This window comes from Altericroceibacterium xinjiangense (assembly GCF_003958635.1).
GTDB lineage: Bacteria > Pseudomonadota > Alphaproteobacteria > Sphingomonadales > Sphingomonadaceae > Altericroceibacterium_A > Altericroceibacterium_A xinjiangense.
In genome coordinates, this window is the sequence record NZ_RSEK01000002.1 from 110,585 (window position 1) to 220,275 (window position 109,691).

At 64.8% G+C, this 109,691-nt stretch carries 122 protein-coding genes, 1 tRNA gene and 1 riboswitch (2 of these 124 running past the window's edge); of the genes, 83 read left to right on the top strand and 40 right to left on the bottom strand.

Annotated elements, in window-relative coordinates; translation table 11 throughout:
- The 5 genes in view from nuoN to ELY13_RS02745 are tightly spaced (at most 6 nt apart) and all read left to right on the top strand, a layout consistent with a single transcriptional unit that may run on beyond the window.
- On the top strand, positions 1–76 hold the end of the coding sequence (nuoN, locus tag ELY13_RS02725) for an NADH-quinone oxidoreductase subunit NuoN (RefSeq protein WP_126172350.1). The gene continues 1,388 nt to the left of window position 1, outside the view; only the last 76 of its 1,464 coding nucleotides appear in the window; its start codon lies off the left edge, out of view; its stop codon occupies positions 74–76.
- 6 nt (positions 77–82) lie between these two features.
- Positions 83–802, top strand: a complete 720-nt coding sequence (locus ELY13_RS02730) for a biotin--[acetyl-CoA-carboxylase] ligase (RefSeq protein ID WP_126172351.1) — start codon at positions 83–85, stop codon at positions 800–802.
- On the top strand, positions 802–1,581 hold the full coding sequence (locus ELY13_RS02735; protein ID WP_126172352.1) for a type III pantothenate kinase: 780 nt from the start codon (positions 802–804) through the stop codon (positions 1,579–1,581). Before ELY13_RS02730 ends, ELY13_RS02735 begins: the two co-directional genes overlap by 1 nt.
- Positions 1,578–3,236, top strand: a complete 1,659-nt coding sequence (locus ELY13_RS02740) for a ribonuclease J (protein ID WP_241233512.1) — start codon at positions 1,578–1,580, stop codon at positions 3,234–3,236. The genes ELY13_RS02735 and ELY13_RS02740 overlap by 4 nt, the downstream gene beginning before the upstream one ends.
- Positions 3,233–3,526: a DUF1467 family protein gene (locus ELY13_RS02745; protein ID WP_126172353.1), complete on the top strand. Its 294-nt coding sequence runs from the start codon at positions 3,233–3,235 to the stop codon at positions 3,524–3,526. Before ELY13_RS02740 ends, ELY13_RS02745 begins: the two co-directional genes overlap by 4 nt.
- Positions 3,527–3,557: 31 nt before the next feature.
- Here the strand turns inward: ELY13_RS02745 and ELY13_RS02750 are convergent, their stop codons facing one another.
- Positions 3,558–6,218, bottom strand: coding sequence for a coiled-coil domain-containing protein (locus ELY13_RS02750; RefSeq protein ID WP_126172354.1), 2,661 nt, complete (start codon positions 6,216–6,218; stop codon positions 3,558–3,560).
- A 106-nt stretch (positions 6,219–6,324) separates the two neighbouring features.
- On the opposite strand from ELY13_RS02750, the gene ELY13_RS02755 reads away from it, so the two are divergent.
- Positions 6,325–7,503 carry a hypothetical protein gene (locus tag ELY13_RS02755; RefSeq protein ID WP_126172355.1) on the top strand — a complete coding sequence of 393 codons (1,179 nt, stop codon included), beginning with the start codon at positions 6,325–6,327 and terminating at the stop codon, positions 7,501–7,503.
- 3 nt (positions 7,504–7,506) lie between these two features.
- Here the strand turns inward: ELY13_RS02755 and ELY13_RS02760 are convergent, their stop codons facing one another.
- Entirely contained in the window at positions 7,507–8,145 is a 639-nt protein-coding gene (locus ELY13_RS02760) for a cation efflux transmembrane domain-containing protein (protein ID WP_126172356.1), read from the bottom strand.
- Between the two features lie 98 nt (positions 8,146–8,243).
- Here ELY13_RS02760 and ELY13_RS02765 point away from each other — a divergent pair.
- Positions 8,244–8,319 (top strand) — tRNA-Val (locus tag ELY13_RS02765).
- A gap of 15 nt (positions 8,320–8,334) precedes the next feature.
- Here the strand turns inward: ELY13_RS02765 and ELY13_RS02770 are convergent.
- On the bottom strand, positions 8,335–8,676 hold the full coding sequence (locus tag ELY13_RS02770) for a hypothetical protein (RefSeq protein WP_126172357.1): 342 nt from the start codon (positions 8,674–8,676) through the stop codon (positions 8,335–8,337).
- Between the two features lie 99 nt (positions 8,677–8,775).
- Complete coding sequence (locus ELY13_RS02775; RefSeq protein ID WP_126172358.1) at positions 8,776–9,375, bottom strand: TlpA family protein disulfide reductase; 600 nt, start codon at positions 9,373–9,375, stop codon at positions 8,776–8,778.
- Between the two features lie 16 nt (positions 9,376–9,391).
- Between ELY13_RS02775 and argH the strand changes: the two genes are divergently transcribed.
- From argH to ELY13_RS02795, 4 genes are read left to right on the top strand one after another with little or no spacing between them, the layout of a single operon-like run.
- Entirely contained in the window at positions 9,392–10,762 is a 1,371-nt protein-coding gene (gene argH, locus ELY13_RS02780) for an argininosuccinate lyase (protein WP_126172583.1), read from the top strand.
- Positions 10,759–10,998, top strand: coding sequence for a hypothetical protein (locus ELY13_RS02785; protein WP_126172359.1), 240 nt, complete (start codon positions 10,759–10,761; stop codon positions 10,996–10,998). The genes argH and ELY13_RS02785 overlap by 4 nt, the downstream gene beginning before the upstream one ends.
- A gap of 3 nt (positions 10,999–11,001) precedes the next feature.
- A complete protein-coding gene (lysA, locus tag ELY13_RS02790) occupies positions 11,002–12,261 on the top strand; it encodes a diaminopimelate decarboxylase (RefSeq protein ID WP_126172360.1) in 1,260 nt (419 codons plus the stop codon).
- Positions 12,258–13,034: a precorrin-2 dehydrogenase/sirohydrochlorin ferrochelatase family protein gene (locus tag ELY13_RS02795; RefSeq protein WP_126172361.1), complete on the top strand. Its 777-nt coding sequence runs from the start codon at positions 12,258–12,260 to the stop codon at positions 13,032–13,034. Before lysA ends, ELY13_RS02795 begins: the two co-directional genes overlap by 4 nt.
- A gap of 264 nt (positions 13,035–13,298) precedes the next feature.
- Here ELY13_RS02795 and ruvX read toward each other — a convergent pair whose 3' ends face one another.
- Genes ruvX through pyrE form a run of 7 tightly spaced genes read right to left on the bottom strand, consistent with a single transcriptional unit; the run spans position 13,299 to position 18,644 of the window.
- Positions 13,299–13,781 (bottom strand): Holliday junction resolvase RuvX, encoded by a 483-nt coding sequence (ruvX, locus tag ELY13_RS02800; RefSeq protein WP_126172362.1) that lies wholly within the window; start codon positions 13,779–13,781, stop codon positions 13,299–13,301.
- Positions 13,760–14,923: a DUF3089 domain-containing protein gene (locus ELY13_RS02805; protein WP_126172363.1), complete on the bottom strand. Its 1,164-nt coding sequence runs from the start codon at positions 14,921–14,923 to the stop codon at positions 13,760–13,762. Before ELY13_RS02805 ends, ruvX begins: the two co-directional genes overlap by 22 nt.
- 3 nt (positions 14,924–14,926) lie before the next feature.
- Positions 14,927–16,000 carry an AI-2E family transporter gene (locus ELY13_RS02810; RefSeq protein ID WP_126172364.1) on the bottom strand — a complete coding sequence of 358 codons (1,074 nt, stop codon included), beginning with the start codon at positions 15,998–16,000 and terminating at the stop codon, positions 14,927–14,929.
- Positions 15,987–16,901 (bottom strand): signal peptidase I, encoded by a 915-nt coding sequence (gene lepB, locus ELY13_RS02815; protein WP_420897413.1) that lies wholly within the window; start codon positions 16,899–16,901, stop codon positions 15,987–15,989. The genes ELY13_RS02810 and lepB overlap by 14 nt, the downstream gene beginning before the upstream one ends.
- The gene (gene acpS, locus ELY13_RS02820; RefSeq protein WP_126172366.1) at positions 16,898–17,299 is read right to left on the bottom strand and encodes a holo-ACP synthase; all 402 of its coding nucleotides are present in this window, start codon (positions 17,297–17,299) and stop codon (positions 16,898–16,900) included. The genes lepB and acpS overlap by 4 nt, the downstream gene beginning before the upstream one ends.
- A 28-nt stretch (positions 17,300–17,327) precedes the next feature.
- Positions 17,328–18,059 (bottom strand): pyridoxine 5'-phosphate synthase, encoded by a 732-nt coding sequence (locus tag ELY13_RS02825; RefSeq protein ID WP_126172367.1) that lies wholly within the window; start codon positions 18,057–18,059, stop codon positions 17,328–17,330.
- A gap of 3 nt (positions 18,060–18,062) precedes the next feature.
- A complete protein-coding gene (pyrE, locus tag ELY13_RS02830; RefSeq protein ID WP_126172368.1) occupies positions 18,063–18,644 on the bottom strand; it encodes an orotate phosphoribosyltransferase in 582 nt (193 codons plus the stop codon).
- 186 nt (positions 18,645–18,830) lie between these two features.
- Here pyrE and coxB point away from each other — a divergent pair, with 186 nt between their 5' ends.
- The 15 genes from coxB (at position 18,831) to ELY13_RS02900 (ending at position 30,346) form a co-directional block, all read left to right on the top strand.
- A complete protein-coding gene (gene coxB / locus ELY13_RS02835) occupies positions 18,831–19,961 on the top strand; it encodes a cytochrome c oxidase subunit II (RefSeq protein ID WP_126172369.1) in 1,131 nt (376 codons plus the stop codon).
- Between the two features lie 35 nt (positions 19,962–19,996).
- Positions 19,997–21,700, top strand: coding sequence for a cytochrome c oxidase subunit I (gene ctaD / locus ELY13_RS02840; protein WP_126172370.1), 1,704 nt, complete (start codon positions 19,997–19,999; stop codon positions 21,698–21,700).
- Between the two features lie 83 nt (positions 21,701–21,783).
- The gene (locus ELY13_RS02845; protein ID WP_126172371.1) at positions 21,784–22,704 is read left to right on the top strand and encodes a heme o synthase; all 921 of its coding nucleotides are present in this window, start codon (positions 21,784–21,786) and stop codon (positions 22,702–22,704) included.
- On the top strand, positions 22,701–22,832 hold the full coding sequence (locus ELY13_RS15520; RefSeq protein WP_277600621.1) for a hypothetical protein: 132 nt from the start codon (positions 22,701–22,703) through the stop codon (positions 22,830–22,832). The genes ELY13_RS02845 and ELY13_RS15520 overlap by 4 nt, the downstream gene beginning before the upstream one ends.
- Positions 22,829–23,392 (top strand): cytochrome c oxidase assembly protein, encoded by a 564-nt coding sequence (locus tag ELY13_RS02850; protein WP_126172372.1) that lies wholly within the window; start codon positions 22,829–22,831, stop codon positions 23,390–23,392. Before ELY13_RS15520 ends, ELY13_RS02850 begins: the two co-directional genes overlap by 4 nt.
- A 74-nt stretch (positions 23,393–23,466) precedes the next feature.
- Positions 23,467–24,288, top strand: coding sequence for a cytochrome c oxidase subunit 3 (locus tag ELY13_RS02855; protein WP_126172373.1), 822 nt, complete (start codon positions 23,467–23,469; stop codon positions 24,286–24,288).
- A gap of 93 nt (positions 24,289–24,381) precedes the next feature.
- On the top strand, positions 24,382–25,020 hold the full coding sequence (locus tag ELY13_RS02860; protein WP_241233513.1) for an SURF1 family protein: 639 nt from the start codon (positions 24,382–24,384) through the stop codon (positions 25,018–25,020).
- 44 nt (positions 25,021–25,064) lie between these two features.
- The gene (gene thrC / locus ELY13_RS02865; protein WP_126172374.1) at positions 25,065–26,468 is read left to right on the top strand and encodes a threonine synthase; all 1,404 of its coding nucleotides are present in this window, start codon (positions 25,065–25,067) and stop codon (positions 26,466–26,468) included.
- A gap of 6 nt (positions 26,469–26,474) precedes the next feature.
- Complete coding sequence (locus tag ELY13_RS02870; RefSeq protein WP_126172375.1) at positions 26,475–27,374, top strand: class I SAM-dependent rRNA methyltransferase; 900 nt, start codon at positions 26,475–26,477, stop codon at positions 27,372–27,374.
- A gap of 56 nt (positions 27,375–27,430) precedes the next feature.
- Positions 27,431–27,802: a dihydroneopterin aldolase gene (locus ELY13_RS02875; RefSeq protein ID WP_126172376.1), complete on the top strand. Its 372-nt coding sequence runs from the start codon at positions 27,431–27,433 to the stop codon at positions 27,800–27,802.
- Entirely contained in the window at positions 27,762–28,139 is a 378-nt protein-coding gene (locus ELY13_RS02880) for a Rossmann fold domain-containing protein (protein ID WP_241233514.1), read from the top strand. Before ELY13_RS02875 ends, ELY13_RS02880 begins: the two co-directional genes overlap by 41 nt.
- A gap of 4 nt (positions 28,140–28,143) precedes the next feature.
- Positions 28,144–29,151, top strand: coding sequence for a GTP 3',8-cyclase MoaA (gene moaA, locus ELY13_RS02885; RefSeq protein ID WP_126172377.1), 1,008 nt, complete (start codon positions 28,144–28,146; stop codon positions 29,149–29,151).
- Between the two features lie 3 nt (positions 29,152–29,154).
- Positions 29,155–29,397, top strand: a complete 243-nt coding sequence (locus ELY13_RS02890) for a MoaD/ThiS family protein (RefSeq protein ID WP_126172378.1) — start codon at positions 29,155–29,157, stop codon at positions 29,395–29,397.
- A 1-nt stretch (position 29,398) separates the two neighbouring features.
- Positions 29,399–29,842 carry a molybdenum cofactor biosynthesis protein MoaE gene (locus ELY13_RS02895; protein WP_241233515.1) on the top strand — a complete coding sequence of 148 codons (444 nt, stop codon included), beginning with the start codon at positions 29,399–29,401 and terminating at the stop codon, positions 29,840–29,842.
- Positions 29,843–29,920: 78 nt separating this feature from the next.
- On the top strand, positions 29,921–30,346 hold the full coding sequence (locus ELY13_RS02900) for a hypothetical protein (RefSeq protein WP_126172380.1): 426 nt from the start codon (positions 29,921–29,923) through the stop codon (positions 30,344–30,346).
- Between the two features lie 89 nt (positions 30,347–30,435).
- On the opposite strand, the gene ELY13_RS02905 is transcribed toward ELY13_RS02900, so the two are convergent.
- Positions 30,436–30,930, bottom strand: coding sequence for a hypothetical protein (locus ELY13_RS02905; protein WP_126172381.1), 495 nt, complete (start codon positions 30,928–30,930; stop codon positions 30,436–30,438).
- Positions 30,931–31,135: 205 nt separating this feature from the next.
- Here ELY13_RS02905 and rplU point away from each other — a divergent pair, with 205 nt between their 5' ends.
- The 3 genes from rplU (at position 31,136) to ELY13_RS02920 (ending at position 32,515) form a co-directional block, all read left to right on the top strand.
- Positions 31,136–31,501 carry a 50S ribosomal protein L21 gene (rplU, locus tag ELY13_RS02910; protein ID WP_241233516.1) on the top strand — a complete coding sequence of 122 codons (366 nt, stop codon included), beginning with the start codon at positions 31,136–31,138 and terminating at the stop codon, positions 31,499–31,501.
- A gap of 25 nt (positions 31,502–31,526) precedes the next feature.
- On the top strand, positions 31,527–31,796 hold the full coding sequence (gene rpmA, locus ELY13_RS02915; RefSeq protein WP_126172383.1) for a 50S ribosomal protein L27: 270 nt from the start codon (positions 31,527–31,529) through the stop codon (positions 31,794–31,796).
- A gap of 164 nt (positions 31,797–31,960) precedes the next feature.
- Positions 31,961–32,515 carry a GNAT family N-acetyltransferase gene (locus tag ELY13_RS02920; protein WP_126172384.1) on the top strand — a complete coding sequence of 185 codons (555 nt, stop codon included), beginning with the start codon at positions 31,961–31,963 and terminating at the stop codon, positions 32,513–32,515.
- 25 nt (positions 32,516–32,540) lie between these two features.
- On the opposite strand, the gene ELY13_RS02925 is transcribed toward ELY13_RS02920, so the two are convergent.
- Positions 32,541–33,413: a metal-dependent hydrolase gene (locus ELY13_RS02925; RefSeq protein WP_126172385.1), complete on the bottom strand. Its 873-nt coding sequence runs from the start codon at positions 33,411–33,413 to the stop codon at positions 32,541–32,543.
- A gap of 27 nt (positions 33,414–33,440) precedes the next feature.
- On the opposite strand from ELY13_RS02925, the gene ELY13_RS02930 reads away from it, so the two are divergent.
- Positions 33,441–34,031 carry a TetR/AcrR family transcriptional regulator gene (locus ELY13_RS02930; RefSeq protein WP_126172386.1) on the top strand — a complete coding sequence of 197 codons (591 nt, stop codon included), beginning with the start codon at positions 33,441–33,443 and terminating at the stop codon, positions 34,029–34,031.
- On the opposite strand, the gene ygfZ is transcribed toward ELY13_RS02930, so the two are convergent.
- Complete coding sequence (gene ygfZ, locus ELY13_RS02935; protein ID WP_126172387.1) at positions 34,015–34,749, bottom strand: CAF17-like 4Fe-4S cluster assembly/insertion protein YgfZ; 735 nt, start codon at positions 34,747–34,749, stop codon at positions 34,015–34,017. The genes ELY13_RS02930 and ygfZ overlap by 17 nt on opposite strands.
- An 85-nt stretch (positions 34,750–34,834) precedes the next feature.
- On the opposite strand from ygfZ, the gene pyrC reads away from it, so the two are divergent.
- Positions 34,835–35,872, top strand: a complete 1,038-nt coding sequence (gene pyrC, locus ELY13_RS02940) for a dihydroorotase (protein ID WP_126172388.1) — start codon at positions 34,835–34,837, stop codon at positions 35,870–35,872.
- Here the strand turns inward: pyrC and rarD are convergent.
- Genes rarD through ELY13_RS02955 form a run of 3 tightly spaced genes read right to left on the bottom strand, consistent with a single transcriptional unit; the run spans position 35,823 to position 38,638 of the window.
- The gene (gene rarD / locus ELY13_RS02945) at positions 35,823–36,761 is read right to left on the bottom strand and encodes an EamA family transporter RarD (RefSeq protein ID WP_126172389.1); all 939 of its coding nucleotides are present in this window, start codon (positions 36,759–36,761) and stop codon (positions 35,823–35,825) included. The two genes, pyrC and rarD, sit on opposite strands and share 50 nt — an antisense overlap.
- A gap of 57 nt (positions 36,762–36,818) precedes the next feature.
- Complete coding sequence (gene xth / locus ELY13_RS02950) at positions 36,819–37,592, bottom strand: exodeoxyribonuclease III (RefSeq protein WP_126172390.1); 774 nt, start codon at positions 37,590–37,592, stop codon at positions 36,819–36,821.
- Positions 37,589–38,638, bottom strand: coding sequence for an ATP-dependent DNA ligase (locus ELY13_RS02955; protein WP_126172391.1), 1,050 nt, complete (start codon positions 38,636–38,638; stop codon positions 37,589–37,591). The genes xth and ELY13_RS02955 overlap by 4 nt, the downstream gene beginning before the upstream one ends.
- A 116-nt stretch (positions 38,639–38,754) precedes the next feature.
- Between ELY13_RS02955 and ELY13_RS02960 the strand changes: the two genes are divergently transcribed.
- Both ELY13_RS02960 and ELY13_RS02965 read left to right on the top strand, forming a co-directional pair.
- Complete coding sequence (locus tag ELY13_RS02960; protein ID WP_126172392.1) at positions 38,755–40,395, top strand: GMC family oxidoreductase; 1,641 nt, start codon at positions 38,755–38,757, stop codon at positions 40,393–40,395.
- Between the two features lie 120 nt (positions 40,396–40,515).
- Positions 40,516–40,752, top strand: coding sequence for a hypothetical protein (locus ELY13_RS02965; protein ID WP_241233517.1), 237 nt, complete (start codon positions 40,516–40,518; stop codon positions 40,750–40,752).
- A gap of 85 nt (positions 40,753–40,837) precedes the next feature.
- On the opposite strand, the gene ELY13_RS02970 is transcribed toward ELY13_RS02965, so the two are convergent.
- Positions 40,838–41,944 (bottom strand): branched-chain amino acid aminotransferase, encoded by a 1,107-nt coding sequence (locus tag ELY13_RS02970; RefSeq protein ID WP_126172394.1) that lies wholly within the window; start codon positions 41,942–41,944, stop codon positions 40,838–40,840.
- A 590-nt stretch (positions 41,945–42,534) separates the two neighbouring features.
- Positions 42,535–43,098: a hypothetical protein gene (locus ELY13_RS02975; RefSeq protein ID WP_126172395.1), complete on the bottom strand. Its 564-nt coding sequence runs from the start codon at positions 43,096–43,098 to the stop codon at positions 42,535–42,537.
- Between the two features lie 50 nt (positions 43,099–43,148).
- On the opposite strand from ELY13_RS02975, the gene ELY13_RS02980 reads away from it, so the two are divergent.
- The 6 genes from ELY13_RS02980 (at position 43,149) to ELY13_RS03005 (ending at position 47,635) form a co-directional block, all read left to right on the top strand.
- Positions 43,149–43,883 carry a TlyA family RNA methyltransferase gene (locus ELY13_RS02980; protein ID WP_126172396.1) on the top strand — a complete coding sequence of 245 codons (735 nt, stop codon included), beginning with the start codon at positions 43,149–43,151 and terminating at the stop codon, positions 43,881–43,883.
- A 70-nt stretch (positions 43,884–43,953) separates the two neighbouring features.
- The gene (locus ELY13_RS02985) at positions 43,954–44,484 is read left to right on the top strand and encodes a TspO/MBR family protein (RefSeq protein WP_338142319.1); all 531 of its coding nucleotides are present in this window, start codon (positions 43,954–43,956) and stop codon (positions 44,482–44,484) included.
- Positions 44,485–44,525: 41 nt separating this feature from the next.
- Complete coding sequence (locus ELY13_RS02990) at positions 44,526–44,780, top strand: accessory factor UbiK family protein (RefSeq protein ID WP_126172397.1); 255 nt, start codon at positions 44,526–44,528, stop codon at positions 44,778–44,780.
- A gap of 30 nt (positions 44,781–44,810) precedes the next feature.
- On the top strand, positions 44,811–45,416 hold the full coding sequence (gene recO / locus ELY13_RS02995) for a DNA repair protein RecO (protein ID WP_126172398.1): 606 nt from the start codon (positions 44,811–44,813) through the stop codon (positions 45,414–45,416).
- Complete coding sequence (gene leuB, locus ELY13_RS03000) at positions 45,413–46,471, top strand: 3-isopropylmalate dehydrogenase (RefSeq protein ID WP_126172399.1); 1,059 nt, start codon at positions 45,413–45,415, stop codon at positions 46,469–46,471. Before recO ends, leuB begins: the two co-directional genes overlap by 4 nt.
- A gap of 21 nt (positions 46,472–46,492) precedes the next feature.
- Entirely contained in the window at positions 46,493–47,635 is a 1,143-nt protein-coding gene (locus tag ELY13_RS03005) for a glycosyltransferase (RefSeq protein WP_126172400.1), read from the top strand.
- Position 47,636: 1 nt separating this feature from the next.
- Here the strand turns inward: ELY13_RS03005 and ELY13_RS03010 are convergent, their stop codons facing one another.
- Both ELY13_RS03010 and ELY13_RS03015 read right to left on the bottom strand, forming a co-directional pair.
- Positions 47,637–48,911 (bottom strand): phospholipid carrier-dependent glycosyltransferase, encoded by a 1,275-nt coding sequence (locus ELY13_RS03010; RefSeq protein ID WP_126172401.1) that lies wholly within the window; start codon positions 48,909–48,911, stop codon positions 47,637–47,639.
- 11 nt (positions 48,912–48,922) lie between these two features.
- Positions 48,923–49,717, bottom strand: a complete 795-nt coding sequence (locus ELY13_RS03015; RefSeq protein WP_126172402.1) for a LysR substrate-binding domain-containing protein — start codon at positions 49,715–49,717, stop codon at positions 48,923–48,925.
- A gap of 120 nt (positions 49,718–49,837) precedes the next feature.
- Between ELY13_RS03015 and ELY13_RS03020 the strand changes: the two genes are divergently transcribed.
- The 3 genes from ELY13_RS03020 (at position 49,838) to ELY13_RS03030 (ending at position 52,043) form a co-directional block, all read left to right on the top strand.
- Positions 49,838–50,353 carry a hemerythrin domain-containing protein gene (locus ELY13_RS03020; RefSeq protein WP_126172403.1) on the top strand — a complete coding sequence of 172 codons (516 nt, stop codon included), beginning with the start codon at positions 49,838–49,840 and terminating at the stop codon, positions 50,351–50,353.
- Between the two features lie 93 nt (positions 50,354–50,446).
- Positions 50,447–51,226 (top strand): HAD-IIA family hydrolase, encoded by a 780-nt coding sequence (locus ELY13_RS03025; protein WP_126172404.1) that lies wholly within the window; start codon positions 50,447–50,449, stop codon positions 51,224–51,226.
- Between the two features lie 79 nt (positions 51,227–51,305).
- Positions 51,306–52,043 carry a hypothetical protein gene (locus tag ELY13_RS03030; protein WP_126172405.1) on the top strand — a complete coding sequence of 246 codons (738 nt, stop codon included), beginning with the start codon at positions 51,306–51,308 and terminating at the stop codon, positions 52,041–52,043.
- A gap of 87 nt (positions 52,044–52,130) precedes the next feature.
- On the opposite strand, the gene ELY13_RS03035 is transcribed toward ELY13_RS03030, so the two are convergent.
- The 4 genes from ELY13_RS03035 to ELY13_RS03050 form a co-directional block, all read right to left on the bottom strand.
- Entirely contained in the window at positions 52,131–52,667 is a 537-nt protein-coding gene (locus ELY13_RS03035) for a DUF421 domain-containing protein (RefSeq protein ID WP_126172406.1), read from the bottom strand.
- Complete coding sequence (locus tag ELY13_RS03040) at positions 52,660–53,664, bottom strand: ion channel (protein ID WP_126172407.1); 1,005 nt, start codon at positions 53,662–53,664, stop codon at positions 52,660–52,662. The genes ELY13_RS03035 and ELY13_RS03040 overlap by 8 nt, the downstream gene beginning before the upstream one ends.
- Before the next feature lie 48 nt (positions 53,665–53,712).
- Positions 53,713–54,123, bottom strand: coding sequence for a Co2+/Mg2+ efflux protein ApaG (gene apaG, locus ELY13_RS03045; protein ID WP_126172408.1), 411 nt, complete (start codon positions 54,121–54,123; stop codon positions 53,713–53,715).
- Between the two features lie 89 nt (positions 54,124–54,212).
- Positions 54,213–55,418, bottom strand: a complete 1,206-nt coding sequence (locus tag ELY13_RS03050; RefSeq protein WP_126172409.1) for a trans-sulfuration enzyme family protein — start codon at positions 55,416–55,418, stop codon at positions 54,213–54,215.
- Positions 55,419–55,575: 157 nt separating this feature from the next.
- Here ELY13_RS03050 and ELY13_RS03055 point away from each other — a divergent pair, with 157 nt between their 5' ends.
- From ELY13_RS03055 to ELY13_RS03065, 3 genes are all read left to right on the top strand, one after another.
- A complete protein-coding gene (locus ELY13_RS03055; protein ID WP_241233518.1) occupies positions 55,576–56,205 on the top strand; it encodes a murein L,D-transpeptidase catalytic domain family protein in 630 nt (209 codons plus the stop codon).
- Positions 56,206–56,318: 113 nt separating this feature from the next.
- Positions 56,319–57,497, top strand: coding sequence for a zinc-dependent alcohol dehydrogenase (locus ELY13_RS03060; RefSeq protein WP_126172411.1), 1,179 nt, complete (start codon positions 56,319–56,321; stop codon positions 57,495–57,497).
- A 10-nt stretch (positions 57,498–57,507) separates the two neighbouring features.
- Positions 57,508–58,101, top strand: coding sequence for a hypothetical protein (locus tag ELY13_RS03065; RefSeq protein ID WP_206435965.1), 594 nt, complete (start codon positions 57,508–57,510; stop codon positions 58,099–58,101).
- Positions 58,102–58,118: 17 nt separating this feature from the next.
- On the opposite strand, the gene ELY13_RS15135 is transcribed toward ELY13_RS03065, so the two are convergent.
- Positions 58,119–59,312, bottom strand: coding sequence for a hypothetical protein (locus ELY13_RS15135; protein ID WP_206435966.1), 1,194 nt, complete (start codon positions 59,310–59,312; stop codon positions 58,119–58,121).
- A 110-nt stretch (positions 59,313–59,422) separates the two neighbouring features.
- A complete protein-coding gene (locus ELY13_RS03075) occupies positions 59,423–61,240 on the bottom strand; it encodes an EAL domain-containing protein (protein WP_126172412.1) in 1,818 nt (605 codons plus the stop codon).
- Positions 61,241–61,772: 532 nt separating this feature from the next.
- Between ELY13_RS03075 and rpsL the strand changes: the two genes are divergently transcribed.
- The 24 genes from rpsL (at position 61,773) to rpmD (ending at position 75,831) form a co-directional block, all read left to right on the top strand.
- Positions 61,773–62,144 carry a 30S ribosomal protein S12 gene (gene rpsL, locus ELY13_RS03080; RefSeq protein ID WP_066775147.1) on the top strand — a complete coding sequence of 124 codons (372 nt, stop codon included), beginning with the start codon at positions 61,773–61,775 and terminating at the stop codon, positions 62,142–62,144.
- 161 nt (positions 62,145–62,305) lie between these two features.
- The gene (rpsG, locus tag ELY13_RS03085) at positions 62,306–62,776 is read left to right on the top strand and encodes a 30S ribosomal protein S7 (RefSeq protein WP_126172413.1); all 471 of its coding nucleotides are present in this window, start codon (positions 62,306–62,308) and stop codon (positions 62,774–62,776) included.
- Positions 62,777–62,860: 84 nt separating this feature from the next.
- A complete protein-coding gene (gene fusA / locus ELY13_RS03090; RefSeq protein WP_126172414.1) occupies positions 62,861–64,954 on the top strand; it encodes an elongation factor G in 2,094 nt (697 codons plus the stop codon).
- A gap of 89 nt (positions 64,955–65,043) precedes the next feature.
- A complete protein-coding gene (gene tuf, locus ELY13_RS03095) occupies positions 65,044–66,219 on the top strand; it encodes an elongation factor Tu (RefSeq protein ID WP_126172415.1) in 1,176 nt (391 codons plus the stop codon).
- Positions 66,220–66,393: 174 nt separating this feature from the next.
- The gene (gene rpsJ / locus ELY13_RS03100) at positions 66,394–66,705 is read left to right on the top strand and encodes a 30S ribosomal protein S10 (protein WP_034905023.1); all 312 of its coding nucleotides are present in this window, start codon (positions 66,394–66,396) and stop codon (positions 66,703–66,705) included.
- 245 nt (positions 66,706–66,950) lie between these two features.
- On the top strand, positions 66,951–67,841 hold the full coding sequence (gene rplC, locus ELY13_RS03105; protein WP_126172416.1) for a 50S ribosomal protein L3: 891 nt from the start codon (positions 66,951–66,953) through the stop codon (positions 67,839–67,841).
- A 3-nt stretch (positions 67,842–67,844) separates the two neighbouring features.
- Entirely contained in the window at positions 67,845–68,468 is a 624-nt protein-coding gene (rplD, locus tag ELY13_RS03110) for a 50S ribosomal protein L4 (protein ID WP_126172417.1), read from the top strand.
- A complete protein-coding gene (locus tag ELY13_RS03115; RefSeq protein ID WP_126172418.1) occupies positions 68,461–68,769 on the top strand; it encodes a 50S ribosomal protein L23 in 309 nt (102 codons plus the stop codon). The genes rplD and ELY13_RS03115 overlap by 8 nt, the downstream gene beginning before the upstream one ends.
- A 24-nt stretch (positions 68,770–68,793) precedes the next feature.
- Positions 68,794–69,630, top strand: a complete 837-nt coding sequence (gene rplB, locus ELY13_RS03120; protein ID WP_126172419.1) for a 50S ribosomal protein L2 — start codon at positions 68,794–68,796, stop codon at positions 69,628–69,630.
- 6 nt (positions 69,631–69,636) lie between these two features.
- Positions 69,637–69,912, top strand: a complete 276-nt coding sequence (gene rpsS, locus ELY13_RS03125) for a 30S ribosomal protein S19 (protein WP_126172420.1) — start codon at positions 69,637–69,639, stop codon at positions 69,910–69,912.
- Positions 69,912–70,289, top strand: a complete 378-nt coding sequence (gene rplV / locus ELY13_RS03130) for a 50S ribosomal protein L22 (protein WP_126172421.1) — start codon at positions 69,912–69,914, stop codon at positions 70,287–70,289. Before rpsS ends, rplV begins: the two co-directional genes overlap by 1 nt.
- A 3-nt stretch (positions 70,290–70,292) precedes the next feature.
- The gene (gene rpsC, locus ELY13_RS03135; protein WP_126172422.1) at positions 70,293–70,988 is read left to right on the top strand and encodes a 30S ribosomal protein S3; all 696 of its coding nucleotides are present in this window, start codon (positions 70,293–70,295) and stop codon (positions 70,986–70,988) included.
- A 21-nt stretch (positions 70,989–71,009) separates the two neighbouring features.
- A complete protein-coding gene (gene rplP, locus ELY13_RS03140) occupies positions 71,010–71,444 on the top strand; it encodes a 50S ribosomal protein L16 (RefSeq protein ID WP_126172423.1) in 435 nt (144 codons plus the stop codon).
- A complete protein-coding gene (gene rpmC / locus ELY13_RS03145) occupies positions 71,444–71,659 on the top strand; it encodes a 50S ribosomal protein L29 (RefSeq protein WP_126172424.1) in 216 nt (71 codons plus the stop codon). The genes rplP and rpmC overlap by 1 nt, the downstream gene beginning before the upstream one ends.
- Before the next feature lie 10 nt (positions 71,660–71,669).
- A complete protein-coding gene (gene rpsQ / locus ELY13_RS03150; RefSeq protein WP_126172425.1) occupies positions 71,670–71,939 on the top strand; it encodes a 30S ribosomal protein S17 in 270 nt (89 codons plus the stop codon).
- 63 nt (positions 71,940–72,002) lie between these two features.
- Positions 72,003–72,371, top strand: coding sequence for a 50S ribosomal protein L14 (rplN, locus tag ELY13_RS03155; RefSeq protein WP_055918032.1), 369 nt, complete (start codon positions 72,003–72,005; stop codon positions 72,369–72,371).
- Positions 72,371–72,691: a 50S ribosomal protein L24 gene (rplX, locus tag ELY13_RS03160; RefSeq protein WP_126172426.1), complete on the top strand. Its 321-nt coding sequence runs from the start codon at positions 72,371–72,373 to the stop codon at positions 72,689–72,691. Before rplN ends, rplX begins: the two co-directional genes overlap by 1 nt.
- A complete protein-coding gene (gene rplE / locus ELY13_RS03165; protein ID WP_126172427.1) occupies positions 72,684–73,265 on the top strand; it encodes a 50S ribosomal protein L5 in 582 nt (193 codons plus the stop codon). Before rplX ends, rplE begins: the two co-directional genes overlap by 8 nt.
- A 24-nt stretch (positions 73,266–73,289) precedes the next feature.
- The gene (gene rpsN / locus ELY13_RS03170; protein WP_126172428.1) at positions 73,290–73,595 is read left to right on the top strand and encodes a 30S ribosomal protein S14; all 306 of its coding nucleotides are present in this window, start codon (positions 73,290–73,292) and stop codon (positions 73,593–73,595) included.
- Between the two features lie 11 nt (positions 73,596–73,606).
- Entirely contained in the window at positions 73,607–74,002 is a 396-nt protein-coding gene (gene rpsH, locus ELY13_RS03175; protein WP_126172429.1) for a 30S ribosomal protein S8, read from the top strand.
- A complete protein-coding gene (gene rplF / locus ELY13_RS03180) occupies positions 74,002–74,535 on the top strand; it encodes a 50S ribosomal protein L6 (RefSeq protein WP_126172430.1) in 534 nt (177 codons plus the stop codon). The genes rpsH and rplF overlap by 1 nt, the downstream gene beginning before the upstream one ends.
- The gene (rplR, locus tag ELY13_RS03185) at positions 74,535–74,879 is read left to right on the top strand and encodes a 50S ribosomal protein L18 (RefSeq protein ID WP_126172431.1); all 345 of its coding nucleotides are present in this window, start codon (positions 74,535–74,537) and stop codon (positions 74,877–74,879) included. Before rplF ends, rplR begins: the two co-directional genes overlap by 1 nt.
- A 2-nt stretch (positions 74,880–74,881) precedes the next feature.
- Positions 74,882–75,649 carry a 30S ribosomal protein S5 gene (gene rpsE, locus ELY13_RS03190; protein WP_420897414.1) on the top strand — a complete coding sequence of 256 codons (768 nt, stop codon included), beginning with the start codon at positions 74,882–74,884 and terminating at the stop codon, positions 75,647–75,649.
- A 5-nt stretch (positions 75,650–75,654) separates the two neighbouring features.
- The gene (rpmD, locus tag ELY13_RS03195) at positions 75,655–75,831 is read left to right on the top strand and encodes a 50S ribosomal protein L30 (RefSeq protein ID WP_126172432.1); all 177 of its coding nucleotides are present in this window, start codon (positions 75,655–75,657) and stop codon (positions 75,829–75,831) included.
- A 112-nt stretch (positions 75,832–75,943) separates the two neighbouring features.
- On the opposite strand, the gene ELY13_RS03200 is transcribed toward rpmD, so the two are convergent.
- Positions 75,944–77,056, bottom strand: coding sequence for an SGNH/GDSL hydrolase family protein (locus ELY13_RS03200; protein WP_164549685.1), 1,113 nt, complete (start codon positions 77,054–77,056; stop codon positions 75,944–75,946).
- A 399-nt stretch (positions 77,057–77,455) separates the two neighbouring features.
- On the opposite strand from ELY13_RS03200, the gene rplO reads away from it, so the two are divergent.
- The 9 genes from rplO (at position 77,456) to ELY13_RS03245 (ending at position 84,660) form a co-directional block, all read left to right on the top strand.
- Positions 77,456–77,935: a 50S ribosomal protein L15 gene (gene rplO, locus ELY13_RS03205; RefSeq protein ID WP_126172434.1), complete on the top strand. Its 480-nt coding sequence runs from the start codon at positions 77,456–77,458 to the stop codon at positions 77,933–77,935.
- Positions 77,936–78,032: 97 nt separating this feature from the next.
- On the top strand, positions 78,033–79,397 hold the full coding sequence (secY, locus tag ELY13_RS03210) for a preprotein translocase subunit SecY (RefSeq protein ID WP_126172435.1): 1,365 nt from the start codon (positions 78,033–78,035) through the stop codon (positions 79,395–79,397).
- A 48-nt stretch (positions 79,398–79,445) separates the two neighbouring features.
- Positions 79,446–80,099 (top strand): adenylate kinase, encoded by a 654-nt coding sequence (locus ELY13_RS03215; protein WP_126172436.1) that lies wholly within the window; start codon positions 79,446–79,448, stop codon positions 80,097–80,099.
- A 334-nt stretch (positions 80,100–80,433) separates the two neighbouring features.
- Positions 80,434–80,802, top strand: coding sequence for a 30S ribosomal protein S13 (gene rpsM / locus ELY13_RS03220; protein WP_126172437.1), 369 nt, complete (start codon positions 80,434–80,436; stop codon positions 80,800–80,802).
- Between the two features lie 61 nt (positions 80,803–80,863).
- Positions 80,864–81,253 carry a 30S ribosomal protein S11 gene (rpsK, locus tag ELY13_RS03225; RefSeq protein ID WP_046902269.1) on the top strand — a complete coding sequence of 130 codons (390 nt, stop codon included), beginning with the start codon at positions 80,864–80,866 and terminating at the stop codon, positions 81,251–81,253.
- A gap of 118 nt (positions 81,254–81,371) precedes the next feature.
- On the top strand, positions 81,372–82,427 hold the full coding sequence (locus tag ELY13_RS03230) for a DNA-directed RNA polymerase subunit alpha (protein WP_126172438.1): 1,056 nt from the start codon (positions 81,372–81,374) through the stop codon (positions 82,425–82,427).
- 109 nt (positions 82,428–82,536) lie between these two features.
- Positions 82,537–82,956 (top strand): 50S ribosomal protein L17, encoded by a 420-nt coding sequence (rplQ, locus tag ELY13_RS03235; protein ID WP_126172439.1) that lies wholly within the window; start codon positions 82,537–82,539, stop codon positions 82,954–82,956.
- Between the two features lie 183 nt (positions 82,957–83,139).
- Entirely contained in the window at positions 83,140–83,727 is a 588-nt protein-coding gene (locus tag ELY13_RS03240; RefSeq protein ID WP_126172440.1) for a hypothetical protein, read from the top strand.
- 117 nt (positions 83,728–83,844) lie between these two features.
- Entirely contained in the window at positions 83,845–84,660 is an 816-nt protein-coding gene (locus ELY13_RS03245) for a hypothetical protein (RefSeq protein WP_126172441.1), read from the top strand.
- Between the two features lie 15 nt (positions 84,661–84,675).
- Here ELY13_RS03245 and ELY13_RS03250 read toward each other — a convergent pair whose 3' ends face one another.
- From ELY13_RS03250 to mdh, 7 genes are all read right to left on the bottom strand, one after another.
- Entirely contained in the window at positions 84,676–85,296 is a 621-nt protein-coding gene (locus ELY13_RS03250) for a trimeric intracellular cation channel family protein (RefSeq protein WP_126172442.1), read from the bottom strand.
- Positions 85,297–85,399: 103 nt separating this feature from the next.
- Positions 85,400–85,822 (bottom strand): VOC family protein, encoded by a 423-nt coding sequence (locus ELY13_RS03255; protein WP_126172443.1) that lies wholly within the window; start codon positions 85,820–85,822, stop codon positions 85,400–85,402.
- A gap of 92 nt (positions 85,823–85,914) precedes the next feature.
- Positions 85,915–87,324, bottom strand: a complete 1,410-nt coding sequence (gene lpdA, locus ELY13_RS03260; RefSeq protein WP_126172444.1) for a dihydrolipoyl dehydrogenase — start codon at positions 87,322–87,324, stop codon at positions 85,915–85,917.
- 33 nt (positions 87,325–87,357) lie between these two features.
- Positions 87,358–88,569 (bottom strand): 2-oxoglutarate dehydrogenase complex dihydrolipoyllysine-residue succinyltransferase, encoded by a 1,212-nt coding sequence (gene odhB / locus ELY13_RS03265; protein ID WP_126172445.1) that lies wholly within the window; start codon positions 88,567–88,569, stop codon positions 87,358–87,360.
- Positions 88,570–88,572: 3 nt separating this feature from the next.
- Positions 88,573–91,410, bottom strand: a complete 2,838-nt coding sequence (locus ELY13_RS03270; RefSeq protein ID WP_126172589.1) for a 2-oxoglutarate dehydrogenase E1 component — start codon at positions 91,408–91,410, stop codon at positions 88,573–88,575.
- A gap of 216 nt (positions 91,411–91,626) precedes the next feature.
- Entirely contained in the window at positions 91,627–92,517 is an 891-nt protein-coding gene (gene sucD / locus ELY13_RS03275; protein ID WP_126172446.1) for a succinate--CoA ligase subunit alpha, read from the bottom strand.
- Between the two features lie 79 nt (positions 92,518–92,596).
- On the bottom strand, positions 92,597–93,559 hold the full coding sequence (gene mdh / locus ELY13_RS03280) for a malate dehydrogenase (protein ID WP_126172447.1): 963 nt from the start codon (positions 93,557–93,559) through the stop codon (positions 92,597–92,599).
- Between the two features lie 471 nt (positions 93,560–94,030).
- A riboswitch (cobalamin riboswitch) is annotated at positions 94,031–94,214 on the top strand.
- Between the two features lie 93 nt (positions 94,215–94,307).
- On the opposite strand from mdh, the gene ELY13_RS03285 reads away from it, so the two are divergent.
- From ELY13_RS03285 to ELY13_RS03300, 4 genes are all read left to right on the top strand, one after another.
- A complete protein-coding gene (locus tag ELY13_RS03285) occupies positions 94,308–96,191 on the top strand; it encodes a TonB-dependent receptor plug domain-containing protein (RefSeq protein WP_126172448.1) in 1,884 nt (627 codons plus the stop codon).
- Between the two features lie 77 nt (positions 96,192–96,268).
- On the top strand, positions 96,269–97,054 hold the full coding sequence (locus ELY13_RS03290; protein ID WP_126172590.1) for an ABC transporter substrate-binding protein: 786 nt from the start codon (positions 96,269–96,271) through the stop codon (positions 97,052–97,054).
- On the top strand, positions 97,051–98,004 hold the full coding sequence (locus ELY13_RS03295) for a FecCD family ABC transporter permease (RefSeq protein WP_126172449.1): 954 nt from the start codon (positions 97,051–97,053) through the stop codon (positions 98,002–98,004). The genes ELY13_RS03290 and ELY13_RS03295 overlap by 4 nt, the downstream gene beginning before the upstream one ends.
- Entirely contained in the window at positions 98,001–98,747 is a 747-nt protein-coding gene (locus tag ELY13_RS03300) for an ABC transporter ATP-binding protein (RefSeq protein WP_126172450.1), read from the top strand. The genes ELY13_RS03295 and ELY13_RS03300 overlap by 4 nt, the downstream gene beginning before the upstream one ends.
- Here the strand turns inward: ELY13_RS03300 and ELY13_RS03305 are convergent.
- From ELY13_RS03305 to ELY13_RS03325, 5 genes are all read right to left on the bottom strand, one after another.
- The gene (locus tag ELY13_RS03305; RefSeq protein ID WP_126172451.1) at positions 98,744–100,948 is read right to left on the bottom strand and encodes a M3 family metallopeptidase; all 2,205 of its coding nucleotides are present in this window, start codon (positions 100,946–100,948) and stop codon (positions 98,744–98,746) included. The genes ELY13_RS03300 and ELY13_RS03305 overlap by 4 nt on opposite strands.
- 147 nt (positions 100,949–101,095) lie before the next feature.
- On the bottom strand, positions 101,096–102,211 hold the full coding sequence (zapE, locus tag ELY13_RS03310) for a cell division protein ZapE (protein WP_126172452.1): 1,116 nt from the start codon (positions 102,209–102,211) through the stop codon (positions 101,096–101,098).
- Complete coding sequence (locus ELY13_RS03315) at positions 102,208–102,990, bottom strand: succinate dehydrogenase iron-sulfur subunit (protein ID WP_126172453.1); 783 nt, start codon at positions 102,988–102,990, stop codon at positions 102,208–102,210. Before ELY13_RS03315 ends, zapE begins: the two co-directional genes overlap by 4 nt.
- A gap of 147 nt (positions 102,991–103,137) precedes the next feature.
- Positions 103,138–103,653, bottom strand: coding sequence for a hypothetical protein (locus ELY13_RS03320; protein ID WP_241233519.1), 516 nt, complete (start codon positions 103,651–103,653; stop codon positions 103,138–103,140).
- 124 nt (positions 103,654–103,777) lie between these two features.
- Complete coding sequence (locus tag ELY13_RS03325) at positions 103,778–106,642, bottom strand: ribonuclease E/G (RefSeq protein ID WP_126172454.1); 2,865 nt, start codon at positions 106,640–106,642, stop codon at positions 103,778–103,780.
- Between the two features lie 567 nt (positions 106,643–107,209).
- Here ELY13_RS03325 and ELY13_RS03330 point away from each other — a divergent pair.
- On the top strand, positions 107,210–109,691 hold the 5' portion of the coding sequence (locus ELY13_RS03330) for a penicillin-binding protein 1A (RefSeq protein WP_126172455.1). The gene runs 56 nt beyond the window's last position; only the first 2,482 of its 2,538 coding nucleotides appear in the window; it begins with the start codon at positions 107,210–107,212; the stop codon falls past the right edge of the window.

A 109,691-nucleotide genomic window follows, 5' to 3' on the forward strand; every position in this document is an offset into this window, starting at 1 on the left:
GCTTGGCTATCTGCTGACCGGGCCGCTCAGCGTGCTGGCGGACAGGGCGGCGGCTTCGCTGTTCTTCCTCGTCTGACGCGTCTTGATCGAGACTGTACCCGAGACGACATCCACCAACAGTGATCTGGTTGCCCGGCTCGCCGGTGGGGAGCGCGTGCCGGAAGGGAGCTGGCTGGTCGCCGACCGCCAGAGCGCCGGCAAGGGGCGGCAAGGGCGCCGCTGGCTGGATGCGCCGGGCAACTTCATGGGCTCGACCGTGGTGCGGGTTTCCGCGCACGATCCGGCGCCCGCCAGCTTGTCGTTCGTCGCGGCGCTCGCAACGTTCGAAACGGTGCTGCCCGGCCTTGGATCGCCGTACGGCCTGCAGCTGAAGTGGCCGAACGACCTGCTGCTGAACGGCGCGAAACTGGCTGGAATTCTGCTGGAACGGTCCGGGGATAGCGCGGTGGTGGGAATCGGCGTGAACCTTGCCGGGGCTCCCGTTCTGGAGAACAGGCTGGCGCGTCATCTGGCGGAAACGGGGCCAGCGCCGGACCGCGATGCCTTCGCCCGCGCACTTGCCACGAATTTTGCGCACGAGGTCGCCCGGTGGCGCAGCGCAGGACTGGAAGCGCTGCTCGCTCGCTGGCAGGCGGCGGCGCATCCGGTAGGAACGCCGCTGTCGGTGCATGAAGCGGACGGAAGCCGCATATCCGGGCGGTTCGATGGGCTCGGCCCGGACGGCGCCTTGCGGCTCATGCTGACGGGCGGCGCCGTGCGCACGGTCCACGCCGGAGATGTCTCGCTGGAGGAGGCGAAGTGATGTTGCTCGCGGTCGATGTCGGAAACACCAACGTGGTCTTCGCGCTGTTCAGCGGGAAACAGATCAAGGCGCGCTGGCGCATCGCCACCGATCCGCGGCGGACGGGCGATGAATACGCCGTGTGGCTGCTGCAGCTGATGGCGGTGGAAGGGATTGCACGAGACGCGATCACCCAGATGATCGTGTCCACGGTGGTCCCTCGCGCGCGCCACAACTTCGAAGTGCTGGGTGAGAAGTACTTCCGCATGACGCCGCTGTTCGCCGGGGAAGGGGCGGCGGCATGGGATTTTCCGATCGATGTGGATGAGCCGCGCTCCCTCGGGGCGGACCGGGCGCTCAATGCGCTAGCAGCTCATGCGCGCCATGCGGGTGACCTGATCGTGGTCGATTTCGGCACCGCCACAACGTTCGACGTGGTCGATTTCAACGGCGCCTACAAAGGCGGAATCATCGCTCCCGGGATCAATTTGTCGCTCGATGCGCTGGTGGATCGTACGGCGAAATTGCCGCGTATTGCGATCGAGAGTCCGCGCTCGGCTTCCGTGATCGGGCGCAACACCGAAGACCAGATGCTGGTCGGCGTGTTCTGGGGCTATGTGGCGATGATGGAGGGGCTGATCGAGCGCCTGCGGGCGGAGATCGGCCGCCCGGCTCGCGTGATCGCAACCGGAGGACTCGCCATTCTGTTCGACAAGCACACGGAGATATTCGACATCGTGGACCCAGACCTGACCCTCGATGGCCTTGCTCTCCTTGCCGAAAGGGCCGTGACCCAGTGAAGAAAGATTACACTCCCCAGGACGAACTGCTGTTCCTCGCGCTCGGCGGGTCGGGCGAGATCGGGATGAACGTCAATCTCTACGGCTGCAACGGCAAGTGGCTGATGGTCGATCTGGGCATGACGTTCAGCGGAAACGAGTATCCGGGGGTGGACCTGGTGTTCGCCGACGCGGAATTCATCGAGGACCGCCTAGACGATCTGCTGGGCATCGTGCTGACCCACGCTCACGAAGATCATATCGGCGCCGTGCCGTACTTCGCGGCCGACTTCGGTGTGCCGCTCTACGCTACGCCGTTCACCGCCGAACTGGTGCGGCGCAAGCTGCAGGAGGCGGGCATCACCAACGACGTGGAGCTCCACGTGATCGAGCGGGAGCACGGAAGCCTCAAGCTCGGCCCGTTCGACATCACCTATGTCCCGCTCGCCCACTCGATCGCCGAAGGCAACGCGCTGCTGATCGAAACGCCGTATGGCCGCGTGTTTCACACCGGCGACTGGAAGCTGGATGAGGAACCGCAGATCGGCGAACCCGCCACCGCGGAAGAACTGACCGAAATCGGCGACGAAGGCGTCCTCGCGCTGGTCTGCGATTCCACCAACGTGTTCAATCCTTCGCCGTCGGGATCGGAAGGGGAAGTCTATCGCGGCCTGCTGGATGAAGTGCGCAAGCACGAAGGCAAGCGCATTCTGGTGACGACGTTCGCCTCCAATGTCGCCCGGCTGCAGACGCTGGGCCGGATTGCCGAGACGACCGGGCGCCGCTTGTGCGTCGCGGGCCGCTCGCTCGACCGGATCATCGAGGTTTCGCAAGGAACCGGGTACTTGCGCGATTTCCCCGAAACGGTTGATTTCGACACGGCGATGAAATTGCCGCGCGGGCAAGTCCTGATCATCGCCACCGGCGGGCAGGGAGAGCCGCGCGCAGCGCTTTCGCGGATCGCCGAGGACAATCACCCGCTGAGCTTGTCCGAAGGCGACGTGGTGCTGTTCTCCAGCCGGCAAATCCCCGGAAACGAACTGGCGATCGGCCGGATACAGAACCTGCTGGCCCAGCGGGGGATCCAGATGGTCACCGACCGCCAAAGCGAGATCCACGTATCCGGTCACCCCGGGCGTCCGGAACTCGTCTCGCTGTACGGCTGGCTGCGTCCCGAAGTGCTGGTGCCGGTCCACGGGGAGATCCGGCACATGCAGGAACAGGCGCGGCTGGGGAAATCCTGCCGCATCCCGCACAACATCGCGCAGAAGAACGGAGACATCGTTCGCCTGGCCCCCGGCACTCCCGGAAAGATTGCCGAAGTGCGCACCGGGCGCCTGCTGCTCGATGGCGACATCATCGTCCCCGCCGACGGAGAGACGATCGCGATGCGCCGCCGCTTGTCCCGCGACGGGCTCGTGATCGTGGTGCTGGACGACCGCCTGCGCCCGCAAGTGCAGGGCGTTGGCCTGCCACTGGACGAGGATTACGACGAGTTCGTCAGCGAGGCTGAGGCCGACGTCGCTGCTGCAATCGGCAAGCTGAAAGGCGCCTCGCGGCGCGATTCGGACGCGGTAAGCGAGGCTGCGCGCCTCGCCGCCCGCCGCGCAGCGCAGCGCTGGTCCGGCAAGAAGCCGCAGACGCGCGTGATCCTGCTTGGAGAGCGCGACGGGTGAAGTGGACCTCGATCCTCGCGATCTACGTCCTGTTCTGGGTGATGAGCGCAATCCTGATCCTGCCGTTCGGCGTGCGCACGCACGAAGAGGAAGGCATCCCGCAAATCCCCGGGCAGGCGGACAGCGCCCCGGCGAACTTCCGCCCGTGGCGCGTGGTCTTGCGCGCTACGCTGCTGGCGGCGCTGCTGTGCGCGTTGTTCGTCGCCAACTACGTCTACGGCTGGATCGATGCGTCCGACCTCGACTTCTTCCCGCCGCCGGAGGAAGTGAGAAACAAGCCGATCGGCTGACCGGCTCGTTCCTCCCGTCCCGACTGCGGCGTCAGTCGCGCAGCCGGTTCACCCCCTGGGCCAGCGCGACGTAAAGCTTGCCCATATCCGACGAAAGCAGCGTCACCGCCAGCGCGTTGCCATCGCGAGTCGACAGGATCGAGCGCAGCATCGCCTCGAAATCGCGGATGTAGCGGTTGACCGTTTCCCGGAATTCGGTGTCCTGCTCGTACACTTCGGTCAACTGGCGCGCTTGCCGGTTGTCGAGCAGCTTGACCGCGCGCCGGGTGAAGATCCCCCGGTCCCCCCGCAGATAGCTGGCCCAGGCCGTGTCGCTCACCTCGTTGGACAACGCCTTGCCGATATCGACCGCGCTGGAATTGAGCCGGTCGGTGATCAGCGCCATCCGCCGGGCGAAGTCGTTGTCGACTTGCTCTTCCGCCCGCTGGCGCGCCTGCGCCACCCGGCGTTCAAGGTTAGCGGCCAGTTCGTTGACTTGCTCCAGCTGGGTGGCGAAGTGCCGGGCCGCGTCGGCACTTGCCTGACGGGACCGCTCGGCCGCCTGATCCAGTTCCGCCAGCGCGCCGCCGGCCTGGTCCTGTACGGCGCTGCCGACTGCCTGCGCCGCTTCGGAGCCGATCCTGCGGGCGAGGGCGGAGATCGCCCGGGCCTGCTGCCCGTCGATGTTCTCGATGACGTGGCGGGATGCTTCCTCCAGCGTGCCGAGCGCCGCCTGCAGTTCGTCCCGCGCATGGACGGCGAGCGCTTCGGTTTCGGCACCCAGCAGCGCGATCGCATCGCGCAGGCTGGCGAGCCGCTCCCCGTGGGCGTCGCCCTTTTGCGCCAGCTGATCGTGCAGCGCGTCCAGCTGCTCCAGCGCCGCGCTGGCTTCTTCGCGCGCCGTGGCGACCCGCTGGACCAGCGCCTCGCCCTTTGCGCCGGTCTGGTCGATCCGTTCCTCCACCAGCGCCGTCTGGCGGTCGAACCCGGCCAGCCGTTCTTCGGCGCGAGCAACGGCTTCGGGCAGCGGCCCACCGGCCTGATGCGCGCTTGACCGGATTACTTCCAGCAGACGGACGCTGTCGTCGGTCAGCTGGGAAACCAGTTCCCCGGTGCCGTTCAGCGCATCGCGGCTTTCGCCGAGCTTGGCCGACAGTGCGCCGACGGCTTGGGCCAGCTGCTGCCCCGCCAGATCGCCCTGGCCGACCGCCCGCTCCATTTCGGCGGAAAACTCCCCGAGCATGCCCGCAAGCGCCTCGCCGCGGTCCGACAAGTCGGTGACGCGGGCAAGGTAGTCCTGCTCCCGCTGCGCGATCGTTGCATCGAGCGTTTCGAACCGCTCCTGCAGGCGGGCAAGGGCGTCGCCTTCCTGCCGCTCCGCTTCCTCGCGGCGCCGGGCGATGTCCTGCTCGAACGCAGCGGTCCGCTCGGCCATGGCCTCGTCCACCCGGCGGGCTTCCTCGCTCAAGGCGGCCAGGCGGCGGCGCGCGTTTTCCAGCGCCGCGCTGTCCACTTCCGAAATCTGCTGGATCGCCGAATTCAGGCGCTCCTCCAGCCGCGCGACGGCCGCGCGCCAGCGTTCCGACGCTTCGCCTTGGGCGCTTTGCAGCGCAGCGGCGATCCGCTCCCCGTCCGCGCCCACTTCCGCGATGCGGCCCCGCACGGCTTCGAGTGCGACGTTCTCCTGCTCGCCAAGTTCCGCGGAGCGGGCCGCAAGCTCGGCCGACAGCGAGTCGGCGCGGCGGCGGATCGAGGCGAGAACTTCGGCCTCCTGCTCGTCCATTTCGGCCCGGAAGGCTTCGCCCCGTTCGGCCAGCGCGGCGAACCGGGTGTCCGAAATCTCGCCCAGCTTGCGCGCGTGGTCCTCGAACGCCTGCAACGCTTCCTCGGTCCGGGCGCGCAAGTGCTGCATCTGCTGTTCGGTCGCAGTGCCGGATTGATCGAGGCGGTGGAAACCGCCGATCAGTTCTTCCAGCTGTTCCTGCGCGACGCGGCCGGCGCTGCCGATCTGGTTGGCAAGGTCGCGCGCGGAGTTGGACACCACCGGCAAATCGCCGCGCAGGCGGTTCATGTTGTCCAGCGCGGTCGAGCTGACCCGGCCGATCGCCTCGACTTGTTCCCCGTTGTCCCGAATCAGGGTCTGCAGCCGGTCCGCGTGCTGGGACAAGCGTTCCCCGGCGCCGCGGCCGAGCGATTCGAGATCGCGAGACTGGGCGGCGATGAACTCACGCGCCGCGGCCAGTTCGCGGTTCACGTTGACCAGCCGTTCTTCCAGCCGCGCCGATTCCGTCGACAGCGCGTGGGCGGCGCTGGCAAAGCGCCCCGCTTCACGGCGGCTGTTGCGCATCGCCAGCAGCCACAGCGCGATGATGAGCGCGACCGGCATCGACCAACTGGCGATCCAGCCGCTCCACTGCTCCGGCGTTGCGGGAGCGAACATTTCCTGATCGTGGGCAAAGACGAAAAAGGCGGTCCAGCCTGCGATCGCCAGCGCGGCAAGCGGCGGAGCAACGCGTTCGGGTGAGCCGCCCCGGGCCGATTCGTCCTCGTACACCGGCTGCTCGATCCATTCCGGCTGCGGAGGCAGGTCCGCAGTGCCGGGATCGGTCGTTTCGACGCTCGCTTCAGGAGCCGCCTCGGGGAGCGATTGAGGGTTGGTTTCCGCCTCGGGCGTGCCCGGTTCGACCGCTGCCAGATTCTTGATGTTCGCCATCTGCTCCCGATAGCACAGCGCGCGTGGGCTTGAACCCACCTTGGCAGACGGGGACGAAGCTTTTAGCTGGGCGGCCAGAAGCAGGAAGCCAGACATAGGAGAGACGGTGCGGGTCGCCCTGGTTTCGATCTTGGAACGCTGCGCGGATGAGCCGCAGCGTGCACGCGGATCGCTCGCGCTCGGCACCGCCAGCGTGGCCAGCCAGCAAGTCGGGCTGGCGCTCGCGCTCGGGTGTGAGCGAGTGCTGTGCCTTGCCGCGCCGTTCGACAGCGGACTCGCGGGCTTGCAGCAGCAGGCCGAATCGGGCGGCGCCCAGTTCCTGCCGCTGCGCGATGCGGCGCAGCTGGTGGGATCGGTCGGCCCGGAGGATGAGCTGCTGCTGCTGGCCGATGGCCTCTATCCCGATGTAGCCGAAGCGGTGGCGCTGCTCGAAACCGGTCCTGCCGTGCTGACCTTGCCCGCCGAACAGGGCATCCCGGCGGGCTTTGAGCGGATCGACGCCGCACGGGCCTGGGCCGGGGCCATGATCGTCCCCGGCGCGCTCGTCCGCCGGCTGGTCGAGTTGCCGCCCGATGCCGATCCGTTTTCCGGCCTGCTGCGGATTGCCCTGCAGGCGCGCGTCGCGGAGCGGCCGCTGCCGCCGATCTGGCTGGAGAACGGATCCTGGCGGCTGGTGACCTGCGTCAGCGATGCCGCGACGCTTGAGACCGGATGGCGGCAGCGCCGGCTGCCCGGCGCCCCGCCGTTCCGGCCCAGTGCGTGGCTGGCCCGCGCGGCGATTTCCCGTTCCGGCGCGGAATTGCTGGCGCGGAAGGACAAGCAGCCGGCCTTGTCATGGACCGCCGGTGTGCTGCTGGTCGCAGCGATCGCCCTGGCCTGGTTCGGCCTCGTCGTCCCGGCTTATCTGCTGATCGCGTTGGCGGTGGTCAGCCTCGCGCTCGCCCACGCGGTGATCGCGCTGGACCGCCCGGTGTACCGGCCCGCCGCGCCGAACCCGCAGATCGGCTGGTTCCGCGACGTGCCGGACGTGGCGTTGCTGATCGTGTCGGCGCTGGCGCTGGACGGCGCATGGTATGAACGATTGTTTCCGCCGCTGGTCCTGATCGGCTTGCTGCGGGTGAGCGGCGAGTACGCCGGATGGCCCAATCTGCTGCGCGACGGGGGATTTCTTGCCCTTGCGCTCGCGTTTGCCGCCCTGTTCGGCGCGGCCGAGCCGGCGCTCATGCTCGCGGCCCTGCTGCTGCTTGCGCTTCAGCTGGGCTTCCTGCGGGGACGGGCGGGATAAACGCTATTCGGCGGGCGCGGAGTCGCGGCGCATTTGCGGGAGCGCTTCCAGTGCAACGCGAATGGCGGAGCGGGTGAACACCACTGCCATTCCCGCGCCGATCAGGATGTCCGGCCACGGCGAATGGAACAGCGCCACGGCCCCTGCGGCCAGAAGCACCCCGGTGTTGGAAATCACGTCATTGCGTGAACATTCCACGGTGCTGGACATGTTCACGTCCTGCTTGCGGAAGCGCCACAGCAGACGCAGGCACAGCAGGTTCGCCGCCAGCGCAAGAGTGCCGAAGGTCAGCATCAGCGTCGAGGACGGCGGCACCCCGCTGCGGATCTTGAACCAGACGTTCAGCGCCACGCCGATCGCCAGCATCAGGATTACCGCGCTTTTCAGCAAGGCGACGCCCGCTTTCCACTGCTGGCTGCGGCCGATGGCGTAAAGGCTCACGCCATAGACCAGCGCATCGCCCAGCATGTCGGCGGCATCGGCCATCAGCGCTGCCGAACCCGCCAGCACGCCCGCGCCGAATTCGACGAAGAACATCACGGCGTTGATCGCCAGCACGATCTGCAACACGCGCCGCTGATCGGCGTGCTGCGCCAGCAGCTCCAGCTCCGATCCCTTGGATGAACAGCAATGATCGGCCATTGGACCAATCTGGAGCACCCGCCAGCAGCGCGCAAGGGTGCGGGTTGTTCATCGCGGTGATTGACCGCGCCGAAAAACCCGCTAAATGCCCGCGCTTCGGGCGGTTAGCTCAGTTGGTAGAGCATCTCGTTTACACCGAGAGGGTCGGCGGTTCGAGCCCGTCACCGCCCACCATATCCCATCGCTTCTTCAGCGAAACGCGCAGCGGGCGGCCGAAGTCGTCACCACCGCCAGTGCTTCGGGATCGTTCCATTCGCGCACCTGATCGATCAAGCGGGGCACGGTCAGCGTCTGCCGCTGTTCCTTGATTTCGGACGCGAAGCGGGAGATCGAGCGAATCTGGCTGATCGACAAGTCCTCCTCCCAGATCGGCGCCATGCAGGAAGCGATCCCCGCAGGAACGCCAGCGTCGACCAGCCCGCTTTCCACCCGGTTCTGGACTACCGTTGAGCAGCCCGAAACCATCAGGGCCATTGCGGCAATCGCCGAGAGGCGCCGGACGCCCGATTTGCTGGTTTTGCGCTGATCCATCGTGGTTGCTCTCCTTGGTTCCTGTTGCTGAACGGCAGGGGAAGGCAATCGTTTCGGCATGGACGCACCGCACTCGCCTCCACTGCCCGAATCGCCCGCTCAGGCGCCCTGCGCTTCGGCGACCAGTTCGCGCGCTTCTTCGGAAGACCAGTCATAGCCGCCGATCACCCGCCAGACTTCCTCCCCGGCCGCGTTGTAGAGCACCGTCGTCGGCAGCACCGCCCCGCCGCCGCCGTAATGCATCGACAAGTCGTTCTCCGGGTCGAGCCACGGCTGGAGATTGCCGAACCGGTGCTCGGCCCAGAACGGGTTCACCACTTCGGCGCCTTGCAAATCCTCGCTCACCGCCAGCACGCGCGGCGCGCCTTCCTCTCCCGCCAGTTGGTCGAGCATCGGCATCTCGACCACGCACGGCGCGCACCACGTCGCCCACAAGTTGACCAGGATCGGCCCGCCCTTCAGCTCCGCGAGATTGAGCTTCAGGTCGTTGGGGCCGGTGATGGTCACGTCCGGCAGCGGCTCGCCCGCATGGCTGCGATCGACCGTGCCGGTCAGGGAAGCCGCGGGTTCGGCGCCCGCGTTTTCAGCAGCCGCGCTTTCCTGCGGTTGCGCCGGTTCTGCGGTTTGCCTATCGCAGCCCCCGATAGCGAGCGGGGCGGCAAAGGCGAGCATGAGCGAAAAGGGAACGGAACGGACCATGTCAGGCTCCAACCAGATGTGGGGAGGGCGCTTCGCCGAAGGGCCTAGCGCGATCATGCGTGAAATCAACGCCTCTATCCCGTTCGACAAGGCCCTGTGGCGGCAGGACATCGCCGCCAGCAAGGCTCACGTCGCCATGCTTGGCCAGCAGGGGATCGTGTCCGCCGCCGATGCGCAGACCATTTCGGAAGGCCTTGACCGCGTCGCCGCCGAATACGAAGCGAACGGCGTGCCCGAGGACTGGGACCTCGAAGACATCCACATGACCACCGAAAGCCGGCTCGCCGAATTGATCGGCCCGGTTGCCGGACGCCTGCACACCGCCCGCAGCCGCAACGATCAGGTGGCAACCGACTTCCGGCTCTGGGTCCGCGACGCAATCGACCAGACGGACGCGGGCCTCGCGCAGTTGCAGCGCGCGCTGGTGGACCGGGCGGGGGAGCATGCCGGCAGCATCATGCCCGGCTTCACCCACCTGCAGACGGCGCAGCCCGTCACGCTGGGCCACCACCTGATGGCCTATTACGAGATGATCCGGCGCGACCGATCCCGCTTCCGGGATGCCCGCGCGCGGCTGAACGAAAGCCCGCTCGGCAGTGCGGCGCTGGCCGGCACGGGGTTCCCGATCGACCGGGACCAGACGGCTCGCGCCCTCGAGTTCGATCGGCCGACGGCGAACAGCCTCGATGCCGTATCGGACCGGGATTTCGCGCTCGATTACCTCCAGGCCGCCGCGCAGTGCTCACTGCACTTGTCGCGGTTGGCGGAAGAATTCGTGATCTGGGCCAGCCAGCCGTTCGGCTTCGTCCGGCTGCCCGACGCGCTCAGCACCGGCAGCTCGATCATGCCGCAAAAGAAGAACCCGGACGCGGCCGAGCTGGTGCGCGGCCATTCCGGACGGATCGTCGGTGCCGCCGTGTCGCTGATGGTGACGATGAAGGGCCTGCCGCTTGCCTATTCCAAGGACATGCAGGACGACAAGCCGCCGGTGTTCGAAGCTGCCGGCCTGCTCGGACTGTCGATCGCGGCGATGACCGGAATGGTGGCGGACGCCGCGTTCCGTACCGATCGGATGCGCGCCGCTGCGGAACTCGGCTATGCCACCGCGACCGATCTCGCCGATTGGCTGGTGCGTCAGGCGGACATTCCCTTCCGGGAAGCGCACCACATCACCGGCGCGGCTGTCAGGCTGGCGGAAAGCAAGGGCGTTGCGCTCGACGCGCTCTCGCCGGAGGAATTGCAGAACATCGATTCCCGGATCGATGAACGGGTCTACACCGCGCTGTCGGTCGAAGCCTCGGTCGCGGCGCGCAGCAGCCACGGCGGGACCGCGCCCGATCAGGTTCGCCAGCGCGTGGCCGAAGCGAACAAGGCACTGGGCGCATGAACCGCCTCCTCCTTCTTGCGCCGCTGATGCTGCTCGGCGCCTGCGCATCCAAGACGGAACTGGAGCCGCCGCCCGGCGAGTCGCTGCCGCCTGCGCCCTGGGGGCGCGAAGTGCCGCCGACGGCCGATGCCTTGCTGGAACCGCCGCCGCAGGCCGTGCCCGAACGCAGCACCGAATTGCGCCGCCGCTCGGAAGAGCGGGAAGACGATCCCTTCGACTTGCCGCCGGAAGGCTGACCGATGGACCATTTCCAACTCAGAAACGGCGAGCTTTACGCCGAAGACGTTCCCGTTGAACGGATCGCCCGCGCCGTCGGCACGCCGGTCTACGTCTATTCGCGCGCTACGCTGGAACGTCACGCCCGCGTGTTCCGCGAAGGTTTGTCCGATGTTGCGCACAAGCATCTGGCTTTCGCGGTAAAATCCAACCCGAACCTGGCGGTGCTGGGCGTGCTGAAGCGGCAGGGCTACGGCGCTGACGTCGTGTCCGAAGGGGAAATGAAGCGCGCGCTTACAGCCGGGATGCCAGCCGAAGACATCGTCTTTTCCGGGGTCGGCAAGTCGCGGCGGGAACTGGCGGCGGCGCTGGAAGCCGGGATCGGCCAGTTCAACCTCGAAAGCGAGGAAGAAGGCGTCGAGCTGGCCGAAATCGCGGCCGCGCAAGGCAGGACGGCCAGCGCGGCGCTGCGGGTCAATCCCGATGTCGATGCGGGCACTCACGCCAAGATTTCCACCGGCAAGGCGGATAACAAGTTCGGTGTCGCCTATCATCAGGCCGGCGCGATCTACCGGCGGCTGAGCGGGCTGGAGGGCTTGGCGATGCGCGGCCTTGCCGTCCACATCGGTAGCCAGATCACCAATCTTGATCCCTCGCGCGCCGCCTTCACCAAGATGGGTGAACTGATGCGGGCCCTGCGCGCCGAAGGCTGCACCGTGACGCACATGGACCTCGGCGGCGGGCTCGGCGTGCCGTACCGCGCGGGCGAGAGGCTGCCCGGGCCGCAGGAATACGGCGCAATGATCGCGGACGTGACATCCGGCTGGGACGCGGTGCTGATGTTCGAGCCGGGCAGGGTGATTACCGGCAATTCGGGCGTGCTGGTGACCGAGGTGATCCGGGTGAAACCGGGCGTGACCGCGCCGTTCGTGGTGATCGATGCGGCGATGAACGATCTTGCCCGCCCGGCGCTGTACGATGCGTGGCACGATTTCATGGCGGTGCAGCCCACGGGTGAGCGGATGAGCGCGCACATCGTCGGCCCCATCTGCGAAAGTTCGGACACCTTCGCCACCAACCGGGACATCGACACGGTCAAGGCTGGCGATCTTGCGGTATTCCGCACGGCCGGGGCGTACGGTGCGACGATGGCCAACACCTACAACAGCCGCGCGCTCGTGCCCGAAGTGATGGTCGATGGCGACAAGTGGGCCGTGGTGGCCGAACGGATCGAGCCGGAAACCATCTTCGCCGCCGAACGCGTGCCGGACTGGCTCCAATGAACAGCCTGCCCTTGTTCCACCGCATCGCCGGAAAGCCGGTGATCGTGCTGGGGGAAGGGGCGATGGCCGATCCGAAACGGCGGCTGGTGGAACAAGCCGGCGGCGTGCCGGTGGGGCTGGCAGGGATTGAGCAAGGCGCGCGGCTGGCGTTCATCGCGCACGCGGACCGCGCGGCGTGCGAAGCGGACGCCCTGCGGCTGCGCAGCGCCGGGCTGCTCGTAAACGTGGTCGACCGGCCGGACCTGTGCGATTTCACCACGCCGAGCATTCTCGATCGTAACCCGGTGCTGATCGCCATCGGCACCGGCGGGGCCTCGGCGGGTCTCGCCAAGCAGTTGCGGCTGAGGCTGGAAGTCCTGCTGCCGCAAACCCTCGGGAAACTGGCGGAAGCCTTGCAGGATGCGCGCGCGCGCCTGCGGCAGCGCTGGCCGGATGCGGGGGACCGGCGGCGGGCGCTGGATGCGGCGTTGGGGCTGGGCGGGGCGCTCGATCCGCTGGATGAAGCCAGCGCGCACCGAGTCGATAGCTGGCTGGCCGGCGCGGCGAAAACCGGGGAAAGCGGCGAAATCGTGCTGACCATCGCGAGCGACGACCCGGAAGAGCTTACGCTGCGTCAGGCGCGGCTGCTCGGCAGCGCCGACACGATCCTGTTCGATCCGGCGATTCCTCCGGCCATTCTCGCCCGCGCACGCGCCGACGCCGAACGGCTCCCGCTGTCGTCGGGAATACCGGAACCCGGAACGGGCCTGACGCTGATCCTGCGCAAGGCCTGACCGGCTTTCCTACAGCCGGGGATGGCGCGCAAACCCGTGGGATGGAGCGCCTGCACACGCCCTGCCCGTCCTCGCAAACGGCACAGCCGCATGCGGCAGGCTGCGCACGATTGTTGCGTGATCGCGGAAGAAGATTTTATTTGTCCCGCGCCGCGAAAAGTGTCGTCTTCGCCGTACAACCAGCGGAAATTGCACAGGAACTCAGGCTGACACTGGTGTGTAGGACTTGTCAGGTGTGTCAACTTCGCGCCGCCGCCCGCCCGCTCAGAACAGGCTCCCGGCCAGCGCGTCGATCGCGCCTTGCAGGAACACCGCGGCGGCATGGCTGTCGATCCGTTCCGCCCGGCGCGCACGGCTCATGTCCTGGGCGATCATCGCGCTCTCCGCGCTCTGGGTGGACCAGCGCTCATCCCACAACAGGATCGGCAGGCTCAGCGGGGCAAGGTTGCGGGCGTAGGCCCGGCTCGCCTGCGCGCGCGGCCCTTCGCTGCCGTCCATGTTCAGCGGCAGGCCAATGACGAAGCCCCTGACCCCTCGGCTTGCCGCCAGTTCCTCGATCACCGCCTTGTCCCGCGCAAACTTGCCGCGCACCAGCGTCTTGGCGGGGCTGGCAAAGCGCCACCCGGCGTCGCAGAACGCGGTGCCGATCGTCTTCGTGCCGATGTCGAGCGCCAGCAGCACGCCCCCATCCGGCAAGGCGGCGCGGAACTCGGCCGCGCTGGCGGTTATGGTCGGCTTTTCGTCCATTCGCTCACTCGATGAACCACATCCTGCCGCAGGTTCTCCCAGAACAGGGGAATGTCGTAGACGTGGTAATTGTTGCCCGGCAGCACGTAAGGGCCCAGCTCCGGCGGATCGCCGATCAGCAGCAACCCGCTTTCAGCGCACCGCGCCGGAACCATGCCGGGGACCAGTTCGGCCGAATCCAGCGCTTCGTTGGGCACCAGCGTCCCGGTGTTGGCGCTGGCCGGAGCCTCACCGCCCGCTGTACCGGTCAGCGGATTCACGCAGACCACCGGTCCATCGCCGCGCTTCTGCCCATCGAATCCGGGCGATTCCCGAAACCGTTCGACCAGCATCGCAGGATCGGCCGGCTCGGCAAAAGTGGACCACGTGGCAATGCACTGTGCATCGTCGGACGTGGCGCAGACAGGCAGGGGCAGGGCCGGCAGGTCATGCTCGATCGAGATTGGCCAGCCGACCGGATAGACCATCGCGACGCGGTCCTGCAGCCGCGTCCCGGCGATTCGCTCCTGCAGCAGGCGCAGGATGTGCAGCGCGCCCTGGCTGTGCCCTGCCAGCACGATCGGGGTGTCGCGGTCGACGCTGTCCACAAACACGTCGAACGCTTGTTCGATGTCGCGATAGGCGGCATCGATCGCCGCGGACGCCGCCGGCTTGTCGGTCAGGAAAGCCCCGAAGGTCGCCTGCCGGTACCGAGGGGCCCAAACTTCCGCCGCGTCCCGGAAGGGGCTCGCCATTCCCTGCACGAACAGCCGGGCCCGCTCCTGCGATCGCTGATCCTCGAGAGGGGCGTTCCAGTTCGATCGCTCAAGGTAGCTGGTGGGATGCACGAAGAACACCGCGAAACGCGGCGCAGTCTCGACGGATTCGGCGGCCGCAACATCGTCTTCGGCTGGCGGAGCATTCGCGTCTTCCGCGAAAGCAGGTTGCCAGCGCGCGGGGTTGCCCGCGCCCGTTCCCGGCCGGGAGAGCCACAGGGCCGGGTTCTCGTAAGCGTTGATTTCAAGAGCAGGCTGGGCAGTGAACTCGGTGGTCGGAACCAGCGCAATCTCGGTCAGCTCGTTCGACCAAAGGCGCAATGCGAACAACCCGGCAATCCCCAGGAACACCATTGCTGCGATGAAGAAAAGGAACTTGCGAGCCACCGTTCACGCGCCGTCATGATCAATGCGCGACTGGCGCTGCTCGGAACGACGCTCCAGCGCGACCTTGATCATCGCAATCAGCGGATCAGCCAGCGCCAGTCCCAGGATTCCGAACAGCACGCCCATGATCAGCTGCATCGCCAGCACCAGCGCGGGGGCAAGGTCGACAGTCTTCTTGGCGATGAAGGGCACCAGAATATACCCGTCGATCGTCTGCACGCCGAAATAGACCAGAATTGCGTAGAGGCCCATGTCGGTTCCGCCGGAAAAACCAACGGCTATCATGATGACGCCGGAGATCAGCGCACCGATGTTGGGAATAAAAGCCAGAAGCCCCGTCAGCAGACCCAGCAGCGCTGCCATGGGCACGCCGTAGACCGCCAGCAGGGCCCAGGTGAACAGCCCTTCCAGCACCATCCCGATCAGCCGCCCCATCAGCAGATGACGCAAGGCTCTTCCCATGCGCGAAAGGGTGACCAGCAGGTTCTCCCGCTCCGCTGCCGGCACCATCCACGACACGCCCCGTTCGTACAGGCGCGGCTCCGCGGCGATGTAGATGCCGAGAATGGCAATCAGGATCAGGCTGGCGAACCCCCCGATCATGCCGGTTACCAGCCGGGTGAGCGTGCCGACGCCGCTCGTGAACTGTCCGGCAAGAGCCTGCAGGTCGCTTGCTTCGGTCGCGAACCCCAGGGAACTGGCCCAGGCAGTGAAGTTGGCGACTTGCTCCTCAAAGATTGTCGGGATCATCGCGGCTTGCTGCAGCATCTGCGATCCTGCGTACCAGCCCACCCAGGCGAGGAAGATGAAGGCAGCAAAGACCACTATGCCGATGCGCCAGCCCCGCCCGATCGGCAACACGCGTCCCAGCAGCCGCGCTCCTCCGTCGATCAGGGCAGCAATCACCAGGCCGCCGAAAACCACCAGCAGCGACTGGGCCATGTACACTGCCAGCGCAATGAGGCCGATCACGCTCGCCCAGACGAACGCGCGCTGGGCTTCGTGCCGCAGTCTCGGATTGTCGATCCGGGTCGGGCTTACCCCGACCTTTTCGCCATCGAGGTCAGCCTTCTCCATTCTCGGTTCCCGCTGGCTCCCTTTCTGGGCGCAGGCTTGTCGAAGCACGGTTACTTCTCAGAGAGGTAAACCAGGAAAGCGGATTCCAGCTTTCACTTCCGTCCAGCGAAAACGTCAGGAATTCTGCTCGCCCACCGATGCTGCTCAGCGGCACCGGTCCGCCAAGTCCGTTGCCGTAAGGCTCCGAGTTGGCCCGGCTGTCCGCGGAGTGATCGCGGTTGTCGCCCATGAGGAACACATGATCCTCCGGTACTGTGATCTCGTCCATGTTATCGAGATCCTGGTTCATGTGATCGATGATCACATAGCTTGCCCCGTTCGGCAGTGTCTCACGGAAGGTCGGCGGTTCATAGACGGCCTTTCCGTTCGGCAGGCGGGTTCGATAGGGTTCGAAGGAGGCCAGGCAGGGGTAGCCGTCGCAGTACTGCTGGTCTGCCACCGGGATCTGCACCGGCGGGACGACTTCCTGGGGTACCGGCTCTCCGTTGAGATAGATCCGGCCGTCGACCAGCGCGATTCGATCGCCCGGCAAGCCAACCACGCGCTTGATGTAATCCTCGTTCCGATCCGGCGGGACCGCAATTACGATGTCCCCGTACGCAGGTGTCCGGGGAGCGATCCGCCAGACGGAGCGTGGGACCACGTGGAAGGAGGCTGAGACCCAACTCCAGCCGTAAGGATACTTGCTGACCACCAGCCGGTCCCCGACGAGCAGGTTCGGAACCATCGAGATGGACGGGATATAAAAAGGCTTCGCAATGAAGGTGTGGAACGCAAGCACCGCCAGCAGCATCAACGCTAACCCGCGCAGTTCTGCAAACCAGTTGACCTTGTCCTTCTTCCGTGCAGCCTTCTTCGGCGCCTTGGTCACAGGCTTGTCCTTCTTCGCGATGAAACTCACAGCGGGCGCGCCTCCAGGACCACGAAAGCCTGCGCCCATGGGTGGTCATCCGTGAGCGTCAGGTGAACAATTACCTCATGCCCGGACGGGGTCAGGGCATCGAGTGCCGCTTTCGCGCCGCCGGTCAGCATAAGGGTCGGGGCACCACTGGGTGCGTTTACCACTCCGATGTCCCGCATGAACACGCCGCGGCTAAACCCCGTGCCGACGGCCTTGGAGAAAGCTTCCTTGGCGGCGAATCGCTTGGCGAAGGTCCCGGCACGCGTCAACGGTCGCCGCGCAGCCTTCGCCTGTTCGACTTCGGTAAAGCAGCGCCGCTCGAACCGCTCTCCGTGCCGGGCGAGCACGTCGGCAACCCGCTCGATGTTGCACAGGTCGGAGCCGAGACCGACGATCATGCCGATCCCCGAAACTGCTGCGCCGTGCTCACCGGACGGCGTCCATCAGCTCGCGCATGTGGCGCACGGCATCTTCCAGTCCAATGAACACAGCCTCGCCGACCAGATAGTGGCCAATGTTGAGTTCGGCGATCTGCGGAATCGCGGCGATCGGCTGAACATTCCCATAGGTCAGTCCGTGTCCGGCATGAGGCTCGATCCCGTTCTTCGCCGCGAGCGCGGCCATGTCGGACAAGCGCTTCAGCTCGGCAGACACCTGCTCACCGCTCGCGTGCGCGTATTCGCCGGTGTGAAACTCTACTACCGGCGCGCCCAGCCGTAGCGCCGCCTCCAGCTGGCGTTCCTCGGGAGCGATGAAGAGGCTGACGCGAATATCCGCATCCAGCAAACGGCACACGAACGGATAGAGCTGATCGTGCAGTCCCGCCGCATCGAGCCCGCCCTCGGTGGTGCGCTCCTCACGTTTTTCGGGTACGATGCAGGCGGCATGCGGCCGATGGCGCAGTGCAATCTGCAGCATTTCCTCGGTCGCAGCCATCTCGAGGTTCAAGGGCAAGCCGGTTGCGCGCAGGATGCGCGCAATATCATCATCCCGAATGTGGCGCCGATCCTCGCGCAAGTGGGCGGTGATCCCGTCCGCACCAGCTTGAGCCACGATCGCGGCCGCGCGCACGGGATCGGGGTGGTCGCCCCCTCGTGCGTTCCGGATCGTCGCAACGTGGTCGATATTGACGCCGAGGCGCAACGTATCAGGACCCAATGCTCAAGCCTTCCGGCTGCCCGGCTTTTCGACCGGTCTCGCAGCCAGTTCCGGCGGAAGCTCTTCGTCCGCATATGTCGGGAAATTCACCGCGACGAGTGAATAGAACGGAACCCCGAGATCGAGCTGTCCCGCCGTGCGGTCAACCAACGCGCAAGCGGCAAGGACTTCCGCGCCGGAACCGTGGACGGCCGCGATCGCCTCTCTTGAAGAAAGGCCGGTGGTAATCACATCCTCGACCAGCAGGACTCGCTCGCCCGGCCGGAGAGCGAATCCGCGGCGCAACTCGAATGTCCCGGTCGGCCTTTCGAGGAAGATCGCTTCCTTGCCGAGCGCGCGGCCGACTTCATGGCCAATAATGACGCCGCCCATTGCCGGCGACACGACCTTGTCGATCTTCTGCCGCGTCTCGCGCGGGATCATGTGAATCAGAGCTGCGGCCATGCGCGATGCACGCTCCGGGTCCATCAGAACCCGGGCGCATTGCAGATAATGGGCACTGTGCCGGCCGGAGGAAAGCAGGAAGTGTCCTTCCAGCAAAGCATGGCAGGAACGGAACTCCGACAGCACTTCCTCTTCGGTCATGGCGGTGTAGTGACCTCTTGATAGCTTGCTCCCCTTTGTAGCTCCGCAGGGGATACGTGAACAAAAATCTCCCTAGAAGCGCTTGAGGCATCGGGCAAGCGGGCGTATAGGCCCGCAGAAGCGGCCCCGCCCAGGGGTGAACCGGGCCTTTTTTCGCGCCTGCATAAAACGGAAAGCGTCAGACAGATGAACCTCGGCGAATTTGCTCGCAAGCGGTTGGGTTTCGCTAGCGCAGCGCTGATGGCGGTTGCCCTGCTTGCAACGCCGCAGAGCGGTTACGCCCAAGCCACCCCGCGCCTCGATGCGCAGGCGGAGAACGTGGCTCGCGAAGATATCCCCGAGAGTCAGGCGGCAGAACCCTCGACTCTCGATGTTGCTCCCGGCGCGGGTGAAGTAGCTCGCCTCGGGCCGGAATGGATCAAGGGTCAGCCGGCGCTTGGTGGGGTGAACTTCCAGGACCAGTACTCGCCAAACGGCGAATACGCGCTGTGGATGCACAACGCGATCCTGCTGCCGCTGATCACGTTCATCTGCCTGCTGGTTTTGGGGCTGCTGCTGTACGTGGTGGTTCGTTTCAATCGCCGGAGGAACACGGTTCCTTCGCGCACGGCGCACAACACCGTGATCGAAGTGGTCTGGACGCTGGTGCCGGTGCTGGTCCTGGTGTTCATCGCCATCCCGTCGATCACCTTGCTGGCGCGGCAGTACCAGGCCGCGCCGGAAGATGCCCTGACTGTCAAGGTTACCGGGTACCAGTGGTACTGGGGGTACACCTATCCGGACAACGGCGGGTTCGAAGTGATCTCGAACATGCTTCCGCCCGAACAGGCGATTGAGCGAGGGGAGCCGGCTATTCTCGCCGTCGACAACCGCTTGGTCGTGCCGGCAGGAGAGCCGATCCGTATCCAGACCACAGGCGCGGACGTGATCCACTCGTTCGCCATTCCCTCCATGTGGTTCAAGATCGACGCGGTTCCCGGCCGTTTGAACGAGCGGGTTCTCTACATCGAAGAGCCGGGCATCTATTATGGCCAGTGTTCTGAGCTGTGCGGCGCCCGTCACGCCTACATGCCGATCGCCGTCGAGGCTTTGCCGCGCCCTCAGTTCGATGCCTGGGTCCTTGCCCAGGGCGGCACGCTTGGCGGACCTGATCTCCCGACTGCTCCTGCTCCACGGCAGGAACCGGAATCGTCGGTGTCGGGTGCGCCGGGTGCCGGGGTTCCCGAACCCTTGGAAGATCCCGCTGCCGGACCCAATTCTCCGACTGCGCCTGCGCCTCTTTCGCCTCCCGGTGTAACGGCCGGACCGACCGCCTGAGCTGCCGCCCGACTTATTGACTAGGATTTCCTTCGATGGCTACCACCGCCGACCATTTCCAGGCTCATGCCGATGAGCACCATCACGATGCGGACCACAAGCCGGGATTCTTCGCCCGCTGGTTCATGTCGACCAACCATAAAGACATCGGCACGCTCTACCTGATCTTCGCTATCTTCGCTGGCGTGATCGGCGGCGCGATATCGGGCGTCATGCGGGCTGAACTTGCGGACCCGGGGATTCAGGTTCTCACTCCGCTGGTCGGCTGGCTTTATAACGAAACCGATCTCGATCAGGCGCTGCACATGTGGAACGTCCTGATCACCGCCCACGGCTTGATCATGGTGTTCTTCATGGTGATGCCGGCGATGATCGGCGGCTTCGGCAACTGGTTCATCCCGTTGATGATCGGCGCGCCGGACATGGCGTTCCCGCGGATGAACAACGTTTCGTTCTGGCTCACTTTCGTGGCGTTCATCTCGCTTCTGCTGTCCAGCTTCGTTCCGGGGGGCACGGGTCTTGGGGCGGGGACGGGCTGGACTGTCTACGCGCCACTCTCGACCTCGGGCTCCGTCGGGCCGGCCGTCGATTTCGCCATCTTCTCGCTGCACCTTGCTGGTGCGGGCTCCATCCTCGGTGCGATCAACTTCATCACCACCATTCTCAACATGCGCGCGCCGGGCATGACCCTGCACAAGATGCCGCTGTTCGTGTGGTCGGTGCTGGTCACCGCGTTCCTGCTGCTGCTCGCGCTGCCCGTGCTGGCTGCGGCAATCACCATGCTGCTGACCGACCGTAACTTCGGCACGACCTTCTTCGATCCCGCCGGCGGCGGCGATCCGGTCCTGTACCAGCACTTGTTCTGGTTCTTCGGTCACCCGGAAGTGTACATCATGATTTTGCCGGGCTTCGGCATGATCAGCCAGATCATTGCGACGTTCAGCCGCAAGCCCGTGTTCGGTTATCTCGGGATGGCCTACGCGATGGTCGCGATCGGCGTCGTCGGCTTTGTCGTCTGGGCGCACCACATGTACGTGGTCGGGCTGAACGTGAACACGAAGATGTACTTCACCGCGGCGACGATGGTGATCGCGGTCCCGACCGGCATCAAGATCTTCAGCTGGATCGCGACGATGTGGGGCGGGAGCCTTGAATTCAAGAGTCCGATGGTCTGGGCCCTTGGCTTCATCTTCCTGTTCACCGTGGGCGGCGTGACGGGCGTCGTGCTCGCCAACGGCGGCATCGACGACTACATGCACGACACGTACTACGTGGTGGCGCACTTCCACTACGTGCTGTCGCTGGGTGCGGTCTTCGCGCTGTTCGCCGGTTTCTACTACTGGTTCCCGAAGATGAGCGGGCGGATGCATTCCGAAATGCTGGCGCACATCCACTTCTGGATCTTCTTCGTCGGCGTGAACATGATCTTCTTCCCGATGCACTTCCTGGGAATGGATGGCATGCCGCGGCGTATTCCGGACTATCCGGCCGCGTACGCCTACTGGAACCAGTTTGCCACGGTCGGCTACTGGATCATGGCCGGGTCGATGCTGGTGTTCTTTGCCAACATGCTCTACGCATTCACGGCGGGGAAGAAGGCGGCGCCGAACTACTGGGGCGAAGGCGCGACGACGCTCGAATGGACGTTGACGAGCCCGCCGCCGTACCATCAGTTCGAAACGCTGCCGGTGATTGACGATGTCGATCACGATCATGGCGGTACCGTCGCCCCGGCGTAATCACACTTCCCCTCGCGGGAAGACCAGACAGGGCGGGGGCGTGCCGGAGACGGCGCGCCCCCACTTGCAATGGGACACCTGACGTGACGAGCCCGACCAATGCCGTAAAGTTGCCTGCCGACTGGCGCGATTTCCTCGCCCTCACCAAGCCGCGGGTGATGAGCCTGGTGGTCTTTACCGGATTGTGCGGGTTGCTTGCTGCTCCCGGGCATATCAATCCGGTGCTGGGCTTCACCGCCGTGCTGTGCATCGCTCTGGGTGCAGGCGGGGCTGGGGCCCTCAACCAGTGGTGGGAAGCCGAAATCGATTCCGGGATGAAACGGACGTCCAAGCGGCCGCTTCCGCAGGGGCGGCTTGAACGCACCGACGCTCGCGACTTCGGTATCGCGCTCTCCGTCGCCTCGGTTCTGATCCTGGGATTGGCGATCCACTGGCTCGCCGCGACCATCCTCGCGATCTCGATCATCTATTATGCGGTGGTCTACACGATCTGGCTGAAGCCGCGCACCCCGCAGAACATCGTCATTGGCGGTGGGGCGGGGGCCTTCCCGCCGCTTATCGGCTGGGTTGCAGTGACCGGTGACATCACGGCTATGCCGCTGCTGCTGTTCGCGGTTATTTTCTTCTGGACGCCGCCGCATTTCTGGGCGCTCGCGCTGTTCGTGCAGACCGATTATGCGAAAGTCGGCATTCCCATGCTGCCGGTCGTCGCAGGCGAAGTGGCGACTCGCCGCCAGATTCTGGCCTACAGCATCATTCTGCTGCCGCTTTCGGCCGTGCCGTGGTGGATCGGCGGCACCGGCCCCCTATATGGGATCGCGGCGCTGGTTCTTTCGGGTGTTTTTCTCCTGCTCACCTTCCCGGTTGCGTTCCGGCGCACGGGCGAAGACGACCGGATGAAGCCTGAGAAGCGCTTGTTCACTTACTCGATCGCCTACCTGTTCGCGCTGTTCGGGGTTCTGGTGGCGGATCGGGCGATTTACGGAAGCAGTGTGCTGACATGACTCCTGAGGAAGAAGCGGAATACAAACGGCGGCGGAAGGCGCGCAACGTCGTGCTTGCGTTGCTGCTGGTGGGACTAGTGGTGCTGTTCTACGCGATCACGGTAGTCCGGATCGGAGCGCAGGGATGAACCGCACCGCGCAGTTTCCCGAAAAGAACGGACGCGTCGCCCTGATTCTGCTGGCGGTGGCTGCCGGCATGCTTGCTCTGGGGTTTGCGTCGGTCCCGCTCTACCGGCTTTTCTGCCAGGTGACGGGTTTTGGCGGTACGACTCAGAGGGCCACGCTTGCGGAGTCGGTTACGGCAGAAAAGCTTGCTCAAAGCGCCGGCGGGCGCACCATCTCAGTTCGCTTCGATGGCAATGTTTCGGCAGGGATGCCTTGGACGTTCGGCCCAGAGCAAGTGACGCAGACCGTCGCGATCGGCCGGCGGAACATGGCGCTGTTCTCGGCTAAGAACAATTCCAGCGTCCCGGTGACCGGGACGGCAAGCTTCAACGTGGAACCTGAACAGGCCGGCCCGTACTTCAACAAGATCCAGTGCTTCTGCTTTACCGAACAGACGTTGCAGCCGGGACAAGCCGTGGACATGCCGGTAATCTACTACGTCGATCCCAAGGCGCTGGATGATCCCGACATGAAGGGTGTCGAACAGATCACCCTGAGCTACACCTTCCACCGCAAGGGATAGAGAGGCACAAGCCTCTGGACCCGGCGGCGAGGCGGCATTAAGGGCCACGCAGACCAAGGATCAGGAACTTCGACATGGCGGGCGCCAAGAACCACGACTATCATATCCTTCCCCCCGACATCTGGCCTTTCGTTGCCGCGTTTTCGGGCTTTACCTTCACGTCCGGCATGGTCCTGTTCATGCACGACATGTCAGGCTGGCCCATCGTGCTCGGCCTCGGTATCGCTGGCCTGATCGCCACGTTCTTCGGCTGGTTTTCCAAGATCGTGAACGAGGCGGAGGCCGGGGATCATACGCCCGTCGTTCAGTTGCACCTGCGCTACGGCATGATCCTGTTCATCGCCTCGGAAGTGATGTTCTTCCTCGGGTGGTTCTGGAGCTACTTCGATTTCGCCCTGTTCCCGGACCCCTTGTCCGAAGTGAGCGGCGGGATCTGGCCGTCGGCCGTTATCGAAGCGGTACCCGATCCGTTCGATCTGCCGCTGCTGAACACGCTCATCCTGCTCTGTTCGGGTACCACCGTCACCTGGGCGCACCATTCGCTGATCCACGGCGATCGGGATGGACTCAAGAAGGGCCTCTGGGCGACGATCCTCCTCGGCCTGCTGTTCTCCGCCATCCAGGCTTACGAATACGCGAATGCGCCGTTCGAGTTCGGCGGGAACACCTACAGCTCGATCTTCTACATGGCGACCGGGTTCCACGGTTTCCACGTGATCGTCGGGACGATCATGCTGATCGTGATGCTGGGCCGCGCCTACAAGGGGCACTTCACCCCGCGCCAGCACTTCGGGTTCGAAGCCGCGGCATGGTACTGGCACTTCGTTGACGTGGTGTGGCTGTTCCTGTTCATCGTCATCTACATCTGGGGCGGTTGGGGCGCAGAGATCCACTGATCCCGTGACGCACAAGTACCAGTCAAAAGGGCAGTCTCACCGAGGTGAGGCTGCCCTTTTCCGTCTCCGCCCAGCAGGCAGCGCCTCGGCGGTATGGCCCTGCACGATGGGCATTGCCTCGCAAGCCAGATATTCCCTGCCGGAGAAGCCGCTGTGATTCGCCGCGTCCCTATTCTGCCCAGTGTGATCGTCGCGGTCGCCGTGGGAGTCATGATCACGCTCGGCATCTGGCAGCTTGAGCGCAGGGAATGGAAAGAGGCGCTGATCGCGCGGTACGGCCAGGCGCAAGCCCTGCCTGAAGTACCCTGGCCCGAAACGCCAGAGGAGCGCGAGGCTGCGCTGTACCGTCCCGCAAGCGTGACGTGTGACCGGGTGCTGCGGATCGATGCCGTTTCCGGACGTGCGGCCACCGGCCGGCCCGGCTGGGCGCACCTCGCCCGCTGCGTGCTGGACGGCGGCGGCGAGGCGAACATCGCGCTTGGCTGGTCAAATGAGCCGCAAGGCCCGGAATGGGCTGGGGGAGAAGTCACCGGAATTATCGGCCCGGCCGGTACCGACGTCCAGTTGGTTGCGTCGCCACCGCAGGCGGGTCTGGCTCAACTCGCCGCGCCAGACCCGAACGATTTGCCGAACAATCACCTGATGTACGCCATGCAGTGGTTCTTCTTCGCGGCGACGGCGGTGGGGGTCTATTTCCTGGCCTTGCAGAAACGAATACGCGAGCCGCGTTAAACCGCGGTTGTCTATTCGACGGGGCGCGGCTACCCGCGCGCCTCATGGACTATATTTCCACTCGCGGAAGCGCACCGGCGCTCGATTTCCAAGGCGTCACGCTGGCTGGGCTAGCACCCGACGGCGGGTTGTTCGTACCCCGGCAATGGCCACGCTTCTCGCCCGAAGAAATCGCCTCGTTCACAGGCTTGCCCTACGCGGAACTGGCGACGCAGGTCATGCTGCCGTTCGTTAGCGGCAGCCTGGATGAAGCGACGCTGCGCGACCTCTGTCACCGCGGCTATGGCCGTTTCGCGCATGAAGCGGTGACGCCGCTCCGGCAGTTCGACCAGCAGCACTGGCTGCTCGAATTGTTCCACGGGCCGACGCTCGCGTTCAAGGATGTCGCGCTGCAGTTGCTGGGGCTGCTGTTCGAGACTTTCCTCGCGCGCAGCAACGATCACTTGACGATCGTCGGCGCGACCAGCGGCGACACCGGGTCTGCGGCTATCGATGCCGTCGCCGGGCGCGAGCGAGTCGATGTTTTCATGCTCCATCCCAAGGGGCGCGTCAGCGAAGTCCAGCGCCGGCAGATGACCACGGTGCTGGCGCCCAACGTTTACAACATCGCGATCGACGGCAGCTTCGACGATGCGCAGGCGATGGTGAAGCGCATGTTCGGCGATACTGCGATGACCGGCACGTACCGCATCAGCGCCGTCAATTCGATCAACTGGGCCCGCCTGATGGCGCAGGTGGTCTATTACTTCGCTGCTGCGCTGCAACTCGGCGCACCGGCGCGCAAGGTCGCCTTCAGCGTGCCGACGGGCAACTTCGGCGATGTCTTCGCCGGCTATGTCGCATCGAAGATGGGCTTGCCGATCGAGCGGCTGATCGTCGCGACCAACGTCAACGACATCCTCCACCGCGCGCTGGCGCAGGGCGACTATTCGACGGGGACAGTAACGCCCACCGACGCGCCATCGATGGATATCCAGGTCAGCTCCAACTTCGAACGGCTGCTATTCGATCTCGGCGGGTGCGACGGCTCCGCCATGGCGGAGCAAATGCGCGCGTTCGAAGCGAGCAAGGCGATGCGTCTCAGCCACGCGCAGCGGGAAGGGGGCGCTGCGCTGTTTACCAGCGCGCGGGTGGACGCCGCGGAAACCGCGGAGGCGATGCGCTGGGCGGCAGACCGGTGCGGAGAACTGATCGATCCGCACACCGCCATCGGCTTGCACGCCGCGCGGCGTGCCGCAATCGACTCGCATGTGCCGGTCGTCACGCTTGCCACCGCTCACCCGGCCAAGTTCCCCGATGCCGTCGAGCGCGCGACCGGAATGCGTCCGGCCTTGCCGACACGAGTGGGCGATTTGTTCGAGCGTGAGGAGCGGTACGTCGAGCTTCCCGGCGAATACGAGGCCGTGGCCGCTTACGTCGCGGAGCACGCAACGCCTTCGTCGGCCTGAATTGCCATGGCGGAGCTTCACCAGCAGCCGCGCCTGATCGTCGGGGAAGGCTGGGCCGACTACGGCCTGATCGACAGCGGTCACGGGCGCAAGTTCGAACGGTACGGGCCGTACCGTTTCATCCGGCCGGAACCGCAGGCCATGTGGAGCCCCCGCTCGCCCGAATGGGACGCTGACGGCGAATTCGTCCCGGGATCGGATGAAGACGGCGGCGGGCGGTGGCAGTTCTCCCGCGCTATCCCTCCCGAAGGGTGGCCGCTGGAATGGCGGGACGTGCGCTTTATCGCGCAGTGCACGCCGTTCCGGCACCTCGGGTTCTTTCCCGATATGGCCCCTGTGTGGGACTGGATGCGCGAACGATTGGACGCAGCAGTTGACCCGGCAACGAACAGGGGGACCCTTAACCTGTTCGGCTATACCGGAGTAGGTACGTTGGCCTTGTCCGAGTGCGGGCCCGTCACTCACGTCGATGCGTCGAAAAAGTCCGTTGCACAGGCGCGGGATAATGCGGCGCTTTCCGCGATGGAGGATCGACCGGTCCGCTGGCTGGTGGAGGATGCGGCAAAGTTCGCCGCGCGCGAAGTCCGGCGGGAGAAAGCGTACGACGGGATCATCCTTGACCCGCCGAAGTTCGGCCGAGGTCCGAAGAACGAAACCTGGCGGCTTGAGGAAGGCTTGCCGGGGCTCGTCGCGGATTGCCGCAAGCTGCTCGATGCCGAAAGCCGGTTCCTGTTCCTGACAGTCTACGCCGTGCGCATGAGCAGCCTCGCTCTCGGCGGGTTGCTGAGGGAGCTGTTCGCCGATCTGCCGGGTACGATCGAGCACGGCGATCTTGCGGTGCGGGAGGAAGGAGCGGACGGACGATTGCTGCCCACGGCGATCTTTGCCCGGTGGAAGAACGGCTGACTCGACAGCCCGGCCTGCCAGTGCCATCCGCGCGCCAGTTTCATCCGGAGCCGACCATGGCCGACAGCCTGATCCTTGAGATCGCCGATTTCGAACACGATGTCCTCACCGGGATCTACTCGGAGGAGACGGGCCGCGCGCAGCCGCTGCGCTTTACCATCCAGGCGCGGATGAAGCCGGCCGATCGCTACACGCCTGACACGCCGTTGTCGGCCAGCAAGAATTACATGGACCTGAAGTTCGCCGCATCCGATGCCTTTCCCGAAGGGCAGCACTACAGCTTGATCGAAGCCGTAGCCGAGCACGTGTGCGAAACCCTGTTCGTGCAGGACGAGCGGATCGAGGCCGTGACGGTCAAGATCGTCAAATTGGCGCTGAGCCAGCGCAATGAACAGATCGGCATCACCCTTCACCGGGAACGGCGCTGACGTGCAGCGGATACTGCGGATCGACGGCCTGCCCGAAGCCGCGCTGGATGCCGCAGCCTGTTTTCATGCTCATCACCTGCTGCAAGCCCGGGCCGCACTGGACGGGACGGATCTGCTGATTCTCGTGTTCCCGGCCGCTTCCTTTGACCACCGCGGCTGGCGTTTGGCCGCCGTGCAGGATCTCGCCCGTGCGGCGGCGCCGAAGCGGGTCAACGGGATCAGCGGAGATGACGAGCCAGCCGTCGCCGCCACGGTCGCTTACCTCGGCAAAGCGCCCGGCGTGACCGGACAGCTTTTCGCAGTGAGTGGTAACGGCGAGGGAAAGGGGCCATATTGACTTCATGAGCTGCGGCACCGGACCTCTCGTCGACGCCTTCAATCGGCGGATCACCTACTTGCGTTTGTCGGTGACGGACCGCTGTGATCTGCGGTGCGCCTACTGCATGCCGGAAAAGATGCAGTTCCTGCCGCGCAAGGAGGTGCTGAGCCTGGAAGAGCTGCACAAGCTCGGCCTTGCGATGATCGCGCGCGGAATTACGAAAATCCGCCTGACCGGGGGTGAACCGCTGGTCAGGCGCGACGTGATCGAACTTGTCCGGGCGCTGGGGCGCAAGCTGGGCGACGGGCTGGAAGAGCTTACCCTCACCACCAACGGGACGCAGCTGGCCCAGCATGCCGAGGATCTTGCCGAGGCGGGCGTGAAGCGCGTGAATGTCTCGCTCGATACTCTTGATGCGCAGCTGTTCCAGCGGCTTTCCCGCCGGGATCGTCTGGCAGAAGTGCTGGAAGGGATCGCAGCGGCGAAAGAGGCGGGCCTGAAGGTCAAGCTCAACACCGTGGCCCTGAAGGGCCTGAACGAGGGAGAGATTCCCGATCTGATCGCCTGGGCCCACCGCCACGGCCACGAGATCACCCTCATCGAGGTCATGCCTCTCGGAGAAGTGGAGGAGGATCGGGTCGATCATTACCTGCCCCTGATTGCGGTTCGGGAGGACCTGGAGCAGCGCTGGACGCTTCGGCCATCCGATGCGCGCAGCGGCGGCCCGGCGCGGTACGTGGACGTGGCCGAAACCGGCGGACGACTCGGCTTCATCACTCCGCTGACGAACAACTTCTGCGCCGGGTGCAATCGCATCCGCGTGACCGCGACCGGACAGCTGTTCGCCTGCCTCGGGGGTGCCGAGCAAGTCGACTTGCGCGCAGCCCTGCGTTCGACCGATCCCGACACGCGGTTGGCTGAGGCACTGGACGAGGCCATGCGCATCAAGCCTGAAAAACACCATTTCCAGATCGACCGACGCGGCGCCGAACCCGCGCAGCCACGCCACATGTCGATGACCGGGGGCTGATCGGTGGCCGTGACGCTCATTTTCCTGGGGCGGCTTGCCGACCTCGCTGGCATGCCGGAACGGGAAATCGATTCCCCGCTCGACTGGGGCACTCTGGTCGAGGAGCTCGAAGGCGAGTTGGGGGAGGCGCTGGAAGGCGAAAAGGTGAAGGTCGCGGTCAACGGCAAGCTTCTGGCCGACAAGCGGATACTCGCTGCGTCCGATGGAGACGAAGTCGCGCTGCTGCCTCCCGTCAGCGGAGGCTGAGGTGCTCGACATCCAGCTGCTTGAGAAGGGATTCTCCCCGGGCAAGGCGCTGGGCCTGTTCGCCAAGGCGCATCCGGAAGCAGGCGGGATTGCCAGCTTCGTCGGCAAAGTGCGAATGGATGAAGGGGTGAAAGCGCTTGAACTGACCCACTACGAGCCGCTGACCTTGCCCGGCATGCATGCCCTGGCCGAAGAGGCGCAGGCGCGCTGGAACCTTGACGGGCTGCTAATCTGGCACAGGGTCGGCGTCATGCGCCCGCAGGCCCCCATCGTGCTGGTTTCCGCCGCCGCACGCCACCGCCGCGATGCTTTTCAGGCGGCCGATTTCACGATGGATCATCTGAAAAGCGACGCCTGGTTCTGGAAGCGGGAACGGCGGGCCGACGGCTGGCACTGGATCGAGCCGCGAGAGCAGGATCACGACGATCTCGCCCGCTGGCGCTGATTTTAAGCATTTTTGACGGATATCAACGATTTGACCGGTGATTCGGGCCATTCGTCCTCCTGACAAAGGAGACGTCACATGGTCCAGGCCTTCACTCGTGAAATGATTGCCCAAAGGGCGCTGATCCATAGCCATCCCGTGCTGCGCAACGCGCCGGTCGACCGCAGCTTCGAATTGCCGCCCGTGCTCTATGCAGCGATGGTCGGCCTTTTTCTCGGCTTCCTCGGTGTGATGTGGCTGGGCTTTGCCAATCCGCAATTGATCCTGCCGATGGCGATCTTCGTCGCGTTCATCGTCTGCGGCTTCGGCGTTCCGGCCTTGTGGGTCCGTATGCCCCCGGAAAACCCGGTGCAGGCGAAGACTTGGGACCGTTTTCGTGCGGAAGGGATCCAGACCTACACCGGCCGCACCAGCGCTCGCGATGCGACGGTGCAGATGCTGATGCTGCCGGCGCTGATCTTCGCCTGGGGCGTCGCCACGGCCACCATCGCTGCGCTCGTCTGATTTTCGTCACCGCTCGAGGGGGGCAAAAGGAACTTGCAGGGCGCGACTTGCAACGGGGGGAGAAGGGCCGCTTTTGCGGCCCTTCTTTTTTAGCTCAACCTTTCGAGCAGGGAGGAGATCGTCCGGTTCTCTTCCTCCACCAGTTCCGATACCTCTGCACGGGCAGCGGCAATCCTGTCGAGCGCCAGCCCTTCCACGGCCGCTTCGGCATAGATCCGGTCGAGATCGGTCAGCGGCACCATCGTTCGCGCACGCGCCGATTCGAGGACACCGAGCGCGATCTGCGCAACGGCCCAGTCCTCGCTGCCCATCGCATCCCCGCGAGCCGCGGTCACGGCCCGCCGCGTTTCAGGCACGGCGGACAGAAAGGCCCGGTGCGCTTCGGACGCGGTAGCCACGAGCGTGTCTAGCCGATCAAGCACCTCGGCTGGCGGAGCGGGGGGCACGTACGGTTCGGGCGGCGGCAGGTTGCCGGACACCCGCTCCGCATCGCGAATGGCGAGGCTGGGATACTTGTCCGGGGGCGTGGCGCAGGCGCCAAGCGCCAGGATCAGCGTCAGGGCGGCGGGACGGGACCAGTTCATTCCAGGACGCATAGCCCGCTGCCCACGCGCTTTCCAGCCGAACCGCCAAGAATCCCGCCCAAGCGCGTTGACAGCTTCCTGCTGTTGGCGTAACCGCACCCATCTTTCCGGCGTCCTTCGGGGCGCGCGGCATGCCATCCGTTGCTGCTTTGGAGCGGCGGACGGCAACACAGCAAGAGAATGGATAATCACCATGTTCGCAGTAGTGCGCACGGGCGGCAAGCAGTATCGGGTCGCCCCCGGAGACAAGATCGCGGTTGAAAAGCTTGCCGGAGAAGCCGGTGAGACGATCACGCTGGGCGATGTACTGCTGGCCGGCGAAGGCGGCGAGCTGAAGCAGCCCGGCGAAGTCACGGTCTCGGCCGAGATCATCGCCCAGGCGAAGAGCGAGAAGGTCATCGTCTTCAAGAAGCGCCGCCGGCACAACTATCGGCGCAAGGCGGGTCACCGCCAGCAGATGACCCTGCTGCGGATCGTCGCGGTCGGTGATGAGAAGTATCAGCCGGCGCAGAAATCCGCGGTTGCTGCCGAGCCGGCGCTCGAAGCATCCTCGGACGCCATCGCGCAGTAACTGGCCGAGTACGGAGTAAGACGAAATGGCACATAAGAAAGCAGGCGGTTCGTCGCGCAACGGTCGCGATTCAGCTGGCCGTCGCCTCGGCGTGAAGAAGTTCGGCGGGCAGGACGTGCTCGGCGGCAACATCATCGTGCGTCAGCGCGGGACCAAGTTCTATCCGGGTTCCAACGTCGGGATGGGCAAGGATCACACGCTGTTTGCGCTGATCGAGGGCCAGGTGCGATTCCACCAGGGTAAGCTCGGCCGCAAATACGTGTCGGTCGACGCCATGGCCCAGGCGGCCGAATAATCGGACGACTCGTGAACGGGGCCGTCCACCGGGATGGCCCCGCCGGAGCTTTATCCGGCATTTTGAGGGAGATGGGGCCAGCCCGTCTCCCTTTTTGATTCTCCCTCGCAATCCATCCGTCACGAAACCCCGGTAGGGGCGGTGCCGGAAGAAAGGAGAGAATCATGTTCACCCGGACGACGAGGCTGTTTTTGCGGCCAGCGTTTCCCGACGACTGGCAGCAGATCCATCGGGGGCTGGGCGACAAGCGCGTCGCACGGATGCTTGCGAACGTGCCCTGGCCTTACAGGCAAGACGATGCACGCGCTTGCGCCAGCCGCACTTCCAGGCCGCACGAGCCGCGATTCCTCATCACGCTGCCGGATGAAACGGGGGCGCCGGTAATTGGCGAGATTACCCTGCAGAAGCAGGCCGAAGGGATCGAACTCGGCTTCTGGATCGCGCAAGACCGCTGGGGGCAAGGCTATGCCACCGAAGCCGGCCGCGCGGTGATCGACCTGGCCCGCGTCATCGGGCACAAGCGGATCGTGTCCGGCCACTTCCTCGACAACCCCGCTTCCGGACGCGTGCTGGCAAAGCTCGGCTTTTGTCCGGCCGGCGAAGTGCGCGCGCATTTCTGCGCCAGCCGAGGCGGCGAGATGGTCCTGACGAAGCACTACAAGCTGGACCTCGGCTGCGGAGAGGCCGGGCCCAGCGAATGCCGCATGCAGGCCGCCTGAACCCGCGCAGGTGCTCGCCAGGGCCTTAGGCCGGGGCGGGCACCGCGTCCGGGAATTCGCTGTCGTAGCGGGAGATCAGGGCTCGGTCGTCGATCTCCCACGGGTGAAACCCGGGAAGGAAGTAGGCCAGCCAAGCCGGGGCGACACGCCGCATGATGCCGGGCTTCCCGACCAGATACCAGATGAGCCGGGCTTTCGCCTTCCAGCCGGCGATCCCGTCCTGCCGCAACAGGTCCAGCGCATCCTCGAACCGGTGCCGGACGAAGTTGCTGGTCACCAGCAGCATGGTCATGCTCTTGACCTTCCAGCGCTTCCACCGGCTCCAGCCGCGGGTCGCGTGGAGCCAGACGTCATAGGCGACGCCCTTGTGCTCGATCTCCTCGGCCGCGTGCCAGCGCCATAATTCCGCTTGCTCGACGTCCGCTCCAACGAAGTGCTGCGGGTGCTTAAGGAACTCGTGCGCGAACATCGCCGTGAAATGCTCGAGCGCCATGGTCACGGCCAGCCAGCCGATCGGCGGGCGATCCTTCACCTGCGCGATCAGGGCGGCAACCCGTTCATCGATGCGCGACATGTCGTAGCCCGCCTGCACGGCTGCCTTGTTGAACGCGACATGCTCCCGCGTGTGGTTGATCTCCTGCCGGATGAAGGCGCGGATTTCGGCTTCCAGCTTGGGCGGTGCACCGTCGCGAAAAGCCTTCACCGATTCGATGAACAGGGCCTCGCCGCGGGGGAAGGTTGCGGAAAGGGCATTGAACCAGGCCGTCGCGATCGGATCGCCGTCCAGCCACCAACGGGCCGCTTCCTGCCCGCGGCCAAAGCGCCGGTCGCGCACTGTGATCGGCGGGGTGGCCTTGCCGGTCAAGGCATCGGAGTGAATAGGTGTGTGAGCGTTCATGCCGGAAAGATAGGATAGCTTACACCCATGTCAATAAGGAGGCGCCTGCCGCCGGAGGAAAGCCGCCTCGCGGCCCTGGAAGCCGCGCGGCTGCTGCTGATTGAGGCTGGCCCGCAAGCCGTGACTCTCAAGGCCGTGGCTGCGCGGATCGGGCGCACGCACGCCAACCTGCTGCACCATTTCGGGTCGGCGGCAGGGCTGCAGAAAGCGCTCGCGCAGTATTTGGGGGAAACGGTCTGCGCGACGATCGGGGAAGCCGTGCGGGCGACCCGCGCCGGTCTGGGCAGCGTACGGGAAGTGGTGGATCTGATCTTCGACGCCTTCGACCGCGAAGGCGCGGCCGCACTGGTCAGCTGGATGCTGCTGTCCGGTAACGAGGACGCGCTCGACCCGATCGTCGAGATGATTCACGATCTGGTCCAGGAATTGAACGCGACGGGAGTCGGGGATTTGCGCGAAGACACGCTCACGCTAGTGCTGCTCGCGCTGGGCGATGCGCTGATCGGGGAACGGCTTGCCGGCTCCCTTGGCCTGACCCGGAGTTCGGCGCGGAACCGCGCGGAGCAACTTCTGATCGAAACGCTAGCCCGGCGGCTGGCGGCTAGTCTGCCGGGCTGAGATCGACCCAGCCGGGCGCCATGTCCGGCGCGATATCGCTGACCCGCAAGTGATCCACCGCGAAGCCGGCTTCAGGATACGCCGTCTTCCGCCGCGCCTCTTCAGACCGGCCAAGCGGGACCACGATCAACCGGCGATTGATCTTCTGCCGCCAGTTCATCCGTGCCGTGTTTTCCTGCCCGACATAGCAACCCTTGGAAAAGCTGACGCCGTTCAGTTCCACAGCATTCGTTTCCAGCCAGAGGATGCCTTCCAGCTCTGCGTGCGTTTCCGGCACCCCAAGGGTCAGCCGATGAAGCAGCCAGGCGTCGTCGACCGGATGATCCTCATCCGTGACATGGGCGATCCAGCGCTGCCCCAGATCGGCCAGCCGGGGATCGGGCGCCCCGCCATCGCCGAGCTGCGCCTGCCAATAGACGCCGAGCTGGTCTTCCCGCGTGATCGCGATCTTCCGGCGCAGGCGATACGTCGTCAGGCGCTTGATCAATTCGTCCGCCTGATCCGCCTCGCAGTCGATCAGCAGGTCGCCGCCGCCTGCGGGCCAGACCAGAAAGGCGAACAGCGTCTTACCTTGCGGGCTGAGCAAGCCTGCGTAGCAGGGGAGCTCCCCCTTTACGTCATTGGTGACGAGGCCCTGGAGGAAATCGGCGGCGTCTTCGCCGTCGGCCTCAACAGATACGCGGATTACCGCGCGCGAATACAGTCGTTCAGATCCCATAGCAGCAACGTAACGAAGCGCCCGGCCGAATCGATCCCAATTCGACACGTTGTCCTGCGCCGCCCGATTGTGCCATGGGATCGGGATGACCGAAGCGATCACCATCCGCCGCCCCGACGACTGGCACCTGCACCTGCGTGACGAGGACATGCTGCGCGGCGTGCTGCCTCACACGGCGCGCCAGTTCGCCCGCGCGATCGTGATGCCGAACTTGTCCCCGCCGGTCACGACCGCGCAGGCCGCCGCCGCCTACCGGCAGCGGATCCTCAAGGTGCTGCCGCAGGATCTCGACTTCGCCCCGTTGATGACCTGCTACCTGACCGACGACACGGATCCGGACGATCTTGCGCGCGGGTATGCGGAAGGCGTGTTCACCGCAGCCAAGCTTTATCCGGCGGGCGCGACCACCAATTCGGCGAACGGCGTCACCGCAATCGCCAACATCCGCCGCGTGCTCGAACGGATGCAGGAAATCGGCATGGTGCTGTGCGTTCACGGCGAAGTGACCGATCCGGAGATCGACATCTTCGACCGAGAGGCCGTGTTCATCGAGCGCATCCTCGCGCCCCTGCTGCGTGAGATGCCGGGCTTGCGCGTGGTGCTGGAACACGCGACGACCGAACAGGCGGTCGATTACGTCTTGGCATCGGGGGAAAACGTCGCGGCCACGATCACGCCGCAGCATCTTCACATCAACCGCAACGCGATGCTGGTCGGCGGGATGCGGCCGCACGCATATTGCCTGCCGGTCCCCAAGCGGGAAAAGCACCGGCTGGCCTTGCGCCGGGCGGCGACCTCCGGCTCCGAAAAGTTCTTCCTCGGGACCGACAGCGCACCCCATTCGCAGTCCGCCAAGGAATCCGGTTGCGGCTGCGCGGGCATCTTCAACGCGCCGCACGCGCTGGAAAGCTATCTCACCGTGTTCGATGAGGAAGGTGCGCTTGACCGGTTTGAGGCATTCGCCAGTGAGAACGGGCCGCGCTTCTACCGGCTGCCGCTGAACGAAGGAACCGTGACGCTGGAACGTGCACCGACCGACGTGCCCGAAACGATCGACGCGGCCGGAACCGCTGTCATTCCATTTCATGCAGGGCAGCGGCTCGGCTGGCGTCTGCGCGCCTGACCGCCCGCTCGCGCAGCTGGTCGATCACGAACAGCGCCACGGCGGCCCAGATCAGTCCGAAAGCGGCCAGCTGTGCGGGATGAAGCTCCTCGTTGAAGATCGTCAGCCCGAGCACGAAGACGATCGTGGGTGAAATGAACTGGAGGAACCCCATCAGGCTGTAGGGCAAGCGGCGAGCGGCCACGGCGAACAGCAGCAAGGGTATCGCCGTCATCGGCCCGCCCCAGGCAATCGCCAGCGCCGTATCCCAACCCTGCGCCATGGACGGACCGGCGGGGGACGCGGCGTACCAGGCGACAATCCCCAGCGCGATCGGAAGCAGGATCAGGGATTCCAGCATCAGCCCCACCAGGGCACTGGCAGCCACGGTCTTGCGCAGCAGGCCGTAGATGGCGAACGTCACCGCCAGCGCCAGGCTTACCCACAAGGTGGTCAGCGCCCCGGCGGCAAGGGCGGCCACCCCGCAGCCGGCCAGCGCCGTCGCCGCCCATTGCCGCCGCGTCAGCCGCTCCCCCAAAATCGCAAGGCCCAGAAGCAGCATGATCAGCGGCAGGATGTAGTACCCGATACTCGCGGCGTAGACGTGGCCGGTCTGGATCGCCCAGACGTAGAGCAGCCAGTTCACCCCGACGAGGACCGCTGTCGTGAGCAGGGTCAGCATCGCCCGTCCATCCTTCAGGACCGCGCGGACTTCGGGAAGACTGCCGCGCCAGATCACCGCCGCCAGGCACAAGGGCAAGGTGAACAGGATGCGCAGGGCGACGAATTCCACCGGAGGAACGTGGCGCACCAGCAACAAGTACAGCGGCATCGATCCCCAGAACGCATGCGCGCCCAGGGCGCTGAGCAAGGCCGCGCGGTCAGGGGCAGGGGCGGTATCCGAATTCATGGCGCGGCTTTAGGGGTTGCCTGCAACATTGCGAGCCTGAACGGGCGAAGCCCCGCCTCAGTCGGCCAGTTCGATCCAGACAGGGGCGTGGTCGCTGGTCTTCTCCCACCCGCGCACCTGGGAATCGACTTGCGCGTCTTTCAGGCGCTTCACCAGATCGGGACTCAGTAGGAAATGGTCGATCCGCAGCCCCGCGTCGCGGGTGAACGCGTTGCGGAAATAGTCCCAGAACGTGTAGATCGTCGCGTCGGGATGAAGCTTCCGGACCGCGTCGGTCCAGCCTTGCTCCACCAGCCGAAACCACGCGGCGCGGGTTTCCGGTGCGAACAAGGCATCGTCCAGCCAGCGTTCCGGCTTGTAGACATCCTGTTCGGTCGGCATCACGTTGAAATCGCCGGTCAGCACCACCGGGGCCTTGCTGGCGAGCAGGCCGGCGGCATGATCGATGAGCCGTTCCATCCACCGCAGCTTGTAATCGTACTTCGGGCCGGGCCTCGGGTTGCCGTTCGGCAAGTACAGCGCGCCGATGAGAACGCCGTTCACCGCAGCTTCGAGATAGCGGCTCTGCTCGTCCTCCGGCTCTCCCGGAAGGCCGCGCCGGGTTTCCTGCGGGCATCCCACGCGGCTGAGGATCGCCACTCCGTTCCAGCTTTTCTGCCCATGCCAGATCGCTTCGTACCCGGCATCGCGAATTTCGTCGGCTGGGAACCGCTCATCCGGGGCTTTCAGTTCCTGCAGGCACGCGACATCGGGGCGGGTCTCCTCCAGCCAGCGGAGCAGCACCGGAAGCCGGGCCTTGATCCCGTTGACGTTGTAGGTGGCGATTCTCATTGTTTGCCCTCCAGCAGATCCTTCAGCGCGGCAGGACGCAGTTCATGCTTGAGCTGGTCCATCGTGCACTGGTCGGGGCGCTTGTCGTCCCGCCAGCGCAGAAAGCTGGTTCCGTGGCGGAAACGCTCTCCGGTTACTTGATCGTAGATCACCTCGATCACGAGTTCGGGCCGCAGCGGAATCCATTCCGTGTTGCGTCCCCGGCTCCAGCGGCTCGGCCCGCCGGGGGACTTGCCGGTAAACGGCGATTCGCCCCGCGCCGGGTCAAGCCTTGCGGGAAGCGCCGCCCGGTCCTCGTCGGTAAATGAGGAAACGTAGCCGACGTAGTTCAGCCGCCCATCCTGATCATAAAGGCCGAGCAAAAGCGACCCGACCCGCTCCCCCTTCGCGTCCATGCGAAAGCCGCCGACCACGCAATCCGCGGTGCGCTGCTTCTTGGCCTTGACCATCGCCCGCTCCCCCGGGCGGTACGGTTCGTCGATCCGCTTGGCGACGATCCCGTCCAGCGCCGTGCCGCTGCGGTCGAACCAGTCCTGCGCCGTTGCGCGGTCCTGCGTAACGGGTGACAAGGCCAGTCGCGGGGTGGAGGCCGTTTCGAAAAAGCGCTTCAGCGAACGGCGCCGTTCCGTCAGTGCCTGCGACGCCAGCACGTCGCTGCCAAGCTGCAGGCAGTCGAACAGCATCAGGCAGGCCGGAGTCTCCCGGGCCAGCCGCCCAATGCGAGAGGCGGCGGGATGCAGCCGCAGTTGCAGGTCGGCAAAGGAAAGGCCGGTCCCATGCGGCAGTACCAGTTCGCCATCCAGCACGAAGCGCGTTTCCGCCAGTCCCAGCAGCGCCTCGGCTATTTCGGGGAAGTAGCGCGCCAGCGGCTTGCCGGCCTTGGAAAACAGCTCCAGCGTGTCGCCGCCCCGGAAGGCAAGGCAGCGGAACCCGTCCCACTTGGGCTCGAACTGCCAGTGCTCGCCAGCGGGAATTTCGCTCGCCAGCCGCGCTTCCATAGGTTCGCTGTCGGCGGGAATGGACAAGCCCGGGAAGGAAGTGGTCATACAGGAGCAACGGGATCCGGCGGGGGGCAGTTCCTCGCTGAAACGGGCCAACCTTCGCTTTCCCTGACCGAAAGAATGGTGATAGCAGGGCGCCGACTACGGGAAGGGAACGAATTATGCAGGCAGGACCGGATCTTATCGTGATCGGCGGCGGCTCGGCCGGGATCGCCTGCGCCGCTCGGCTGGCGGAAGCCGGCAAGCGCGTGCTGCTGGTCGAAGCGGGCAAGTCGGACAAGGACATCCGCTCAAAAGTCCCCGCGTTGATGAGCGGGATCGTCCATACCCCCGATTTCGACTGGTGCTATCGCGCCGAACCCGATCCGTCGGTTGGCGGCCGGCCGGACGTCTGGCCGGCCGGGAAACGGCTCGGCGGCGGCAGCGCGATCAACGGCATGATGTTCATCCGCGGCCACTCCTACGACTATGACCACTGGGCGGAACTCGGCGCCACCGGATGGGGCTATCAAGGCGTGCTACCGTACTTCCGGCGAATGGAGCACAATGAGCGCGGACAGGATGCCTGGCGCGGCCAGGGCGGTCCGATCGCTGTGTCGGAAGTCCGTTCCCGCTACCCCATCACCGATGAATGGATCGACGCGGCGCAGCAGGCAGGCTTTCCCCGTTCGCCCGACCTGAACGGAGAGAAGGCCGAAGGGGTCGACTACATCCAGCTGTCCCAGCGCGGCGGCCTGCGCTGCTCGACTGCTGCCGGATATCTGAAGGACAAGCCGGCCAATCTCGAAATCCTGCTGGAGGCGCAAGTCGTCCGGCTGGAAATCGACAACGGCCGCGCAATCGGGGTCACGCTGCGCCAGGGCGGGCAGATGCGCACCGTGCACGCGGCCGAAGGTGTCGTGCTGTCCGCCGGCGCGCTCAACACCCCGCGGCTGCTGATGCTGTCGGGCATCGGCCCGGCAGAAGACCTGACCGCTCACGGCATCGAGGTGCTGCACGATCTGCCGGGCGTCGGGCGGAACCTGCAGGAACACCCGGCCTGCCACTTGGTCAATTCCGTCAGCGCACACACGCTCAACCTCGATGCGAAGGGGCTCAACGGCCTCAAGCAAGTGCTGGCGCTCGCCGTTCGCCGTTCAGGCGCGCTGACGACCGGAATCGGTCACGCGCAGGCGTTTGTCGCCAGCCGCGAAGGACTGCCCGCACCGAACATCCAGCTCGCCTTTTCCGCCTTCGCATTCGACGTGACCGAAAAGGGCAACCTTGCTCTGCGGCCGGAAAGCTCGGTCTCGACTCTCATCGGGCTGATGCGGCCCGGTTCGCGCGGGCGCATCACCCTAAGGGGCAACGATCCCGATGCGCCTCCGGTGATCGAGCACCAGCTGCTGGGCGACGAGGACGACGTCCAGCAACTGATCGAAGGCTTGCAGATCGCGCGGAAGATCATGGCCCAGCCAGCCATCGCGCCGCACGTGAAAGGCGAAGTGCGTCCCGGGGAGGCGCTCGACAGCCCCGCAGCGCTGGAACCCTATGTCCGGGCCGCAACCATCCCGATGTACCACCCGGTCGGCACCGCGAAAATGGGCGCGGCGGACGATCCCATGGCCGTGGTCGGCCCGGATCTGCGCCTGCGCGGGATCAAGGGGCTGTGGGTCGCCGATGCCTCCGTCATGCCCACGATTCCGGCGGGAAACACCAACGCCACCGCGATCATGATCGGGGAAAAAGCCAGCGATCTGGTGCTGGAGGGCCTGCGCGAGCAGGGGCGGACTTCGGAACAATTGCTCGCCGCGGCTCGTTGACAGGGAAAGACATCGCGGGCTTCCCGCGTACACTTGCCAAGGTTCGCCGCAGCACTGGATGCGCAGGCGAGCCGTAACAGGAGGAAGACTATGAAGTATCTTGCTTTCGTCACCTTGCCCATGGCCGCGCTTGTCGGCGCCTGCGGAGCGGATTCGCCTGCGGAAGAGACGGGCGACGCACTCGAACAGCGTGCCGACGCGGTCGATCAGATGACCGAGCAGCAGGCTGACATGCTGGAAGAACGCGGCGACGCCATCGAAAAAGTTTATGATGAGCGTGCCGAGGCCGTCGAGGAAGCCGGCGATGAACGCACTGATGCGATCAACAACGTCGCTGATCAACCTGCGCTGAGGTAAGCCGGCGCAGATCGAGTCCGGAATGCACTTCCGGCTGCAAGCCCCCGCTCGCCCGAGCGGGGGCTTTTCGTTTGTGGAGCGCCGCTCAGGCCAGCCGCTTGACCCAGCCGTGCGGGTCCGCGGCCGCGCCGCGCTGGATCGCGACCAGCCGTTCCCGCATGCGCTGGGTCAGTTGACCCGGACCGCCGGAGCCGATGGTGAACTCCCCATCGTGTCCGGCCACCCGCCCGACCGGGGTGACGACGGCAGCGGTGCCGCAGGCGAACGTTTCCGTCAGCTTGCCGCTGGCCGCATCCTGCCGCCACTGGTCGATTGAATAGCGCTCCTCCCGCACCGTCAGGCCTTCCTCACGGGCAAGGGTGATCAGGCTGTCACGAGTGATCCCGGGCAGGATCGTGCCGCTTAGCGGCGGGGTGATCAGCGATCCGTCGTCGAACACGAAGAACAGGTTCATGCCGCCCAGTTCCTCGATCCACTGGTGCTCCTCGGCATCGAGGAACACGACCTGATCGTGTCCGCGCTGGATCGCCTCGGCCTGGGGGACCAAGCTCGCCGCGTAGTTGCCGCCGCACTTCGCCGCACCGGTCCCTCCGGGTGCGGCGCGGGTGTAATCGCGCGAAACCCAGATAGACACGGCGGGGGAGCCGGACTTGAAGTAGTTTCCGGCCGGGCTGGCGATCACCAGGAACTTGTACTGCTTCGCTGGCCGAACGCCGAGGAACGGCTCCGTCGCGATCATGAATGGCCGCAGGTACAGCGATCCGCCCGCCACGTCCGGAAACCAGTCGCTGTCCATCAGCACCAGCTGGCGCACCGCCTCGACGAAGGTGTCCTCCGGCAGGGCCGGCATGGCGAGTCGCGCGGCCGATTCGTTGAACCGGCGTGCGTTCGCATCCGGCCGGAACAGCGCCATCGTCCCGTCGTCGAGCTTGTAGGCTTTCAGACCTTCGAAGATTTCCTGCGCGTAGTGGAGCACGGCCGTTGCCGGATCGAGGCTGAGCGGCACACGCGGGCCAAGCGTGGCGCTGTGCCAGCCGCTTGCCTCATCCCAGTCGATCGAGATCATGTGATCGGTGAAGATCCGGCCGAACCCGGGATCCGCAATCGCCTGCTGGCGGCTGGCGCCCGGCACCGGGGCCGGGTGCGGCACGCGGGAAAATTCCATCGGGGCAGTTCCGGCGAGACTCGCCATGTCTTACGATCCTTGCTCTATTCGCCCGCCGAATGAACGATTATTGCGCAATCAGCAAGTGACTTGAAATAATCTGAAAACCGAGAGCCGGTTTGGCCCTGCCTAGCCAGCCGAGGCAAGGCTTGGCAAGCCGTGAGCCAACCGAAAGGAGCAGAACGAAGAACCGGCCCAAAGGAAAAGGACGGCCCCGTCTTCGCGCAACCGCCCCGGACAAGTTCTCCAGCCCAGACAACGCGGCTGCCCCACCACCAAAAATGAGAAAGGCCGCTCCGGGTGTACCGAAGCGACCTTTCGCATGGTCAGCGGCCGGAAGTGCCGCCCACAAAGCCTTTATCGTCTAGCTTTCAGAAACGATAATGCTCCGTGCGGAAACGTACCGACCTCCCTGCTGAACCATGAGACATCGGATCACCTCCTTTCGCGCTGTTGAGCCGAGACCCCTCGTTTCACCGGGGGCCAAGGCCGCGGTAACCGCTGGCCTTGGGGAGATATTTGAGTCTTTGCGGGCCAAACACAAGACCTGAAAAAAAGTTTTTCACAGGTCCCGCAGCCGGTTGCTTCTGCGGCCGCATCGCCAGCCTATTCGATCGTTACCGACAGTCCTCGATCACCCGGGTGATCTCCGGCCAGCTGGGGGGATAGAGCGTCGGCAGGCCTTCCACCGCGACGGCGAAACGGCCCTTGGAGAACGCAATCGCATCCAGCAGCGAATCATTGGCGGGGATCGTCGCGACGACGCCGGGGGTGGGCCCGGGGGCAGGAAGCGCGGTCAGCGTCCGATCCTGGCCTTCGCTGCGGATCAGCATCGGCACCGAGGCCGTGGCGCTTCCGCGGCGAATCAGCTGAACCGTGCGGCTTTGCCGGGTGCAGCGAAACACGAGGAGCGGCTCGCCGTTTCCGTCGCCGAACAGTGCCTCCGTCCACCCGGCCGCCTGACGGTAGCTCCAGTCTCCGGGGGTCTGCGGCGCGTCCATCCAGTTGTCGAACGTCGGGGTGACGACGCTGGGCGGCGCTGCGGCCGGCTGCGGCTGGGACACAGGCGCGGGCGTCGGGGTGGGGGTGCTTTCCGGGACTTCCGGCGCACGCGGCACGCACGCTGCTGCGAACAGCATCAGGGCGAGCGGACAGGCGATGTGAAATTGGCGGACGGTCATGACCCTCATCGTGTTGCGGCTCCGGTACGGTGGTCCTAGGCGAGTGCGGTATGGCGAAGCAACGCATCGATCAGCTGCTTGTGTCCCGGGGCTTGGCGGAAAGTCGCGCCCGGGCACAAGCGATCATCATGGCCGGACTGGTCTTTTCCAACCAGAAGCGAATCGACAAGCCGGGGCAGCAACTGGCCGACGACGCGCAAATCGACGTGCGCGGACGCGATCATCCGTGGGTCAGCCGGGGCGGGGTCAAGCTGGCCCATGCAATCGATCACTTCGCGCTCGATCCCGCGGGCGCGGTGGCGATGGACATCGGCAGTTCGACCGGCGGGTTCACCGATGTCCTGCTTCAGCGGGGCGCCGAACGCGTGTTCGCGGTCGATTCGGGTACCAACCAGCTAGCCTGGAAATTGCGGCAGGATCCGCGCGTCATCGTGCTGGAACAGACCAGCGCCCGCTTGCTCACGCCCGGGTTGATCGATGCCGCATGCGACTGGGTGGTGTGCGACGCGTCGTTCATTTCCCTGCACAAGGTGCTGGAAGTCCCTCTCAAGCTCGCGGCCGAACGCTGCCGCCTCGTGGCGCTGATCAAGCCGCAGTTCGAAGTCGGCAAGGGGGAAGTCGGCAAGGGCGGGGTCGTGCGTGATCCGGCGTTGCAACAGCGCGTCTGCGACGACGTGCGCGGCTGGCTGGAAGGCGAGGGCTGGCAGATCGACGGCATTGTCGAAAGCCCGATCACCGGCCCCGAGGGCAACGTCGAGTTCCTGGTTTCCGCCCGGCGAGGGTAGGCCCGGCACTTCGCCGCACTTGCATCGCCCCCGGACCGGCTTCATCGTTAGCGGGTAGCAGGAGCATTTTTTGATCAGCCCGACAGCCTCATCCTCGTCCCGGTCCGGCCGGTTCCTGCGCTGGGCGCTCATCCTCGTGCCCGCCGTGGTGCTGCTGGGCCTCGGGTCCGGGGCGCTGTCCGGCAGCGCGGCGGAAAACCCGTGGTTTTCGGCGCTTCAAAAGCCTGCGCTTTACCCGCCGCCTGCCACGTTCGGGATCGTCTGGTCGATCCTCTACGTGATGATGGGTATTGCGCTGGCCCTGGTCTGCGCTGCCGACGACGGACGCTGGCGCAAGCCGGCCATCGGAGTGTTCCTGGTCCAGCTCGTGCTTAACCTCGCGTGGTCGCCCGTGTTCTTCGCGCTGCACCGGATCGCCGATGCGATGATCCTGCTGCTGGTGATCGACGTGGCGGTAATCGCGACGGTGGTCCTGTTCTGGCGCGTGCGGCCGCTGGCCGGGGCGCTGCTGCTGCCCTATCTCGCGTGGGTCCTGTTCGCGACCGTGCTGAACTGGCAGTTCCTCCAGCTCAATCCTGCCCAGCTCGCTTCCGGGGCGTAATCGCTCTTGCCGAACGCGCCGATCCGTCCCATTTTCGCGTCATGCAAAGCCAGAACCCCTTCATCACCGATTTCGTCAAGCTCGCCAACAGTGCGGCGGGCACATTTGCCGGCATGACTCGCGAGGCGCGGGAAAGCGCGCGCGAGCGAGTGAAGGAGGCTCTCGGCGGGATCGATTTCGTCAGCCGCGAGGAATTTGACGCCGTCAAGGACATGGCCGCCAGGGCGCGCGAGGAAAATGAGCGGCTGGAAGCGCGCATCGCGGTTCTCGAGGCGAAACTGCTGAACCAGGCGTAACACGCGGCCGGCGCGGATCGCGAGTCGATCTTGCACGTCCGCGCGCCAGCCATCCTCGTCGCCGCCCGCCCGCACGGCGAAACGGCGGTCATCGCCCGCCTGCTGACCGAGGAATACGGGCTCATCGCCGCCTATGTCGCCGGCGGGCGGGGGCGGCGGATACGGCCGGTGGTCATCCCCGGCAACCGGGTGGACCTGCAACTGTCTGTCCGCTCCGAAAGCCAGCTGCCGTTCGCAAAACTGGAACTGGTCGAAAGCCGCGGGCCGTGGCTGGGGGAGCCGCTGCCCGCTTCCGCCATCGCCTGGGCCTGCGCGCTGACGGCCACCGCCTTGCCCGAACGCCAGCCCTATCCGCGGCTCTACCCAGCGTTGGCCGGGCTGCTGTCCGCGATTTGCCATGCGCCCTCCGCCCGGGGCTGGGCCGGCGCGCTGGTCGACTACGAGATCCTTGTCCTGCGGGAATTGGGTTACGGGGGTGGCAAGCGGCCGGAAAGCGAAGCCGACTTTACCACCGTCCTTGCCGCAATGGACCGGCTGTCCGCCCCGCTTGAACACTACCTGCTTGCCGACCGGCGCGGCGATGTTATGGCCGCCCGCGCGTTGTTGCGGGAACGATTGGGGCGAATGGACGGATGAAGATTGCGGTTCTGGCGGGCGACGGGATCGGCCCGGAAATCATGGTCGAGGCGCTGAAGGTGCTCGATGCGCTGCGCTTGCCCGAAGTGACCCTGTGGCAAGGCGACGTCGGCGGGATCGGGTATCACCGTCACGGCCATCCGCTGCCGCCCGAAACCCTGGAAATGACGAAAGCCGCCGATGCGGTCCTGTTCGGCGCCGTGGGCGATCCGACCTGCGACACTCTTGAACGGCATTTGCGGCCGGAACAGGCCATCCTCGGCTTGCGGCAGGCGCTCGGCCTGTTCGCCAACTTGCGGCCCGCGCAGATGTTCGCCGGGCTGGAGGACTTGTCCGCCTTGCGGCCCGAGATCTCGCGCACGATCGACCTGCTGATCGTGCGGGAACTGAACGGGGACGTCTATTTCGGCGAAAAGGCGATCCGCACGCTGGACGACGGACGCCGCCAGGGCTTCGACTTCATGTCCTATGCCGAAGACGAAGTCCGCCGCATCGCGCATGTCGCCTTCCGCGCGGCGCAAGGCCGGCAGAAGAAGCTGACCAGCGTGGACAAGGCCAACGTGCTGGAAACCAGCCAGCTCTGGCGCGACGTGGTGATCGAGGTGGCGAAGGACTACCCCGACGTCCAGCTCAGCCACATGTACGTCGACAACGCGGCCATGCAGCTGGTGCGCGATCCGGGCCAGTTCGACGTGGTCGTCACCGGCAACCTGTTCGGCGATATTCTCTCCGATCAGGCGAGCATGTGCGTCGGCTCCATCGGCCTCCTGGCCAGCGCCTCGCTGGGAGAGACGCAGACGCAGTTCGGCACCAAGGGGCTTTACGAACCGATCCACGGCAGCGCGCCGGACATTGCCGGGCAGGGCAAGGCCAACCCGATGGCGATGATCCTGTCCGCCGCGATGATGCTGCGCCACTCGTTCGGCCGGGAAGCCGAGGCGGTCCGGATAGAAACCGCCGTGGCCAAGGCGCTGGCCGACGGGATCAAGGGTGCCGATCTTGGCGGGACTGCCGGCACGTCGCAAGTCGGCGACGCGGTGGTCGCGCGGCTCTGACCCGGCTATCGCCGGCGTGCAATGAACCTGCTTCGCGCCGACTTTGCCCGCCGCGCCGATGAGGCCGCGCATCCGCTCGTGCTGGCGGTAATCCTGCCGACACTGAATGAGCGGGACAACATCGCCCCGATGATCGACCGGCTGGCCGAGGCGCTTGGCCCGTCCGGCTGGGAAGCGGTGATCGTCGACGATGACAGCGCGGACGGCACTGCCGAGGAAGCACGGCGCATTGCCCTTGCTGACCCCCGGATACGAGTGATCCAGCGAATTGGCCGTCGCGGGCTGGCCAGCGCCGCGATTGAGGGGATCTGCGCCACGGCCGCGCCCTTCGTGGCGGTGATGGACGCCGATCACCAGCACGATCCGCGCCTGCTTCCCCGAATGCTGGAAGCGGTATCCTCAGGAGACTACGATCTTGCCTGCGCGTCGCGGTTTGCCGCAGGCGGCGATGCTCAAGGGCTGGCAAGCGAGCGCAGGACAAAAGGCTCCCGCCTCGCCAACGCGCTGGCCCGCAAGCTGACCGGCAGCGACCTCACCGACGCAATGAGCGGGTACTTCCTGCTGCGCGCCGAAACCGTCCGCAGCCAGGCGCCCCGCCTTTCCGGCATCGGATTCAAGATCCTGCTCGATATCCTGCTTACCGCGCACCAGCCGCTGCGGGTGAAGGAGTTCCCGCTACGCTTCGGGCGACGAGCCGCCGGGGCAAGCAAGCTGGATCGGGCCGTCGCGTTCGAATTCCTGGTGGCCTTGTACGAACGGTACCTTGGCCGGATCGTCCCGACGCGCTTCGCCTTGTTCGGCACGGTCGGCGGACTGGGTATCGGGGTGCACATGATCGTGCTGGCGCTGCTTTATCGCGGGCTGGGCTGGACATACGGGTTCGGGCAAGCGGCGGCGACGCTGTCGGCGATGACGTTCAACTTCTGGCTCAACAACTTCCTGACCTACCGTGACCGGCAACTGACCGGCGCCCGCGTGATCCTGACCGGATGGCTGGGCTTTTGCGCCACCTGTCTGGTCGGCGCGCTGGCTAACGTCGCGGTGGCAACGATGCTCCACGCGCGCGGGCTCCACTGGGTGCTGGCTTCGCTCACCGGGATCGTGCTCGGCTCGATGTGGAACTATGCCCTGTCCAGCCGCTTCGTCTGGGGCCGATTCCGCTGACTTACTGCCAGCTGGGGATCGGCGTGTAGTTGAGGAAGGACTGCTCGGTTTCCAGCGGGGCGGCGGTCAGGATCGGATAGAAGTACACGAACAGCGCCGCCGATGCGCCAAGCGTCAGCAGCGGGATCCACCGATGCCCGCGCTGCCGCAACTCCTCCAGCGCCAGCGCAAGGCCCGCCATCAGGAAACAGCTCGGCAGCACGTAGTGGTAATAGAACTGCACCGGCTTCGACGCGAGCGCCCAGAACAGCACTCCGACAAGGTAAAGAACCGCCACCCCCAGCGCGTCCCACCGCTGCCGGGCGATCCCGGCCCACAGGCACCACGCGATGGCGGGCAGCCCCGCCAGCATCGGCAGCGGATTGCCAATCATCAGCACTCCGCGCTGCGCGCCGTCGGCCACTTCGTACAAGTACCAGATGCCGCGCCAGTCGCTCACCCACTCGTACCAGCGGCTCATGTACGTGTGCGGCTCGACCACCTGGCCTTGCAGCTCCAGCATTTGTGCGTGCAGCCCGATCAGCCCGAAAGGCGGCACCGGATCAGTCGCATAGAAAAACGCCGGCGCGTAGGTGAGGGAATAGACGGCGAGCGGCACCACGCCGAGCCACAGGGCCGCTTCCGCAAGGCTCACGCCCCGGATCGGGGGGCAGCGCCGGGTGAACAGCGCCCGGTGCCCGGCGCACTTCAGCCGGGCGGCCAGGAACGCCAGCCCGGGCAGCACGATGAACGGCGCGGCGTTCCACTTCGATCCAAGGGCAAGACCCAGCATCACCCCAGCGACCGCCAGCCGCCGGCGCGCCGTCTCGTTCTCCCGCAGCGCGGCGGCAATCGCCCAGTACGCCAGCAGGATGAAGGCGACCGCGAAGATATCCAGCATCGCGATCCGCGACTGGACCAGCAGCGGAAACGCGGTGATCAGCAGCACGCCGCAAACCACGCTGGCATAGCGCGAGCATGAGGCGAACCACAGCGCCCGCATGGCCGCAAACAGGCCCAGCGTGCCGAACATCACCGGCAGCAGCCGCCAGCCCAGCGCCCGGTCGCCCAGCAGGCTCATCCCCAACGCCAGGATTTCCTTGCCCAGCAGCGGATGCTCGATGTTCGCAGGGCGATCCAGCGCCATCAGCACCCGGGCGGCCGGAATGTAGTGAACCTCGTCGAAATAGAGGAACGACGGAATCGTCAGGCGGATAAGGCACAAGCCAAGGAACGCCGCGGCGACAAGCGCATGCCAGGCGATCGGATCGCGCGGTTGCTGCCGTGCCTCGGTCATGATTGAGGCCGTCAGGCGCCTTGCGTCAGGTGGTCGATCAGCGCGCGGACTTTGGCTTGGCGCCATTGCGGGCGCGGAGCGATCAGCCAGTAGGCGCGGCGTCCTTCCTCCGGTCCTTCCAGCGCGACCAGCCGCCCGTCGGCCAGCGCATCCTCGACCAGCAGCATCGGCAGGATCGTCTTGCCCATGCCGGCGAGGGCGGACGCGAGCGCCTGCCCCGCATTGCCCGCCTGCAGCGCCGGCTCGGCATCATCCGGCAGTTGTGCGCCGGACCACGCGATCCAGTCGTCGGGAGCATCGGGGGCGGCGACGACCACGCGCTGCGCCGGGGCAAGCTGCACGCCTTCCAGATCGCCCGGGCCTTCGGTCAGCCGCACCGCGACATCCAGATTGGCTTCGGTAAAATCGACATCCTCCCCGCCGATCAGCTGAATGCGGACTTCAGGGTGGTCCCTGCGGAAGGAGGCGAGACGCGTCGCCAGCCACTGGGCATAGAATTCGCGCGGGGCCGCGATGGTGTAGCTGTGGCTCGCCTGTCCGGCTTGCATCGCCTGGACGCTTTCCTCGAAGCGGAGGAATCCTTCGCGCAGCGGGTCCAGTCCGGACACGGCTTCGTCGGTCAGTTCCAGCCCCTTGCTGGTGCGGCGGAACAGGACCACGCCCAGCACGTCTTCCAGCGCCCGGATCTGCTGCCCGACGGCGGCGGGCGTCACGGCCAGTTCGTCCGCCGCGCGGGTGAACGACAAGTGCCGCGCGGCGGCATCGAACACGCGCAAGGCGTTCAACGGCAGATGGGTGCGCTTCATGGGGTTCGTTTAGGCGCGCAAACCGCCTGCGGCAACACGGCCCATTCATCCCGGAACCGATCCGCGCAGGCTGCCGTTTTTCGCACAACATCCGAAAATCGTAACAAAGGACGCAATCCCATGGATATCACGATGGTCATTCTCGAAGAGCACAACCAACTGCGCACCCGCTTCGCCGCGCTGGAGCAGATGCGCGGGGCCGATCCGGAAGTGCTGGAGGGATTCTGGCGCCAGCTGCACAACCTGCTCGATGTCCATGCCGAAGCCGAAGAAAAGTTCTTCTACCCCGATCTCCTGCAAGTCGGCACCGGCGCGAACGACGCTGACAGCGCGGAGGAAGAGACGACCGACGCGATCGAGGACCACAACGACATCCGCGACGCCGCCGCCGCCGTGGGACAGCACAAGGTCGGCTCGGATGAATGGTTTGCCGCCGTGCAGAAGGCCAACGTCGAAAACAGCAAGCACATGGCGGAAGAAGAACGCCAGGCCCTGACCGACTTCCGCCGCAACGCTTCCCTGCAGGACCGGCATGAGCTTGCCGTCCGGTTCCTCGGCTATCGGTACGGCAACGCGGGCGGGATCGACGCGCAGGATAAGGACGCAGAGCAGTACATCGCGAAGCACACCGCCTGAACGCGATGATTGACCGCGATTGCGGCACCGGCAGAACCCCGATACCTGCATCACGGCCCGCATGATGCGGGCCGCAGGAAAGCGGGAAGAACGATGACGGATCGCAAGGGCCCCGAATGCTGGCTGACGGACATGGACGGCGTCCTGGTCCATGAAGGGGCGGCGCTTCCCGGCGCGGCCGAGTTCATCGACCGCCTGATCGAGCGGGAACGGCGCTTCCTTGTGCTGACCAACAACTCGATCTTCACCCCGCGCGATCTCGCGGCCCGGCTGACCCGGGCCGGGCTGCAGGTGCCGGAATCCGCGATCTGGACTTCCGCGCTGGCAACGGCGGAATTCCTGCGCCGGCAGTGCCCCGGCGGCTCCGCTTACGTGATCGGAGAGGCGGGTCTGACGACGGCGCTCCACGAAGCGGGCTACACCATGACCGACACCGCGCCCGACTACGTCGTGATCGGAGAGCTGCGGACCTATTCGTTCGAAGCGATCACCCGCGCAATCCGGCTGGTCGAAGCCGGAGCGCGGCTGATCGCCACCAACCCGGACGTGACCTCTCCTTCGCCGGAAGGCCCGTTGCCGGCCACCGGCTCCATCGCCGCGCTGATCACCAAGGCAACCGGGGCAAGGCCCTATTTTGTCGGCAAGCCCAACCCGATGATGTTCCGCAGCGCGATGAACCGGATCGACGGCCATTCCGAGACAACGGCCATGATCGGAGACCGGATGGATACCGACGTCGTCGCCGGTATCGAGGCGGGGCTGGAAACTATTCTGGTTCTCACCGGATCGACCAAAGCTGCTGATATAGCACGGTTTCCTTATCGTCCGGATCGCGTGCTCAATTCGATTGCCGATGTAATTGAACTGGTTTGATCAAATTTGGCCATGACTGGCACGGAACGCCTTCCTGTCGGGACCGTTCATGTTCCCGTAATAAGGGGAGATACGATCAATGGCCGAAATTCGAACCACTCATACTGACGGGACTTTAGTCAGTGCGACCGAAGCACCCGCTCTGCTGAAAAGAGTTTCCTGGGGCGCAATCTTTGCCGGTGCCTTCATTGCACTGGGCGTGACCTTCCTTCTGGGACTCCTGGGCCTCGCAATCGGCTTCGGGTCCATCGAACCGACCACGAGCAGCCCTCTTGACGGCATCGGGATCGGTGCCGGGATCTGGTGGGTCGTGACCAGCATCATCGCCATGGGTATCGGCGGCTGGGTCGCCGGACGGCTTTCCGGCATTCCGAACAAGCCTTCGGCAACCGCGCATGGCGCCACCGTCTGGGCTCTGGTGACGATCTTCACGCTCTGGATGGCAACCAGTGCCGTCGGCAGCGTGCTGAATACCGCAACCGGTGCCGTGTCGGGCGCAGCGCGCGGCGTTCTCAACGTCGGGCAGGTTGCGGCCAACGCCAGCGGGCCGGTCGATGTCAACCAGCAGCAGATCAGCAACCAGATCGATCAGGTAAGGTCGCAGGTTGAGGCGCAGGTCGAGAACGTCGATACCGCACAGCTGCGGTCCGACGCGACCCAGGCTGCCGACACTGCTGTCGAAGCCTTGTCCACTGCCGCCTGGTACGCGTTCTTCTCGTCGCTCCTCGCCTTCGCCGCTGCGGTGATTGGCGCTGGAATGGGCGCACCGCACCACACGTACGTTGCCGGGCGGGAAGACCGGGATGACCGGACGTAATTTCCTGACCTGAAGAACTGCCTCAACTGAGGAACGGAAGCGCCGGCTGCGACAGCAGTCCGGCGCTTTCGCTTGTTCCGAAGCGCGTCAGTCTTCCGGTTCCTGCGCCGACACTTCCTTCAGCGCAGAGCCGCCGCCGACCTTGTTCTTCGGGATGACGGAAAACTTGCCGTTCGATTCGAACACGACGGCTTCGACATCCTCCAGGCTTCCGATCCCGTGCCCGCGAACTGCAGTCCGCAGCTCCGCCTCCTTGACGCGCTGGCGGTGCATGGCGTGCTGCAGGATTTCTCCCTTGTACAGCAGCAGCGTGGGCGGCGTGTTGACGGCCTTCGCCAGCGAGGGCCAGCGCAGCTGCGCCCGCGCCATTACGAACTGGAGGGTGAGGAGCAGGGCGAACGCCGTCACCGCTTCCGCGAGCGCGACTTGCCGCGCTGTCAGGATACGGCCGAACGACGCGCCAAGCGCCACCGTCACCACAAAATCGAACGCGTTCATCTGCGCCAGCGTCCGCTTGCCGGATACGCGCAGCAGCAGCACCAGCGCCGCGTAGGCGAGGGTGCCGACCACCACGATCCGCAGCAACGGCGGCCAACCTCCGAAGAAGAACGTCACGTCACTCACCGGTCACGTCCTTCCATTCCCAGCCGTCGTCGCGCACGCCGCCGAGCAACATTCGGCGCCGGTCGCTTGCCTCCTCCAGCGCGGAGGCGAAGTGCTGCTCACTGACGGTGGGAACGCCGGCGTCCCGCAGCTTCGAAAGATCGGGCGCGGACGGCGCGTGAGGCGCCTTGTCGATGAACGCGCCCGGCATCGTTTCGAGAAAGCTCTCGACCGAAGACCGCGCAGCGTGGAGCAGGGCAGGGTTGGGCCGGATATCCTCCGGCACGCCGTGGTGCAGGATCGACAGCGCCTCATCCAGCTTGGCAACGGCCACGATGGGCGACTTTGCCGCCCGTGCAGCGTGGTAGTACTGCAAGATCGGGTAGGATTCGTACTGCTGCGACAACGCCGACAGACTCGACCCGAGCGCACTGAGCGAGAAGTCGAGCGAGCGAAAGTCCTTGCCGTTCCACCCGGTCAGCAGCAGATCCTGCGAACTGCTGCCGAGCCCGGCGATGTCGCTTGCCAGCGCGCGCTTGGCGACGACCGCTGAAAGCACCGAGATAAGGTAGGTGAGCGCCAGCGTGACCAGGATCATGCCGCTGGCGTTGGTCGCCGCTGAAACCAGCTGCCACACATCTCCTTGCGGCTTGTAGTCGCCATTCCCCGCCGTAAACATCATGTACCCGACGAAGTAGATCCGTCCCGCCCAGTCAGCGGAGCTCTTGTCGCTCGAATGCTGGAGAGAACTTGGCTCGCCGGCGAAGACGAACACCCAGCCGGCCCACAGCAGACCGATCCAGGTCAGCAAGCCGAAGACCAGGAAGAACGGGCCGAACAGGCTCAGGCCCCGGTGGTGGCGGGAGCCGACCAGGCCGAGCAGGCTATGCCACAGCCAGGTGGACATGCGGGAGGACAGCGGTCCCGCACCGCCATCCACCCACAACGCGGTCCACAGCGCATCGACCGCAACCAGCACCAGCAGCGCGATCCCCAGGATCAGGTAGAAGGTATCCATGTCAGCCCCTGTTTCGGCCGGTATCCCGGGCCCGCGTTTCGGCTGGCATCACCCGGCTGTGGCGGGAGCGGACAGCGGGAAGAAAGGTACTGCCGCCTCGAACAGCCCGCCGCTTTCCCGGTGGAAGGTGTAGTGCCCCTCCATCGAACCGTGCGGCGTCGTCAGCGTGCAGCCGGAAACGTAATCGTGAGTCCGCCCGGGCTCCAGCACGGGCATTTCCCCAACCACGCCTTCGCCGTCCACGATGTTGACTACTCCGCGCGCGTCGGTGATCCGCCAGTGGCGTGTCAGCAGCTGGATCGTGTCCTCCCGGCCGTTCTCGATCCGGATGTGGTAGACCCAGAACCACTTGCCCACGTCGATCCGGGACTGTTCGGGCATGAAGTTGACCGCGACGCGCACGGTTACCCCGGCGGTGATCGCGGCGTGCTGGAAAAGGCTGCGGGAGACATCGGGCATGGCTGCAGCCTAACGGGTACGGCGGCCTGAGCAAGGGGCCTGAGCAAGAGGCCCGACACGCACGCCGCCGCAAATCCCTTGCGAAGGGGCTACAAGCCAGCCTTTGTGAGTGCCTGGTCCAGATCCTCGATCAGGTCGTCCGGATCCTCCAGCCCCACATTGATCCGCAGCATCCCTTCGTCCACGCCCATCTCGGCCCGCGCCTCCGGCGCCATGTTTGCATGGGTGGTGCTGGCGGGGTGGCACATCAGCGACTTGGAATCGCCGATGTTGTTGGACAAGTCGATCAGCTGCAGCCCGTCGAGCAGCGCGTGGGCCTGTTCCCGCCCGTTCACGATGAAGGAGAAGATCGGACCGGTCGCCTTCATCTGCCGCTGGGCAAGATCGTGCTGCGGGTGACTGGGCAGTCCGGGGTGGAGCATTACCGGCACGCGGCTTTCGATCGCGCGGGCAAGCTTCAGGGCGTTTTCGCTCTGGCGCTGGGCGCGCAGGTCCAGCGTCTCCAGCCCCTTCAGTACCACCCAGGCGTTGAACGGGGAGAGGTTGGGGCCGGTGTTGCGCTGGAACGGCAGCAGCACGTCGTTGATGAATTCCGCCGATCCGCACACCGCGCCGGCCAGCACGCGGCCCTGGCCTTCCATCAGCTTGGTGGCCGAATAGGCGACGACGTCCGCGCCGAAGTCCATCGGCCGCTGCAGCATCGGCGTGGCGAAGGCGTTGTCCACCACGGTCCGAATGCCCTTCGAGCGGGCAAGGGCGCACACAGCCTCAAGATCGACAATGTCCATCGTCGGATTGGCCGGGGTTTCGAAGAAGAATACCTTGGTGTTCGGCCGTACCGCCGCTTCCCACGCGGCATTGTCGCGCGCATCGATCACGGTCGTTTCGATCCCGAAGCGCGGCAGCAGGTTGTCCACCAGCCAGCGGCAGGACCCGAACGCCGCGCGCCCTGCGACGACGTGATCGCCCTGCGACAACTGGCACAGCAGGGCAGTCGTCATCGCCGCCATGCCGGTCGTCTGGACGCGGCAGGCTTCTGCGCCTTCCAGTGCCGCGATCCGTTCTTCCAGCATCGCCACGGTCGGGTTCTGCAGGCGGGAGTAGGTCATCCCTTCCGCTTCCCCGGCAAAGCGCGCCGCGACGGTCGCCGCGTCGTCGTACGTATAGCCGGACGTGAGGAACAGGGCCTCGCTCGTCTCGCCGTGATCGCTGCGCCAGGTGCCCGCGCGGACGGCACGGGTTTGAGGGCGCCAGTTGGCGGTGATGGAACGGTCCATGCCGGTGGTCTTTTTCATGGGGCAGGCATTTAGGCCTCCGTCCATCGCCGGGCAAGCACAGAGCGTCGCGATAAGGAAGCGTTCATAACCGATTGTTTATAAAGGAATGCATGACGGGCCATAGGGCTGGCCGCCACAAACAGGGTACGGAATGAATTTCAATCGACGCCATTTTATGGGTGCGGCTGTCGCGGCAGGCGCAGGACTTACGACGGGGCATCTGCTTGCCCAGCCGAAGAACATCCTGCCCCCGCAGTACGCGCCGAAGCCGGTTCCGGCCGCAGCGAAGGCCGCTGACATGCCGCCCCTGCTGAAGGAAGCGCTGGGCGCGCTCGATACGCACAGTTCGCGCGTTGCGAACCGTGATGTGATCGGGCTGGTCGATTTCTCGCAGCACTCGCGTGAGCAGCGCTTCCAGCTGATCGACGTTCCCAACGGGCGGGTGATGGAGACCTGGTACGTCTCTCACGGGCGCGGCTCGGATCCTGCCAACACGGGCATGGTGCAAAAGTTCTCGAACAGGATGAACTCGCACTGCACTTCGCGCGGGAGCTATCTCACCGCGCACGACTACTACGGCAAGCACGGCCACTCGCGCCGCCTGATGGGGCTCGATCCGGACAATAACCTGGCGATGGAACGCGCGATCGTGGTCCACGGTGCGGATTACGTCGACGAATCGATGGCGCTGAACACCGGCCGCGTCGGACGCAGTCTCGGGTGCTTCGCGGTAGAGCGGACGGTGATCGAGGACGTCCTGCAGCGGCTCGGCCCCGGGCACCTGCTTTACGCCTCCAAGGCCTGATCCCGCCCGCGCAAAAGCGTTGACCGCATAGCGGGACCGTCTTGCCGGAATCGGCGGAACGGTCCCGCGTCCGGTGGCTTGCTTCTGGGAACGCAACCCAGGGAGCACTGCTGATGAAAGCCCTTGTCTGGCACGGCAAAGAGGACATCCGGTACGACACCGTATCGGACCCGGAGATCGAGGATCCGCGCGACGCGATCATCAAGGTGACGAGCTGCGCGATCTGCGGCTCCGACCTTCACTTGTTCCACAACTTCATCCCCGCCATGCTGCCCGGCGACATCATCGGGCACGAAGCCATGGGCGAGGTGGTGGAAACCGGTTCCGGCCTCAACGGCTCGCTCAAGAAGGGCGACCGGATCGTCGTCCCGTTCACCATCTGGTGCGGCGAGTGCGACCAGTGCCAGCGGCAGAACTATTCCCTGTGCCAGCGGAGCAACCGCAAGGCGGACATGCAGGCCAAGGCGTTCGGCTATCCGACCGGCGGCTTGTTCGGCTACACGCACCTGACCGGCGGCTATCCCGGCGGGCAGGCGGAATACCTGCGCATCCCCTTCGCCGACCGCACCCAGATCAAGGTGCCCGAAACCGACCTGACGGACGAACAGCTCCTGTTCCTGTCCGACATCCTGCCGACCGGCTGGCAAGCGGCCGTCCAGTGCGACATCCAGCCGGATGACGTCGTCGCCATCTGGGGCTGCGGCCCCGTGGCGCAAATGGCGATCCGCTCGGCGATCCTGCTCGGCGCCAAGAAAGTCGTCGCGATCGACTGCCTCCCCGAACGGCTCAGCATGGCCCGCGCCGGCGGCGCGATCACGATCAACTTCATGGAAGAAAGCGTGGTCGAACGGCTGGACGAGGAATCGGACGGCAAGGGTCCGGACAAGTGCATCGACTGCGTGGGCATGGAAAGCCACGTCACCCCCTCGCTTCCCGACACGGTCATGGACCGCGCGAAGCAGATGATGATGATGGAGAACGACCGTCCCCACATCCTGCGGGAGATGATCTACGTCTGCCGTCCGGGCGGCGTGCTGTCGATCCCCGGCGTCTATGGCGGCCTGGTCGACAAGATCCCCTTCGGCGTCCTGATGAACAAGGGGCTGACGGTCCGCACCGGCCAGACTCACGTCAACCGCTGGACCCCGACGCTGCTGCGCCTGATCGAGGACGGCACGATCGACCCCTCCTTCGTCATCACGCACAACGTGCCGCTGAGCGAAGGCCCCGAAATGTACAAGACCTTCGAGAAAAAGCAGGACTCCTGCATCAAGGTTGTCCTGAAGCCGTAAGGAGCGCCCCATGACCCTCGTGACCGATATGACGCAGTCCATCGCCCGCGAGCCCGGCGATCCCGAAGTGGTGGAAACCGGCCACAGCTCGCTGACCGGCCTCGACAAGGCAGCCCGCGCGCTCGGCTGGTTCTCCCTCGGCCTCGGCCTTGCCGAAGTGTTCGCCGCGGGCAAGATCGCCGACACGCTGGGCGTCGAAGGCAAGGAAGGGCTGATCCGCACGTATGGCGTGCGCGAACTCGGCGCCGGCATGATGTCCCTGTCGCTCAACAAGGAGACCGGGATCGGCAGCCGCGTGGCCGGCGACGCGCTCGACATGGCGACGCTGCTGCCCGTGCTGATGAGCAGCCGGAAGAAGGGCAACGTGCTGATCGCCCTCGCGGTCGTCGCCGGAATAGCCGCGCTCGACACCTACGTCTTCACCGCGCTCAAGAAGGAAAACGCCCGGAGCGAACCCCCGCGCGACTTCAGCGACCGCTCCGGCTTCCCCGGCGGTGTCCAGGCCGCACGCGGGGCAGCGCTCAAGAACTTCGAAACCCCTCGGGATTTCCAGGTGACCACTCGCGAAGACCAGCCGCCGGTCCCCCGGCTACCCGCGATCTGAGAGCCAGGACGGGGAGGTCAGCCCTCCTCGTCCCACTCCTCCAGCAAGCCGAAGCTGTCGATCTTCGGCGGAACGTACCGCGCGCCCGAAGCGATCAGCGCCTGCCGCTCCTCTTCCCACGCCGCTTCCAATTCCATCCGCCAGCCAGTCGCCTTGCGCATGATCGAGGCGCGGATTTCCGCAAGCTGCGCCGGACTGCGAGCGGTCTGCCGCGCCTCCCACTCCTGCTCCAGCCGATCATAGACCGGATGCCCGGGCCGCAAGTCCTCGAACCGGCCGGTCGAGCCGTACCGCTCCGGCCGCCGCTGCCGCAGGAAGAACTGCACGAGGGAGTTGTCGTGCTTCCTGTACCAGCCGAGTAATTCGCCGGATGAGACGATCGGCCGCTCCTCGCCCTCGATGGCCCGGGCCAGCGCGCAATCCTCCAGCCGGGAGACCCCGCGGTCCAGCGCCATGTCCCACGCTTCCCGAAAGCCTTCCGCCCCCGGCCGCTGCCGCAACTTGTAAAGCGCCTCCAGGCTCTTGCCGATGGCCTTGGCCGCTTGCGTCACGATCCCGGTGGCCGCGAGCGCGGCAATGAATTCCCGCTGCTTGTCCGCGGTGATCGAATTGCGGCGCGGATGAACGTGCGGCACCGGCGCGAAGGAAAGCAGCGGATCGTCCGCATCCGGCAGATCCCCCCGAAACGCCGCCGCCGAAGTCCGGCGGGCAGGGCGGCTGGAAGCGCACACCACCTCTCCCCTCCCGTTCGCGGGAGAGGCCGGGGGAGGGCAGCCCTGCGTCCCCCCGGCACGCCCGCCCGGAGAAGAGCCCCCACCGGACGCCGCGCCAGCACCCGAGACCCGCTCGCCCCGCGCCCCTTCATCCTCCACCCAGACCGCACCCGGCCCGGCCGCCGCTTCCCATGCAGCCCGAGCCTCCCGCACCCGAGCCTCCGCCCGCTCCCGCCGCGCCCCCACCCCGGCGCCGAGGGAATCGGAACCCCCGTCCGCCTCCGAACAAGCTCCGGCCCCCGCGTCGGCAGATTCCCCTCCCGCGTGCGGGGATTCGCAGACCGCCCCCACCGCCAGCGGCCGGGGATCGGCCGCCGCAGGCGATCCCACTCCCGGCCCTCCCGACGCCGGACGAACCACCCCACCGGCGCCCCGCAGGCAAGCCTGCGAGACACCCTGCTCCTCGCCCTTGGGCGAAACTCGAATGCGCGTGACCATGCCCAAGGGGTGGCAGAGGGCAAAACCTGTAGGGAAGGGGAATGTTGGCCGAGGGCGGGCTAGTGGGCTCCGGGTCGAGCGACGCGGTAGCAGCCCCTCGTTCATGGGGATCAGTTCGGCTGGAAGGGGCCCCATCCGGCGATCAGCTGCGGAGCGCTCGATTCAGATTGGCTGGAGGCGTGCCTTGCCGAAAGCCACTCCAGCATCCGCCCGGGCTTCATCGGGCGCGCCAAACCATACCCTTGGGCTTCGTGGCAGCCCATCTCCCGAAGCGTGTCGGCCACGGCAGTGGTTTCGACGCCTTCGGCCACGACGCGGTAGCCTTGCTCGGAGAAGAGCCCGATCATGGAGCGCACCAGCCGGTTCCGGCGCGGGTTGCCTTCAAGATCGGAGATGAAGGAGCGGTCCAGCTTGATGGTATCGGCCGGTATCGTCTGCAGATAGGAGAGGCTGCTGTAACCCGTCCCGAAATCGTCGATCGCGATGTGAAATCCAGCAGCGGCAAGCGCCGCCAGTTGCTCGGCTCCCGATCCATTCTCCGAAATAGCGGCGCTTTCCGTCACCTCCAGTTCGAGATCATCCGGAGAGAGCTGGTGTTTCGACAAGCAGTAGCTGACCCGCGCGGCGAGATCGTGTTCCGAAAGATTGCTGCCTGATATGTTGACCGAAAAGCGTCCGTTGAAGCCGGCGCTGCGGAAGGCGGACAGAAGCCCCAGGGAATGATCGAGCACCCAGTCCGTCATCGCGCGGGCCAGCGGCGATTGCTCGACAATCGGGATGAATTCAGCTGGGGAAATTCCACCCAGCTCTGGATGGTCCCAGCGCAGGAGTGCCTCGGCGCTCAGGCACTCGCCTGTCCTCAGGTCAATGCGGGGCTGCAGTGCCATCGTCAGCTGATCGGGGGCGGTAAGCGCATCGGCAAAGTCTGCGAGCAGGCGATAGCTGCGGCGATGTATATCGTCGCTCATCGCGGAATGCACGCTCACCAGCGCCTTCGATGCACGCGCATCAAGTGCCGCGCCATACGCGACGCGCAGAACGTCGGCGGATGCCGTTTCGCCGAGCACGAGTGGAAACATGCCGACGGCAAGCGATGCGATCGGACGGAGCGCGGCGTCAGCGAAACGGCCCTGCAGGCTTTCCTCCAGCTTTGCACGGTAGTGCTCCTCATCCGACAGGTTCTGGATGATTGCCGCGAATTGCGTTGACGCCACATGATAGACCCGGTTCGGCTTCAACGCCGAGCGAATGAGAGGAGTGGCCTGCCGCACCATGGCATCGATGAAGCCGGGCCCGAGCACGCGCAGGCCTCGGCTCAATTGCTCCGGCGGTGCAAGGTCGACCAGAACTGCGAGCCGGCGCTCACCCGGACGCTCTTGGGCATCGTCGTCGAGATCCTCGAGAAACTGCGTGCGGTTCGGCAATCCGCTAAGCGGATCGATCCGCCCGAACGCATGCTGCAGCTCGATCTGCTGCATGACCATGGCGGCCAGGTCCTTGAGGGCCGCCACCTCCTCTGCGCTGGTTTCGCGCGGCTCGGTGCCGAGCACGCAGAGCGCGCCCAGGCCCTGACCTTCCCGGGTGACCAGCGATGCGCCGCAGTAGAAGCGTATACCCTGGCCCGCGAGAACGCTGTCCGCGTAGTAGGGATCGGCGAGAAGATCCGGAATCGCCAGGAAGTCGGTGGTCTCGGCCACTTGTGTGCACGGGGCCCGCTCGCGCGGAATCGAGCAGTGATCCCCGCCGACACGCGACTTGAACCACTGCCGATCACGGTCGGTGAGTGAAACGGCCGCAATCGGCAGGCCGAAAATCTGCGCTGCCATGCGCGTGATCCGGTTGAATGCCTCACTCGAAGGCGTATCCAGCAGTTCCAGCCGGTGCAGCGCATCGAGCCGCATCACTTCGTTTTCAGCCGAAAGTCTCATGGCAAGGTAGCTCGCTTCATCCGCATGCCGATGAAGGCACGTGCGTGCGATAGCTGTAATCGATGCGGGACGGCCGGACGAGATAGGGAAAACGCGAGGTACCAGGCGCCTGGAAAATCGGGCATAAAGCCGCACGGGCGAACTCCTTGACCCCGCCTCCAAACCCCTCTAAACGCGCGCCTATCCGAAGGGCAGGGTGCATGCACTCTCCCTTGGGCAGATAGAGCTGAACATTGCCGGTTTTGTCCCGGGGCCTTGGCGGCAGATTCGCCCAGGCCCTTCTATCGTTGGCTTCTGACGCAAGAGGCCCCAGCATGTCCTGGGGCTGCGCTTCCCGAAAGGGAGGCCTTTCGGGAAGCTTGGGGCGGCCGTCAAAGTAACCCGGTGCCAGTGGCGCGGGTGGAGTGTTTTCGGCTCGCGCGCTTTGGCCGCCTCGTGCGGCAGTCTCCGTTTCTGGCGGAGGTGCGGAAGTTGCGCGATCCCTCGTTCGCTTCATCCCGGCCGGTGCACCTTCATTCGGTGAAGGTAATTCATGCCGACGATCAACCAGCTGGTCCGCAAGGGCCGCGAACCGCAGAAGGCCAAGAGCAAGGTCCCTGCGATGGAGCAGAACCCGCAGAAGCGCGGCGTTTGCACACGCGTCTACACGACGACCCCGAAGAAGCCGAACTCGGCGCTTCGCAAGGTGGCCAAGGTTCGCCTGACCAACGGGCGCGAAGTCATCTCCTACATCCCCGGCGAAGGCCACAACCTTCAGGAACACTCCGTTGTCCTGATCCGCGGCGGCCGTGTGCGCGACCTTCCGGGCGTGCGCTACCACGTGCTGCGCGGCGTGCTCGATACGCAGGGCGTGAAGGACCGCAAGCAGAGCCGTTCCAAGTACGGCGCCAAGCGGCCCAAGTGACGGTTCTCCAGGCCGTCATCCCGGCGCAGGCTGGGATCGCGTTCGGCTTGGGTATGTCTTTGGTGGATTGAAAGAGGTCCGGCTCAGCCGTCCGAAGTGCCAGCGTCTGCTGGGATGACGGGTTTTTCCGGCGAGCTGGTCCGAATAAAGGAATTCTTACGATGTCACGTCGTCGTCGTCCCGAAAAGCGGGAAATCCTGCCTGATCCGAAGTTCGGAGATCAGGTGCTGTCCAAGTTCATGAACAACCTGATGCTGGACGGGAAGAAGTCCACCGCCGAACGTATCGTCTACGGTGCGCTCGAAACGGTTGAGACGCGGGCCAAGGCCGATCCGATCCAGATGTTCCACGATGCGCTGAACAACGTGAAGCCGTCCGTGGAAGTGCGCAGCCGCCGCGTCGGCGGTGCGACGTATCAGGTTCCGGTTGAAGTCCGTCCGGAACGCGCCCAGGCGCTCGCCATCCGCTGGCTGATCACGGCCGCTCGCGGCCGGGCCGAAACCACCATGTCGGCGCGCCTCTCGGGTGAGCTGATGGATGCGGCCAACAATCGCGGCAACGCGGTCAAGAAGCGGGAAGACACGCACCGCATGGCTGACGCCAACCGGGCCTTCTCGCACTACCGCTGGTAATCGCGGGCCGTCTTTAAACGGTCACACGAACAACCATATGGGGGACGCCTTCACCGGCTCCCCCAGACACTTGAGGAAATTTCCATGGCCCGCAGCCATCCCATCGATCGGTACCGCAATATCGGTATCATGGCGCACATCGACGCCGGCAAGACCACCACGACCGAGCGGATCCTTTACTACACCGGCAAGTCCTACAAGATCGGCGAAGTGCACGATGGTGCCGCCACGATGGACTGGATGGAGCAGGAACAGGAACGCGGCATCACCATCACCTCCGCCGCCACCACGACCTTCTGGAAGGCCGAGGACGGTGAAGGTCCGGAACACCGCGTCAACATCATCGACACCCCGGGCCACGTGGACTTCACCATCGAAGTCGAACGCTCCCTGCGCGTCCTCGACGGCGCAGTCGCCGTGTTCGATGGCGTCGCGGGCGTAGAACCCCAGTCCGAAACCGTATGGCGCCAGGCCGACAAGTACGGCGTTCCGCGCATGTGCTTCATCAATAAGCTCGACCGCACCGGCGCTGACTTCTACTACTGCGTCCAGTCCATCATCGACCGCCTCGGCGCCAAGCCGCTGGTCCTCTACCTGCCGATCGGCGCCGAAAGCAACTTGAAGGGCGTGGTCGACCTCGTGAACAACCGCGGCATCGTCTGGGAAGACGAAAGCCTCGGCGCAAAGTTCAACTATGTCGACATCCCCGAAGATCTGCAGGACAAGGCTGCCGACTATCGCGAAAAGCTGATCGAACTCGCCGTCGAACAGGACGACGAGGCGATGGAAGCTTATCTCGAAGGCAATGAGCCGGACGCAGCGACCCTGAAGCGCCTGATCCGTAAGGGCACGCTTGAGCGTGCGTTCGTTCCGGTGCTGTGCGGTTCCGCGTTCAAGAACAAGGGCGTCCAGCCCCTGCTCGACGCGGTGGTCGACTACATGCCGAGCCCAATCGACGTTCCGGCCATCAAGGGCGTTCTGCCAGACAGCGACGAGGAAGCAACCCGTCCGTCGAGCGATGAAGCGCCGTTCTCCGCGCTGGCGTTCAAAATCATGAACGATCCGTTCGTGGGATCGCTGACGTTCACGCGCATCTATTCGGGACACCTCAGCAAGGGCCAGGTGCTCAACTCGGTGAAGGACAAGAAGGAAAAGATCGGCCGCATGCTGCTGATGCATTCCAACAACCGGGAAGACATCGATGAAGCCTTCGCGGGTGACATCGTCGCCATCGCGGGGATGAAGGACACCACGACAGGTGACACGCTGTGCGACCCGTCCAAGCCGATCATCCTCGAGCGGATGGAATTCCCTGAGCCGGTGATTGAACTGTCGGTTGAGCCGAAGACCAAGGCCGACCAGGAGAAGATGGGCGTCGCGCTCAATCGTCTGGCTGCTGAGGATCCGTCTTTCCGTGTTTCGACCGACCATGAATCGGGTCAGACGATCATCAAGGGCATGGGCGAGCTTCACCTCGACATTCTCGTTGATCGCATGAAGCGCGAGTTCAAGGTCGAGGCGAACGTTGGTGCTCCGCAGGTCGCCTACCGTGAGGCACTCGCCAAGCAGGTCGAGCTTGATTACACCCATAAGAAGCAGTCGGGTGGTTCGGGACAGTTCGGCCGGGTCAAGGTCATGCTGAAGCCGGGTGAACGCGGGCAGGGCATCAACTTCCACGACGAGATCAAGGGCGGCAACATCCCGCGCGAATACATCCCGTCGGTTGAGAAGGGCATGCGCGAAACCGCCGAAGGCGGCAGCCTTGTCGGGTTCCCGATCATCGACTTCGACATCCATCTTGTCGATGGCGCGTACCATGACGTCGACTCCTCCGCCTTGGCGTTCGAGATTGCCGGACGCGGTGCAATGCGCGAAGCGGCCCAGAAAGCCGGGATCAAGCTGCTCGAACCGATCATGAAGGTTGAAGTGGTTACTCCGGAAGACTTCATGGGTGACGTGATCGGCGATCTGAACTCCCGTCGCGGCCAGATCCAGGGCACCGATACCCGGGGTAACGCCCAGGTGATCGAAGCGTTCGTGCCGCTTGCGAACATGTTCGGCTACGTGAACGAACTGCGGTCCTTCACCCAGGGGCGTGCGCAGTACAGCATGCAGTTCTCGCATTACGACGAAGTGCCGGCGAACGTGGCTCAAGAAGTCAAGGAGAAGCTTGCCTAAGCGCAAGCGACAGTCTAGGGGCGGCGCCTGTTCGGCGGGCGCCGTCTCAACCCCGACATCCGAATTCCTGAAAACAGAGGTTACAGCACATGGCTAAGGAAAAATTCCAGCGGAACAAGCCGCACTGCAACATCGGCACGATCGGTCACGTCGACCACGGCAAGACTACGCTGACGGCGGCGATCACGAAGGTTCTGGGCGCTCCGGTTGATTTCGCAAACATCGACAAGGCTCCGGAAGAGCGTGAGCGCGGCATCACCATCTCGACGGCTCACGTCGAGTACGAGACCGACGCTCGCCACTACGCGCACGTCGATTGCCCGGGCCACGCCGACTACGTAAAGAACATGATCACCGGTGCGGCCCAGATGGACGGTGCCATCCTGGTGGTGAATGCTGCCGACGGACCGATGCCCCAGACCCGTGAGCACATCCTGCTCGCCCGTCAGGTCGGCGTGCCGGCGCTGGTTGTCTACATGAACAAGGTGGATCAGGTCGACGACGAGGAAATCCTCGAGCTGGTGGAACTGGAAGTGCGCGAGCTGCTGTCCAGCTACGACTTCCCGGGCGACGATATCCCCATCGTCAAGGGTTCGGCTCTGGCCGCGCTCGAGGGTCGTGATCCGGAGATCGGCGAGAACTCGATCATGGAGCTGATGAAGGCTGTCGACGAGCACATCCCGCAGCCCGACCGTCCCATCGACCGTCCGTTCCTGATGCCCGTGGAGGACGTGTTCTCAATCTCCGGTCGTGGCACCGTGGTCACCGGCCGCGTCGAGTCCGGGATCGTCAAGGTCGGCGAGGAAGTTGAAATCGTCGGTATCAAGGAAACGCGCAAGACCACGGTCACGGGCGTCGAAATGTTCCGCAAGCTGCTCGATCAGGGTCAGGCCGGCGACAACATCGGTGCGCTGGTTCGCGGCGTGGCTCGCGAGGATGTTGAGCGCGGCCAAGTGCTGTGCAAGCCCGGTTCGGTTACGCCGCACACCGAGTTCAGCGCCGAAGTCTACGTGCTGTCGAAGGATGAGGGTGGCCGTCACACGCCGTTCTTCGCCAACTACCGCCCGCAGTTCTACTTCCGCACCACCGACGTGACCGGCGAAGTTGTCTTGCCTGAAGGCACTGAGATGGTGATGCCCGGTGACAACGTGACGATCGGCGTCAAGTTGATCGCGCCGATCGCGATGGATGAAGGCCTGCGCTTCGCAATTCGCGAAGGTGGCCGGACCGTCGGTTCTGGGGTTGTCAGCAAGATCAGTAAGTAATATAGGCGCCCTATCGGCCGGGTCCTTCGGGATTCGGCCGGTCAGGATTTGCTTTGAAAATCATTGGGGGCCGCCCCTTCCCAGTCACTTCGGTGTGAAGGTCTGGTGAGGCGGGGCGGCTTCTTGTTTTTGGGTCAGATGACCTTTTCGGCTCTTTCGCATCGGCAGTAGGACATGGAAGCTCAAAATATCCGCATTCGCCTGAAGGCGTTCGATCACCGCGTGCTTGACCAGGCAACTGGCGAGATTGCGGACACCGCCCGCCGTACCGGTGCGCTCATCCGGGGCCCCATTCCTCTCCCGACACGCATCGAGAAGTTCACCGTGAACCGCGGTCCGCATATCGACAAGAAGTCGCGGGAGCAGTTTGAAGTGCGCACCTATAAGCGGCTGCTCGACATTGTGCAGCCCAACGCCCAGACGGTCGACGCGCTGATGAAGCTGGACCTCGCCGCTGGCGTGAACGTCGAAATCAAGCTGGCGTAAGCCGGCAGCTGCAGGCGCCCTGCACGGCGGGGTGCCCTAGGGCAAGGCCGCTCCTTTTCGGCCATAGGCTTCCGCCCAGTCGGAGGCTTAAGCAAAGGGATACCGCCGGACATCCGTCCGGGCTGCGTCCCCCGTCTCGCTTCCACGTTGGAGGCACTCAGCCCAGGCGGGGCGATGCATGACAATCAGGGCTGAACACGCCTTCCGGGAATGGCCCGGCAGGCCTCTGTTGAGGAGATTGGATCATGCGCACTGGCGTGATCGTGAAAAAAGTCGGGATGACCCGCCTGTTTCAGGAAGACGGCCGCCACGTTCCGGTGACCGTTCTGGCTTTGGAAGATTGCCAGGTCGTGTCCCACCGCACCAGTGACCGTGACGGTTACGTCGCGCTCCAGGTGGGTTCGGGCGAGGCCAAGCAGAAGAACGTCAACAAGCCGCAGCGCGAACATTTCGCCAAGGCACAGGTTCCGCTCAAGATGAAGCTCGCCGAGTTTCGTCTCGAGAGCGAAGATGGCCTCCTGCCCGTCGGCGCGACGATCAGTGCCGAGCACTTCGTTGCCGGACAGAAGGTGGACATCACCGGTCACACGCAGGGCAAGGGCTTCGCCGGCGTGATGAAGCGCTGGAACTTTGGCGGCCTTCGTGCCAGCCACGGCGTCTCGCTCAGCCACCGCTCGCATGGTTCTACCGGTCAGCGGCAAGATCCCGGCAAGGTTTTCAAGAACAAGAAGATGGCCGGTCACATGGGTGACCGTCAGCGCACGCAGCAGAACCTCGAAGTTGTTCGGACGGACGCTGAGCGTGGCCTCATCTTCGTGAAGGGCTCGGTGCCGGGCGCTACCAATGGCTGGCTGCTGGTTCGTGATGCGGTCAAGTTGGCTGCGCCGGAAGGTCTGCCGTTCCCGGGTGCAGTGCTTGAGCGCAAGACTGCGCAGGCCGATCATGACGAAGCTCCGGCCGGCTTGGTCGAAGCTGCGGCCGTTGAGCCGATCGACGGCGGGCCGACCGCCGCGGAAGCGACCGCAATGGTCAAGGAACAGCAGGCGGGAGCGGGCACGGACACGACGCCTGCGGCCGACGAAGTCAACCCCGGCGAGAGCAACGTGCCCGACGCCGATGAGAACAAGGAGGGCTGATCCGTGAAGGTGAAGGTCCAAAATCTCGACGGGCAGGAAGCTGGCGAACTCGAGCTCAATGAGGCCGTTTTCGGCATCGAGCCGCGCGCCGACATCCTCCATCGCGTCGTTACCTGGCAGCTTGAGAATCGTCGCGCTACCGCACGTGCTGCTCGTGAGCGCTCGGACGTAGCGCGCACCGGCAAGAAGTGGGGTCGCCAGAAGGGCGGCGGCACGGCTCGTCACGGCGATCGCAAGGCTCCGATCTTTATTGGCGGCGGCAAGGCTCACGGACCCCGCAGGCGGGATTTCGACATCTCGCTGAACAAGAAGATCCGTGCTCTCGGTCTGAAGATGGCATTGTCCAGCAAGGCCCAGAATGGCCTAGTGATTGTCGACAGCCTCGAGCTGAAGGATGGCAAGACCAAGGCGGTTGCCGAAGCTTTCGGCAAGGCTGGCTTCAACGGCAAGGTGCTGGTGATCGACGGCGAGCAGGTCGACGGTGCGTTTCAGCGCGCTGCACACAACCTGCCGGGCGTGGATGTGCTGCCGGCGATCGGCGCAAACGTCTACGATATCCTGAAGCACGACACGCTGGTCCTGACCCGCGCCGCGGTCGAAAAGCTGGAGGCGCGGTTCAATGGCTAAGCAGCAGAACGTGGACACGCGCCATTACGACGTGGTTCTTTCGCCCCATATCACTGAGAAGTCGACGCTGCTCTCCGAGCATAACGCGGTCGTCTTCAAGGTGGCCAACGACGCGACCAAGCCGCAGATCAAGGAAGCGGTTGAGGCTCTGTTCGGCGTCAAGGTCAAGGGTGTGAACACGATCGTCCAGAAGGGCAAGTCGAAGCGCTGGAAGGGCAAGCCCTACAGCCGGTCCGACGTCAAGAAGGCGGTCGTGACGCTGGCCGAAGGCCAGTCGATCGACGTCACCAGCGGTATCTGAGGCCAAGGGATCTAGGAACGAACGATGGCACTCAAGAACTATAACCCGACAAGCCCGGCTCGCCGTGGCCTGATCCTGGTCGACAAGTCCGGTCTGTACAAGGGGAAGCCCGTCAAGGCGCTGACCGAGGGCAAGACCAAGACCGGCGGCCGCAACAACAAGGGTCATGTCACTTCGCGCGGCATGGGCGGCGGTCACAAGCAGAAGTACCGTTACGTCGACTTCAAGCGTCGCAAGTGGAACGTTGAAGGAACCGTTGAGCGGATCGAGTACGATCCGAACCGCACGGCCTTCATTGCCCTGGTGAAGTACGCCGACGATGAGTTGGCCTACATCCTGGCGCCGCAGCGCATCGCGCCGGGCGACAAGGTAATCGCTGGTGAGCGCGTTGACGTGAAGCCGGGCAACGCGATGCTTTTGTCGCAGATGCCCGTTGGCACCATTTGCCACAACGTGGAAATGAAGCCGGGCAAGGGCGGGCAGATCGCTCGTTCCGCAGGATCCTATGTCCAGCTCGTCGGTCGTGACCGCGGTCTGGTGATCGTCCGCTTGAACTCGGGCGAGCAGCGCTACCTGCGCGGCGATTGCATGGGAACGGTTGGTGCGGTGTCGAACCCCGACAACGCCAACCAGAACCTGGCCAAGGCTGGCCGGAAGCGGTGGATGGGGCGCAAGCCGCTGACCCGCGGCGTCGCCAAGAACCCGGTCGATCACCCGCATGGCGGTGGTGAAGGCCGGACTTCGGGCGGCCGTCACCCGGTCACTCCGTGGGGCAAGCCGACCAAGGGCGCGCGCACTCGTCACAACAAGCAGACGGACAAGATGATCATCCGTTCGCGTCACGCGAAGAAGAAGAGGTAACCGACCATGGCTCGTTCCGTCTGGAAAGGTCCCTTCGTCGAGCTTAGCCTGCTGAAGAAGGCAGAAGAAGCTCAGGACAAGGGAGCCCGCGCGCCGATCAAGACCTGGTCGCGCCGCAGCACCATCCTGCCGCAATTCGTTGGCTTGACGTTCAACGTCTACAACGGTCAGAAATTCATTCCCGTTGCGGTGAATGAGGAAATGGTCGGTCACAAGCTTGGTGAGTTCGCGCCGACGCGCAGCTTCCCTGGGCATGCCGCCGACAAGAAGGGTAAACGCTGATGGGCAAGCAGAAAGCTCCCCGCCGCGTCGCCGAGAATGAGGCGCTGGCCGTTGGCACCACCATCCGTGGGTCGGCCCAGAAGCTGAACCTCGTCGCCGGCCTGATCCGCGGCAAGAAGGCCGAGGAAGCGATGAACATCCTGACCTTCTCCAAGAAGGGAATGGCTGTGGATGCACGCAAGGTGCTCGCTAGCGCGATCGCCAACGCGGAAAACAACCACAACCTGGATGTCGACGCGCTCGTCGTGGCTGAAGCCAGTGTCGGCAAGTCGATCACCATGAAGCGCTTCCACACGCGCGGACGCGGCAAGAGCACGCGTATCCTCAAGCCGTTCAGTCGGCTGCGCATCGTGGTTCGCGAAGTCGAGGAGGCCTGAGCCATGGGTCACAAGAGCAACCCCATCGGTCTGCGCCTGCAGATCAACCGCACTTGGGACAGCCGCTGGTACGCCGAAGGGCGCAACTACGCGCAGCTGCTCAAGGAAGACATCGAGCTTCGCCGCTACATCGTGGACAGCTTGCCGCAAGCGGCCATCTCCAAGGTGGTCATTGAGCGGCCGGCCAAGCTGTGCCGGATTTCGATCTATGCGGCCCGTCCCGGTGTCATCATCGGCAAGAAGGGTGCAGACATCGAAAAGCTGCGCGCGAAGCTGTCGAAGATGACGGCCAGCGAGGTCAAGCTGAACATCGTCGAGATCCGGAAGCCGGAAATCGACGCAAAGCTCGTGGCTCAAGGCGTAGCCGATCAGCTGGTTCGCCGCGTGGCTTTCCGTCGGGCGATGAAGCGGGCCGTTCAGTCGGCGCTCAGGCTCGGTGCTGAAGGGATCAAGATCACGTGCGGCGGCCGACTTGGCGGGGCGGAAATCGCTCGCGTGGAGTGGTACCGCGAAGGTCGCGTTCCGCTGCACACGCTGCGCGCCAACGTGGATTATGCCGAAGCCGAGGCCCTGACCGCGTATGGCGTGATCGGGATCAAGGTGTGGATCTTCAAGGGTGAGATCCTCGGCCACGACCCGATGGCGCAGGACCGCCTTATGATGGAGGCTCAGACCTCCGGCGTGCGTCCGGCGCGCTGAGGCTAGGGAAGAGCAAGATCAATGCTGCAACCGAGAAAAACCAAGTTCCGCAAGGCCTTCAAAGGCCGCATCCATGGTGATGCCAAGGGCGGTACGTCGCTGAACTTCGGATCCTACGGCCTGAAGGCCATGGAACCGGAGCGCATCACCGCTCGTCAGATCGAAGCGGCACGTCGCGCGATCACGCGTCACATCAAGCGCCAGGGGCGTTTGTGGATTCGCGTGTTCCCGGACGTCCCGGTGTCGAAGAAGCCTGCCGAAGTCCGTCAGGGCAAGGGCAAGGGTGCTGTCGAGTACTGGGCTGCTCGCGTTAAGCCGGGCCGGATCCTGTTCGAGCTCGACGGCGTCAATGGCCCGCTCGCGGCGGAAGCCTTCGAGCGCGCGGCGATGAAGCTGCCGATCAAGACCAAGGTCGTTGCCCGTCTCGGCGACACCTCGCATCTGGGAGCCGAATAATGGCCAACGCCGAAGACCTTCGCTCCCGGTCCGACGATCAGCTGACCGAGGATCTCGCCCAGCTGAAGCGGGAACAGTTTAACTTGCGCTTCCAGGCGGCCACCAGCCAGCTTGAGCGTCCCGCGCGGATCAAGGAAGTCCGCCGCGCTATCGCGCGCATCAAGACCGTCCAGGCTCAGCGGGCGCAAGCCGCTCAGCCGGCGGCGGCGAAGTAAGGAGCAGACGATGCCCAAGCGTATCCTGATCGGGACCGTCGTCTCCGACAAGACCGACAAGACCGTGACTGTGCTGGTCGAACGGAAGGTGAAGCACCCGCTTTACGGGAAGATCATCCGCCGTTCGAAAAAGTACCACGCGCACGACGAAAACAACGCCTACCACACGGGTGAGCAGGTCCGGATCGAAGAGACCCGGCCGATCTCGAAAACCAAGACGTGGCAGGTGATCGACCGTGTCCAGGCCAGCAAGGGCCAGGCAGTCGAAGCGGACGTCTAAGGTCACAGCGAATTTGGAACTGCCGGACTGGTTTCGGCAAGCCGATAAGAAGGAACCGGATCTATGATCCAGATGCAATCCAATCTCGACGTGGCGGACAACAGCGGCGCGAAACGCGTCCAGTGCATCAAGGTGCTGGGCGGATCGAAGCGTCGCACCGCCGGCGTGGGCGACGTGATCGTCGTCTCCGTGAAGGAAGCGCAGCCCCGCGCCCGCGTGAAGAAGGGCGACGTGCACCGTGCGGTAATCGTGCGGACCCGCAAGGACGTTCGCCGTCCCGACGGCAGCGTGATCCGCTTCGACTCCAACGCGGCCGTGCTGGTCAACAAGAACGAGGAGCCGATCGGCACTCGTATCTTTGGCCCGGTGGTGCGCGAACTGCGCTCGAAGGGCTTCATGAAGATCATCAGCCTTGCTCCGGAGGTGCTGTGATGGCTTCCTCGAAGATCAAGAAGGGTGACCAGGTTGTCGTTCTGTCCGGCAAGGACAAGGGCCGCACCGGCACTGTCACCCAGGTGATGCCGAAGGACGGCAAACTGGTGGTCGATGGCGTCAACGTCGCCGCTCGCCACCGCAAGCCGACCCAGGTCAACCCGCAGGGCGGCATTGAGCGCGCCCCTGCACCGATGGCGATGAGCAAGGTTGCTGTCGCCGATCCCAAGGACGGCACGCCGACTCGCGTCCGCTTCGAAGAGCGTGACGGCAAGAAGGTCCGCGTGGCCGTGAAATCCGGGGAAACGATCGATGGCTGACAATTATACCCCGCGCCTCAAGCAGCGCTTCGAGGACGAGATCGTCAAGGCGATGACCGAGAAGTTCGGTTACAAGAACCGGCTTGAAGTCCCGCGGCTCGAAAAGATCACGCTCAACATGGGCGTCGGCGAAGCAAGTCAGGACAAGAAAAAGGTCCAGACAGCTGCCGAGGAAATGGAACTGATTGCCGGCCAGCGGCCGGTTATCACCAAGGCGAAGAAGTCGATCGCGCAGTTCAAGCTGCGTGAAGGCATGCCGATCGGGTGCAAGGTGACCTTGCGCCGGGACCGCATGTTCGAGTTCCTCGACCGCCTTGTGACCATCGCCATGCCGCGCATTCGCGACTTCCGCGGGCTTAATCCGAAGAGCTTCGACGGGCGTGGCAACTATGCGATGGGTCTGAAAGAGCAGATCATCTTCCCTGAGATCAGCTACGACAAGATCGAGAAGGTGCGTGGAATGGACATTATTGTCACCACCACCGCGAAAACCGATGAGGAAGCGCGCGAACTGCTGCGTCTGTTCGGCTTCCCGTTCCCGGCCGACCAGGCCGAAGAGAAGCAGGCCGCTTGAGCGGCCTCAGGAGAGCTTAAGTCCATGGCGAAACTGAGTTCCATCAACAAGAACGAGCGGCGCAAGAAGCTCGTGAAGAAGTACGCGGGGCGCTACGCTCGTCTGAAGGCAATTGCCGATGACGAGTCGCTCGACGAGACCGAACGGCTCGTGGCGCGTCTGAAGATGGCGGAGATTCCCCGCAACGCGAATCCGACCCGTGTGCGCAACCGCTGCACCACGACCGGTCGCCCGCGCGGTGTTTACCGCAAGTTCGGCTTGAACCGTATCGAGCTCCGGAACCTGGCCAACAAGGGCCTGATTCCGGGCGTCACGAAGTCGAGCTGGTGAGGATCTGAACAATGGCTATGACTGATCCGCTGGGTGACATGCTCACCCGCATCCGCAACGGGCAGCAGGCGAAGAAGGACTCCGTCCTTTCGCCTGCGTCGAAGCTGCGCGCCAACGTGCTCGAGGTCCTCCAGCGTGAGGGCTACATCCGCGGCTATTCCGAGGATAGCACCGGAAAGCACAAGGCGCTCAGGATCGAGCTGAAGTATTTCGAAGGCGAGCCGGCAATCAAGCACGTCGCGCGCGTCTCCAAGCCGGGCCGGCGCATCTACTCGGGCAGCCGGGAGCTGCCGAATGTGCGCAACGGGCTGGGCATCACCATCGTCTCGACGCCCAAGGGCGTGCTCTCGGACGCGGAAGCGCGCGAGAACAACGTCGGCGGCGAAGTCCTGGCGGAGGTGTTCTGATGAGCCGCATCGGCAAAAAGCCGGTGGCGATCCCCAAGGGCGTCACCGCAAACATCGACAACGGCCAGCTGATCGTGAAGGGCCCCAAGGGCACTTTGTCCCTCGGGCTGGCTGACCAGATCGATTATGCAGTCGAAGACGAGGGTATCCGCGTCACTCCCGCCAACGACAGCCAGGCGGCACGCGCCTTCTGGGGCATGCAGCGTACGCTGGTGTCGAACCTGATCGAAGGCGTGACGGAAGGTTACACCAAGGTTCTGCAGATCACCGGTGTCGGCTACCGTGCGCAAGCGCAGGGCAAGAAGCTCAAGCTGCAGCTCGGCTACAGCCATGACGTCGACCTGGACGTGCCGGAAGGGATCGACGTGAAGACCCCCGACGCGACCACCATCGAGGTCAGCGGGATCGATAAGCAGGCCGTTGGCCAGTTCGCCGCCGAAGTCCGCCGCTGGCGCAAGCCGGAGCCTTACAAGGGCAAGGGCATCCGCTATCGCGGCGAGTATGTCTTCCGCAAGGAAGGGAAGAAGAAGTAATGGCCAAGCTTTCCCTGTTCGAACGCCGGCGTCGCCGCGTCCGCACCGCGCTGCGCGCGCGCGGCGGTCAGCGGCCGCGCCTGTCGGTCCACCGCACCGGCAAGAACATTTACGCCCAGATCATCGATGATGCGCAGGGGCGCACGCTCGCTTCCGCCTCGACGCTGACCCTGGACGGTTCGGGCGCCAACGTCGCCTCCGCTTCCGAAGTCGGAAAGCGGATCGCCGAGGCTGCCAAGCAGGCCGGCGTGACTACGGTCGTGTTCGACCGTGGCGGTTACCTGTTCCATGGCCGCGTCAAGGCGCTGGCCGATGCCGCCCGCGAAGGTGGGCTGGAGTTCTGATGATGGCAGACGAAAACACCAACCACCGCGTCGTCGACCTCGACGGCAGCACCCCGACTCCCAGCATGGCGGAAAGCGTGGCTGGCCAGACGCAGTCGACCGACAGCGCCGATCCCACCCCGCAGCGCGAAGCCCGTGGCGGCCGCGGCGGTCGTGGCGGTGAGCGCAACGATCGCGGAGGCCGTGGACGCGGCCGGCGTGATGACCGGCGCGGTCGCGGGGACGATGACGGCGGTGAAGAGCTGATCGAAAAGCTCGTTCACATCAACCGCGTCTCCAAGACGGTGAAGGGCGGCAAGCGCTTCGGCTTCGCGGCGCTGGTCGTCGTGGGTGACGGCAAGGGCCGTGTCGGGTTCGGTCACGGCAAGGCTCGTGAAGTTCCGGAGGCGATCACCAAGGCGACCGCTTCGGCCAAGAAGAAGATGATCCGCGTTCCGCTCAAGGAAGGGCGCACGCTGCACCATGACGGCAAGGGCCACTTCGGCGCCGGCAAGGTCAACGTTCGCAGCGCACCGGCCGGAACAGGTATCATCGCGGGCGGTCCGATGCGTGCGGTGTTTGAAAGCCTCGGTGTGCACGACGTGGTGACCAAGTCGGTCGGCACGTCCAATCCCTACAACATGATTCGCGCCACTTTCGACGCACTGACGAACCAGACTTCGCCGAAGTCGGTCGCTCAGCGTCGTGGTAAGAAGGTCGCTGACCTGCTTGGTCGCGGCGGCGCGAGCGAGGCCCAGGCGGAAGCTGAAGCCGCCGCGGTCGTGGAGTAAACGAAATGGCGAAGATCAAGATCAAGCAGATCGGGTCGCCTATTCGGCGTCCGGAAGCGCAGAAGAAGATCCTCATCGGTCTGGGGCTGGGCAAGATGCACAAAGTGGTGGAACGGGAAGACACTCCCGAAGTGCGCGGCGCGATTGCGAAGCTGCCCCACATGGTGGCGATCGTCGACTGACGAGTTTGCCAACCGCAAGACAAGGAAACCCCGGCCATTTGCGCCGGGGTTTTTTTGGTCGGAAACCCGCGCGTACGGCACCTTCAGGGGCGGGCTCGGTGCCCAGATCCAGCTACAATTTCATCGCCTGGATATGGCTTGAAATGGCCTCGGCCGCCCTCCTTCCGTACTCCGCATGGCCAGCGTCGACCGGGTGCGGTCCGTTACGTGCGCCGTCGAAAAGCTCATCACGGTTGACGGCTGTCACCCAGTCCGCCGTGTTGATGGTGTAGGTCAGGGGTACCGACTGCGCCGCATCGAAGATGGCGTCGCGGCAAGAGGCCGATTGAGCTGGGTAGGGGACGCCGGTGTAGGATGAGAAGGGGGCGATCACAAAGATCGGCATCTCCGGGGCAGCGCTGCGTAGCGCTGCGAAATACTCTCTGGCGGCGTCGCCGATGTCCGCCGGCGGGTAAGAAGCGCAATCGTTAGCGCCGCCAGCGATAACGAGGGCATCGGGCGGACCATCGTCCACGGCTTTCAACACGTCATCCAGCCGTTCGTCAAAAGTGTTCGGCCTATCTGCGCGGCGCGCCATGTAGCCGGTCCCGCCGATCGCTGAGACGATCGGATTTCGAACCCCCAGCCGCGCGGCAGCATGTGCAGGCCAGGCAAGCCCTTTGCTGGATGCCGCTGAACCCTCGGTGATCGAATCGCCGACGAACACCACCGATACAAGGTTTTCCGAGTTCGCCGGGGCCGGCCCGATCGTGTCCCCCGCGGGCAACAAGAGACCGCCGTAGATCAGGTTTGCGGTCCACAGCGTCAGACGGCGAGCTCTATTGGCGGGTGGAAGTTCGAAGCGGAGGTACTTTGTCACCCCGTTTCTTGTGCGCATGTCGAAGTCGAACGGCGTGGCCGATGTCCGTTTGCCGTCGATTTCAAGAAAAGCGCCTCCGACTGACCCGGTGTCGAAACTCACCAGTTCAAATGCGGTCTGGCCAGCGGGAAGAGTGAATTCGATCCCGCTCAGATTGCCGTAGCGTTGTGGCGCCCACCCATTCGCGTCGAACTCGGGGGAGCCGTCGGTGATTGCCTGGGGAAACAGCATGGCCGAAGCGGGGTAATGGGCCGGCTGCTTCCACCGCCCACCAAGCAGTCGGACGCGCCGATCTTCCTTGGCGATCGCGGTGAAGGCTGTGAACGAGGATATGGTCCCGGCGTCGAGGCGGACCGGCACCGGCACGACTCCGATTGCGCGTCCATCGGCAAGTCCCCGAAGCAGCTTCTCCACGGGCGTGCGGGAAGTAGGCGCTGGCACCAGTATCGGGTCAGCACTGGGCCCCGGTGTGGGTGTGGGTGTGGGTGTGGGTGTGGGTGTGGGTGTGGGAGCGGACACGGGAATGGGTGGTGCTGGCACTGCGCCGCCCTGCGGTTCCGGACCTTCCCCGCCACAGCTCAACAGCATGAGGGCTGCGCAACCCGGATGTACCACTCGTCTCATCACCGCTCCTAGTTTTCTGAAGACGCCGCTAGCCTCCGGAGATGACGCTTAGAGGAAAGAAGGGTGACATACCGAGGCGACATCGTTACGAGGCCCACTTTCCACCTCCAGCGCGACTCAAAGCGAAAGCGAGTGCAGACTATGAAACTCAATGATATCCGCGATAACCAGGGTGCCCGTCACCGCCGCATGCGCGTCGGCCGGGGCATCGGCTCGGGCAAGGGCAAGACCGCCGCACGCGGCCAGAAGGGCCAGAAGGCTCGCTCGGGCGTATCGATCAAGGGCTTCGAAGGCGGCCAGATGCCGCTTCACATGCGTTTGCCGAAGCGCGGGTTCAACAACCCGTTCGCCAAGGACTACGCTGAAGTGAACCTGGGCATGGTCCAGAAGTTCATCGACGCGGGCAAGCTCGACGCCGGCGCTGTGATCGACCAGGCTGCACTGCAGGCAGCCGGCCTCGCACGTGGCGGCAAGGACGGCGTCCGTCTGCTCGGCAAGGGCGAGCTGACGTCTTCGGCGCAGTTCCGGGTGGCTGGCGCGTCGAAGGGCGCGACCGAGGCTGTCCAGAAGGTGGGCGGCTCGGTTGAGCTGATCCAGCCCAAGGCGGCTGAAGCCGAATAAGATCGTGGGCGAGGGGTTCGACATCGAGCCCCTCGCACCTTATGTGACCAGCGAACGCCGGGAAGGCCCGGCGCCAGGTTAAGGCTCACACCCAAAAATGGCATCACGCGCCGATAATATCGCGAGCAATCTCAGCCTCGCCAATTTTTCCAAGGCGAGCGAGCTCAAGCAGCGGATATGGTTCACCATTGGCGCGCTGGTGGTGTTCCGCTTCCTTAGCTTCGTGCCGCTTCCCGGGGTCAACCCGCTGATTCTGGAGTCGCTGTACGACCAGACTCGCGGCGGCATCCTCGACCTGTTCAACGCGTTTTCCGGCGGCAGCCTTGAACGTATGAGCCTGATCGCGCTCGGCGTGATGCCTTACATCACCGCCTCGATCGTGGTGCAACTGGCTGCCTCGCTTCACCCGGCGCTGATGGCGCTGAAGAAGGAAGGCGAGAGCGGGCGCAAGAAGCTCAACCAGTACACCCGCTACGGCACAGTTTTCCTGTGCGCGGTGCAGGGCTGGTTCCTCGCAACCGGGCTGGAAGCCTATGGCGCGCAAAGCGGCCTGCAGGCGGTGGTTGACCCCGGCCTGCTGTTCAAGGTGGTCGCTGTGATCAGCCTTGTCGGCGGTACGATGTTCCTCCTGTGGCTCGGTGAACAGATTACCTCACGCGGGATCGGGAACGGCGTTTCGCTGATCATCATGGCGGGCATTGTTGCCCAGTTTCCTACCTTCATCGCCAACCTGTTCGAGGGCGGGCGCACCGGCTCCGTCAGTCCGTTCGTGATTTTCGGCCTGATCGCGATGGTCGTTTTCCTCATACTGTTCATCTCGTTCATGGAGCGGGCGCAGCGCCGGTTGCTGATCCAGTACCCGAAACGGGCAAGCCAGCGCGGGATGATGCAGGCGGATCGCAGCCACTTGCCGCTGAAGATCAACACGGCTGGCGTGATCCCGCCGATCTTCGCCAGCTCGCTGCTGCTGCTGCCTTTGACGATCAGCCAGTTCGCTGGGCAGACGGTGGATACCACCAGCTTTGGCGGCAGCATGATCGTGACGTTGAACCAGTATCTTCAGCACGGGCAGCCGATCTATCTCGCGCTTTATGCCGCCGGGATCATGTTCTTCTCCTTCTTCTACACCGCGGTTGTGTTCAACCCGGAGGAAACGGCGGAGAACCTGAAGAAGAACGGCGGGTTCATTCCTGGCATCCGTCCGGGCAAGAACACGGCCAATTATCTCGATTATGTTCTGACGCGGATCACCGTGATCGGCGCGGTCTATCTGACGCTGGTCTGCGTAATTCCCGAATGGGTCATTGCTCAGACCGGGGTTCAGCTGTTCCTTGGCGGCACGAGCCTGCTGATCGTCGTGAACGTGACTGTGGATACAATTAGCCAGATCCAGTCCCACTTGCTTGCGCATCAGTATGGTGACCTGATCAAGAAGGCGAAACTGAAGGGACGTCTGCGTTAAGCGGCCGTAAGGCGGCACGCGCAAGACGCAGCATACGGAAGAGGGCGCGTGAACATTATCCTTCTCGGTCCCCCCGGCGCGGGGAAGGGCACGCAGGCCGCTCGCCTGGTGGAACACCATGGGATGCGGCAGCTCTCCACCGGAGAGATGCTGCGGGCTGCGGTTGCGGCGCGCACCCCCGTGGGGATCAAGGCGGCCGAAGTCATGGCACGGGGGGAGCTCGTCTCCGACGAGATCGTCTCAGCCCTGATCGATGCGGAACTCGTCGCGATGGGGCCAGCCACTGGCGCCATCTTCGATGGGTACCCGCGCACAGTGGCCCAGGCCGAACAGCTTGACGCGATCCTCGCGGGTCACGACCGCAAGCTCGATCACGTGATCGAGCTGCTGGTGGACGAAGACGCGCTGGTTGAACGGATCACCGGGCGCTTCTCCTGCTCCAGTTGCGGGGAAGGGTATCACGACACGCACAAGCTCCCGCAGACGCCAGGCGTGTGCGATAAGTGCGGGAGCACCGAGTTCGCTCGGCGCAAGGACGACAACGAAGAAACCGTCCGCACGCGGATGGCCGAATACCGCAAGAAGACGGCCCCGATCCTCCCGTTCTATGATGCGCGCGGGATTGTCACGCGGGTGGACGGAATGGCGGACATCGGGGCTGTCACGGACGAGGTGGAAGGCGTTCTCGCGCAAGGCGCGTAGAATTGCGGTCTTGTGCCAGTTCCGTCACCTGTGCTTTTTTGACCTTGGGCTTGGTTTACGCTACAGAAAGCGCCTATCGGCGTGGCGGACGCGGTGCGAGGTTTTCCTCGCGCCCTTTTTTGCCATTGTGTGTTGACGTCTTTGGCGAATCATCTTAACTGCCGGTTACTCGACAGTTGCGGACAAGTCCGGCGGGCGTCAGCCTTGGTGCGCGCCACCCGGGCTTTTTTGTCGTGGCACGGCGGCCGCGGCTCTCGAGGAAACGAAGCGATGAGATAGGGGTGCGTCCGCCACGAGGGCACGGCGCGGAACCCCTGTGGAGCAGGAGAATCCAGTGGCTCGTATTGCCGGGGTGAATATCCCCACCAACAAGCGCGTGATCATCGCGCTCACCTACATTCACGGTATTGGCCCCCGGGCGGCGAAGGATATCGCCACCAAGCTGAATATCGATCATGCCCGCCGCGTGCAGGACCTGACCGATCAGGAAGTTGCCCAGATCCGCGAAGCGATCGATTCCGATTACACCGTCGAAGGCGATCTTCGTCGCGAAACCGCGATGAACATCAAGCGCCTGATGGACCTCGCCTGCTACCGTGGGCTGCGTCACCGCAAGGGCCTGCCGGTCCGCGGACAGCGCACGCACACCAACGCGCGCACCCGCAAGGGCAAGGCCAAGCCGATCGCCGGCAAGAAGAAGTAATCCTTCGTCTTCGACAGCTCAGCCGCTTTCTTGAGCGGCTCTGGATTTAGGGATAGACCACATGGCACGCGAACCCCAGCGCATCCGTAGGCGGGAACGTAAGAATATCAGCAGCGGCGTCGCGCACGTGAACGCCAGCTTCAACAACACCATGATCACCATCACCGACGCGCAGGGCAATGCGATCAGCTGGTCCAGCGCCGGCATGATGGGGTTCAAGGGCAGCCGCAAGTCGACGCCGTACGCGGCGCAGGTCGCGGCCGACGACGCAGGCAAGAAAGCCGCCGAACACGGCGTGCGCACGCTCGAAGTCGAGATCAAGGGGCCGGGCTCGGGCCGTGAAAGCGCGCTGCGCGCTTTGCAGGCGGTGGGTTTCACCATCACCTCGATCCGCGACGTTACCCCGATCCCGCACAATGGCGTGAGGCCGTCCAAGCGCCGTCGCGTCTGATCGAACCTGCCATGTGACCCGGGTTTCGATCACAGGGGTCGCACTTTGCAAATTCGCATCGGCCGCGGCGCTCCAGCGTTAGCGGCCGGTGCTGTCAGTAACACCCAAGGGGAAGTCCATGTCCGTCAATACGAAGAATTGGCAGGAACTGAAGAAACCCAATAGCCTGGACGTCAAGTCCGGCGGCGACGCCCGGCGCAAGGCCACGTTTGTCGCCGAACCGCTCGAGCGCGGCTTTGGCCTCACGCTTGGCAACGCCCTGCGCCGCGTGCTGCTCTCCTCGCTGCAGGGCGCCGCGATCACCTCGATCCGGATCGAGAACGTGCTGCACGAATTCTCCTCCCTCGCCGGCGTGCGCGAAGACGTGACGGACATCGTCCTGAACGTGAAGCAGATCGCGCTGAGGATGGAAGGCGAAGGGCCCAAGCGCCTGCAGTTGTCCGTCACCGGGCCGGCTGAAGTGACGGCCGGTAACATCGCCGTCAGCGGCGACATCGAGGTGATGAACAAGGACCACGTCATTTGTCACCTCGACGAAGGCGCGACGCTGAACATGGAACTGACGGCAGACGTCGGGAAGGGCTATGTTCCCGCCGTGTCCAATCGTCCGGCCGACGCGCCCATCGGGTTGATCCCGGTGGACTCGCTCTATTCGCCCGTGCGTCAGGTCAGCTACAAGGTTGAGAACGCTCGCGTCGGGCAGGAACTGGACTACGACAAGCTGTCGCTGACGATCGAGACCGACGGCACCGTGACGCCTGAGGACGCCGTTGCCTACGCCGCGCGCATCCTGCAGGACCAGCTTTCGCTGTTCGTTCACTTCGAGGAAGGCATTCCGCAGCCCTCGACTCCCGTCGCCGGCATCGCCGCGCAGCCGGAAGAAAGCGACGCCAACCAGCTCAATCGCTACCTTCTCAAGAAGGTGGACGAACTGGAGCTGTCGGTCCGCTCGGCCAACTGCCTCAAGAACGACAACATCATCTACATCGGCGACCTGGTCCAGAAGACCGAAGCCGAGATGCTGCGGACGCCGAACTTCGGCCGCAAGTCGCTCAACGAGATCAAGGAAGTGCTGTCCGGAATGGGGCTGCGCCTCGGAATGGACATCCCCGGCTGGCCGCCTGAGAACATCGAGGAGATGGCCAAGAAGCTTGAGCAAGAGCTTCTGGGCTGACCTTCGGGTCCCCGTCCGTGACGGGGACTTGCCACGGGTGAAGGCGGCGACCCCGACAGCCGCCAGGTCTGGGCTACCTCATACGGGCCCCTAACGAACGGAGTACACAATGCGTCACGGAATTTCTGGTCGTAAGCTGCAGCGCAAGAGCGGCCACCGCGCTGCCCTGCTGCGCAACATGGCAGCGGCGCTGATCAAGCATGAGCAGATCACCACCACTCTGCCTAAGGCGAAGGAACTGCGCCCCTACGTCGAAAAGCTGATCACGCTTGCCAAGCACGGGGGGCTGTCCAACCGCCGCCTCGCGCATAGCCGCATGATGGATGAGACGCAGGAAAAGAAGCTGTTCGAGGTCCTGGCGGAACGGTACGCCAACCGGGAAGGCGGCTACACTCGCGTCATCAAGGCAGGCCTGCGCGCCAGCGACGCCGCGTCGATGGCGATCATCGAACTGGTCGATCGTGACTTCGCTGCCAAGGGGCAGGACAGCGGTCCGGTTGCCACCGAGGAAGATTACGCCGACGCGTAAGCTTACCCGCATCGACACCAGAAAGGCGGCCCGGTCCTCGACTGCGGCCGCTTTTTTGTTCATTTTATGTGCCGGTTTGGTGAACCGCATCTTTCCGCGCAGTTCAGCCTTGTCTCACGGTTGATCCTCTAGACCCGACTGATGCCGGGCATTTCCTGCCCAAGGAGTCGAGAGGATAACCCCATGAAGACCATTTCCAAAACCTTGGTCGGAACCGTCGCGGCGGGCGCGATGGCGATAGCTTCGGCTGCTCCGGCGCAGGCCCGCGACCGCTATGACCGGGGCGGGATCGACACAGGCGATGTGATCGCAGGGGCCTTGATCCTCGGCGGGATCGCCGCCGTGGCGTCCGCCGCCGGCAACAACCGCGATCGTTACCGCTATGACGACTACCGCTATGACCGGCGCGGCTACGACGACCGCTACGATCGGCGCGGCTACGCGCGCGATCATCCTCGCGCCGCGGTAGAGCAATGCGTCTACGCCGCCGAGCGTACCGCCAACCGCTATTCCTACGGCGGCCGTTCCCAGGTGACGGACATTCGCAAGGTCAGGGATCGGCGCGACGGTTACCGGGTGGAAGGCCGGATCGCGGTAAACCAGATGGGTCACGACTGGCGCCGGGGTGACAGCCGTTACGGCCGCGGCTGGGATAACGACTACCGCGGGTGGAATGACGAGTACCGCGGTTACGACAGCGGCAGGTTCACCTGCGACGTCCGCTACGGCCGGGTAGAGGATATTCGCTTCAAGGGCATTCGTGGCCTCTAGCAAGGCATGAGGGAAGGCCAGGCGGTTCAGGCGGATGCAAGCCTGTGCCGCCTAGCTTGCCCTGTATCGCGCGGCCTGTTCGACAGCAGGAATCCGCCATCTCAAGGAACGCCTCCCATGGCACTCAAGCTTGATCGTTTCGCCGCCGGCCTCGCAGTCGCGGCTTCCGTCTCAATGGCGGCGCCCGCTTCCGCTGCCAGCTTGCCGTATGCACCGTCCGCGGTTTTGGGCGCCAGCGTGAATACCGGGATTGAGAGCGCCGGGTACGGACCTTACCGCTATCCCTATCGGCACTACCGCCGGGGCCCCAGCACCGGCGATGTGCTTGCGGGCGTGCTGATCCTTGGAGGCATCGCCGCAGTGGCGACCGCGGCGAGCCGGTCCAGCCGCAATCGATCCGCTCCGCTCCCGCCGCCTTACCCTGACCGGTCGGACTACCGGCAGAGCAGCGGGATCGATCGCGCCGTCGACATGTGCGTTGATGAAGTGGAACGCGGGCGCGTGCGAGTTGACTCGGTCGAACGTGCGAACCGCGACGCCTACGGCTGGCAAGTTTCCGGCCGCTTGGACAATGGCGCCGGGTGGACCTGTGAAATCGGCAACGACGGACGTATCCGCGGCGTCAATGCCGATACGTACGGTGGCTCCTACAACGCCGGCTACCGGGACACGGACCGCGGTTACGGAGACGATCCGTACGGCGCCGATTACCGCGATACGGGCTCATATGGAGGCGATTACCGCGATGCAGGCTCCTACGGAGGCGACTACCGCGATGATCCTTACCGGTCCGACGACTACGATGACCGGCCGGTGTGGACCGGCAGCGACGGCGGTTCCGGCCCGCCGGTGACCGATCGCCAGTACGATGATGAAACCTACGCCCGGGTGCGTGCCGCCACCGGCGGCGGGTATGCCACCCCCGGTTACTGATCGCCCGCTCCGCGCTTACTCGCGGGAATAGGTGGGCAGTTCGATCCGCCAGACCATCGCCGCGCCGCGCAGGGAGAACCCGGCCAGCGCGGCGGTGCCCCACACGGCCCAGTGCGGGCTGACCAGCGTAGATCCAAGGGCGCACAACGTCGCCGCAAGCGCTGCCGCCGTGACATAAAGCTCGGGCCGCATCAGGATCGACGGGATGCCGGCCAGCACGTCGCGGATGATGCCGCCCGCGCAGCCGCTGACCACGCCCAGTACGACCGCCGGGACGGGTGCGACCCCCAGCGCCAGCGCCTTGGCCGTTCCCAGTACGGAAAACACCGCCAGCCCCGCGGCATCGGCCCACTCCAGCAGTTCGTGCTCCCACCAGCGGCGGGGGGTGAACCACGCAAGCAAGGCAATTACCAGGATTACCGGGGCGACCCAGGGATCGCGCATCCAGAACGCCGGCACCCCGATCAACACGTCGCGCACCGATCCGCCGCCAACCCCTGTGACCAGCGCGAAAAACGCCACCGTGACGAACGTCTGCCGCAGCCGCGCGGCGGCGAGTGCTCCGGTGAGCGCGAACACGGCGGTTCCCGCAAGGTCCAGTATCGGAGGCAGGGCGGGAGCAGCGAGTGGGATCACAGCGAACGTTTCCGAGGATCAGGGGAGTGGCCGATCGGCAGTGGCAACAGGCGCTGGAGCTATGCAGTTCCGCATCGCTGTCTCACTCGCACTCGGCAGGCGATTACTCGGTAGCGAACAGCTGCTTCAGGTCGGCAAATGCTTTCATCTCGATCGCATTGCCGGAAGGATCGCGGAAGAACATCGTCGCCTGCTCCCCCGGCTGGCCGGGGAAGCGAACGTGCGGTTCGATGATAAAGGACACGCCGGCGGCCTTCAGCCGGCCAGCCAGCGCCTGCCAGTCCTCCATTGTCAGCACGATTCCGAAATGCGGCACCGGGACATCGTGTCCATCAACCGGGTTGGCCCCCTCATCCGCTCCGCCGTGGCCTGGAACGCAGTGGGCGACGATCTGATGGCCGTAGAAGTCGAAATCCACCCAGTCGGGGGCGCTGCGCCCTTCCGGGCAGCCGATGACGCCGCCCCAGAACGCGCGGGCTTCCGCAATGTCGCGGACAGGAAAGGCGAGGTGGAAGGGACGAAGCATCGCTAATTCCTCACGCGTTCCACCCGGCGGGGCAAATCCTTCGGGAGACAGGGCAGACATGGCGGGTTCCCGCCTGCGCGGGAACCCGATGTTCAGATGTGGATGGGCTTGCCCTGAACCGCCATGGCCGCTTCCTTCAGGGCTTCGGAATGGGTCGGGTGGGCGTGGCAGGTGTAGGCGATATCCTCGCTCGTCGCGCCGAATTCCATCGCCAGCGCGGCTTCGGCGATCATCGTGCCGGCCAGGCTGGAAACGATCCACACGCCCAGCACGCGGTCCGTCTCGGCGTCGGCGATGACCTTGGCGAAGCCATCGGTGTCACGGTTGGTCTTGGCGCGGCTGTTGGCCATCATCGGGAACTTGCCGACCTTGACCGCCTTGCCGGTTTCCCGGGCCGCTTCCTCGGTCACGCCGACCCCGGCGAATTCCGGCATCGTATAGACGACGCTCGGGATGACGGCGTGGTTCACGATGCCCGTCTGCCCGGCGATGTTCTCGGCCACGGCAATGCCTTCATCCTCGGCCTTGTGGGCCAGCATCGGGCCGGGGATCACGTCACCGATTGCCCAGACGCCATCGGTCTTCGTGCGGAAATCGTGGTCGGTCTCGATCTGGCCGCGCTGGCTGGTTTCCAGCCCGATCGCATCCAGCCCTAGACCTTCGGTGTTGGGCTTGCGGCCGATGGCGACCAGCACGCAATCCGCCTCCAGCGTCTCGCCGTCACCGCCCGCAGCGGGTTCGACCGACACCGTCGCCTTGCTGCCGTTCACGCTGACGCCGGTGACCTTGGTCGACAGGCGAAGCTCCATGCCTTGTTTCTTGAACAGCTTGCCCGCTTCCTTGCGGACTTCGTCGTCCATGCCGGGCAGCAGCTGGTCGAGGAATTCGACCACGGTCACTTTCGCGCCCAGGCGCCGCCAGACGGAGCCGAGTTCCAGCCCGATCACGCCGCCGCCGATCACCACGAGATGGTCAGGCACTTTCGCCAGGGCGAGGGCGCCAGTGGAATCGACCACGACGCCTTGCTCGTTATCGATCTCCACACCCGGCAGCGGGGTGACGGAAGATCCGGTCGCGATGACGATGTCCTTCGCGGTGACCGTTTCGCCGTTCACCTCAACGGTGTGGGCATCGGTGAACCGGGCGTGGCCTTTCAGCCAGGTGACCTTGTTCTTCTTGAAAAGGTACTCGATCCCGCCGGTCAGTTCCGTGACGGCCTTGGCCTTTTCGCCGTGCAGGGCATCAAGATCCAGGCTGACCTTTTCCGCCTTGATGCCCCACTTGGCCAGCACGCCGTCCTCGGCTTCCTCGAACAATTCGGACCCGTGGAGCAGTGCCTTTGAGGGAATGCACCCGACATTGAGGCAGGTGCCCCCCAGCGTCTCGCGGCTTTCGGCGCAGGCGGTCTTGAGGCCGAGCTGCGCGGCGCGGATCGCGGCGACATAGCCACCCGGTCCGGCGCCGATGACGAGCACGTCGTAGTCGTAGGTCTGGTCAGCCATTCGGGCGGATTCCTTACTTCGTCAGGTAAACACTCACAGGTCGATCAGCATCCGCATCGGATCTTCGATCGCATCCTTGATGATCTTCAGCGCGGTCACGGCCTCGCGCCCATCGATCAGGCGGTGGTCGTACGACAGAGCCAGGTACATCATCGGCCGGATCACAACCTCGCCGTTGATCGCGACGGGGCGGTCCTCGATCCGGTGGAGCCCCAGCACCGCGCTCTGCGGCGGGTTGATGATCGGGGTGGACATCAGGCTGCCGAACACGCCGCCGTTGGAAATCGTGAAGGTGCCGCCCTTCATGTCTTCCATCGTCATCGTGCCGTCCTTCGCCTTTTTGCCGAAGTTGGCGATGGCCTGCTCGATCTCGGCAAAGCTCATCCGGTCGGCGTTGCGGACCACCGGCACGACAAGCCCGTTGGGCGCGCTGACCGCAACCGAGATGTCGACGTAATCGTGGTAGACGATCTCGTCCCCTTCGATCTGCGCATTGGCCGCGGGCACGTCCTTCAGCGCAAGGCAGGCAGCCTTGGCGAAAAAGCTCATGAAGCCGAGCTTGATGTCGTGCTTCTTGGCGAAGACGTCCTTGTACCGCTCCCGCGCTTCGATCACCGCGGACATGTCGCAGTCGTTGAAGGTGGTCAGCAGCGCGGCATCGTCCTGCGCACTCTTCAGGCGGCGGGCGATGGTCTGGCGCAGGCGAGTCATCTTCACCCGCTCGGTGCGCCGCTCCCCGGAAGGCGCGGCGGAAGATGCGGTGGACGCTTCGGCCGGGGCGGATTCCTTCGCCTTGGCAGCCGCGAGAACGTCCTCCTTCGTCAGGCGCCCATCCTTGCCGGTGCCCTTCACGGCAGAGGGATCGATCCCGTGCTCCAGCACCGCACGGCGAACGGACGGAGACAGCGTCGCCGCGTCGCCCTCGCTCCCCTTGGCAGCAGAGGGAGCCGGTGAAGGAGCAGGAGCAGCGGCTTCCCGTTCCTTCACAGGCGGAGCGCCGGCAGCGGCGCCTTCCTCGATCGTCGCGATTACCGCGCCAACCTCGACCGTCTGGCCGACTTCGGCCTTGTACGCGCCCATCACGCCGGCGACCGGCGAGGGCACTTCCACCGCGACCTTGTCGGTCTCGAGGCTGGCGATCGGCTCATCGAGCGCGACCGGATCGCCGGGCTTCTTCAGCCATTCGCCGATCGTCGCCTCGGAAACGGACTCGCCGAGCGTGGGAACCTTGACTTCACTGGCCATTTGTCAGCCCTTCTTGACTTGCTTGAGCATCCGCCGCGCCTTGCCGCCATCGGCCAGCCCCAGCGCTATGGTGACGAGAGCATCCTGCTGAACCTGATGCCGCTTGGCAAACCCGGTCGCGGGCGATGCAGCGACTTCCCGCCCGGCGTAACCCGGCCGCATCCCTTCGTGCCCGGAGGCGGTGAGAGCATCCTCGATCTGGCTTTCGACGAAGAACCATGCGCCGTTGTTGCGCGGCTCCTCCTGACACCAGACGACGTCCTCCAGGTTGGTCATCCGCTTCAACCGGACGGCGAGCGCTTCACCCGGGAACGGATAGAGCTGCTCGATCCGCACGATCGAGACATCCTCCAGCCCTTCGGCATCGCGCCTCTCGATCAGATCGTAGGCGACCTTGCCGGAACAGAGCACCAGCCGCTTCACGTTCGCGTCGGCGATTTCCTTGGTGTCGGAAACGATCCGCCGGAAGTGGCTGTCGTCCAGGAACTCGTCGGCGGTCGACTTCGCCAGCGGATGCCGCAGCAGCGACTTGGGCGTCATGATGACGAGTGGCTTGCGGAACGGCCGCAGCATCTGCCGGCGCAGCACGTGGAAGTAATTGCCCGGGACGGTGATGTTGCACACCTGGATGTTGTCGTTGGCGCACAGCTGGAGGAAACGCTCAAGCCGGGCGGATGAATGTTCCGGGCCTTGGCCCTCGTACCCGTGCGGCAGCATCAGGACCAGGCCATTGGCGCGCAGCCACTTCACTTCACCCGAGGCAATGAACTGGTCGATGATGATCTGCGCGCCGTTGGCGAAATCGCCGAACTGCGCTTCCCAGCACACCAGCGTCTTGGGATCCGCCATCGCGAACCCGTACTCGAAGCCGAGCACGCCGTATTCCGACAGTGGGCTGTCATAGACCTCGAACTTGCCGTGCGGCAGGGTGGTCAGCGGGATGTACTTGCGCTCGGTCCGCTGGTCGAGCCAGATCGCGTGGCGCTGACTGAAGGTGCCGCGCCCGGAATCCTGCCCGGAAAGCCGCACCCCGAAACCCTCGGTCACCAGGCTGCCGAAAGCGAGCGACTCGGCGGTGGCCCAGTCGAATCCCTGGCCGCCTTCGAACATCTGCCGCCGGGCGTCGATCACCCGGGACAGCGTCTTGTGGATCTGCAGGTCTTCGGGGACCGTGCTCAGCGTGCGGCCAAGGCTTTCGAACAGCTTGCCGGAAATTCCGGTGTCCACGTTGCGCCGCGCAGTCTCCGGATCGGCCGGCTTGTGCAAGCCGCTCCAGCGCCCGGCGAACCAGTCGGCCTCGTTCGCCTTGTAGCTCTTGGCGGCCTCGAACTCTCCGGTCAGGTGATCGGTGAACTGCTCCCGCAGCGCCGGGGCAGTGCCTGCATCGATCATGTTCTCGGCCAGCAGGCGCTCGGAATAAAGCTCGCTCACCCGCGGATGCTGCCGGATCCGGTCGTACATCAGCGGCTGCGTGAAGCTCGGCTCGTCACCCTCGTTGTGGCCGAAGCGGCGATAGCACCACATGTCGATCACGATGTCGCGCTTGAAGCACTGGCGGTAATCGATCGCCAGCTTGCAGGCGAAGGTCACCGCTTCCGGATCGTCGCCGTTCACGTGCAGGATCGGCGCCTGGACACCCTTGGCGACATCGGAGGGGTAGGGGGAGGAGCGGGCGAACTTCGGGCTGGTGGTGAAGCCGATCTGGTTGTTGATCACGAAATGGATGCAGCCGCCGGTGTTGTAGCCGCGCACCCCGGAAAATGTCAGGCATTCCCAGACGATGCCTTGCCCGGCAAAGGCCGCATCGCCGTGGATCAGCACCGGCAGCACTTCCTCGTGCTTCTTCAGGTCGTCACGGAAAGCCTGCTGCGCGCGCACCTTCCCCAGCACCACCGGGTCCACCGCTTCCAGGTGGGAGGGGTTGGGGACCAGGCTCATGTGCACCTTGATCCCGTCGAATTCCCGGTCGGTGCTCGTGCCCAGGTGATACTTCACGTCGCCCGATCCGCCGACGTCGTCGGGATTGGCCGATCCGCCGGAGAATTCGTGGAAGATCACGCGGTACGGCTTCGCCATCACGTTGGCGAGGACGTTCAGCCGCCCGCGGTGGGCCATGCCGTAGACGATCTCGCGCACGCCGAAGTGGCCGCCGTACTTGATGACCGCTTCCAGCGCCGGGATCATCGATTCCCCGCCATCGAGGCCGAAGCGCTTGGTCCCGACGTACTTCTTCGCCAGGAACTTCTCGTATTCCTCGCCCCGGATTACGGCGGAAAGGATCGCCGTCTTGCCTTCCGGGGTGAAGGTGATGACCTTGTCCGGGCCCTCGATCCGGTCCTGGATGAAGCGGCGCTCCTCCACATCGGCGATGTGCATGTATTCGAAGCCGATCTGGCCGCAGTAATTTGTGCGCAGAACGGTGACCAGCTCCGGAATGGTCGCCCATTCAAGGCCCAGCGTTCCGCCGAGATAGACCGGGCGGTTCAGCGCCTCGCCCGTGAAGCCATGGTATTCCGGCGTCAGATCGGCCGGAATTTCGCGCGTGGACAAGCCTAGCGGATCGAGATTCGCCGCAAGGTGGCCGCGCACGCGGTAGGTGCGGATCAGCAGCATCGCGCGGATGGAATCGCCGGCGGCCTGCTCGACCGCCTTCTCGTCCATCGGCTTCCCAGCCTTGGCCGCTGCCTGCTTGACCGCCAGCTTCATCGCCGTGGGATCGAGCGCCTGGGTCAGATCGTCCTCGGCGCCGACCAGCGGCCATTTCGGATTGGCCCAGCTCGGCCCCGCCTGCGGTCCGTCCGGGACCAGGTCGGGAAGGAAATCGTGCGGCTCGTTACCCATTGTCTGGCTTTCGTCTGCCCTCATGGGGGCGGTACCTCAGGAATAGTGCCGATCAGGACCCTGCGGCTCGGCAAGGGATCACGGCAGGCTGCTAAGTCCGAACAGATCGCGGCAGCGCCGGTTCCGGTTTCGCTGCGCAGGAAAGGCCCGGCCTGACGAACCAAGTCCCTGCAACTGCAAGGATTTGGCTCGAAAGACCGGAACGCCGGTCCACTGTTATGCGACTTCCTTCAGCAACGCCGCCAGCGTGGTTCCCAGTTCGCTCGGCGAATCCGCTACGCGGACACCGGCTTCTTCCATCGCCGCGATCTTGTCTTCCGCGCCGCCCTGGCCGCCGGAAACGATTGCGCCTGCATGGCCCATGCGCCGTCCGGGAGGGGCGGTGCGGCCGGCGATGAAGCCCGCAACCGGCTTCTTGCGCCCGCGCTTCGCTTCGTCCTTCAGGAACTGCGCGGCTTCTTCTTCCGCGCTGCCGCCGATTTCGCCGATCATGATGATCGACTTGGTTTCGTCGTCAGCCAGGAACAGCTCCAGCACGTCGATGAAGTTCGTGCCGTTCACCGGATCGCCGCCGATGCCGACCGCGGTGGTCTGGCCAAGGCCGATGTTGGTGGTCTGGAACACCGCTTCGTACGTCAGGGTGCCGGAGCGGGAAACCACGCCGACCGAACCCTTCTTGAAGATCGAACCCGGCATGATGCCGATCTTGCACTCGCCGGGCGTCAGGACGCCGGGACAGTTCGGCCCGATCAGGCGGGACTTCGAACCGGTCAGCGCGCGCTTCACCCGCACCATGTCCAGCACCGGAATGCCTTCGGTGATCGCAACGATCAGCTCGATCTCCGCATCGATCGCCTCAAGGATCGAATCCGCAGCGAACGGCGGCGGAACATAGATCACGGACGCGGTCGCGCCGGTCTCGTGCTTCGCTTCGGCTACCGTATTGTAGACCGGCAGGCCGATGTGGGTCTGCCCGCCTTTGCCGGGGGTGACGCCCGCGACCATCTGGGTCCCGTAATCCAGCGCCTGCTGGGTGTGGAACGTGCCGGTCTCACCGGTCATGCCCTGGGTGATGACCTTGGTGTTCTTGTTGACGAGAATGCTCATCCGCTTGCCTTTTCTTCTGTGCGCGCCGGCGCTTGCCGGCCCGGTCCCGGCGGGGTGAGCCGCCGGGATGCGCAAATCCTTACTTCAGGTTCCCGTCGATGCCCTTGCAGGCTTCCAGCAGGTCCTTGACCGCGTCGATCGACACCTGGAGATTGGCCTTCGCCTCGTCGTTGAGCGCGATCTCGACCACTTCCTCGATCCCGTCCGCGCCGATTACCGCCGGAACGCCGACATACAGCCCGTCCACGCCGTACTGGCCGGTCAGGTGCGCCGCGCAGGGCAGGATGCGCTTCTGGTCGCGCAGATAAGCCTCGGCCATCGCGATGGCGGACGTCGCCGGGGCATAGAACGCCGATCCGGTCTTCAGCAGGCCCACGATCTCGCCGCCGCCGCTGCGGGTGCGCTGCACGATCGCGTCGATTTGTTCGCTGGTGGACTTGCCCATCTTGACGAGGTCGGGAATCGGAATGCCCGAAACGGTCGAATACTCGACCACCGGCACCATCGTGTCGCCGTGGCCGCCGAGCACGAACGCGTTCACGTCCCGAACGGAAACGCCGAATTCCCAAGCCAGGAACGTCGCGAAACGCGCGCTGTCTAGCACGCCGGCCATGCCCACGACCTTGTTGTGGGGCAGGCCCGAATATTCGCGCAGCGCCCAGACCATCGCGTCCAGCGGGTTGGTGATGCAGATCACGAACGCGTCAGGCGCGTTGTCGCGGATGCCTTCGCCGACCGCCTTCATCACCTTCAGGTTGATGCCCAGCAGATCGTCGCGGCTCATCCCCGGCTTGCGGGGAACGCCGGCGGTGACGATGATCACGTCCGCGCCTGCGATGTCGGCATAGTCGTTCGTGCCGGTGATCTTCGCGTCGAAGCCTTCAACCGGGCCGCACTGCGCCAGGTCCAGCGCCTTGCCCTGCGGAATCCCTTCGGCAATGTCGAACAGGACGACGTCGCCCAGTTCCTTCTGCGCTGCCAGATGGGCAAGCGTACCGCCGATGTTGCCGGCACCAATCAGGGCAATTTTCTTGCGGGCCATAAGTCTCCTCGCGTCGTGGACGTGCGGGCTGAATCACAGGCGGGCTCCCGCCGCCCGCAAGGGGGGCTCCGCCGGTCGATGGCCGATGCCCGGATCAGGCGAAATGTCCGCCGCCCCGGCACCGGGCTTGTCATTCCGGCTGCCCGGACTGCAGCTTGGCTCGTGGTCCGGGCAACACCGTAGTTTTCGCCGCCGGGACAACGGGTTGATTTCGCCGCCCGGAAGCTCTCCGGGGATGCCGTAGGCCCGGCAAAACCCCATTGCAACTGCGAAAAACGCCTAGTTGCGGACTATCTTCGATATCAGTTCGCAATAGCAATAAGTGGCAGGCACGTTCGTTCGCACATCCCCGCCAGGATGTGTTTTGCCAACAAGCTACGCCAGTCCCGCCTCCGGGTTCCTTGCATCGCCCGGTTTTTCGAAGCCTCTTGCCCGCGTGCCTCGTCCGCCGCTAAGGCGATGCCAGCGTCACGGATGCCCGAAAGGTCGGGCCGGAGCTTCACGGCTCTGAGGGAACCGGGTGAAACACCCGGGCTGCCCCCGCAACTGTGACCGGGGAGCGGGCGCGTCGCACAAGCCACTGGGCAACCGGGAAGGCAGACGCGCCAGCAATGATCCGGCGAGCCAGGAGACCTGTCCGCGCACGCGTCGTTCGGCCACAGGCGGGGTGCACTGTCGGCAGCGGAAAGACGCAGGGATTCCCTGCGCCTCTCGCCATGAGCGGCATTCCGTCATGCCGAGAGGACTTATGCGCAAGTATCTGCTACCTGTTTTCACCCTGATCCTGCCCAGTTCCCCTGCCGCAGCCCAGGAACTCATCTCCGCCGTTCCGGCTGGCGATCATCAGATCACCGTGCTGGCGTCCGGCATCCCGGAACGGGTCGACAGGACTGGGGAGGCTGTAACCGTCATCTCGCACGAGGAGATCGAGGCCCTGCAAGGGCCGGACCTAACCCGAGTGCTGGAGCGCGTGCCCGGACTCACCTTTTCCCGCAACGGCGGACTGGGCGCATTCACCGGCGTAAGTATCCGCGGAGCCAAGACTGAACAGCTGCTGGTGCTTATCGACGGCGTCCGCGTCGCCGATCCTGCAGCTCCCGGGGCGGGGTTCGACTTCGGCAACCTCGTGCCGGGCACAATTTCGAAGATCGAGGTTTTGCGCGGATCGAACAGCACCATCTGGGGAAATCAGGCGGTCGGCGGCATTCTGGCGGTGACGACCCGCTTCGCCCGAGGCTTGGGGGCGAGTGCGGAGTACGGGGCCCAGGACAGCGCCTATCTCACCCTGTCGGCTGGGGTCGGAAATGACGAAGCCGGGCTTGCGCTGAACGCCGCCACCATCCGCAGTGATGGCGTTTCCGCCGCAGCCGACGGGCAGGAAGCGGACGGTTTCCGCCAGACCGCGCTTGGCGGCAAGATCCACATGACCGTCGCCCCCAGCCTGACGGCGCTGGCCACGGTGCGCTATGCAGACAGTCGGCTGGAAACCGACGGATTTCCCGCTCCAGAATATCGACTGGCTGATACGGCGGAATACCAGAACACTGAGCAGTTCCTGGGGCTCTTGGGGCTTGAGTACGCAACCGGCCGGCTCCAGTTACGCGGAACCCTGGCAGTCGCCGAAACGGAACGGGACTTGTACGACCCGGCTCTGGGTTCCTCGCCGACGTTCTCGAGCAGCGGGACCAGTGAGCAGGCCGCACTTCGCGGAAGGCTGGAGATTACCGACCACTGGGCGCTGGACTTCGGGGGCGAGCGGGAAGCAACCCATTTCAGGACCTCCAGCGATCCGCGCGCGCGGGCAGTCTTGGCGGGAGCTTACTCCCAGTTCGATTTCGAGGGGGACGGGGCGCACCTTGCCGTCGGGCTGCGGGTGGACGACCATTCGCGGTTCGGGAGCGCGTGGAGTTTCGGAGCGGACGGGGTCGTCGAACTTTATCGGGAGTGGCGCCTGAGAGCCAGCTATGGCGAAGGCTTCAAGGCTCCGACCCTGTATCAGCTGTTGTCGGACTACGGGAACTTGTCGCTGCAGCCGGAACGCAGCCACAGCTATGACCTCGCGCTGGAGGTGGGTGACAGAAGTGCAGGGGTTCACTTCGCGCTCACTGCTTTTCGTCGAAACAGCCGTGACCTGATCGATTTCTTCTCCTGTTTCGGAACAGCCTCGGGCATCTGCGCAGGCCGTCCCTTTGGCACGTATGACAACATCGGCTTGGCCCGCGCGCAGGGGATTGAAACGGAAGCGGCAGTGAGGCCGACGCCGACCCTGCGGCTTGCGGCGGTCTACACGTACCTGGAAGCAAAGAACCGCAGCGCAAGTTCGGCCGAGTTCGGCAACGATCTGGCTCGCCGGCCGAGCCATGCCGCAACCCTCTCAGCTGACTGGGTCACGCCGATAGCTCTGGCCTTGGGAATGGATCTGCGGATCGTCTCCGGCAGTTTCGACGATGCAGCAAACACCCTGCGTCTCGTGGGCTATGAAGTGCTCACCGCGCGTGCCAGCGTTCCCTTGACTGCCACAGTTGAACTATTCGGAAGGGTCGAGAACGTAACGGATGACCGCTACCAGACCGCAGCCGGTTACGGGACGCTGGGACGCTCGGCGTATCTAGGTGCGCGAGCGCGCTTTTGAGCGGGTGTGCCGTGCTGCGTCGGCGCGTTCTTCGACCGCTGCGAACTCGAGCGCTGATCGGGTGTGTTCTTCTTTCGATGGGGATCGTCGGCGGCTGTACGAAAGGACGGACGGCATTAGTCGATCGGCGGCACCCGACATTGGTCTCGCTCAACCCTTGCACGGACGCGATCCTGGCTGAAGTGGCTGACCCGGAACAAATCCGGGCTATCTCGCACTTCAGTCACGATCCGCGCGCGGCTTCAATGCCCCAAATGCAAGCGCGCAGGTTTCGTGCAACAGGCGGAACGGCGGAGGAAGTGCTGGCGCTTGATCCCGATATCGTGGTGGCAAGCAGCTTTCTGCCCCGCACCCGCGCCGAGGCTTTCCGAAAGCTCGGTGTTCGGGTTGAGACGTTCGGAGTTGCTTCCACAATAGCGGACAGCGAAGCTCAGGTTGAGCGGCTCGCCGCCCTGGCCGGTCACCCGGACCGCGGCAAGGCGCTCGTCGCCCGGATCGAACAGGCACTTGGCCGTACCCGATGGACGGAAACGCCGGCTACCGCGCTCGTCTGGCAGGAAGGCGGGATCGTTCCGGGGGAGGAATCGCTGATCGCACAGCTTCTGGCGCACACCGGTTTTTCGAGCTTGTCGGCCGCACGCGGGCTGGGGCAGGGGGCCTACCTCCCGCTCGAACGCGTGCTGACAGACCCGCCTCGGGTAATCCTGGCAGCAGGGGGAGAACGGATGCTGTCGCACCCGGCGCTCCGAGAGCTTGAGGGAGTCCGCTACGAGCAGTTCGATCCCGCGCTTCTCTATTGCGGCGGCCCGACGATCATCCGGGCCGTGAAGCGACTTCACACCATTAGGGACCGCTTGCCATGACCCGGCCGGTTCCACTGCTGATTGTCCTGCTGCTGGCCATGCTGCCGCTTTCGCTGCTGGCAGGACGCGTTTGGCTCGATCCAGCCAGCACGCCGAACGCCGTGATCATACTCGCGGAACTGCGCTTTCCGCGGACTTTGCTGGCGGTGACGATCGGCATGGGGCTGGGAGCGGCAGGAGCCGCGATGCAGGGATACTTGCGCAATCCGCTCGCCGATCCCGGCTTGTTCGGAATAGCCCCGGGAGCCGCGCTGGGTGCCGTGTTCAGCCTTTGGCTTGGACCTGCGGAATTTCCGTTCATGCTCCCGCTTTTCGCGTTGCTGGGCGCAGGCGGGGCCATGGCGTTGCTCGCCTTGATCGCCGGGCGAACCGGAGGAATTGCGCTGTTTACCCTCGCCGGCATGATGATCGCCAGCCTGGCTGGGGCGTTGACGTCCCTCGTGATCAGCCTTGCGCCGAATGCCTTTGCGACGAGCGAAATCATAACCTGGCTGATGGGGGCGCTGACGGACAGGGGCTGGTCCGACGTCTGGATTGCGGCACCCCTGACCTTTGGCGGACTGGCTTTGCTTCACATCGCCGGGCGCGGGCTGGACGCGCTGACTCTGGGAGAGGCAGCGGCGCGGTCCCTCGGGGCTGACCCTGTGCGCCTGCAGTGGCTCCTGATTGCCGGCGTCGGATTGACCGTCGGCGGCGCGGTCGCAGTGGCTGGGATCATCGGCTTTGTCGGTCTGATCGTGCCGCATCTTGTCCGCCCACTGACGGATCGCCAACCCAGTTCTTTGATGATTCCGAGCGCACTTGCCGGCGGCTTGCTGGTGCTGATCGCAGATAGCCTCTGCCGCATCTTGCCGATCGTCACCGAATTGCGGCTGGGCATCGCTCTCAGCCTGATTGGTGCACCCTTTTTCCTGTGGCTCCTGCTGAGAATGCGGCGGGGGCTCGCATGAGCCTGATTGCCGAAGCGCTGAGCGTCAGACTGGGAAAGACCACGGTGCTGCACGATGTCACTGCCGACATTGCACCAGCAACGATTACGGCCATCTGCGGCCCCAACGGGGCGGGAAAATCCACCCTGCTTTCCTGCCTTGCCGGACTGACGCGGCCTTCGACCGGAACGGTTACGCTCGAGGGGAACGCTATGACGTCCTTCCATCCACGGGAGAAGGCGCAGCGCATCGGATACTTGCCGCAAGCGGGTGAAATCGCGTGGGACATTTCGGTGCGAAGCCTCGTGGCGCTCGGTCGCATTCCGCACGGTGACCGGGACGAAACTTCCGTTGTGCACGCGCTGGATGCCGTCGACCTGACATCCTTCTCGTCGCGGCCGGTCTCAACACTCTCGGGAGGAGAGAGGGCGCGGGTCCTGCTCGCGCGGGTTCTCGCTGGCCAACCGGAATGGATCCTCGCCGACGAACCGCTCGCCGCCCTTGACCTGGGGCATCAGCTTGCGCTGCTTGAGCTTTTGCGCTCGGTGGCGCGGGAGGGTGTCGGCGTAGTTCTCGTCGTGCACGATCTGGCACTTGCAATGAACTACGCGGATCGGGTGCTGGTGCTCGACGCGGGGTGCCTCGTCGCCGACGGCCCCGCGGAAAAGGCGCTTTCGGCAGAGATGATCGACGCAGTGTGGAAGGTAAGGGCGCGCTGGTCCGGGTGTCCGGGAGAGCGCGCCCTCCTTGCGTCGCTGCCTTAGCCGACTTCGTCCGCGTGCTGGGGCTCGGGATCATTGCCGATCAGTCCCCGCGCTTCCAACATCGGCTCAACTTGTGGCTCATGACCCGTGAACGCGCGGTACATCGTCAGGTAGTCCTGCGTGCCCCCGCGGCTGAGAACCGTCTCGCGGAAGTGATCGCCGTTCGCGCGCGTCAGTCCACCATTCTCCTCGAACCACTGCCGACTGTCCCGATCCAGCATCTCGGTCCAAAGGTACGAGTAGTAACCCGCTGCGTAGCCGCTGGCAAAAACGTGGCGGAAGTAGCTGCTGCGGTAGCGCGGCGGAACCAGCGATACCTCAAGCCCCAGATCGTTGAGGGCCTTCGCCTCGAAGGCGTTTGGATCGATGCCCTGCGCTTGTTCAGGCGAAAGGGAGTGCCATTTCATGTCGAGCAGCGCCGCCTCGACCACTTCACCCAGCGCATATCCCTGGTTGAACTTGCCGGACTCCTCGATCTTACGAACAAGATCAGCAGGGATGGTCTCTCCCGTCTGATAGTGCTTCGCATAGTTCGCCAGCACTTCGGGATCGGTTGCCCAAGTCTCGTTTACCTGGCTCGGATACTCCACGAAATCCCGCGCCACGCTGGTGCCGGACAGCGACGGGTACTTCTGATCCGCGAAGAACCCGTGCAGCGCATGGCCGAATTCGTGGAACGTCGTAGTCGTCCAGTCGAAGCTGATCAGTTGCGGCTCGCCTTCAGGCGCTTTGGGGATGTTGAGGACGTTGTAGATCACCGGCTTGGTGCCGTAGAGGTCGCTTTGATCGACGAAGTTGGACATCCACGCGCCGCCGCGCTTGTTGGGCCGCTGGAACGGATCGAAATAGAACAGCCCCAGCTCCGATCCGTCCTTGTCATGGACGGTGTAGGTCCACACGTCCGGGTGATAGGTGGGAAGATCCGTGCGCTGCTTGAATGTCAGTCCGTAAAGCCGGTTCGCGGCATAGAACACCCCGTCTTCAAGCACACGGCGCAGCTCGAGGTACGGCTTGACCGCATCTTCGTCGATATCGAACCGGGCTTTGCGCACCTTTTCGGCGTACATGTCCCAGTCCCACGGCTGGACCGTAAAATCGCCGCCTTCTTCCTCGATCTGCGCGTTCAGCAGCGCAGCTTCCCGCCGCTGCGTCGCGGCGAGTGCAGGGACCATCTGCTGCATGAACTGAATGGCGGTTTGCGGATCCTTAACCATCCGGTCATACATCGTATAACTGGCATAGTTGGGTTGCCCGAACAGGGCTGCCTTCTGCGCGCGCAGGTCCACGATCCGGGTGATCAGAGGGCGGGTGTCGTCCTCTCCTCCCTGGACGGCGCGATTCCAGCTGGCGTTGAACAGCGCCTCGCGCGTCGCGCGATCGGTCAGCTTGGCAAGATAGGGCTGCTGAGTCGTGTTTTGCAGCGCCAGGACGTATTTCCCGGGCAGCCCGCGATCCTGCGCTTCCTTGGCCGCAGTCGCGATTTCCTGCTCGCTGAGGCCGGCCAGCTTTGCCTTGTCTTCAATCACCAGCGCGGCATCGCGGGTGGCCCGCGTCAGCTGCTGGGAAAACTGCGTGGTCAGGCTGGAAAGCTCCGTGTTGATGGCCTTCACCTGTTCCTTCTGGGCGGGTGTCAGCAGGGCACCGGCGTGGACCATCCGTTCATAGGTCCTCTCCAGCAGCCGGGCATCTTCGGGCATGAGGCTCATCGCCATGCGGTTGTCGTAGACCGCCTTGACCCGCGCAAAGAGCTGGGGATCGAGGTTGATCGCATCGGAATGGGCGGTGAGCCGGGGTGAGACCTCGGCGTTTACGGCATCGAGCGTATCGTTGGTGTTCGCTCCAATAACGGCACCGAATACGTTCATCACCCTGTTCAGCATCTGGCCGGATTTCTCCAGCGCCACGATCGTGTTGTCGAAGCTGGGTGCTTCGGGATTGTTGGCAATCGCCTGCACTTCGGCCTGCTGGATGGCCATTCCCTGCTCAATGGCGGGAAGGTAGTCACTGTCCTGGATGCGGGAGAAATCCGGCGCCTGAAACGGAAGCGTGGACAGGTCCGCGAAGTACCCGGTCCCTTGCGGGATTGCGGCAGCGGGAACTCCCACGGGTGTCTCGGCGGCGAGGGGAGATGGGTTCTGCATGGTCGTGCATCCGGCAACAAGCGCGGCACAGGCCACGGCAGCAAGGATTGTTGATTTCATCAGTCTCTCAGGTCAGGTTTGCATCGGAACAAACATCTCTTGGACCCGAGATTACTTGCAATTGCAACCGCATCGGCTGGCCGGAGCTGGCCCGCGCAACCGCGTCCCGCAACCAAAAGAGCATTCCCGGACAGAAGAGGGTGCCTTTCAGCCTTCCTCGCCGTGCCCTTGCGCCAGATAGTCCGCGCTTTGCATCTCCATCAGACGGCTGACGGTACGCTCGAATTCAAAACGGCCATCGCCCGCGCTGTAGAGGTTTTCCGGTTCCTCCGCCGCAGTTGCGAATAACTTGACCCGGTTTTCGTAAAGCGCATCGATCAAGGTGACGAACCGCGCCGCTTCGTTGCGCATGTCGGACCCCATCACCGGGATCCCCACGATGATCACCGTGTGATAGGCGTGGGCGATCGTAAGATAATCCGCTGCTCCGCGCGGTTCCCCGCACAACCGCTTGAAGCTGAACACCGCAACGCCTTTGAGGCTTTTCGGAACGTGAACCGTGCGCCCGCCGCCAAGGTCCAGATCGGCCGAAGGGACATGTTCGGCATCTTCCGGCGGGTAGTCGGTGAGGCGGTAGAAGGCTTCGCGCACCTGCGCCGTCGCTTGGTCACCCAACGGCGTGTGCCAGGTCTCGATCCCGGCAAGCCGTTCCAGGCGGTAATCCACCGGGCCGTTAAGCGGGAGGACGTCCAGTTGCCTTTCGACCAAGGCGATGAAGGGCAGGAAGTGCTCGCGGTTCAGGCCGTTCTTGTACAGATCGGGCGGGGGGCGGTTGGACGTGGTGACGACTGTCACCCCTTCGTCGCAGATCAGAGCGCGGAATAGCCGGCTCATGATCATCGCATCCGCCGAGTTGTTGACCACCATCTCGTCAAACGCGAGGCACCGTGCTCCCTCGGCGATGGCAGCGGCGACGGCGGGGATCGGGTCCCCGGTTTCTGACTTGCGGACTTCGCGCAGGCGCTGGTGAACTTCAAGCATGAAAGCGTGGAAGTGCACCCGCCGCTTATCGTCGATCGCCAAGGTCTGATGGAAGAGGTCCATCAGCATCGACTTGCCGCGTCCGACCCCTCCCCACAGATACATCCCGCGCGGCCGTTCCTGCTTGCGACCGAACAAGCGGTCCAGCATCCCGGGCGCGCGTGCCGTTTCAAGGTCCCGTTGCAGTCGATCCAGCTGAGCGGCGGCGGCTTCCTGCTCGGGATCCGGGCGGAGTTCACCCGCGGAGACGAGGGCGCGGTAGCGGTCAAGCAGTCCGCTCAGATGTCGCGCTCCACCTGCAGCTTCTTGATTTCCGCGATCGCTTTGGCCGGGTTCAGCCCCTTTGGGCAGACGTTGGCGCAGTTCATGATCGTGTGGCAGCGATAGAGGCGGAACGGGTCTTCCAGTTCGTCCAGCCGATCACCCGTCACCTCATCGCGGCTGTCCGAAATCCAGCGGTAAGCCTGCAGCAGGATAGCGGGGCCGAGGAACTTGTCCGAGTTCCACCAGTAGGACGGGCACCCGGTCGAACAGCAGGCGCACAGGATGCACTCATACAGTCCGTCCAGCTTCTCGCGTTGCTGCGGAGTCTGCAACCGCTCCTTCCCGCTCGGCTGGGTCGTCACGGTTTGCAGCCAGGGACGGATGGAGGCGTACTGGGCGTAGAAGTGCGTGAAATCGGGCACCAGGTCCTTCACCACCTCCATGTGCGGCAGCGGGGTGATGCGAATTTCACCCTTCAGGTCCTCGATTGCGGTCGTGCAGGCAAGTCCGTTGCGGCCGTTGAGGTTCATGGAGCAGGAGCCGCAGATCCCTTCACGGCACGAACGGCGGAAGGTCAGCGTCGGGTCGATTTCGTTCTTGATCTTGATCAGGGCGTCCAGAACCATCGGACCGCAGGTGTCGAGATCGATTTCGAACGTGTCGAACCGGGGGTTCTCACCGCTTTCCGGATCCCACCGGTAAACCTTCAGCCGGCGAACCCGCGCGGCGCCCTCGACGCGGTGTTCCCGGCCGCGGCGGTTGATCCTGCTGTTTTTCGGGAGGGTGAAAGCGACCATTCGTAGGTTCCTTGGCTGATGGCCGCCTATCTAGCGATTGCTGGCGCGGGGGCAAGCGGAAGGCTTGTTGATGAAGTGCATACGCGTTGAGAGTTTCTCAACGCGCTTCCACGGCGGAAGGGACAAGGGGCGTGGTGCTGGAGGGGGTCAGGGGGTCTGGAGCGGAAAATAGTCCCGCAGCTGCTCGATCGATTGCTGCGCGTTTTTGTGGTGAATGAAGACGCCGCCGGCTTCTTCCCACAAGGCGCTGTGCTTCAGCTGGTCGTCGACCAGCACGTCTCCGGGCTTCGCATGGTTGCGTTTGTCACGGGCCATGGTGGTTATGATCGGAGTTCCCGGGAAGTGCTTTTCGGCCCAGCGCTTCTTCTGGTCCGCTGCCCAATTGCCGCGCGGCAGGCCCGTGAGGATGACGGGATCGAGATGTTTCACTGCATCGAACAGTTCCATCGCGTCATCCATCAGGGGAAGGCTGAAGTAGAAATCCGGCGCCTGCGCCAGCTTTTGCCAGAACCGGCCTAATCCGTGACGCTTTTCGAAGGCTCTTGGCGGCAAGCCGAGAATCGCCGTTGCCCCCTTGTCGAAGTCGGCGAGTACGCCGTCGCAATCCAGATAGAGTTGTCGCATCGATCGGTCGGTCGCCCTGTCCTGCATCCTGTCCATCATCTCCGAACGCGCCGGGGACGGGACCGGTCCCGCAAGCTGGGGAGCCAGTTTCCGCAGAGGTGAGCCGGAAGGGGACTGCAATGGAAAGCCCCGCGCCGCCGGTGCGGCGCGGGGCTTCGTGCGTTCAGCCGCCGAAGGTGCGCTGCCACCAACCGCGGCGGGGGCTTCCGGACTCGTCATCCTCTTCCGAGTCGCCTGTCGGTTCCTCGCTGGCGCTGCTTACCGGTTCCCGGGGGGTGTCAGCTTGCGCCTGTTCCTCGGGGATTGGCGATTCAGCGGCTTCCCGGGCGACTTCGACATCCTCGGCCCCGCTGGGGGAGGGATCGGCGGCGGTCACCGGATCGGAGCTGCCCTGGCGTTCGGCAGCCGCGGGTCCGTTATCCGCTTCCTGGGTCGAGGAAGGCGGGGCGGGATCGTTCGCGGTCACCGGGTCGGCGCTGCCGTCCTGCTCCGGCGCCGGTTCGGCCGCCTTCTTGGCGCGGGAGCGACGCTTCGGCTTCGGCTTTGCTTCTTCTGCCGGCTGTTCGCCCGCTTCCGATCCTGTTTCTTCCGGAGCGGCGGCGGCTTTCTTGGCGCGGGAACGGCGCTTCGGCTTTTCTGGAGCGGGTTCTTCGGCCGGAGCGACGGCTTCCTCGGGCGCCGAAGGGGCTTCCGCCGCAGGCTGGGCGACTTCATCAGCCGCTTCGCTGGCCGTCACGGCTTCGCCTTCGCTGGCGGGCTCGTCCGCGTTGCCGCTTTCGGCTTGCTCGCCGCCTTCCGCATCGGAAGAGTCCTTGCGGCGGCGGCTGCTGCGGCGGCGGCGCTTCTTCGGCCGATCTTCCTCGTCGGACCGTTCCGCCGAGCTTTCCGAAGGCGCGGTTTCCCCGTCGCTTTCATCCGCTCCGGACGCGGCGGAGTCTTCCCGCTCATCGTCGGACGACGCATCGTCGGACGTTTCGTCGTCCGAACGCGTGTCGTCGTCGTCCTGCCGCTTGTTGCGGTTGCGCCCGCCCCGGCGGCGGCGGCGGCGCTTGCGCCGGGAATCGCTGTCTTCCGATTCCTCGCGCGAGCGGCCGGTGTCCTCTTCCTCCTCGTCCTCGTCATCCTCTTCCGGGATGTCGGACAAGTCGTCATCATCCACGATCGGATCGAACTTGGGGATCGAAGTGGGGCGCGGGCCCGAGCTGGCGACGCGCATCTTCGCGCCTTCCTGCTCACCTTCCGGCAGGACTTCGACTGAAACGCCGTAGCGCTGCTCGATTTCCACAAGGTCGGCGCGCTTCTGGTTCAGCAGGTAGACCGCCGCTTCGGTGGACGCGCACAGCGTAATGATGCTGCCTTTGCCTTTCGCCGATTCATCCTCGATCAGGCGCAGGGCGGACAAGCCCGCGCTCGACGCGGTGCGCACGAGGCCGGTGCCGTCGCAATGCGGACATTCGCGCGTGGTCGCCTCAAGTACACCGGTGCGCAGGCGCTGGCGGCTCATTTCCATCAGGCCGAAGCCGGAAATGCGGCCGACCTGAATGCGGGCGCGGTCGTTCTTCAGCGCGTCCTTCATCGCCTTCTCGACCTTGCGGACGTTCGACCCGTATTCCATGTCGATGAAGTCGATGACCACCAGGCCGGCCATGTCGCGCAGGCGCAGCTGGCGCGCGATTTCCTGCGCGGCTTCCAGGTTGGTGGCAACCGCGGTCTGCTCGATCCCCAGTTCCTTGGTGGAACGGCCGGAGTTGATGTCGATCGACACCAGCGCCTCGGTGGGATTGATGACGAGATAGCCGCCGGACTTCAGCTGCACGACCGGGTCGTACATCGCCGAAAGCTGGTCTTCCGCGCCGTAGCGCTGGAACAGCGGGACGGGATCGGAATAGGCTTTCACCCGCCGTGCGTGGCTGGGCATCAGCAGCTTCATGAATTCGCGCGCGGAGCGGTAGCCTTCCTCCCCTTCAACCACGACTTCCTCGATGTCACGGTTGTAGATGTCGCGGATCGCGCGCTTGATCAGGTCGCTGTCGGAATGAATGATCGCCGGCGCGCTGGACGAGAGCGTCCTCATCCGGATCTCGTCCCACAAGCGGGCAAGATAATCGAAGTCGCGCTTGATCTCGGTCTTGGTGCGGGAAAGACCTGCGGTGCGCACGATGCACCCCATCGAACGAGGCAGGCTGAGTTCCGAAACGATCTGCTTCAGCCGCTTGCGGTCGCTGGCAGAGCTGATCTTGCGCGAAATGCCGCCGCCGTGGCTGGAATTAGGCATCAGCACGCAGTAGCGGCCTGCCAGGCTGAGGTACGTGGTCAGCGCGGCGCCCTTGTTGCCGCGTTCTTCCTTCACGACCTGCACCAGCAGCACCTGGCGCCGCTGGATCACGTCCTGGATCTTGTACCGGCGGCGCAGGGCCATGCGCTTGGCGCGCAGTTCGTCCATTTCCTTGGCCCGGCCGCGCCCGCCCTGGCGGCGCTGACCGCGGCGGCCGCGGCGTTCGGAGCGTTCCCCGCTGTCATCGGCGTCGTCGTTGTCATCAGCGTCGTCACCGTCGTCGCCCCGGTCGGCGTCGTCGGCATCATCGCCGTTTTCGACGTGGCCGTCCTCGATCGTGGCGACGTGGTCCTTGTCGGAGGTGTCGATCTCCTCCAGCCCGGCGCCGTCCTCATCATCGTCGTGATTGTCGGAGCCGCCGTTTTCATCCTCATCGGCCGCGCGCAGGGCGGCTTCCTCTTCGGCGTGGGCGGCTTCTTCCGCCAGCAGGGCCTCGCGGTCCTCCTTGGGAATCTGGTAGTAGTCGGGATGAATTTCGCTGAAGGCGAGGAACCCGTGGCGGTTGCCGCCGAAGTCGACGAACGCGGCCTGGAGCGAGGGTTCCACCCTCGTCACCTTTGCCAGGTAGATGTTGCCTTTTATCTGCTTGTGGTCAGCGGACTCGAAATCGAATTCTTCAATGCGGTTGCCCTTGAGCACCGCCACCCGCGTTTCTTCCGGGTGGCGCGCATCGATCAGCATGCGGGTTGCCATTGAGTGTTCTCCGAGCGCGCCGGCCTGCCGCGGAGCCTGAACGGCCCGGGCAAAGCGCAGCGGCGCGCCTGTATGTGTGGATTCCGGCGCGGGGAACGCGGTGCGTCCCAAAGCGGCCGAAGGGGAGGTATGGGCCGGCAAGCGAACGCTGGCCGGCAACGCGGGACGTGTCTGCCGCAAGGAAAAGGCGCAGGGTTGCAGTCTGCGCGCAGCGGTCGGTCCCCCGGGCGACGCAGCTTGCGTGCTGCGGCAGAGGGGACGAACGCGTGCTTTTCATCGAGGCATCAACCTGTGGACTGCGGCGGGCCGTTCAGCCTTCCGCCATTCTGAATGGACGGAACCGTCCACCGTTCATCTAGGTAGCATCGGCCCAAATGGCGAGCAACCTTATTGCGCGGATGGTGAATTTAACATCCTGCAACCATTCTGTTGCAGCATCGGGCAGTCCGCAGCGGTCCCTGCCAGAGTTTCGCGCTGTGTTGGCAGCCGGCTGCAAGTCCTTGTTTCAGCGCGGGCAAGTCATTGTTCTGGCGCGAGTCAGAATCGTCGTGCTATGGCCCGGCCACCATGGCTGATACACCTGCAAGCGCCGGCGGATATTTCCGCTACCGCCTCCGCCGCGACTCCGGCAACGCGATGACCTGGCTCCGGGATAGCTGGAGCCGCCGATTCTGGTTCCGCTGGGGGGCAATCCTGTTCGGGATCGGGCTGGCCGCCTTGCTGATCGGCTGGACCGTGCTCGCCCGCACGTTGCCGGACGCAAAGACCCTGCTGGTCTACGAACCGCCGCTGCCGACAAACGTGCGCGGCGTGGAGGGCGAGATCGTCCATTCCTTCGCACGGGACCGGCGGGTGCAGCTGCAGTACCAGGATTTTCCGCATCCGGTGATCAATGCCTTCCTCGCAGCCGAGGACAGGACTTTCTGGACGCACGGCGGCATCGACTTCACCGGCCTGTTCGGCGCGGTGGTCGACTATGCGAGCAAGATCGGCTCCGGAGAACGGGCCAAGGGCGGCTCCACGATCACGCAGCAGGTGGCCAAGAACATCCTGCTCGGCAACGAGTACTCGGTTTCCCGGAAGCTGAAGGAAATGGTGCTGGCCAGCCGGATTGAGGGGGTTTTGGGCAAGGAGGACATCCTCACGCTCTACCTCAACCAGATTCCGCTCGGCCGGCGCAGCTTTGGCGTGCAGGCCGCCTCGCGCGCCTATTTCGACAAGGACATCGACGATCTGGAGCTGCACGAGGCAGCGTTCCTTGCCATTCTGCCCAAGGCGCCGGAACAGTACGGCCGCGTCAAGTATCGCGAGCAGGCGCTGGTGCGCCGCAACTGGGTGCTGGACCAGATGGCCCGGAACGACTGGGCAAGCGACGCGGAAGTCGCCGCCGCCAAGGCGCAGCCGCTTGGCCTGGTGGAGCAGCGCCCGGATCTGGAATCGGCCGATGCCGGCTACTTCCTCGAGGAAGTGCGCCGCGACCTGATCGATCGCTACGGGGAGCAGGCCGAAGACGGGCCCCACAGCGTATATGCCGGCGGGCTGTGGGTCCGCACCTCGCTCGACACCGAGATGCAGGATGCGGCGCGCGATTCGCTGCGCGCGGCGCTGCTGGATTTCCATGGCAACAAGGGCTGGGCTGGGGCGATTGCGACGATCAATCCGGATAACGGCAAGCTGACCAGCCAGCTGGCGAGTGCCAACATCGGCATCAACTACAAGAACTGGCGCGTCGGTGTGGTGACCGAGCGCAGCGGCGACTCTGCGCAAATCGGCTTTTCCGATGGTACCGAGGCGCCGCTGACCAATCTTCCCGAGGCCATCAAGGTGGGCGACGTGACCGCCGCTGCCCCCGACGGCGACAGCTGGGCGATCCGCGCCGTGCCTGAAGTGTCCGGCGGGTTCCTGGTGATGGACCCGAATACCGGCCGCATCTACGCGATGCAGGGCGGGTTCGATTCCCGGCTGGGCTCGTTCAACCGCGCCACGCAGGCGCAGCGCCAGCCCGGCTCCACGATCAAGCCGTTTGTGTATGCGACGGCGCTCGACTGGGGCATGACTCCTTCGACGATGGTACCTGACACGACCTATTGCGTGTACCAGGGCGTGGGCCTGGGGCAGAAGTGCTTTCGCAACTTCGGCGGGCAGGGCGGCGGCAGCCACACGATGCGCTGGGGGCTGGAGCAGTCCCGCAACCTGATGACGATGCACATCGCGATGGGCGCCGGTATGGACAAGGTGGTCCGCACGATTGAGCGCGTCGGCATCGGCGACTACGAACCGTATCCCTCGATTGCGCTGGGTGCGGGCGACACCACCGTGGTCAACATGGTCGGGGCCTATGGCGCCTTGTTCAACAACGGGTTGCAGCACCGGCCGACCACCATCGACTTCGTGCAGGATCGCCGCGGCAAGGTAATCTGGCGGGCGGACAAGCGCGAGTGCGCTCAGTGCAACATGGCCGAGTGGAACGGCCAGCCAATGCCCCGGCTTCCGGAACAGGGGCGGCAGGTGCTCGATCCGCGCACGGCCTATCAGGTGGTCCACATGATGGAAGGCGTCGTCCAGCGCGGTACCGCGGTGCGGCTGCGCGATCTTGGGCTGCCGCTGGCCGGCAAGACCGGGACCACCAACGGACCGACCAACGTCTGGTTCGTCGGCGGCACGCCGGACATCGTCGGCGGGGTTTACATCGGCTATGACCAGCCGCGGAACCTGGGCGGCTGGGCACAGGGCGGGCGGATCGCGGCGCCGGTGTTCAAGCAGTTCGTCGAGGCGACGCGGGACAAATGGTCGAACAAGCCGTTTCTGGCCCCTGCGGGCGTCCGAATGGTCCGGGTGGACCGGCGATCCGGCCGCAGGGTATTCGATCGCGATCCGACCCGAGATCCCTTGGCGCCGGTTATCTGGGAAGCCTTCAAGCCCGACACTGAGCCCAAGCGTACGGTACGTCCGAATGAGACCAGCGGACTGCGTGAGCTTATCCTGACTGCACTGCGCCGTCAGGAGGAAGGTCCTCGCGAGGTGCAGCGGCAACAGCAGCGGAGTGCCG

Excerpts from the sequence above, each read along its gene's own strand:
- ELY13_RS02735 (WP_126172352.1), top strand. The coding sequence starts at position 802 with ATGTTGCTCGCGGTCGATGTCGGAAACACCAACGTGGTCTTCGCGCTG.
- ELY13_RS02750 (WP_126172354.1), bottom strand. The coding sequence starts at position 6,218 with ATGGCGAACATCAAGAATCTGGCAGCGGTCGAACCGGGCACGCCCGAG.
- ELY13_RS02760 (WP_126172356.1), bottom strand. The coding sequence starts at position 8,145 with ATGGCCGATCATTGCTGTTCATCCAAGGGATCGGAGCTGGAGCTGCTG.
- ELY13_RS02770 (WP_126172357.1), bottom strand. The coding sequence starts at position 8,676 with ATGGATCAGCGCAAAACCAGCAAATCGGGCGTCCGGCGCCTCTCGGCG.
- ELY13_RS02775 (WP_126172358.1), bottom strand. The coding sequence starts at position 9,375 with ATGGTCCGTTCCGTTCCCTTTTCGCTCATGCTCGCCTTTGCCGCCCCG.
- argH (WP_126172583.1), top strand. The coding sequence starts at position 9,392 with ATGTGGGGAGGGCGCTTCGCCGAAGGGCCTAGCGCGATCATGCGTGAA.
- ELY13_RS02785 (WP_126172359.1), top strand. The coding sequence starts at position 10,759 with ATGAACCGCCTCCTCCTTCTTGCGCCGCTGATGCTGCTCGGCGCCTGC.
- lysA (WP_126172360.1), top strand. The coding sequence starts at position 11,002 with ATGGACCATTTCCAACTCAGAAACGGCGAGCTTTACGCCGAAGACGTT.
- ELY13_RS02795 (WP_126172361.1), top strand. The coding sequence starts at position 12,258 with ATGAACAGCCTGCCCTTGTTCCACCGCATCGCCGGAAAGCCGGTGATC.
- ruvX (WP_126172362.1), bottom strand. The coding sequence starts at position 13,781 with ATGGACGAAAAGCCGACCATAACCGCCAGCGCGGCCGAGTTCCGCGCC.
- ELY13_RS02810 (WP_126172364.1), bottom strand. The coding sequence starts at position 16,000 with ATGGAGAAGGCTGACCTCGATGGCGAAAAGGTCGGGGTAAGCCCGACC.
- acpS (WP_126172366.1), bottom strand. The coding sequence starts at position 17,299 with ATGATCGTCGGTCTCGGCTCCGACCTGTGCAACATCGAGCGGGTTGCC.
- pyrE (WP_126172368.1), bottom strand. The coding sequence starts at position 18,644 with ATGACCGAAGAGGAAGTGCTGTCGGAGTTCCGTTCCTGCCATGCTTTG.
- coxB (WP_126172369.1), top strand. The coding sequence starts at position 18,831 with ATGAACCTCGGCGAATTTGCTCGCAAGCGGTTGGGTTTCGCTAGCGCA.
- ctaD (WP_126172370.1), top strand. The coding sequence starts at position 19,997 with ATGGCTACCACCGCCGACCATTTCCAGGCTCATGCCGATGAGCACCAT.
- ELY13_RS15520 (WP_277600621.1), top strand. The coding sequence starts at position 22,701 with ATGACTCCTGAGGAAGAAGCGGAATACAAACGGCGGCGGAAGGCGCGC.
- ELY13_RS02850 (WP_126172372.1), top strand. The coding sequence starts at position 22,829 with ATGAACCGCACCGCGCAGTTTCCCGAAAAGAACGGACGCGTCGCCCTG.
- ELY13_RS02855 (WP_126172373.1), top strand. The coding sequence starts at position 23,467 with ATGGCGGGCGCCAAGAACCACGACTATCATATCCTTCCCCCCGACATC.
- ELY13_RS02860 (WP_241233513.1), top strand. The coding sequence starts at position 24,382 with ATGGCCCTGCACGATGGGCATTGCCTCGCAAGCCAGATATTCCCTGCC.
- thrC (WP_126172374.1), top strand. The coding sequence starts at position 25,065 with ATGGACTATATTTCCACTCGCGGAAGCGCACCGGCGCTCGATTTCCAA.
- ELY13_RS02870 (WP_126172375.1), top strand. The coding sequence starts at position 26,475 with ATGGCGGAGCTTCACCAGCAGCCGCGCCTGATCGTCGGGGAAGGCTGG.
- ELY13_RS02875 (WP_126172376.1), top strand. The coding sequence starts at position 27,431 with ATGGCCGACAGCCTGATCCTTGAGATCGCCGATTTCGAACACGATGTC.
- ELY13_RS02880 (WP_241233514.1), top strand. The coding sequence starts at position 27,762 with ATGAACAGATCGGCATCACCCTTCACCGGGAACGGCGCTGACGTGCAG.
- moaA (WP_126172377.1), top strand. The coding sequence starts at position 28,144 with ATGAGCTGCGGCACCGGACCTCTCGTCGACGCCTTCAATCGGCGGATC.
- ELY13_RS02900 (WP_126172380.1), top strand. The coding sequence starts at position 29,921 with ATGGTCCAGGCCTTCACTCGTGAAATGATTGCCCAAAGGGCGCTGATC.
- ELY13_RS02905 (WP_126172381.1), bottom strand. The coding sequence starts at position 30,930 with ATGAACTGGTCCCGTCCCGCCGCCCTGACGCTGATCCTGGCGCTTGGC.
- rpmA (WP_126172383.1), top strand. The coding sequence starts at position 31,527 with ATGGCACATAAGAAAGCAGGCGGTTCGTCGCGCAACGGTCGCGATTCA.
- ELY13_RS02920 (WP_126172384.1), top strand. The coding sequence starts at position 31,961 with ATGTTCACCCGGACGACGAGGCTGTTTTTGCGGCCAGCGTTTCCCGAC.
- ELY13_RS02925 (WP_126172385.1), bottom strand. The coding sequence starts at position 33,413 with ATGAACGCTCACACACCTATTCACTCCGATGCCTTGACCGGCAAGGCC.
- ELY13_RS02930 (WP_126172386.1), top strand. The coding sequence starts at position 33,441 with ATGTCAATAAGGAGGCGCCTGCCGCCGGAGGAAAGCCGCCTCGCGGCC.
- ygfZ (WP_126172387.1), bottom strand. The coding sequence starts at position 34,749 with ATGGGATCTGAACGACTGTATTCGCGCGCGGTAATCCGCGTATCTGTT.
- pyrC (WP_126172388.1), top strand. The coding sequence starts at position 34,835 with ATGACCGAAGCGATCACCATCCGCCGCCCCGACGACTGGCACCTGCAC.
- rarD (WP_126172389.1), bottom strand. The coding sequence starts at position 36,761 with ATGAATTCGGATACCGCCCCTGCCCCTGACCGCGCGGCCTTGCTCAGC.
- xth (WP_126172390.1), bottom strand. The coding sequence starts at position 37,592 with ATGAGAATCGCCACCTACAACGTCAACGGGATCAAGGCCCGGCTTCCG.
- ELY13_RS02955 (WP_126172391.1), bottom strand. The coding sequence starts at position 38,638 with ATGACCACTTCCTTCCCGGGCTTGTCCATTCCCGCCGACAGCGAACCT.
- ELY13_RS02960 (WP_126172392.1), top strand. The coding sequence starts at position 38,755 with ATGCAGGCAGGACCGGATCTTATCGTGATCGGCGGCGGCTCGGCCGGG.
- ELY13_RS02965 (WP_241233517.1), top strand. The coding sequence starts at position 40,516 with ATGGCCGCGCTTGTCGGCGCCTGCGGAGCGGATTCGCCTGCGGAAGAG.
- ELY13_RS02970 (WP_126172394.1), bottom strand. The coding sequence starts at position 41,944 with ATGGCGAGTCTCGCCGGAACTGCCCCGATGGAATTTTCCCGCGTGCCG.
- ELY13_RS02975 (WP_126172395.1), bottom strand. The coding sequence starts at position 43,098 with ATGACCGTCCGCCAATTTCACATCGCCTGTCCGCTCGCCCTGATGCTG.
- ELY13_RS02980 (WP_126172396.1), top strand. The coding sequence starts at position 43,149 with ATGGCGAAGCAACGCATCGATCAGCTGCTTGTGTCCCGGGGCTTGGCG.
- ELY13_RS02990 (WP_126172397.1), top strand. The coding sequence starts at position 44,526 with ATGCAAAGCCAGAACCCCTTCATCACCGATTTCGTCAAGCTCGCCAAC.
- leuB (WP_126172399.1), top strand. The coding sequence starts at position 45,413 with ATGAAGATTGCGGTTCTGGCGGGCGACGGGATCGGCCCGGAAATCATG.
- ELY13_RS03005 (WP_126172400.1), top strand. The coding sequence starts at position 46,493 with ATGAACCTGCTTCGCGCCGACTTTGCCCGCCGCGCCGATGAGGCCGCG.
- ELY13_RS03010 (WP_126172401.1), bottom strand. The coding sequence starts at position 48,911 with ATGACCGAGGCACGGCAGCAACCGCGCGATCCGATCGCCTGGCATGCG.
- ELY13_RS03015 (WP_126172402.1), bottom strand. The coding sequence starts at position 49,717 with ATGAAGCGCACCCATCTGCCGTTGAACGCCTTGCGCGTGTTCGATGCC.
- ELY13_RS03020 (WP_126172403.1), top strand. The coding sequence starts at position 49,838 with ATGGATATCACGATGGTCATTCTCGAAGAGCACAACCAACTGCGCACC.
- ELY13_RS03025 (WP_126172404.1), top strand. The coding sequence starts at position 50,447 with ATGACGGATCGCAAGGGCCCCGAATGCTGGCTGACGGACATGGACGGC.
- ELY13_RS03030 (WP_126172405.1), top strand. The coding sequence starts at position 51,306 with ATGGCCGAAATTCGAACCACTCATACTGACGGGACTTTAGTCAGTGCG.
- ELY13_RS03040 (WP_126172407.1), bottom strand. The coding sequence starts at position 53,664 with ATGGATACCTTCTACCTGATCCTGGGGATCGCGCTGCTGGTGCTGGTT.
- apaG (WP_126172408.1), bottom strand. The coding sequence starts at position 54,123 with ATGCCCGATGTCTCCCGCAGCCTTTTCCAGCACGCCGCGATCACCGCC.
- ELY13_RS03050 (WP_126172409.1), bottom strand. The coding sequence starts at position 55,418 with ATGAAAAAGACCACCGGCATGGACCGTTCCATCACCGCCAACTGGCGC.
- ELY13_RS03055 (WP_241233518.1), top strand. The coding sequence starts at position 55,576 with ATGGGTGCGGCTGTCGCGGCAGGCGCAGGACTTACGACGGGGCATCTG.
- ELY13_RS03060 (WP_126172411.1), top strand. The coding sequence starts at position 56,319 with ATGAAAGCCCTTGTCTGGCACGGCAAAGAGGACATCCGGTACGACACC.
- ELY13_RS03065 (WP_206435965.1), top strand. The coding sequence starts at position 57,508 with ATGACCCTCGTGACCGATATGACGCAGTCCATCGCCCGCGAGCCCGGC.
- ELY13_RS15135 (WP_206435966.1), bottom strand. The coding sequence starts at position 59,312 with ATGGTCACGCGCATTCGAGTTTCGCCCAAGGGCGAGGAGCAGGGTGTC.
- ELY13_RS03075 (WP_126172412.1), bottom strand. The coding sequence starts at position 61,240 with ATGAGACTTTCGGCTGAAAACGAAGTGATGCGGCTCGATGCGCTGCAC.
- rpsL (WP_066775147.1), top strand. The coding sequence starts at position 61,773 with ATGCCGACGATCAACCAGCTGGTCCGCAAGGGCCGCGAACCGCAGAAG.
- rpsG (WP_126172413.1), top strand. The coding sequence starts at position 62,306 with ATGTCACGTCGTCGTCGTCCCGAAAAGCGGGAAATCCTGCCTGATCCG.
- fusA (WP_126172414.1), top strand. The coding sequence starts at position 62,861 with ATGGCCCGCAGCCATCCCATCGATCGGTACCGCAATATCGGTATCATG.
- tuf (WP_126172415.1), top strand. The coding sequence starts at position 65,044 with ATGGCTAAGGAAAAATTCCAGCGGAACAAGCCGCACTGCAACATCGGC.
- rpsJ (WP_034905023.1), top strand. The coding sequence starts at position 66,394 with ATGGAAGCTCAAAATATCCGCATTCGCCTGAAGGCGTTCGATCACCGC.
- rplC (WP_126172416.1), top strand. The coding sequence starts at position 66,951 with ATGCGCACTGGCGTGATCGTGAAAAAAGTCGGGATGACCCGCCTGTTT.
- ELY13_RS03115 (WP_126172418.1), top strand. The coding sequence starts at position 68,461 with ATGGCTAAGCAGCAGAACGTGGACACGCGCCATTACGACGTGGTTCTT.
- rplB (WP_126172419.1), top strand. The coding sequence starts at position 68,794 with ATGGCACTCAAGAACTATAACCCGACAAGCCCGGCTCGCCGTGGCCTG.
- rpsS (WP_126172420.1), top strand. The coding sequence starts at position 69,637 with ATGGCTCGTTCCGTCTGGAAAGGTCCCTTCGTCGAGCTTAGCCTGCTG.
- rplV (WP_126172421.1), top strand. The coding sequence starts at position 69,912 with ATGGGCAAGCAGAAAGCTCCCCGCCGCGTCGCCGAGAATGAGGCGCTG.
- rpsC (WP_126172422.1), top strand. The coding sequence starts at position 70,293 with ATGGGTCACAAGAGCAACCCCATCGGTCTGCGCCTGCAGATCAACCGC.
- rplP (WP_126172423.1), top strand. The coding sequence starts at position 71,010 with ATGCTGCAACCGAGAAAAACCAAGTTCCGCAAGGCCTTCAAAGGCCGC.
- rpmC (WP_126172424.1), top strand. The coding sequence starts at position 71,444 with ATGGCCAACGCCGAAGACCTTCGCTCCCGGTCCGACGATCAGCTGACC.
- rpsQ (WP_126172425.1), top strand. The coding sequence starts at position 71,670 with ATGCCCAAGCGTATCCTGATCGGGACCGTCGTCTCCGACAAGACCGAC.
- rplN (WP_055918032.1), top strand. The coding sequence starts at position 72,003 with ATGATCCAGATGCAATCCAATCTCGACGTGGCGGACAACAGCGGCGCG.
- rplX (WP_126172426.1), top strand. The coding sequence starts at position 72,371 with ATGGCTTCCTCGAAGATCAAGAAGGGTGACCAGGTTGTCGTTCTGTCC.
- rplE (WP_126172427.1), top strand. The coding sequence starts at position 72,684 with ATGGCTGACAATTATACCCCGCGCCTCAAGCAGCGCTTCGAGGACGAG.
- rpsN (WP_126172428.1), top strand. The coding sequence starts at position 73,290 with ATGGCGAAACTGAGTTCCATCAACAAGAACGAGCGGCGCAAGAAGCTC.
- rpsH (WP_126172429.1), top strand. The coding sequence starts at position 73,607 with ATGGCTATGACTGATCCGCTGGGTGACATGCTCACCCGCATCCGCAAC.
- rplF (WP_126172430.1), top strand. The coding sequence starts at position 74,002 with ATGAGCCGCATCGGCAAAAAGCCGGTGGCGATCCCCAAGGGCGTCACC.
- rplR (WP_126172431.1), top strand. The coding sequence starts at position 74,535 with ATGGCCAAGCTTTCCCTGTTCGAACGCCGGCGTCGCCGCGTCCGCACC.
- rpsE (WP_420897414.1), top strand. The coding sequence starts at position 74,882 with ATGGCAGACGAAAACACCAACCACCGCGTCGTCGACCTCGACGGCAGC.
- rpmD (WP_126172432.1), top strand. The coding sequence starts at position 75,655 with ATGGCGAAGATCAAGATCAAGCAGATCGGGTCGCCTATTCGGCGTCCG.
- rplO (WP_126172434.1), top strand. The coding sequence starts at position 77,456 with ATGAAACTCAATGATATCCGCGATAACCAGGGTGCCCGTCACCGCCGC.
- secY (WP_126172435.1), top strand. The coding sequence starts at position 78,033 with ATGGCATCACGCGCCGATAATATCGCGAGCAATCTCAGCCTCGCCAAT.
- rpsK (WP_046902269.1), top strand. The coding sequence starts at position 80,864 with ATGGCACGCGAACCCCAGCGCATCCGTAGGCGGGAACGTAAGAATATC.
- ELY13_RS03230 (WP_126172438.1), top strand. The coding sequence starts at position 81,372 with ATGTCCGTCAATACGAAGAATTGGCAGGAACTGAAGAAACCCAATAGC.
- rplQ (WP_126172439.1), top strand. The coding sequence starts at position 82,537 with ATGCGTCACGGAATTTCTGGTCGTAAGCTGCAGCGCAAGAGCGGCCAC.
- ELY13_RS03240 (WP_126172440.1), top strand. The coding sequence starts at position 83,140 with ATGAAGACCATTTCCAAAACCTTGGTCGGAACCGTCGCGGCGGGCGCG.
- ELY13_RS03245 (WP_126172441.1), top strand. The coding sequence starts at position 83,845 with ATGGCACTCAAGCTTGATCGTTTCGCCGCCGGCCTCGCAGTCGCGGCT.
- ELY13_RS03255 (WP_126172443.1), bottom strand. The coding sequence starts at position 85,822 with ATGCTTCGTCCCTTCCACCTCGCCTTTCCTGTCCGCGACATTGCGGAA.
- lpdA (WP_126172444.1), bottom strand. The coding sequence starts at position 87,324 with ATGGCTGACCAGACCTACGACTACGACGTGCTCGTCATCGGCGCCGGA.
- odhB (WP_126172445.1), bottom strand. The coding sequence starts at position 88,569 with ATGGCCAGTGAAGTCAAGGTTCCCACGCTCGGCGAGTCCGTTTCCGAG.
- ELY13_RS03270 (WP_126172589.1), bottom strand. The coding sequence starts at position 91,410 with ATGGGTAACGAGCCGCACGATTTCCTTCCCGACCTGGTCCCGGACGGA.
- sucD (WP_126172446.1), bottom strand. The coding sequence starts at position 92,517 with ATGAGCATTCTCGTCAACAAGAACACCAAGGTCATCACCCAGGGCATG.
- mdh (WP_126172447.1), bottom strand. The coding sequence starts at position 93,559 with ATGGCCCGCAAGAAAATTGCCCTGATTGGTGCCGGCAACATCGGCGGT.
- ELY13_RS03285 (WP_126172448.1), top strand. The coding sequence starts at position 94,308 with ATGCGCAAGTATCTGCTACCTGTTTTCACCCTGATCCTGCCCAGTTCC.
- ELY13_RS03290 (WP_126172590.1), top strand. The coding sequence starts at position 96,269 with ATGGGGATCGTCGGCGGCTGTACGAAAGGACGGACGGCATTAGTCGAT.
- ELY13_RS03295 (WP_126172449.1), top strand. The coding sequence starts at position 97,051 with ATGACCCGGCCGGTTCCACTGCTGATTGTCCTGCTGCTGGCCATGCTG.
- ELY13_RS03300 (WP_126172450.1), top strand. The coding sequence starts at position 98,001 with ATGAGCCTGATTGCCGAAGCGCTGAGCGTCAGACTGGGAAAGACCACG.
- ELY13_RS03305 (WP_126172451.1), bottom strand. The coding sequence starts at position 100,948 with ATGAAATCAACAATCCTTGCTGCCGTGGCCTGTGCCGCGCTTGTTGCC.
- ELY13_RS03315 (WP_126172453.1), bottom strand. The coding sequence starts at position 102,990 with ATGGTCGCTTTCACCCTCCCGAAAAACAGCAGGATCAACCGCCGCGGC.
- ELY13_RS03320 (WP_241233519.1), bottom strand. The coding sequence starts at position 103,653 with ATGATGGACAGGATGCAGGACAGGGCGACCGACCGATCGATGCGACAA.
- ELY13_RS03325 (WP_126172454.1), bottom strand. The coding sequence starts at position 106,642 with ATGGCAACCCGCATGCTGATCGATGCGCGCCACCCGGAAGAAACGCGG.